This window comes from Sphingobacterium hotanense (genome assembly GCF_008274825.1).
GTDB classification, from domain to species: domain Bacteria; phylum Bacteroidota; class Bacteroidia; order Sphingobacteriales; family Sphingobacteriaceae; genus Sphingobacterium; species Sphingobacterium hotanense.
The window spans coordinates 3,977,264-4,092,606 of sequence record NZ_CP030848.1 but is presented as its reverse complement, the minus strand read 5'-3'; the positions used below and the strand labels follow the sequence as shown (position 1 = coordinate 4,092,606).

The following is a 115,343-nucleotide window of genomic DNA, read 5'->3' as shown; positions in this document are numbered from 1 at the left end:
AACTCGGAGAGTTTTATGATTTTGGGGAGGAGATACTTTTCAATCCGCCTTATAATGCCCAATTAGGTCATATTGATGAAAATAAAATTCATTATATCAGTAATAATCTTTCCTTAGAATGGTTTATTAATCCAAACTTTATATTGCGCGGAAAAGCTGCTATTTCACGAGAAATGCACAATTTCGATCAATACACATCTCCGTTCAACACAAGCTTCTATAATACAACAGACCCCAAACTTAAGGGAAGTTATGCTTTAGGGGACTCGTCAAAGGTTGCATACGAGGGCCGTTTGGAGCTTCAATACAGTAAGGCATTTGACAAGCATCAGATAAATGCTGCAGCAATTTCAGAAATTAGATCATCCGATATAACAGGAAACTCGCATGTGTTAACAGGATATATTGATGATCGTTTCATGACGCCACAAATGGCGTTGACTTATGCGCCAAATAGTCTTCCAAAGTCAAACTCAACGCCAGTTAGAGAGTTGGGATTCATAGCCAATTTTTATTATACCTATGATAACAAGTATAATTTTAGTTTGACTGGACGAACTGATGGAGCATCGATTTATGGAAAAGAGAATCGGTTTGCTTCGTTTTGGAGCACAGGACTTTCGTATAACATTCATAATGAACCCTGGTTTAAAAACGATTATGTGAATCGCCTTCGCGTATTCGCAAATGTCGGAACGAATAGTACAGTAAGTAATTTTAATGCAGGAATGGTTAGTTCCGCATTCAGCTTTTTGAGTGGAAAGTTTTACAATAACCAATATGCAGCTTTAGCCGTCAGTCAGGGAAATCCTAAAGTGCGCTGGCCTGAGCAAATGCAGTGGAGCTTTGGAACGGATATCTCATTGTTCAACAATCTCGTAACGATGAACCTTTCCTACTATGATCGAATTACAAATAGAATGATTTCTAAGATTACTGTCGCTCCTTCTTTTGGTTTTCCAGGAGGTACTTATTTTGCGAATTTGGGAAAAGCAAGCAATAAAGGCTTTGAAGCGATGGCAAATATCAGGTTGTTAGAACGTTCAGATAACGCTATTCTATGGTATTTGAACGTAGGTGCAGTACAAAATAGAAGTAAACTGCTGTCTATTTCAAATGAATTAAGAGAGCTTAACGAGTCCCTTGTGTCAACGGATGCATCGGGTAATGTCATCAAACCCTCAACCTATTATGAGGAAGGACAGTCTTTGACAATTCTGCGCGCTATTCCTTCTTTAGGAATTGATCCGGCTAACGGTCGAGAAATGTACAGAGCGCTAAATGGCGATGTAACTTATACCTGGGATGCGAAGAATCAGGTTGTAGTAGGTAATAAAGAAGCAGACCTATATGGAAATATTGGAACTTCGTTCAACTATCGGGGATTATCCGTTCAAGTAATTGGCAATTATTCAATCGGTGGAGATATCTTCAACGAAACGTTGATGAATAAGATTGAAAATAATAAGCCCTATGTGAATGGGGATAAAAGAATTTTAGAGGAGCGCTGGAGAGAGCCTGGCGATATTGCTAAATATAAATCGATTTCAGACCAGTCTACCACACAGATATCTAGTCGTTTTGTACAGAATGAAAGTTTCCTTCGATTATCTGCCATAAATGTAAACTATGATTTTAGACCTGCTGTTTTAGAGCGGTTAAAGCTGCAGCGTTTAAAACTTAATTTCTCCATGAATGACGCGCTGAGACTAAGTACGGTCAGAATGGAACGTGGGATTACATATCCCTACGCTAGAGAGTATAATTTAGGTGTAATGATTCAATTCTAGAAAATGAAGAAAATAATACTAAGTGTTATCACGATATTACTTTTTGCTAGTTGTGAAAAGTTCTTAGATGTAAACCCGATTAACAAAGCATACGAAGATGATTTATTAACTGATCGTTCAGGTTTCGAATCTGTTCTCGCTGGGGCTTACTTAGGCATGACGTCTGAAGAGATGTTCGGAAAGGAAATGAAGTACGGCTTCTTGGAAACGCTTGGAGCAACATATAATAATTTAGGTTCAACCCACTATTACTACCGTGGTTCAAGACATGAATATGGTTATCCAAATCCTGTTACGAACATTGAAAATATATGGGCAGTGTCCTATCAAATAATTAATCAGTTGAATACAATCATGAAAAACATCGATGCAATAAAAGCAGATGAATTTCATGATATCGTTAGAGGAGAGACAATTGGAACACGAGCGTTCTTACATTTTCAATTATTAAAGCTCTTTGGGCCAGTAATTAGTCAGGAAGGCCTTAATGCAACAGCAATACCCTATGTTGACAAAACTGAGTTTAAAGGAGTCAAATTTTCCACAGCAGGTCAGGTTATTGACAAATTGAATGCTGAGCTTGCTGAGGCTAAAAAGTTGTTGGAGGACGATCCAATTCGTACAACAACACGAAATGCGAACCTTAATCAATATGGTTATGAGAAGTACAATAGTTTAATCGATCACCGCGGTGCTCGAATGAATTATTATGCTATTGTGGCGATGCAAAGTATGGTGGCTCAATGGGCGGGTGACAGTAAGGCTGCAGCGACCTACGCTGAGGAATTAATTCAGGAATTGGAATCTCGAAGTAATTCTATTCACTTAGCGACTTCCGGCGAATTGGCACAGGCAATAGATCGCAGAATGCCTATGGAATCCATTTTCACATTGATGAATCCAGAATTGATAAATAGTAATATCGAGGTGAATCCATTGGTAGAAAATCCAGCGTCTTCTTCGACTTCCCCTCTTTTATTCCCCAATTATAATTTATTGTTAAACGGCTTGTATAATGCGCCAGAACATGGTTCGTTGAACGACGTCCGATTAGTCAACTGGTTTGCTCTTTCAACCAATTCAACAACAGTGCGAAAAATTGTCAAATACCATTTCCCACAATCTTACTTATACACTGATCTTAATTTTCGGAAATACTTCGAAAGTAATTTAATCGGATTACATCAGATTTATATGATCGCTGCGGAAGAATATGCTAAATCAAATCCTGCGAAAGCGATGCTTTATTTAAATAAAGTGCGCGCTGCGCGTGGCATGACGATTAACCTGTCATTTGACGCTTCTAGAACCGAGGAAAATATTAAGAACTTAATTTTTGAAGAGGTGAGGAAAGAGAATATCAGCGAAGGGACAATGTTCGCAGAATATAAAAGATTATTTAGAGCAATTCCTAGAGCAACGCCTGTAGCACCGACGCTCGAGATATTTAAGCTTCCGATTCCAGCTGACGAGAATTTATATAACCCGCAAAATTAAGGATATGAAAAAGTTATTAATTATTACCATAGCCTGCATGTTTTTTTGCGGCTGTAAAGAAAATGATTTAGTTGAGTTCTCCGCAGATGACTCCTTTATTAGTTTTGCTCTGCCGGATTTGTCGAATAGACCTAAAGAGCGCTTTTTAGATAGTGTCTATTATAGTTTCGCTACGGATACCGCTATAGGTCTGCAGGAAAAGACGATTGCAATTCCGATCGCCATTGGAGGTGTAGCAAAACATGAAGCGCGTAACTATTCCTACGAGATTAATCAAAATTCAGATTATGATAGGGCGTTGATCGAGATTTCGGAACCAACTATTGCTGCCGAACGTTATGTCGATACATTATACGTTAAAATTAAAAGAGCGAAGGAATTAGGAGAGAAAGAAATGGTTTTGATTCTCAATCTGAAGGATAACGAGAACTTTAAAGTTGGTCATCAATATAATAGCGAATTGAAGATCGTTTTTAGCGATATCATGATTCAACCTACTTGGTGGAATGCTTGGTCGAGGGTGCTGGGCCCATTTTATAAAGAGGTTATGCAAAAATGGATGCAGATTTATTATTTGGGAGCTGATATGTCTCCGCACCTCACAACAAATGAACCCGGCCCCGTTTACTATTGGAATAATATGCCTAGTTCCGCGAACCCGAGTTGGTATCCCATCACCTTTATGTATATAGAGGTGATGAAAAATTACTTTCAAGAGAATGTTATTTATCCTGATGGCGATACGAGCAAAGAACGAATTCTTTTACCATAAATTAATGAAAATGAAAATTACTAATCTATTTATATATAATTTGTTGTCTTTGATTTTGTTAGTCTCTTGCTCCAAAGATTTGGGGAATTATGATTACCATCAAGTCAATAAAATCAACATTGGGGGAGTACTCGAAGGCGATCACAATGCTGAGCGAATTTACGATTTGCCTTTCACGGATACGCTGAAGATAACCCCGACGATTACCGGAAGCTTAAGTGGAACTGATCTTAGTAATCTGAGTTTCCGATGGAGAGTAGACGGCGATGAAATTTCAAATACCAATAAGTTTGAATACATCGCTAATAAAGACTATGGAAAATTGAACGCAGATTTAACCGTCACCGATAATAAGACTGGAATAGAAACCTCCTATAGTTTCTTCGTAAATGTAATTAATCCCTACAAGTTAGGTTATTACGTTTTATCAAGAAGGGCTACCGGAGAATCCATTTTATACTGTAAATCGACTATTCGCGAAAAAAATGAATTTGAAGAAGTGGTGATACCCAATATATCGTTGGGTAGTAACCCGATAAGTATCGGGGGTAACCGCCAATATGGATCTTCTGTAACGGACTATTATAATAGACTAGTGTTAGGAATGAAAAACGCACCTTATCCGGTTATGATGGTCGACTCAAGAGAGTTTTTGCCGAACATACTCTATGATAAAAATAGCTATGTCGGCGACAAAGAAAGTTTTATTTTTGAACCAACTGATGTTGTGGCTGATCGTTATAATCCGATTGTCTATTTGGTAAATCAAGGTAAGCTACATGTATTACAAAAGGGAGGAATCAGTCTGCCGGCATTAGGTTCTGATGAACTAGACTATCGGATAAATAAAGGAGGAATGGCAGGAGCTTCCTTCTACACACCTTATTTCTTCAGTTTCTATGATTCAAAAAATAAGATGATTCGTGTATTGGATAACGGCATTAGTTCAGGCGTCTCTTATACCTATATCAATGTATTTGATGAGATTACAAATACGAGTATCTACAAAGATCAGGAATTCGTAATCAGCCAACTTACGTACTTCAACGATGATCCCAAATACGTTTATCTTATGAAAAAAGATAGCAGATTGTTTGCATATTGGGTTTCATATAATGGAGATTTAAAACCTATTAGCTTTCAAAAGATCGCAGAAGGAAACATTCCTGCGGAAGGGACACTAAGGTTTGCGAGTTACGATTTTGACGCGAATTATTGGTATTTAGCTACCGATAAAACTATCCATAGGGCTTCTTACTTGGGATTAGAATTCCAGCCTTTTGTCACACTTCCTGCTAATGCACCTGGTTACATAACTAAATACAAAATGACTGAGGGGAAATTGATGATTACGACCTATGACCCTACCTATGCGGGCGAGAAAAAATCATCAGTTTATATTTACGATATCAACAAAATGACTTTAGAAATTGCTATGCCTCATTCCGTAGCTGAAGCGGTTGATTTACATATTGGGATTTAATAAGTATGAGAAAATATATAATAAACCTATTATTCCTTTCGCCTTTGTTGGCCGTAGGACAAAACAACACAGCCTTTGAACTTGAAGGGCACAATATTAAGGAAACTAAGAAAGTGTATATCCTGCATTATTCATTTGATGATAATGCTCAGATAATAGATTCTGCGATTGTAACGAATGGTCGGTTTTTACTGAAAAGAGAATTTGCAGGTACGGCTTATACAGGGATTTTATTTAGAGAACGTTTTGAGGCTCAGCATCGAAATCCAAAAGACTTTTGGTTTTACATGTCACCGGGGAAGACGGTTGTTGATTTTTCTTCAAAACCAAAGGTAACCGATGGAGGCGAGCTAACTCGAACTTACATGCAATACCTGAAGGACATGGAAGAGAGCAAGGCGGTCTTCAACTCAAGCGCTTATTTAGCGGAAAAAGCAATAGCAGATTCCTTAATGGCCGAGGCGCGTGAAAAACAAATAGAATTACTCACAAAATATGGTACTCCGCAAGAAGGCAGTATCAATACAAAAATTCAGTTCATCAAGAATAATCCCAATAATCAGCTAAGCGTATTATTCCTAGAGTCTCTAGCGGGGGGTAAGCCTGACGTAGCGATGATTAAGCCATTGTTAGCAGGATTATCCGCAGATTTAAAAGCAACAAATAAAGCGAAACGCTTAGCAAGTTTATTGAAAGGGATGGAGCTGGTAGTTGGAGCAAAAGCAGTAGATTTTACGCAGCCTGATCTTAACGGCAAGCCCGTTAGTTTAGCGGACTTTAAAGGAAAATATCTATTGGTTGATTTCTGGGCTTCATGGTGCGCGCCTTGCCGTCAGGAGAACCCCAATCTCGTCGCAGCTTATAATAAATATAAGTCGAAAAACCTGGAAATATTAGGGGTTTCGCTTGACAATAAAAAGGAAAGTTGGGAGAAAGCGATAATTGCAGATAAATTGACCTGGATACACGTTTCAGATTTGAAAGGGTGGTCGAATGCTGCAGCTGAAATATACGCTATACGTTCAGTGCCTTCGAACATATTGATCGATCCTAACGGTATTATTATCGCTAAGGATCTTCGAGGCGAAGCCCTTGACGCTGCTTTATCGAAATTGATAAAATAGAAGCCTCTCAGAGGCAAGAAAATAGCATAACAAAAAAATCCCCAAGCAATCTGCTTGGGATTCTTTGTTTTATCATCCTTACCCTATCTCCATCTCAAAAAGCCTTCCCAGATTCCCTTTCAGCTTCCCTTTCACCTCTTCCATATCCAGCTTTCTGCCCAGTTCCCTTTCCATCGAGGTTACATCCTTATCATCAATCCCGCAGGGAACGATATTTCCAAAATAATTCAAATCCGCATTCACATTAAACGCAAATCCGTGCATCGTCACCCATCTAGACGCTCTCACACCCATCGCACAAATCTTTCTAGCCTTCTCGTTATCCGGATCTAGCCAAACCCCGGTATATCCAGGGTATCTTCCTGCTTCGATTCCATATTCCGCAAGCGTCATGATGATCGCCTCTTCCAAAGTCCTTAAATACAAATGTATATCCGTAAAGAAGTTATCCAGATCCAGGATCGGATATCCCACAATTTGACCCGGCCCGTGATAGGTAATATCGCCACCTCTATTGATCTTATAGAAAGTTGCGTTTTTCTCTTTAAGCCCTTCTTCATCCAGCAATAGGTACTCCATGTGCCCACTTTTCCCCAATGTATACACATGGGGGTGCTCGGTGAAGATGAGGTAATTCGGAGTCTCCAATGTCGTATTGTTGACTCTGTTATCGTGTTTTATTGCTAGTGTCTTGGCGAAGATCTCCTCCTGTCTGTCCCACGCTTCCTGATAATCTACCAAGCCCCAGTCAATAAACTGCACTTTTTTATTCTGCATGCTATTCTCTTCGAACTCCTGATTCGATTAATATAATAGATTGTTATACGGATATCGTGCGTTATGCATCTTAACGATTATCTCATATAACTTCTCTTTAAATTCTTCTACGTTGATCTTATCGGTTGCCGAGATAAATATCGCCGGATCCGAATTTTTTGCCATCCATGAATTTCTGAAATCATCTAACGTCACTTTGATCTCTTCACCCTCTTCATCAACTTCCACCGGCGGCTTGTATGCGTCGATTTTGTTAAATACCGTAATAATCGGTTTATCCACAGCGCCGATATCCTTTAAGGTCTCGTTTACCGCGTGGATATGATCTTCAAAATAAGGGTGTGATATATCCACCACATGGATCAATACATCCGCTTCGCGAACCTCGTCCAAAGTCGATTTAAAACACTCCACTAAATGGTGAGGCAACTTACGGATGAAACCAACTGTATCTGAAAGCAAGAACGGCAAATTGTCGATCACCACCTTTCTCACCGTCGTATCCAAAGTCGCAAACAACTTATTCTCGATCAACACGTCCGACTTCGAGATCATATTCATGATCGTCGACTTACCGACGTTGGTATAACCGACCAAAGCCACACGGATCATCTCGCCACGGTTCTTGCGCTGCGTTTCGTTTTGCTTATCGATATTGCGCAAGCGCTCCTTCAATAGGGAAATCTTATTCAAGATCATCCGTCTATCACTCTCAATCTGACTCTCACCTGGACCACGCATACCAATACCACCACGCTGACGCTCCAAGTGAGTCCACATACGGGTCAATCGTGGTAATAAATATTGCAACTGCGCCAGCTCTACCTGCGTCTTCGCCTGCGCTGTTTTTGCATGCTTCGCGAAGATGTCTAAAATCAAGTTAGAGCGATCCAGTACTTTGATCTCAAAGTATTTTTCAATGTTTCTTAGTTGTGAAGGCGATAGCTCATCATCAAAAACAACCATATCGATTTCTTCTGCTTTGATAAACTCTTTAATCTCTTCCAACTTTCCGCTGCCAACGAACGTTGCGCGGTCCGGGTAGTGAAGCTTCTGCGTAAATATGCCTTTGGTGATCCCGCCGGCAGTTGTTACTAAAAACTCCAATTCCTCTAAGTATTCCTTTGCAGTTTGATCTGAAACATCCGGAGTGATCACACTGACCAATACCGCCGTTTCAGGCTTTACTGCTGTATCATATATTTTTATTCTCGCCATGTATTATAATTAATGTTTATTGCATAGGAGTGTTTCCACGCATTCCCTTGTTACTAAGTATAGAACAAGGATACAAAGGTAAGGTTTTTAAGATATTTTGTCCCAAGAAATCGCCGAGCCTCTTTGGTTTAAGATCTGTACCAAAGGATGGTTCTTCTCGGCAGCGAGGTTAGGGTCATCTTTGAAGATCTGTATCACCGAATTTCTAGCCTCTGAAAGGATAGCCTGGTCTTTCGCTAAATCAGCGATCTTCATTTCCAATACGCCAGACTGCTGGGTTCCGGAGATGTCGCCCGGCCCGCGGAGTTGTAAATCGACCTCCGCAATCTCAAAACCATCGTTCGTACGCACCATCGTTTCCAATCTTGTTCTCCCTTCTTTGCTCAACTTATTGCTCGACATCAGGATACAGTACGATTGTTCCGCACCACGACCTACGCGACCACGCAACTGGTGCAATTGCGAAAGACCGAACCGCTCGGAATTTTCAATGACCATTACTGACGCATTCGGCACATTGACACCGACCTCGATTACCGTCGTCGCGACCATAATCTGCGTCTGATGCTTTACAAATCGTTGCATCTCAAAGTCCTTGTCCTTCACGCTCATCTTTCCATGCACAATACTGATCTGGTATTGAGGCATCGGAAACTCCCGCAGTAAGCCCTCCAAACCAGCCTCCAAATATAGCAGATCCATCTTCTCCGACTCCTTGATCAAGGGGTAAACGATATAGATCTGTCGTCCTTTGGCTATCTCTTCGCGCATGAATCCAAATACGCGCAGTCTTTTATTTTCAAAAAAGTGTACTGTCTTAATCGGTTTTCTGCCTGCTGGCAACTCATCAATAACCGAAATATCCAAGTCCCCATACATTGTCATGGCCAAAGTGCGCGGTATAGGCGTCGCGGTCATCACCAACATATGTGGAGGAATAGTATTCTTACGCCATAGCTTGGCGCGCTGTTCTACACCGAAGCGATGCTGTTCATCGATAACCACAAAACCTATATTCTTAAACTTGACCTTATCCTCGATTAACGCATGCGTACCGATCAGAATATCCAACGTGCCATCCTCCAGCTCTTGGTGTATGACTCTCCGAGCCTTGGTAGGAGTCGAGCCGGTAAGCAATTTGATATTACAAATATCATCGCCAAGAAGTTCTTTAAGCCCGTTATAATGCTGTGTAGCCAATATTTCTGTCGGTGCCATCATGCAGGCTTGGAAGCCATTGTCTATAGCTAACAGCATGCTCATCAACGCAACTACCGTCTTCCCGGAGCCCACATCTCCCTGCACCAACCTATTCATCTGTGCGCCTGTATTCGTATCAACACGTATCTCCTTGATCACGCGCTTTTGCGCATTGGTCAACGGAAAAGGAAGTCGCTCTTTAAAGAAGCTGTTGAATTTCTCGCCAACCGCTGTGAAACGATGCCCCCGGTACTTCTGCGTATTCAACTGTTTGTTTCGAAGCAAGCGCAATTGAATGACGAAAAGCTCTTCAAACTTTAACCGCCGGATGGCAGCAGCCATCAACTGTTCATTCTGTGGGAAATGAATGGATAGTAAGGCCTGCGCATAGGGCATCAATTGATGCTGTTCTATAATGTATGCCGGCAAAGGATCGACTAGGGTTCTGAAAACAGTAGCTAAAGCAGCTTCTTGCAATTTCTGTATCCCTTTGCTATCCAAGTTGAATTTCTTTAGTTTTTCGGTCGAAGAATAAACAGGCTGCATGCTCATATTACCGATGCGCTTCTCTTTCTGCTGATACAGCTCCATCTCCGGATGGGTAACCGACAGCATACCATTGAACTCTGTGGGTTTACCATACATAACATAAGGCGCCCCCACGCTCAGACTTTTCTTCAACCAGGATAGACTTTGAAACCAAACTAACTCCATTACACCTGTATCATCTCTAAACTGAGCAACAAGGCGTTTCCCTTTTTTTTCGCCAACCTCCTGCAAAGAAACCAAGCGCCCCAACACCTGTGCACCAACCATATCAGGATGTAATTCACGGATTTTATGAAATTTAGTCTTGTCGATATAGCGAAAAGGGTAGCATTCAAGCAGATCGCCAATAGTAAATATCTGCAACTCTTTCTTGAGCACATCAGCCTTCTGCGGACCAACGCCTTTCAAATATTCAATAGGGGTGATTAACGATAATTCTGCCATCTTGGAATCCCACTAAATTAGTGAAAAACCTTTATCTCAAGAAAACTTTCCTATTTCCGTTGAAATAGATATTAGACATAAGATTTTAGACATTAGACGTTTCGATTGATTGATTTTGTTTTGAACCTTTGTTTAGAAAGGGAAATTTGTCTTGAACAGGGAAAGAAAGGATTGGCAGAATCGGGTATGGTATTGGGTATTGTCAGGATGCTTTGTCTTGAACCAAGAAAGGAAGGATGCAAGGATTAGCAGGATCAGATAAGGTGCTGAATGAAGAAGGGAGAGTATGTGCAATAGGAGACGTTTCACTAAACGTCTCCACAAATGTATGTACCACATCCCTTCTTACCTCGCATTCCCCGATCCTGCCAATCCTAAAATCCTTCCTTTCCTGGTACAAAACAAAATCTAATATCTAATGTCTAACATCTCATATCTAAAAAGCAAAAAAGCTAAACATCGTTCAGGTTGTCTAGCTTTTTTAGGTTGTGTTTCAACAATTATGCTGCGCTGTAGGGCTACATGCAGACTTTTATAGTATAAAAAAAGTGTCCAAAATTTGAATAGTAAGCGTTGTATTTGCTTAATACAAACATCCAGCTTTTTATTATTCTAAAAAGTGACACCCATTATAAAATAAAGGGATTGTTTGCACTTATGCCTTCCACGCGATTACGGAAATCTCCACATTCACTTCTTTAGGGAGGGTTTTAACAGCGACACATTCTCTAGCGGGTTGATTTTCTTTGAAGTATTCTGCATACACTTCGTTTACTGTAGCAAAGTAGTCCATGCTACTCAAGAATATGCTGGTCTTTACCACATCATTAAAATCATAACCTGCATTTTTTAGGATAGCACCAACGTTCTTCAAAACCTGATGTGCCTCATCAGCAACGCCTGTGCTGATCAATTCCATCGTTTCCGGAATCAAGGGAATTTGACCTGAAACATATAAAGTTTTGTCTGCTTTAATCGCTTGATTGTATGGACCGATAGCTGCAGGGGCTTTGTCGGTATTTAAGATTTCTTTTTGTGACATAATCGTATAGATTTATTCTTTTCTGTTATATACTAACAAGGACTAAGATACAATTAGACGGTCGATTTTTTAGAAAAAAATGAAAACTGCCTATATTGCAGGATGAATCAAAACCTAGCCCTTTGTAATGGCCGTATCTTTACGGAATATCAGGTCTTAGATAACCACGCCGTACTCATTAGTAGGGATCGGATCCTAGCAATCGTACCGTCTGACGAAATTCCCAGTGATTTTGAAGTAATCGATGTGCAAGGTGGCAACATCTGCCCCGGTCTTATCGACCTACAGATTTATGGTACAGGCAATGACCTATTTTCTGCCGAGTTGACCGTGGAGTCGCTTTCGAAAATAGATCAGAACTTACTGAAGCAGGGCTGTACATCCTACATGCCGACACTGGCGACCAATAAATTAGCAGTATTTAAAACTGCTATCGATGTGTTTCGCCAAGTGCAATCTAAAGTTGCCTTAGGCTTGCATTTGGAAGGACCCTTTTTAAATCCTGCTAAACGCGGTGCCCATCCGGAAGAACTCATTATCAAAGCAACGAAGCCTATATTAGAAGATTTATTACAGGGTCAAGATGTGGTCAAAATTATGACCATTGCGGCGGAATTAATGGATCAGGAATGCATAGATTACCTTCAGGAGCAAGGAGTCCGCTTAACACTTGGACATAGCACCGCTACCTATCAACAAGCGACCTCGGCCTTTAATAAAGGTATAGGGATGGTGACCCATTTGTGGAATGCCATGTCGCCGTTTCATCATCGCGAAGTAGGAATTCCAGGTGCCGCATTCTCGCATGCTTCCGTAGCGGCTTCCATCATCGTTGATGGCATACATGTGGATTATGAAGCCGTTCGGCTCAGCAAAGAATTGATGGGGGAGCGTCTATTTTTAATTACCGACGCCGTAGCTGCCTGCAATAAAGGAGTCTATCAACATGTGCTAAACGGCGATCATTACGTCATGCCTGATGGAACACTTTCAGGTTCCGCATTGTCTTTATTACAGGCGGTAAAGAACTGTGTGCAGCATGTCGGCGTCGACCTTTCGGAAGCTCTCCGCATGGCAACGCTTTATCCGGCACGCCAAATTGCGCGTGACGATATCGGGAATTTGAGAACCCATAGTCTCGCGAATATCCTTGTTTTTGATTCAGAATATCGCGTGCAACAAGTTGTTTTTGAGGGCAAAAGAATTATTTAACGTATAACTTATAGGTTACAATTTGACATAAACGTGCAAAAAGACGTAGTTTTGTAAGTTAAGAAAGTGTATATGATGAGAAGATTTATTAGTCTTTGCGCATTATCGGCGGTATTGTTTACGGGAATTTCCTGCGGTTCGAAGAACAAGCAGAGCAAGGCCGCTAAACAGAATACAACAGAAATAGCAAAGGAATCACAGGTGGCCAATCAGGTGCCTGAAACAAAAGATGCGGATAAGCCTACAGAAACAAAACCTGTGCAACAGGCGGCGAAAGTGGAGAAAAAGGAAAAGGTGAAGCCGGCTTTTACAGCAAAATTGCCACAAGTTCCACGTGAATTCCGTGCCGCCTGGATCGCAACGGTAGCCAATATCAACTGGCCAAGTAAAAACAACCTGTCGACAGATCAACAAAAAGCAGAGGCAATCCGCCTATTGGATATGCTGAAGGAAAATAACTTCAATGCAGTTATCTTTCAGGTTCGCCCTTCCGCAGATGCACTATATAATTCACCCTATGAACCATGGTCGTACTTTTTGACCGGACAAATCGGTAAAGCACCTTCGCCATACTATGATCCTTTAGAATTTTGGGTTGAAGAAGCGCATAAAAGAGGATTGGAACTGCATGTTTGGTTAAATCCTTATCGTGCTCATCATTCAAACGGTGGTTCAGTAACCAACGAGTCCATGGTAAGAAAAGCGGCAGATCATGTGGTGCGCCTTAGAAATGGTATGTACTGGTTTGATCCATCCAGCCAAAAAACGCAAGACCATGCTGCTGCGGTTGTACATGATATCGTAAAACGCTATGATATCGACGGTGTACACTTTGATGATTATTTCTATCCATATGCAACTTATAACGGAGGTGCTGACTTCCCGGACGACGCAACATGGAATGCTTATAGAAAAGCGGGAGGTACTTTAAGCCGTCCTGATTTCCGCAGAGATAACGTAAATAAGTTTATTAAACGCGTCTATACTGAAATTAAAGCGGAAAAACCGCATGTGAAGTTCGGTCTTAGTCCTTTTGGAATCTGGAAACCCGGCTACCCGGCAGGTGTGACAGGTTCTTCACAATACGACGAACTCTATGCTGATGCGAAACTATGGTTAAATGAGGGCTGGATCGATTATTTTACGCCTCAGCTTTATTGGCCAATTGACCCTCCAAAACAAAGCTTTACAAGCCTATTGAAATGGTGGCAGTCTGAAAATACCCATAACAGACACTTATGGCCAGGGTTAAATACAGTGGAAGTAAGAGCGCCAAACCGCGTAGAAGAGATCAAAAGACAAATTGAAGTGACGCGTCAAGTGGTTCCTAACTCGGTTGGAGCAGTGCACTGGAGCATTGCAGGTTTGACAAAAAATCCTTCCATGCTTAAAGCATTACATGAAGGTCCTTATAGCCAACGCGCTTTGGTACCCGCGTCCCCATGGTTGTCTGCGAACCCAATATTAAAGCCTACTTTGATGTTGACTAAACAACCAAGTAGCGTTTTTGCAAAATGGTTACACAAGCAGCCTGAGCAAGTATTTAAGTGGGTGGCGTATGCACGTTATGGTAACACTTGGAGCGTCGAGATATTAGATGCGCCGCAAACCGAAATTAGTTTCCCGAAAACTAAGGATGGACAAAAGCTGAATGCCATTGCCGTGAAGCCAATCGACCGACTTGGAAATGAAGGCGACTATATCGGCGAGAATATCGAAGATTAAACAATTAAAAAATAAACAAAAAGGCTGTTCTTAATTTGAGGGCAGCCTTTTTTTATTGACCTGTCTGTTTTCAATGTACATCAAGAGCTTTCGTTCCAGATCATTTTTCAATCCCAACATGAATGGTTTTCTGAAAGTGCCTGTTTCTGATGATCATTAAGAAGCTTACGTCCCTGTCGCTATTTGAATGGACCTAGGTAAAGTTGAAGTTTAATGAAACCCATTACTAACCCCTATCAATCCCAATCCGAAAGGGTTTTGATAGGGGTTTGTATTGGGTTAGCATTGGGTTTGAAAGGGGAGTAGCCTAACTTAGGCCTCTGCTTAGGACGACAGCCCTCAAATCCAAATATTGATATCGCTTAAACGTTTTCAGCAAAATTCAACAATATACATATCGACAATACTGACGGATTTAGGAATATATCTCATCAGAATTATAGTAAGAAACAGTGTAGAAATTGGCTAGTTTGTTGCTTCAGACAAAGAATGTTTTGAGTTTTCCGAACGCTGAAGTTACGCAGGGTCTATTTGTCACCTTATTGTTACTTAAATGTGTTAAAAGTACACTATCTACAACAGTACAAATACGGGGGAAGAGCGCTAATTCTTTCGGAAACTGATGTTTTTGCAGGATTCATCAAAAATATCGCAAAACACGCATATTCGTTTTTGTGCGTGTTTTCTGTTTCTTTTTGCTTAAAGTTGTAGGATTTACGCTATCGATTGCTTTTATATGCGGTATTTGTTTTAATTTTACGAGGTAAAGCACAGAATACCTGTTTATTTGCGCCAAATCGATATTTATGAAACTATTTTTGCTGCATACTGCATTATTCGGAGTTCTATTAACAAATAGCTGTGGAACCACGTCAAAATCAGTGGTGAAACAAGAAGCTGCACAAGAGAAACCGCAAAACAACGCAAACCTTATTGTTCCGGGAGCCGATCAACTTCAAGCTTATTTACCCTTGCTTAAAGGGAAGAAGGTGGGGATTATGGGAAATCAAACCTCCGTTGTTGGTGAGCAAAAAGAACATTTGTTGGACGTTTTGTTGCGTGAAGAAGTTGATTTGAAATTCGGGTTTGCGCCAGAGCATGGTTTCCGTGGCGATATTGAACGTGGTGAAAAAGTAGACAACGCCGTTGATTCAAAAACAGGTCTACCTTTATATACTCTTTATGGAGGTAATGAAAAGCAGGATTCTATCGTACAGTCAATCGACGTGATGATCTTCGATTTACAGGACGTAGGCGCTCGTTTCTATACCTACATCACCTCTTTACATCGCGTGATGGAATTATGCGCAAAGCATAACAAGGAGCTAATCGTTCTGGATCGTCCGAACCCATGTGGCGACCAAGTTGACGGACCTGTTCGTAAAGACGATAAGTTTAAATCCAATGTCTCTTATCATAAGATTGCAATGGTACATGGCCTGACCGTTGGTGAACTTGCTAAGATGATCAACGGAGAGAAATGGTTAGAAGGTGGAAAACAATGCAAGGTAACTGTGATTCCTGTAGAAAATTGGGATCATGGAAAAATGTACGAGCTTCCTGTTATCCCTTCGCCAAGTTTACCGAACCACCTTTCCGTACGCCTATATTCTTCTTTATGCTTGTTCGAAGGTACAGAGATCTCCGTAGGTCGCGGTACAGATTGGCCTTTCCAGGTTGTAGGTTATAACAATCCTGTTTATGGTGATTTTACATACACCCCAGGCGAAAAAGCTGGTATGGTGAAACATGTGGAAGGTAAAGGCGAGAAATTGTATGGACTAGATCTTCGTAACCTGAATGCAGACGATCAGAAGTTCACATTAAAGTATATTCTACATTTTTATAATAAGATGCCAGACAAGTCTAAGTTCTTCAGCAGAGCTGAATTCTTTGACAAACTCGCTGGTACCGATCAATTACGTAAAGATATTATTGCTGGAAAAACCGAAGATGAAATTCGCAAGAGTTGGGAGCCGGAATTGAAAGAATATAAAGAAATGCGTAAAAAATATTTAATCTATCCTGATTTTAATTGAAAAACATGTAAAAGGCTCAAATAACATTTGGGCCTCTTTGCTTTTCTTTTTGCATAAACACTCATAAAAACGCATAAAGAATTATGAAATCAGGTAATTATCTGTAAATTAGTGACGGTTTATTCATTATCTACAAATGAAAACGCCGAATTATGATAAAACAAACTTTTTAATTTTAATCGATAAGCAATGCGAAGACTTCTACTCTTTTCTCTCGCTCTAGGCTTAACTATGCCGTCCTACGCTTCATTTGCTGAGGCCTCGACTGCAAGTAACCTTAGAAAAAATGCAAGCTGGACGAATGCTTCCTCAGTTCTACAAAATACGGTCCAAGGAACCGTATCTGGCGCTGATGGACCAATCGCTGGTGCAACAGTAACAGTTATCGGTACATCAACGACAACTGCTACAGATGGCAACGGTAAATTTACGATCACAGCACCGGTAGGCTCTAAATTGAGAATCTCTTTTGTGGGTTATGACTCCAAGGAGGTTACAGTTGCCGGAAATACGGTAAACGTGACTTTGGAAGGCGCAGCTGATGTGTTGGATGAAGTTGTGGTAGTAGGTTATGGTACGCAAAGAAAGGAACACTTAACAGGTGCCGTTTCTTCCATCAATGTGGAAGAAGTGATGGGTAGCCGCCCTATCCCCGACGCGGGTCGCGGTATGCAAGGTACTATACCGGGACTTTCTGTTGTTATTCCTTCTGGTGAGGTTGGTTCCGATCCGGTAATGAAAATCCGTGGTCAGGTAGCTTCCATCAAAGGGTCTGCGAATCCATTGATTTTAGTAGACAACGTAGAGATTCCAAGTATCAATATGGTAAACCCTAATGATATCGAATCCATCTCTGTATTAAAAGATGCGGCGTCTTCATCGATCTACGGTGCTAAGGCAGCATTTGGTGTGATCTTGATTACGACGAAAAAAGGCGCAAAAGGCGATTCGCACAATGTGACTTATTCGAATAACCTTTCTTTGCAATCTCCTATGAAACCTATTGAGATTGCAGGTATCGATGGTTTAGAATATACCTTAGAGGCGCATGAAAATATGCAAGCTGCCGGTCCTGCTGGTGGTTTCTGGCGTGTTAACCGTGAGAGCTTCGAAAAGATTAAAGAATGGCAACAAAAATGGGGCGGAATCGTGAATGATCATGACCCTGTTCTTTATGGCCGCGACTGGTATTTTGAAGGTGGTGAGAAGTATGGTTTGCGTCTATATGACCCGGCAAGCGTAATGATTAAGGACAATGCGTTCTCGCATTTGCATAATCTAGGCTTGAACGGAAAAAGCGGAAACACAACGTATAACATGAGTGTTGGCTATCTAGGTCAACAAGGGATGATGAAGCCTGCGAATGACGATGATTTCACTAGGTATAACGCTACAGCAAATATCTCTACGAAGGTAAATGATATCCTTACACTTCGTGGTGGAGCCATGTATTCTGACGGAACCAAACGTTATCCAAACTCAGCGACAGGTTTTGGTTCTGACCCTTGGTTATATCTATACCGTTGGTCAAGATTATTCCCTATTGGTGCACAAGAACATGGCACCGATGTTCGTGACCCTTATTTCGACACAAAAAATGCACACACGGCGGAAAAAATCAATCGCTACTTAAACCTAAACTTAGGTACAACCATCGATATTATGGATGGTTGGGATCTGAAGATGGACTATGCTTACAGCACGCAGAATAGTGGAGATAGATCTTCTATGCCAACATTCAGAGGTGCTTGGCACTGGTATGCACCTGTTGCATGGAATGATGCAAACGGTAATCAAGTTTATGTAGATGAGAATGGTATTCCTACAGACAATGGGGGAATGCTAGCATATCGTTTTCCAGTAGAAACATATATTACGAAAGAGCAATCGAATATCTATCGTCGCTCGTATTTCTCTAAAAAACATACATTCAACGCATTTACGACCTATAACAAGGTTATTGCAGATAAGCATGAGGTTAAATTTATGTTGGGAACCAATATGGTTGCTAACAAATGGGAAGACTCGTGGGCGAGACGTACAAATTTAATCAATGAGGAAAATCCACAATTCCCGTTTGCTACCGGAATTCAAGAAAGTGGTGGTGACACCGATTGGGATTCTCAAGTTGGTTTCTTCGGACGTGCGAACTACACTTTTGCTAATAAGTATTTATTAGAGGCTAACCTTCGTTACGATGGTACGTCGAAATTCCCTACGCACCTGCAATGGAAATGGTATCCTTCCTTCTCAGCAGGATGGATCCTGTCCAACGAGCGTTTTATGGAAAGCCTAAACCCTGTATTAAGTTTTGCGAAATTGCGCGGTTCATGGGGTAGTATCGGTGACCAATCGGTTAATAACGATTTGTATGTACCGACAATGCCGGTTTCCCAGAATAACTGGCTCAATGGCGAGGCTTTAAAGTATTATTATTTAAGTACACCGAGATCAGTAAGAAGAAGTTTATCATGGCAAAATATTGAGCACTCAAATATTGGTGCTGACTTACGTTTCTTCAATAAGTTGGGTTTAACTTTTGAATGGTTTCAACGCTCAACGAAAGATATGATTGTTGCGGGAGAAGTTCCTCCGGCAACGTTTGGCCAAGCTACTTCTCCTGAAGGGAACTTTGGTAACCTAAGAACTAGAGGATGGGAAATTGCATTAGACTATTCACACAGATTTGATAACGGTCTAAGGCTTTCAGCTAATGCGAATTTAGCGGATGCGATTACAATTGTTACTAAAGGCGCAGACTGGGCAACAACTTGGGAAAATCGTTTATTAAATAATAATAGCTTTTCTACAGGAAGACGTTATGGTGATATCTATGGTTATGTAACGGATCGTTTATACCAAAAAGAAGACTTCTTGTACGACGCTGATGGTAATCATCAGAAAGTTACTATCGTACATGAAGGCGTATCGAAAGTAACCAATCAATTGGCTGGGGACAATCCGGTTTACCAAACCTTCTTTGAGGATGGTAATGGTATTATGATTATGAGCCCTGGTGATGTGAAATTTGTTGACGTAAATGGTGATGGATATATCACAAACGGTGATAATACCAATGGTAATCCTGGTGACCGCGTCGTAATCGGTAACTCAACGCCTCGTTACGAATATGGTTTCCGTTTAGGAGCAGACTGGAAAGGATTCGATTTATCGGTGTTCCTACAAGGTGTTGGAAAACGTGAGATCTGGGGTTCTGGTCAATTAGCTATTCCTGGCTATCATGTTAAGGATGGAGCGATGCCACAAGCAATTGCGGAAGATTTCTGGAAAGAAGATCGTACTGATGCGTTCTATCCTCGCGCTTGGAACTTGGGTGGAGCAGACGAAGGCTATGTAATGCGCCCTCAAACTCGTTATCTATTGGATATGTCATACTTCAAGATCAAGAATATCACATTTGGTTATGCAGTATCAGAAAATGTGTTGAATAGAATTCACTTAAAAAATGCACGTATCTACGTGTCATTAGAGAACTTCTTCACCTTTGATAACCTACGTGGTTTACCTATTGATCCAGAAACGATTTCTGGAAATAGCATGCTACGTACAGATGGTAACTATAACTTGGGTAGAACGGGTGCTGGTACACCGTCGTTCAAGTCCGCTTCTTTAGGTATTCAGATTGGTTTATAAACTTTAGGAGGAAATTATTATGAAAATTAAATATAGCATTTTTGTAGCGGCAGCATTGGCACTAAGCAGTTTGAGCAGTTGTGAAAAATTCTTAGACAGACCGGGGCTTACCAATTTAAATGACGATAATGCATGGACGACAGAAGATAATGTTCGTTTATATGCAAATAAATATTATACCGACTTCTTCGTTGGTTATGGCGTGGGCTTTGATAATGGTGATGCCCTTTTAGCAGGGTATACGTTCAGTGATGATTTATTATTTCAAGGTAATCAATCGCAGTTTACTAGAGCGGTGCCTGTAAGTCAAATTTGGAGCTATACCAACATCCGTTCGATCAACATCATGATCGACCGTGTGCAGAACAGAATGTCTTCTGTTCTTAGTGAAGAAGCTTTTAATCACTGGATGGGCATCGGTCGTTTCTTCAGAGCATTCCGTTATTCTCAGTTAGTACAATCGTATGGAGATGTTCCATATTACGATCGACCAGTAGATATTGATGAAACCGATGAACTTTACAAAAAACGTACGCCTCGTAACGAGGTGATGGATCATGTTTATGATGATTTAAGCTTTGCTTTAGAGAATGTGCGTCTGAATGACGGTGTTCAAAATGTAAACCGTTACGTGGTTGCTGGTTTCGTGTCTCGCCTTGCAATGAATGAAGGCTCTTGGCAAAAATATTATTATAAAAATAATGAACGTGCGAAGAAGTTTTTCGAATTAGCATTGAGAGCTGCGGAAATGGTTATCGCAAGCGGTAAGTATGATATTGTTACGGATTACCGTTCGCAATTTACTTCCGAGAATTTAGCTGGTAATAAGGATATGATCCTTTACAGACAGTATGATGATGCCATAAGTGTGAAGCATACAATTCTCTCTCTTCATAATTTAGCAGAAAACATTACCTATGGTCCAACAACGGATTTAATTAAATCGTACATCTGTAATGATGGCAAGGTTTGGCAAAATTCGGATTTAGCGCCAGCGAGCGACTTTACACTCGACTCTTTGGTTAAGACAAGAGACTCTCGTTTTGAAGCTACTTTCCACACAGATCCTTCGATCAGGAATAGAGCTTCGTATTTATATATCACGAAATTCTTACCAAGAGAAGTTCAAAACCGTGTCGCGTCTGGCGGAGCGCCAGGAGTTCCATATTCAGGAGCAAACAATACCACTGACGCGCCAGTATTGCGTTATGCCGAAGTATTGTTGAACTGGATAGAAACCAAAGCGGAATTAGCGGCCCTTGGTGGTGTAGCAGTTTCGCAAGCGGATATTGACCGTTCTATCAACAAGATTAGGCTACGTCCATTGGCAGCAGAAGCGATCGCAAAAGGTGTGAAAATGACAGCGCCTATGAAGTTAGGCGAGTTACCGCAAGATGCAGAGCGTGATGTTCAGGTTTCAAGTCTGATTTGGGAGATTCGTAGAGAGCGCCGTATGGAAATGACGTTTGAACATTCTCGATTAGCAGATCTTAAGCGTTGGTCGAAATTGCAATATATGGATACACAGCAAAATCCAGACTTACTTTCCGGAGGATGGGTGAATTTCTTGAAGGAACTACCTGGAGATTTGAAAACTGGTGTTTCCGTTGTGAAATTGAATGGTCAAATTGAAGTTTTCAATGCTGCTGATCCGGACAGTCCGGCGAAGATGAATGGCTTCTATCGTTATGTTGAAAATGCAGATAGACTTCCGTTCTTAAATCAAGCGAATGTGAACCCATACTTATCACCGGTTGGTAGAAACCAAATCGCTGAGTATGAAGCTAAGGGGTATGTCTTGGATCAAACACAAGGATGGCCTCAAAATTAATATTGAATTCATAATAGATTAACCATATGAAAATGAAATTAAACCGTTCTATTGGCGCAATGATTATTGCTCTAATTGGCCTTGCAGGTTTTAGTTCTTGTTCAGAAGATTTTCCAGGCAATGTGGAATCCGATAAATACACAGATCTAAAGGCTATCCGCATTGTTAACGCGGGTGAAGATGGAACAGATGTTTTGGTAGGAGAGATAGACGAGAATAAAAAGACGATTTCCTTCCCACGCATCGATACGCTTACTGATTTTTCGAACGTAAAGTTCGAAGTTGAAACGTCTGAAGGAGCGAGTATAGAAAATACCGTTTATAATATTCCTTATCAATCCGGTGATACCCAGAAAGAGATTATTATTAAAGTATTGAACTCGCCTAGATTTAAAGAATATAAGGCATTAATTCGCTTTAAAGTACCGGTATATGGTGCTGATTTTACAAAACCTACCGTGATGGATTATTCAAGTAATCCGGTTGGAAATCCTACTTATATTGGATGGGGTGGACAATTGACGAGAGGGTCAGGATTCGACGGTAAGCACGTTTTAGTTGTTAGTCGTGGTGCTACTGGAATTCATTTACTTCCGGTGGAAGATTTGAGAGAAAATCGTCTTACGCCTATCAAATTAGATGTGACTGGAATCACTGGTGGTACTTTCACACATAATATGGGCGCACAAATTAATGGTCACTCTTATGTTGCGAACTTATCAACATCACAGGCATCGCCACTAAAAATTTACCATTGGGCCACATCTACATCTGCTCCGGAAGTTATTGCTAATATTAACGTAGCATCTGTTGCTGGAGCTGGGGCTCGTCACGGAGATAATTTCTCTATGAGTCTGGATGAAAGCGGAAATGGCTATGCTTTCTTTATCTCTGGGGGTGTTCAGGTAATGCGTGTGAAGATCGAGAATTACAACCAAGTAACGGAAACTGTTTCTTTCGATACGCGTACGACCTATGGACAATGGTCTGCATACAATCATATCGCAGGTTCCGAGTCTTATTTAGCAACCGGACATGATAAACCAATTGCAGTATTAAATAATGCGGGTAGTGTAGCATATACCATGGGCGCTACTTCTATTCCAGTTCACTCGGGTGACCCACGAGTTATCAATTTTAATGGACAGCGCTACTTATTGGTGGTTACTGTTCCAAGAACAGCGAATACAGCGCCTGATGCTGTGTTGAGAATTTATAACATCACAGCGGGGGCAAATATAGTAGATGCGCTAACCGCATTTGAGCAAGGGGATAAAAAACCGGTGTATGAATTCCCTGTTTCGGCAGCGACAAACACTGCCCCTGGTACACAATCAGGTTTCCATATTGTAAAAGATGCTGACGGAAAAGACCAGAAGTTAATGGTTTACGGTGCGACTACCGATGCTGGATTTACGATTGTAGAATTCCCGGTGAATGTTGCAGAAGATTAATGAAATCTTTCAATTAATATAAGGAAGGGACGTCTGACGCTGGTTTTTAAATCGGTGTTCGGGCGTCCTTTCTTCATTTCTAACCCAATTATAGATGAAAAGATTATCCGTTTATTTTAGCTTATTTTTTGTACTTGCTCTGTTGCTTAACAGCTGTAGTAAGAGTTCTGATGGACCGGGTGGCACACCTGATCCTGATCCTGAACCACCAGTGACAACCTTGAAATTTCCTGCTAAGGAAATGCGTGGCGCTTGGATTGCAACCGTATGGGAGCTTGATTGGCCTGGGGTACGCGGTGAAGCTGCACAGAAACAAAAGTATATTGAGATACTTGATCGTTTGAAAGCATTGAAGTTTAACGCGGTGTTTTTTCAGGTCAAAGGAATGGGTGACGCATTGTACAATTCTCCTTATGAACCATGGTCTGCTGCCATATCGGGAACACGTGGCGTTGATCCGGGCTATGATGTTATGAATTTCTTAATCGAAGAGACGCATGCTCGTGGTATGGAGTTCCATGCTTGGATGAACCCTTACCGTATTTCAACACGAGCATCAGCAAGTGGAGCTTATCCTGCACTCCATACTTCTGTCGATGCAAGTTGGGTTATCGACCACCCCACTATCCGTATTTACAATCCAGCATTACCAGAGGTGCGTCAGCGCTTGAATGATATTGTCAAAGATTTTATCACAAAATACAATGTCGATGGGATTCATTTTGATGATTATTTCTATCCTTCCGGTGTAACTCATAATGATGATGCAGACTATCAGAAATACGGGGCCGGATATAGTACAGTTGAGAGTTTCAGAAGGGGGAATGTGGATAAGGCGATTGAAGGAATTTTCAATACAATTAAAGCGACGAAGCCACAAATGGTGTTTTCAGTTTCGCCAGCAGCGAATAAGGATAATAACTACAATGGACTTTTTGCTGATGTAGCGAAATGGACGTCTTCCGGCTGGGTGGATATATTGATTCCTCAGCTTTACCAAGAAATTGGCAATTCGTTCAATCCTTTTGAGCGCAATTTGGCGACATGGTCTCAGTTCCGTGGGAAGGCAGGATTGGTAATCGGACATGGTTATTACAAATTTGGTGCATCCGATGGTGGTGCTGCCTTTCAAAATACAGCTGAGTTGGTTAATCAATTCGACTTAGCGCGTAAAAATCAGTATGTAAGAGGAAGCGTAATGTATAGTGCGCGCGATGTTTTGGCAAATAGAATTGGTATTACCAACAAATTGGCAGAGCTTTATGCCAAGGATGTGCTGATGCCTTTCTTTGGTAGAGAAGTTGCTGCAAAGCCTGCAACGCCATCCAATGTTAAACTTTCCGGGAATGAGTTAACTTGGTCAACGACTGGTGATGTTAAATCGGCGGTATATTATTTTGCTAATTTGACAGCAGAAGGAGAGCTATTGGCATTTACTGAAGAGAAGAGATTAAGTGTTTCTAAATCGGGCTACTACGTGGTTACTGCCGTAAATGCGGATCATGTAGAAAGTAAAGAGTCAACTCCTTTGAAAAAATAATCAAAAGGCTTCCTAAAGGTAGCGAAGCCTTATCATCTACCTAAACTTTGTATTGATGTATTTGCCGAGACTTTTTGTTTTCATCTTTTTGATATGGGGGCAAATTTCCTTTGCCCAATCTTTTCGTTTTGCTCAGGTTACCGATACGCATGTTGGCGGTTCAACCGGCGCCGATGATGTTCGTCGGACTGTGCAGGATATTAATAAGCTAAAGAATATAGACTTTGTGATTTTCTCGGGCGATATCACAGAATTTGGTTCCGATGAGGAATTGCTGTTGGCTAAGCGCATTTTGGATAGTATCCAACGCCCGTGGTTTGTCATTCCGGGAAATCACGACAGTAATTGGTCAGAAAGCGGTGCGAATAGCTTCCGTCGTGTTTTTGGTAAAGAAACATTCTTTTTGAAGCATAAAGGCTATGATATCATCGGGACGGCTTCAGGCCCGAATATGCGGATGAGTCCGGGTCAGATTCCAAGAGAGAATCTCATATGGATGGACTCGATTTTTCAGGAATATCCTAATAAAGAAACACCGTTGATCGCTATTAATCATTATCCATTGGACGAATCCTTGAACAATTGGTATGAATCTATCGATCGCTTGAAAACACGAAATGTACAGTTGGCTTTATGCGGCCATGGACATCAAAATCGTTTATACGATTGGGAAGGCATTCCGGGTGTGATGTTACGATCGAACCTAAGAGCGAAAGAGGAAGTCGGAGGGTATAACTTAATTACGATACGTAATGATTCAGCAATTTTTCAAGTCCGTCGACCGTTAATTAAAACGGAGGACCCTTGGTTGGCTATGGCACTTCGACCTGTGCAGCCTGGGGTAGATGGACAATATGCTCGCCCGGACTACAGTGTAAATAAGCAAACTACCGCAAAGTTAGTTTGGGAATATCAGGATCATGGAGATATAGGTGCAGGCATGGGTACAGATGGTAAGCTATTATTTACCGCAAATACCGTTGGTGAAGTGTTTGCGCTGGATTTACATGATGGAAAGCGAGTTTGGTCATTCAAAACCGGAGGCAAGGTATATTCTACACCAGTATTTCATCAAGGAATGGTGGTTGTAGGCTCTACTGATCACTTTATTTATGGTCTGGATGCTAAGACAGGTGCATTAAAATGGAAGCTCGAGGCGAAGAAAGCGGTTTTAGGCTCAGCAGCTGTAGCTAAGGGAAAAGCGTTCATCGGTGCTTCTGACGGTATTTTCAGATGTATTCAGGTGGCTGATGGAAAATTATTATGGCAGTTCGATCAAGTGAAAGGCTATGTTTCCACATTGCCCACTTTGGCGGATGGCAAAGTGATTTTTGGATCTTGGGGCAATGGTTTTTATGCGCTCGACCAAAACAGTGGGGAATTGCAATGGGAATGGTGGAATGGACATCAGAATAGGATGTTTTCCGCAGCGGCAGTTTACCCTGTCGTTCATAAGAATCGAGTTTTTATTGTTGCACCGGATCGTTATATGACGGTGATAGATTTAAAAACCGGCAAAACCATATGGCGCGAAAAAAAGGACTCTGAAAAAGTAAGGGAATCAATAGGCTTGTCGTCCAATAAGAAGCTCGTTTATGCAAAAACTATGGATGGCGAGTTGATCGGCGTTCCGGTGATGGCTGATAGTATGGATATCACCTGGAAATCCGACTTGAAATTGCCGTATGAATTAGCGCCTACTGCTATACAGAGTAAAAAGCGAACCGTATTTGTGCCAAGCGACAAGGGGTTATTTACAGCGTTGGATGCTAAAACCGGAAAAGTTAGGTGGCAATATAAAGTTTCCAATGGTATGATTAATCCCCTACTATTATGGAAAGATAAGGTTGTTATCAGTACAATGGACGGAAAGATAAGTATGTTATCTTATTAATTCGATTGTATTTTTTTCAATATAAAAAGGAATTCGCGATGAATTCATAAATTTTTCTAAGCTTGTTACAAGGACCGGTAATTTAACGCGGAAAATAATGGTTTACGAAATATTAATTAACAAAACGCGCATAGAATTGCAGGTTATTCAGGGATAATAAGAAAAAAATCACGATTGTTCCGAAGCAAAGTAAAATAACTTTACTTTATATTTTAAATTGGCTTTGGCAATTTAAAGCTTGGAAATCGTTGATTTATCAATTCTAACCTTTGCTTAGGGATAATTTTTTAATCGATAGTGTGAATTTGATGATTTATTAAAAGGGAAAAATGATAAATTCGCCTATCAAAAGTATATAAAGAACGAGATTGCATGTTGTTGCGGTTTTTAATAAAAAATCGCATATTTACGAAAAGTTATATAGGTATTTCAAAATGCTACAGAGTATGATCAACACAACGGAAAAGGATTCCAATTATCAGGACTTAGACAAAATGTCTGTTCGCGAAATTTTGACGAACATTAATAACGAAGATAAAACCGTTCCGTTGGCGGTGGAGAGAGAGATTGCGCATATCGAATCCTTAGTAAAGGTGATCGTGGAGCGTATGAAAAAAGGCGGTCGTCTTTTTTATATCGGTGCAGGTACAAGTGGACGTCTAGGTATTCTTGACGCTTCGGAATGCCCGCCGACTTATGGTGTTCCTTTTGATTGGGTTATCGGACTGATTGCTGGTGGTGATACCGCCATCCGTAAAGCTGTTGAGTTTGCGGAGGATGATGAGAACCAAGCTTGGAAAGACCTTGAAGAGTATGCAATCAATACGAACGATGTGGTGATCGGAATTGCTGCCTCAGGCACAACTCCTTATGTTATCGGTGGATTGGAGAAAGCGAATGAAATGGGTATCGCTACGGGCTGTATTGTATGCAATGGCAATTCGCCAATTGCAGCAATCGCACAGTATCCGGTAGAGCTGATTGTAGGTCCTGAGTTTGTGACCGGCTCCACGCGCATGAAAGCGGGTACCGCTCAAAAACTTGCTTTAAATATGATCAGTACTGCTGTTATGATTCAGCTAGGTCGTGTTAAAGGAAATAAAATGGTTGATATGCAGCTTTCGAACCACAAGCTAGTGGGGAGAGGGGTTCGTATGGTGATGGCAGAGACCGGAACCGACGAAGAGACAGCTACGGCATTGATCGAGCAATTCGGTAATGTACGTAAGGCTATCGATAACTTCAACCTACAAAAGAATAGCTAAACAAACATATGTCACCTATTATATTATTATCCTTTCTTGTTGTTTATTTCGCAATCTTATTGGCGGTGTCTTATTTCACGTCGAAAGATTCTTCGGATAATTCAACATTCTTCGTTGCCAATCGTAATGCCAAATGGTATATGGTTGCCTTCGGAATGATCGGTACGGCATTATCTGGTGTTACGTTTATTTCCGTTCCTGGAGATGTAGGTAATACGCCTGGAGGGATGTCAGACCCGAATAATTTCAGCTATTTTCAGTTTGTAATCGGAAATGCTATTGGCTTTGTAATTATCGCCTACGTATTGCTGCCGCTTTACTACCGCATGAACCTGACTTCTATTTATACGTATCTAGAAGAACGATTAGGCCATAAGAGTTATAAGTCAGGGGCGATGATCTTCTTGATTTCCAGAACCATCGGTTCTGCGTTCCGTTTATATCTAGTTGCTATCGTACTGCAACGCTATATTTTTGATGCTTGGAATGTGCCGTTTATTTTAACTGTAGCGGTGTGTTTAGTTTTGATTTGGTTATATACCAACAAAGGTGGTTTGAAGACCATCATTATCACTGACACACTTCAGACGACGTTTTTGTTGTTGGCGGTTATATTGTCGATTTATTTCATGGCTGATGGTCTTGGATTAACGGTTTTCGAAGCCTTCGAAAAGGTTAAAGACAGTTCTTATTCGAAGATATTCGTATGGGAAAATCTATTAGGAGATACTAGACATTTCTGGAAGCATATTATCGGTGGCGCGTTCGTTACGATTGCAATGACAGGCTTAGACCAAGATTTGATGCAGAAGAACTTAAGTATGAAAACTATTGGTGAGGCCCAGAAGAATATGATGACCTTTACGAGTATTTTCATCGTCATCAATTTGTTTTTCTTGGCAGTGGGAGCATTATTGTATTTCTATGCAGATGCGAACGGCATTAAACTAGCAGATTTAGGGAAGTCAGATTATCTGTATCCGGAAATTGCGTTACGTCATTTAAGCTTGTTGCCGGGTATTATATTTATGATGGGTTTAACTGCAGCAACCTTTGCTACGACCGACTCAGCACTTACAGCGCTGACCACATCTTACTGCGTTGACTTCCTGAACTTCAATAAAAAGGAAAATCCAAACGATCCTAAGTTGGTCAAACAACGTAACTTCGTTCACCTTGGGTTTTCTGTTGTAATGCTATTGGTCATTCTTCTTTTCCATTGGATAAACGATGAATCTGTGGTATCAGCGATTTTCAAGATTGCAGGTTACACTTATGGTCCTTTATTGGGTCTATTCTCTTTCGGTATCTTAACGAAAAGAAGAGTAAATGATAATCTAGTTCCACTTATCTGTGTGATTTCACCATTATTGATATTCTTATTGAATCAATATGTGCTGCCGCATACAGCCTATAAAATTGGATTCGAACTGATTGTTTACAACGGTTTGATTACCTACTTGTTGTTACTAATTACTTCTCCTGGTAAGGTTGAAGGTAAAATTGCCGGCAGTAAATAATGCCTGCTTGAATGATTTGTGTGTGCAAAAAAAATCCAGTAGTTTTGGCTACTAAGTATATTTTGCACACATGTATCATTTAATCGACGAATCTATCCACTCTATACGCCGTAAAATCGGCGATTTCGCTCCTGAATTTGGAATTATATTAGGCACAGGTCTAGGCAAGCTGGTCAATGAGATCGAGGTTGAACATCAGATGATGTATTCTAATATTCCCAATTTTCCTATATCTACAGTCGAATTTCATACGGGCAAGTTAATTTTTGGCACCCTGAATGGTCGCCGTGTCGTAGCGATGCAAGGTCGCCTACATTATTATGAAGGCTATAATATGCAGGAAATTACTTTTCCGGTGCGTGTAATGAAGGCTTTGGGGATCAGTAAGCTGTTTGTTTCGAATGCATCGGGCTCTTTGAATCCAGCGATCAAAAAGGGTGATATCGGTATAATCGAAGATCATATCAATTTACTACCGGACAACCCCTTGCGAGGATCGAACGATGAAGATCTGGGGCCGCGTTTCCCGGATATGAGTCAACCTTATGATAAAGGAATGATCAAGCAGGGGATGGAGATTGCGAATAAGTTAGGCGTGACAGCACATGAGGTTGTGTATGTCTCTGCACCAGGTCCAAACTTGGAGACTAGAGCGGAATATCGTTACATGCGTATAATCGGTGGGGATATTGTGGGGATGAGTACAGTACCTGAGGTGATTGTTGCCAATCATATGAGCCTTCCTGTCTTTGCCATTTCGGTGATTACCGACGAAGGTTTCCACAGTGATTTAAAACCAGTTTCGTTAAAAGAGATTGTGGAAGTGGCGACCGAGGCAGAGCCGAAGATGACAAGTATTTTAAAAGAATTGATTGCATTGCAATAATCTTGGATTTTTGCCCTATTTTTGAGGGCGTTTATTTAGAGATCCTTACATGAGTGTACTGAGTAGGTTGTTATTAATATTGGTCTTGTTTGCACTTACACCGAAGCTATATGCGCAGGTGGAAGATGAATTCAGTTCGGCGCTCGATTCAGCGCGAGCCAAAGAAGATAACAAGAAAGATTCCGTAGTTTTTACCGCTAAATACGTCCGCTATACGAATCTGGCGACGATGAAGCGTTTCACTAAGACCTACCAGTTAGATACTTCTCATGTTAATTTTCAATATTATAATAAGCAGAATCTGCCTTGGAATCCGAGTATCAACCTGGGTTCCTATGGTTTAGCGACACGCGACCTCCTGTTCAATGCGAATAAGAATATTGGTTTTCAGTCTGGATATAGTGCGTTAGAACGCTATATTCTTCATCCTGATTCTGTGGAGTACTTTCGTGCGAGAGCGCGGTTCTCAGAACTCTATGCTGTCGGATTTTTCTTTGACGATCAGGTATTTAAGGCCCGGATAGCACAGAACATTAATCCAAATCTCAATATTGGAGCGGAGTACCACGCGAGCAATACCGATGGTTATTACAAAAATCAAGAGTATAGCGATCGGAAAGGAGCTATCTTCTCTTGGTATGAGTCGCCAAGCAAGCGCTATAACTTACTGACGAACTTTACTTTTAATACGGTCGACGCAACGGAGAACGGCTCGGTATTGAACGATACTTTGTTTCGGGATAATACGGAAAGTTCAGGAAATCCGGCACGTTATCCTGTTCGATTGAATGGTCAGCAAAAAGACCGCCCTTACAATAAGTGGAAAGATTTGGGCTTTTTCCTGCGTCAGTCTTACTACATGGGTCGTTTGGATACCGTGAATAAGGGTGCGCCGGATGCGGAAATTCATCCGACGAATTTGATCGCGCATAACTCCAGTATCAGGCAACAGAAATTCTTATTCTTCAAGAACGAAGCGGATGGGAATAATGCTTTCCCGCTGGCGAGTTTCGTTGAAGTGCATGACACGACGAAAATTACGACGATCTCCAATGATTTTACCTATAGCTTCTTCCTTCGTGGTAAAACGTTGAAAAACGAAGCACGGGTGGAATTGGGATTCCAGAACGATTTGATCTGGTATGCGGATAGTGTACTTACTCAGATGTATCAAAATAGTATGGTGAAAGGAAACATCGGTTATAAGTTCAGTGACAAGGTCGATGTCAATTTTGCTGCTAAGCAGATCCTCTTGGGTCGAAACTTTGGCGACTTCCTATATGAGGCTTACGCAGACGTACATGTGAATGATGCGATCGGGAATTTGCGTATTGGCGCTTATACACAAAATCAGTCTCCAGCGATGATTTATGAGACGGCTAACCTGACGTACCACTCTTGGGCAGATCTTGGCTTAGATAAGGTAAAAACGCAGAATCTGAACTTCTCTTATGCGAATAAGAAGATTGGCTTCAGTGGTAAGTTAGAATACTTCCTGATCAATAATTATACATACTTCACCGAGAGTATCGACCCGGCAACTAATCAGGTCATCTCACGAGCGATTACTCCAACACAGGCTGGTAATCTAAACCTTTTGAAACTTACAGTAGGTCAGAATTTCAAATTCCGTAAATTCCATTTTGATAATATGGTGGTTTATCAGAAGTCGGACGCAATGGATGTGTTGGCTACACCGGAGTTGTATACTTTCCATAGCCTCTACTACGCAAATATTTTGTACAAGGTGATGGACTTCCGGATCGGTGCTGATGTTCGCTTTAATACACCTTTCCGTACACCTTCTTACGCGATTAATGCGGGACAGTTCTACAATGATAATCTAGGAATCAATTTCTCGACGTATCCTATTGTTGATTTTTGGCTTACCGCTAATATTGATCGTGTAAACTTATTCTTGAGTTATAATTTTGCGAACCAACATGTTTATCCGAAAGGATACTACACCGTTCGTCGTTATCCAATGAATCCGGCATTCCTTCGTTTTGGGGTTTCCTGGAAATTCTACGATTAATTAATCATTCGCTTGTCTTTATTTGATGCAGTCCGCATAACGCGGGTAGCAAGTCTTTCTGCATTCTTAAAATAGGTTTTTTGGTTTCGAATTATTGATTCATGGAGACTGTTTTGGGGGGCATGGATATAATAGGGGTTGCCGGATTGTTCCAGTGATATCGTTTGTCTTTGATATTATCCATAAAATTTAAGGTGCGATATTGCGGAGTTTGGGTTTTGCGTAGCTCTCGGATGTAGAATCAAGTAATTTTATCTATTTGGGTTTGAATAAATTGCTGATTTTTTAATAAAAATCTTCTGAAATAATTTTGCAAATCAATTTTTAGACCTATATTTGCACACCGCAAGACGGAAAAGGAGAATTAGCTCAGCTGGTTCAGAGCATCTGCCTTACAAGCAGAGGGTCACTGGTTCGAATCCAGTATTCTCCACAAAAATAAAAAGGAGGCTTAGCTCAGCTGGTTCAGAGCATCTGCCTTACAAGCAGAGGGTCACTGGTTCGAATCCAGTAGCCTCCACAAAAAAGCATCAAGAAATTGATGCTTTTTTTATTCCTTTTATTATCAGAAAATCGTTGATTTCGTCCTAGTCGGGATCAGTTTCAAAACCTGTGGACTACGCAAATAATTTGGTCAATCTGAACAGGAAGAAATTGATGTCACCTACACCTCTAAACTGACTTCTGAAAGCTTTTATCTTTGCATTGAAAGATTCTGCTGAAGCATTTGTACTCTTGTTGTCGAAGTAGTTCAATATTTTTTTGTGATGGATATTTATGGTTCTGGAGACGGTGTTGAATGACTTGAAGCCAGCCTGTTCCACTTTATCCGCCCATTTTGCCAACCTTGTAAAGGCGTAGATCTTATCTATGGTGGTGTTGAATATCCAAGAGAGTTCTTGGGATAGCCTGTACGCCTTTTCAATATCAGGATATCGCTCAAAGAGTACAGCAGCCCTTTCTCTTTGCTCGTAAGTCCATTTATGTTCACTTTTATAAAGCAGGTATCGGCTTCTTGCAAGTAACTGTTTGATGGTTTCACTGTTGGATAGGACTTCCGGAAAATAGGTTTCCTTATTCTTTCGTGCTTGGTCAATTGCCTGATTTTCATCGTCAATGGCCTGCCAGCGGTGCTTTATCCTTATTTCCTGAAGCGCTTCGGTAGCAAGTTGCTGAACATGGAAACGGTCTATTACCTGAACAGCATTGGGAAAGCATCTTTTGGCTATCAATCCCATATTACCGGCTAGATCAAGCGTTATCTCTTGAACTTTATTTCGTAATCTCTGTGGGATCTTTTGAAGGATCGGGATAATGTTCTCTGATTTTGTCCCGTTCAGTATGGCTACAATAGTCCCTTTTTTGCCCCGTGCTTCTTTATTGGTGACAACGGTATAGAGCTCGCCATGGGATAGGCAGGTCTCGTCAATAGAAAGATGGCCGCTGACATTCTGTGGGAAGATCAATCCATCTCGCGCATTTTCGCGATGCTCCCAATCCTGGAAACCGCTCAGTTTATTGCGGTAGTATCTCCTTAGTTTACTGGCTGATATCCCATAGAATGAACTGATGGTCTGAATGCTATGAGCCTGGTTGTCCGCTGATACCTTTTAAAAAAGCTGCGAAATCCTGTGTGATGCGCGTCCCTTTGGCTACTAGTTCCCAATTTCTGTAGACTACTTTATCGGTATCCTGATTGAGCCACCTGCGGCGCTTGACATGAAGATAGACCTGCATGCCACGGATAGGAAAATCTTGAAGGGTAACGGGTTCGAAAAACCCCTTGGAAATCAACTTCTGGCCTTGATATTCTTCAGGTCTATTATTGAGTTCCTCCAGAAAGATATCCAGTCTTTTTTCTTCTTTGGAATAGTGGGTCATCTCAAAATAATCGGAAACTCCTTCGGGAATAATTAAGGGCATTAACGCGTTGAAAGATTCGTGCATCTGTATAAATATCAAAGCACAAATATCTAATTATTTTTTATCCCCTCCACAACTTTTGTACATGATCCCCTAGTCGTTCATGTATGAATAAATCATCCGCATATAGTATGCTTCATCGAGCGTGCTGGCAAGTTGATTTAGTTCCAAGTTGTTGAACGAGAAATTTAATCCCTCATAGGGCGTGTTTAATAAGACGCGCATGGTTCCGTCGGGGAAAGGGATTCGACAATCTTCCTGAAGCAGATCTTTCACAATTCTTCGGAACGCAATAAATTCGTCGGCGGAGAAGTTTATATGGAGATTGTTAAAGCAGAGGTGGATCAAATTGGAGCCATCAGGTATACTAATAAATCCTAGTTCGTTTCGGGCAAGTATAGTTGGTCTGTTGCAGGCCATAGAGTTTTCGAATTTATATCTTGAGGATTCTTCTTGTGCCTGGTTTACCCGCATACCTATCTTATGCGGGTAAACAGGACTTTGTATGAAAATGAAGTTTTTCGTCCTTCGTGGATATAAATATACAGCTTATTTAGAATCATTATAAATAAATTAGATACCGAATCTATTTATGACATTTCGATTATATTTTACCGAAGTAGCTGTAATTTCTTGTCCTACCTGTAGAACGCTACGATCGTCCTAATAGTATTTGGTTTTAAAATTTGTCTGACCCGCGAAAAATGGAGCGAATGTTTACAACGATTTAATGCGAATATTCCTGAATCCTACAGAATCGGTATGGTTCTGAAAAGCAATTTTTCCTTTTTTGAACGTGTTGAACGCCGGGTAATTTTTCATATTGCTGTTCGCAACTTTCTTCGCGAAAGCAGCGCTGTTGATATCATCTTGAAAGGTTAGCTTATCATTGAGCCAAAAGCTCACAATACCCTTGTTCTGGATAATTTTGGCTGTGTTCCATTCGCCATAGGGCTTAGGCTTTGAGTTTTGTGAGTTGCATTCGACGCTATACAGGCATCCGGCCCAATGCGTGGAGTCGATTTGATGTCGATGTTCAGCATTTGCATTATCTAAAAGCTGCATCTCCAATCCTGTCGCAAAGGTAGCAGCATAAGCTGTATCTTCTTTCACATTGATGAACACGCCGCTATTGCCGCCTTTTTTCACCCACCACTCAAAGCTGAGTTCGAAATTTTCAAATTCTTGATCGGTCACAAGGTCCCCAAAGATACCGTCAGATTTAGGGTCGCATAGGATAGCGCCATCGCTAACCTTCCATTTGGAGTTCGTTTTTCCTTGATTGTAAATATGGAAACCGTCTAGGTTTTTACCGTTGAATATGTGCTCCTCGCTATTGGGATTTGTGCAAGCGGAAACAACCAATAAGAGCGCGGATATGCTTAAAAGTTTGTGCATAGGAATTGTTGATGTGATACTGCGAATTCTAAAATAGGCAATTACATCAACAATAGAAAGACGTATCGGAATTGATTTAGAACTTGGCTATTTCCTCCATCTGTTCATCAATGAATTTTAACGTGAGGGGATCATTAATGTTTCCCTCTTCATTCAACTCGTTTTGAACCAGAGGAATATGTATTTTCAAAGGAAGCACATGCATTCTTAAGTAGTTGCATACCCCTGTAAAATGGTCTACACCTCGGATATTGCCGTATTTTCCGGTGGAAAGCCCTACAAGTACTGCTTTTTTATGGTAAAATGAACTTGGAAATGAACAGGCATCCACGAATAGTTTTAATATGCCTGGATAGCTTCCGTTGTATTCGGGGATAATGAAAATGAATTTGCGCGCTGCGGACACTTTTTCCTGAATCGAAGCGAATTCTTCGCTGCGTTGACCATAGAGATCTGTTACAGAAAGATTATCTGGAAGGTCTTCTAACGACAGGATTTCGAACTCTTCACCACGTCGCTCAAGCTCTTGTTGATAGAATTTTGCGACTCTTAAGGAGTTAGAACGTTTGCGGTTTGTACCAGAGATAATTAAATTCATTGTTTATATGTTACTTATAAAAAGCATGTTAGATGGTTGTCGATACCTAATTCAATTTTTTGTATCTTAGCATCCTGAGTATACTGTGCATGAGAATAGCTTCAAAATTAAGAAATTTAACATCATTTAAGTGTCTAATATCACAAAGGTATGTTAATTTGCAGATTGAAACTTGCAACGGCACAGTAGACGAAGTTTCAAAATCTGAGGAATCATCATGGGAAAAATTATTGCCATAGCCAATCAAAAAGGAGGAGTCGGGAAAACCACTACCTCTATCAATCTTGCAGCGAGCTTATCCGTTTTAGAATATAAAACACTTTTAGTTGATGCAGATCCACAAGCGAATTCTACTTCTGGTATTGGTTTCGATCCTCGTGCAATTAAAGCTAGTATTTACGAATGTTTGGTTAATGATTTAGACCCTAGAGAGGCTATTCAACATACAGATACTCCAAATTTAGATTTATTACCAGCTCACATAGACTTGGTAGGTGCCGAGATTGAAATGATCAATTTAGAAGAGCGCGAGTTTAAAATGAAGCGTATCTTGGATGAGGTGAAAGATGACTATGACTTTATCATCATCGATTGTTCACCATCCTTAGGGCTTATCACAATTAATGCATTAACAGCTTCAAATTCGGTAATTATCCCGGTTCAATGTGAATACTTTGCATTAGAAGGTTTAGGGAAATTATTAAATACAATCAAAATTGTACAAAATAGATTGAATACCGCGTTAGAAATCGAAGGTATATTATTGACGATGTATGACGTTCGTTTAAGATTATCAAATCAGGTGGTAGAAGAAGTGAGAACACATTTCCACGACTTAGTATTTGATACAATTATCCAACGCAATACGCGTCTGAGCGAAGCGCCAAGCTTCGGTATATCCGTGATTATGCACGATGCCTCATGTAAGGGAGCTATCAACTACCTGAATCTAGCACGTGAGATTTTAGAGAAGAACGGATTGTTAAAAGAAAATACGCAAACAGTAACAGTATAGTATGGCAGCACAACAGCGTAAAACGGGTTTGGGTAAGGGATTAGGTGCTTTATTACAGCAAGAAAATATTGGAGTAGGAAATACTTCAGGAAATAATACATCTGCTCCTAAAACACCAAGCGCTCCTGCGGGCAGTATCAATTTTATTCAAATAGCCCAAATCGCAATAAATCCTTTTCAACCGCGAACTGATTTTGATGAGCAAGCATTACGTGAGCTTTCAGAGTCGATCGAAGTTCAGGGCTTAATTCAGCCTATTACCGTTCGCCAAGTAGGGAAAAACGAGTATCAACTTATCTCTGGTGAGCGTAGGTTAAGAGCTTCGAAAATGGCAGGTATCACAGAGATCCCTGCATATGTTCGTACCGCCAATGACCAACAGATGTTGGAAATGGCGTTGATAGAGAACATTCAGCGTGAAAATTTAAATGCAATCGAGATTGCGTTGAGTTTCCAACGTATGATCGAAGAGTGTAGTTTAAAACAAGAAGAGCTTGGTGATCGCGTTTCTAAGAACAGATCTACAGTAACCAACTATCTTCGCCTCTTAAAATTGCCGCCGGTAATTCAAGCCTCTATTCGTGATGGCGATTTATCAATGGGACATGCTCGGGCTTTAATCAATGTCGGGGAAGTTGACAAGCAATTATTTGTCTTCCAAGAGATCCTGGAAAAAGGGCTTTCTGTTCGTAAAACAGAGCAGTTAGTTCGTGAAATCCAGCAAGCTGATGAGAAAAGACGACGCAAGCCGAAGAAGACAGATCAACTAGACTTTCAATACCAAAAAATTGAAGATGATTTAGCGTCTAAATTCGCCACCCGTGTGAAACTAGATCTAAAAGCTACCAAAGGAAAAGGCTCAATTGTCATCCCTTTTTCTTCTGAAGATGATTTAAGCCGAATTTTAGAATTACTAGATTGGTAATGAGATTTACATTGCTACTTGCTTTTCTATTTTTCTTTACTCTAAGCATTGCGCAAGTAAAGGACACCATTCCTGAAACGAATAAAACAGTGAAACTTCGGGATTCGGTGGATATGAAAGCCATCCAAGACTCCGCAAAGATCAAGGAAGCACAAGATACGACCAAAAAGGAGTCTCGTGCTGAGCGGAAGGCTCGTGAAAAAGCAGAGAAGGAAAGAGCAAAGTACTACTACAAGAATATCAAGAAAGACTCTGCTAGGTTAGAGATTGAACACTTATCCCGCGTTGCATGGAAGCGTTCGATGATTCTTCCTGGTTGGGGTCAATATACAAATAAGGGATTATGGTGGATTAAAGTCCCTATAATCTATGGAGGCTTTGTAACCTCCTATGTCGTATTCGATTACTGGCAATGGTATTATAAGGAGTTTCTTGCAGAATTAAAATATAGACAAGAGTTCGGAACCGGAACCGATACCCCGCTCGGACGATGGGATGAGGCAGGATTAATCAAGCAGAAAGATTATACGCGAAGGAACCGTGATTTAACCATCTTAGTGACGGTTGGTTGGTATGGTCTTAATATTGTTGAAGCTTACGTTGATTCAATGTTGAAGAATAGATGGAACGTAAGCAATGACTTGAGCTTAAAGATATCTCCAACCTTCTTGCCAACGTACGCTTCCATGCCTGGTGTGGGAATGGGGCCAATGAACGGAAGAAGCTTGCTGACACCGGGAATGAAAATGACATTTACCATCAAATAACAAATTAACCAATTAACCACATATGAAAATTGTTTTATTGGGATACGGCAAAATGGGACAGTTGATTGAGCGCTTTGCAATGAAACGCGGTCATGAAGTTGTTCTTATCGTCGATGAAAGAAATAGAGACAGTATAGAAATCGAAGACCTGCAAGATGCAGATCTAGCAATCGATTTCAGCACTCCGCATGCAGCATTAGAGAATATCAGTCTTTGTTTTGAGGCAAATTTACCCTTGGTTGTAGGAACTACCGGTTGGTATGACCATTTAGATGAAGTTCGTGAGACTTGTATTGAAGCTGATCAGGCTTTATTGTATGGCTCCAACTTTAGCATAGGCGTTAATATATTCTTTCATATTAACAAGATGCTTGCGAAGGCGATCAATCCTTATAAGCAATATGACGTTCAGGTGGAGGAGATACACCATATCCATAAATTGGACGCTCCAAGTGGAACGGCAATTACTATCGCTGAGGGAATCTTAGAAAATACTGATGCTAAGAAGAATTGGGTAAATTCGGTTGAAGGCTCAGGAGAAGAGGTTATTCCGAAGCCAGATGAACTGTTGATTGAGAGTTTGCGTATTGAGGAAGTTCCCGGTACACATACGGTTTTATACAGCTCAGAGGTTGATCAGATAGAATTTAAGCATACAGCACATAGCCGCGAAGGCTTTGCATTGGGCGCGGTTATTGCAGCCGAATGGCTTTTAGGAAAGAAGGGTTTTTTTCAGGTAACTGAAATGTTTGATTTTAATAATTAGAAATTTATGTGGTATATCATTTTTGCCATAGCAACAATCGGAGCACTTTATGGGCTTTGGTTGTTATATAGAAAAGCTGGAAAACAAGGTTGGGAAGCCGTAGTGCCAATTTATGGTCAATACGTAATGGCGCAGCTCGTGGGTCGTCCGACCTGGTGGGTGATATGGTTATTCGTCCCGATAGTCAATATCTTCATCTTCTACGATCTATACTTGAACTTCATCAAGGCATTCGGAAAGCGTCGCTTTTGGGAAAATGCCGCGGCAGTGTTAGTTCCTTTTATCGTACTTCCGATGTGGGGAAAAGATCCTAACGTCAAGTATTTAGGTCTATCTACCACCGACGAGTTCAAAGAAAAATATCCATATAGGAAATCAACCGGACGTGAGTGGGCTGATGCCATCATATTCGCGACGGTAGCAGCTTCTTTAATTCGCGGCTTTTTAATTGAAGCCTATATGATTCCGACAGGCTCCATGGAACGTAGTTTACTAGTGGGCGATTTCTTGTTCGTTAGTAAATTAAATTACGGACCTCGCGTCCCAATGACACCTTTGGCTTTTCCGTTTGCACATCACACGATGCCGGTTACTGGTGGTAAAGCATATTCAGAACTTATTAAAGTGCCTTATAAACGTCTTCCGGGTTTCCAAGACATCAAACGTTATGATGTTGTGGTATTCAACTTCCCTGAGGAAATTGAAAGACCGATCGACAAGCGTGAGAATTATATCAAACGCTGTGTTGGTCTGCCGGGCGATGTAGTCTCTATGGAGCGCGCAAGACTTTTTGTCAATGGTGAGCCTGCATTTACTGATCCCGACTTTCAAACGAATTATATTGTAGAAACTGAGCCGAATGGCTTAAATATGCAACGTCTTTTAGATATGCGTATTGAAGTCGATCAAGTAAATACAGAGCCAGGGATGGGATTTTACGTGTTGCACATGACGAAAGAAGAGGCTGATCAAGTGAAGTCTTGGGAAAGCGTGAAAAGCTTTAGAGAGCAAGTCTTCGAGCCTCAGGATGCTAGTCCCGGCGCTTCTGCCTTTCCGCATTATAAAGGCGGTGTCGTTTGGAATTATGATAACTTCGGACCTATTCACGTTCCTGCGAAAGGATGGACCGTAAAGCTGGATAGTTTGACTGTTCCTCTATATGAAAAAGCAATTCAGATTCACGAGGGCAACACCTTCGAACAACGTGGCGATGGATATTATATCAACAACGTGAAAGCCGATTCTTATACCTTTAAGATGAATTACTTTTGGATGATGGGAGATAACAGACATAACTCGTTAGATTCTAGAGGATGGGGATTTGTGCCAGAAGATCATATCGTAGGTAAAGCATTATTTACATGGATGAGCTGGGATAAAGACGGAACATTCTTATCCAAAGTCAGATGGAATAGAATATTTAAAGGTATTGAATAATACCAGAGCATAAAAAAGAGGGCGCTATTGATTCAATAGCGCCCTCTTTTTTATGTTATTATCTCTATTTCAATGCCGCCAAATAGCGTTTGATAGTTTCTTCCAAACCTAGATAAAGAGCATCGGCAATTAATGCATGTCCAATACTTACTTCTAATAACTCCGGAATATGCTGATTGAAATATTGAAGGTTATTTAAGTCCAAGTCATGACCGGCATTTAATCCTAGTCCTACTTCGCGTGCCTTCAGCGCTGCTTTAAAATAAGGAGCGATAGCCTCTTCCTTATTAAACCCATATTCTGCAGCAAAAGCTTCGGTATATAGCTCGATACGATCGGTGCCTGTTTCTGCGGCAGCTTCCACCATTTCCTCAATTGGATCCACAAAAATAGATACACGAATTCCCTTATCTTTAAAGAGCTTCACCATATCTGAAAGGTAGTCTTTGTACTTAATGGTATCCCATCCGTGATTTGATGTAATCTGACCTAATGCATCCGGCACTAAGGTTACCTGCGTAGGCGTATTTGCCAGCACCAGGTCAATAAACTTTTGTTCCTGACAGTTACCTTCGATATTGAATTCTGTCTGAATATTAGCCTTCAAGTCATACACATCCTGATAACGGATATGGCGCTCGTCGGGTCTCGGATGAACGGTAATTCCTTCGGCTCCGAAGCGTTCGCAAGCAAGTGCGGCAGTTAACACATTCGGAACATTGCCGCCTCTCGAATTACGTAATGTCGCTATTTTGTTAATATTTACGGATAGTTTAGTCATACTGATCGTCTTTTTACAAATTTACACTTTTAAGCAGGGATGTTCGGTCAATTTATGAATTATTATACCTGCGTCAATGGATAAAATTTTTTAAATTGCATGCTATATGGATGGACTGGATTTCAATCTCTTAAGCGGCTTTCGCCTGCTTGACTTTATCGATATCATTCTGGTAGCTATCATTATTTACTATGTGTATAGCTTGATCAAAGGAACTATCGCCGTTAATATTCTAATCGGAGTAGGGCTTTTCTATGGTATCTATCTTGTTGTGAAGCAGATGGAGATGCGCCTGCTGACGGAGATATTCGGCGGTTTCATATCCGTAGGATCCATTGCATTGATTGTTGTATTCCAGCAAGAGATACGACGTTTCCTCCTACACATCGGAAAGAATATATCATTGCGCCGTAAGAAGTTCTTTTGGTCCGTATTTGGAACAAAGAAAGCTACACACGCAGATAATACCGAATTTATAAAGCCGATCGTCGAGGCCTGCCAGAACATGTCAAAATCTAAAACAGGTGCATTGCTGGTCTTCTCACGTTATTTTGATGAGGAATACTATCAAACGAGTGGCACTATTATCGATGCGCCCGTTTCGAAGCGCCTTCTGGAGAGCATATTCTTTAAAAACTCCCCCTTACACGATGGGGCTGTCATCATTGTCGATAATCGAATCATGACCGCTAGTTCGGTATTGCCGCTGTCGGACTCTGATGATCTTCCTCCGCAGTTCGGACTTAGACATCGTGCCGCAATCGGCGTGACGGAAGTTTCGGAAGCTTTCGCAGTTATTGTTTCAGAAGAAACAGGCGAAATCTCCTTTGCAAAAGATGGCAACATAAATATGAATCTAACTGCACAGGAGTTAGAGAAGATTCTTGCGGAAGAACTCTAATATGCTGAATAAAATTTACTAACGACCATTATTTATTGAATAATTGTTGTTATTTATCGATTTTTCGATAACTTTATTCATTATATAAATCTAAATTTTATTGTTATGCATTTCGAGGAAAAGAAGCCCATCGACATTGTGTTAAACGATTTATTCGAGCACTACCGTGAAAATGTCGCTGATGTAGATAAAATTACCAAAGCACTGTTGGAGCGCGAAGTTGTACAGTCGCAAGATGATATCGTAAATGACCATATCGCCTTCCGTACTTTAGGTGTCCCTAATCTTGGCATTAAATCCTTCGAGAAAATCTTCCTTTCTTTCGGCTATCAGAAGAAAGATTATTTCTATTTCGAAGGCAAGAAACTAGATGCTTACTGGTTTGCTCCACCTTCTCCGGAATATCCCAGAATATTCGTTTCAGAATTAAGAGTTTCAGAACTGAGCCAGCCGGTTCAGGACATCATTATAAAATATACAAAAGATATTACCTCCGATCCTGTAGATCATTTAGATCTTAACAATGGCGAGGAGGCGGCAGCATTTTTGCAGAAACCACTGTGGGATTTGCCGACTTCCGAAGAATATCAGACACTTTTAGCAGAAAGCGAATATGCGGCATGGGTAATTTACAATCGATATTACCTCAACCACTATACCATCAGTATCCACGAATTGAAAGATGGTTATAATACGTTGGAAGAATTCAACGCTTTCTTAGAAAGCATTGGTGTTAAGCTGAATACTTCCGGCGGAAAGATAAAGACCAGCGAAGACGGATTACTTCGTCAGAGCAGTACGGTTTCAGCACTCTATGATGCTACTTTTGCCGATGGAAAGACCATACAAATTGCAGGCAGCTATGTAGAATTCGCTGAGCGCTCCGTACTACCTGAATTTAAAGATATTCCAAAAGAGCAGATTGAAGCAAAGCATCGTCGAGACGGTTTTGAAACCAACAATGCTGATAAGATTTTCGAAAGTACATACACAACTCAAATAAAAGGTTAGAAGATGATAGAAGAGGAGTTGGCTCTGCTTACACCTCAATTAGGCGGTGAACTTTATTGGGATGAGAAAATGCGTCTGTTGTATGCAACAGATGCATCTGCTTATCGCGAAATTCCTTTGGCAGTCGCTTATCCAAAAGATAAGCAGGACATAGCCCTGCTCATTCAATTTGCAAATCAGCATCAGGTTTCTTTAATTCCACGTACGGCCGGAACGTCCCTCGCAGGACAGGTTGTAGGGTCCGGAATTGTGGTCGATGTATCGAAGTATTTTACCTCCATTTTAGAGGTAAATGCAGAGGAAAATTGGGTAAGGGTACAACCGGGAGTCATTCGTGATGAGTTGAACAGGTTCCTCAGGCCGCATCAATTATACTTCGGACCCGAAACGTCGACTGCCAACCGAGCGATGATCGGCGGTATGGTCGGCAATAACTCTTGCGGATCTAATTCGCTAATCTATGGCAGTGCCCGCGAGCATACTTTAGAAATAAAAGCGTTACTTAGTGATGGTTCGGAAGTCGAGTTCAAAGCGTTGTCCTTCGAAGAATTTAATGAAAAATGTAGTTTGGACAGCCTGGAGGGTAAAATCTACAAGCATATCCGAACCATGTTGAGCAATTATCCGAATCAGCAGGAAATCAGGACGAACTTTCCAAAGGCCGCTATCATGCGCCGTAATACCGGCTATGCGATCGACATGCTTTTGGATACAGATCCATTTACCGCAGGAAAGGAGCCTTTTAACTTCTGTAAGCTCATTTGTGGCTCTGAGGGTACACTTGCCTTCATCACCGAGATAAAGCTGCATGTAGATCCTTTAAATACAAATCCTACCGGTCTGCTCTGTGTTCACTTTGCAAGCCTCCAAGATGCCCTGCATGCTAACCTCATTGCGCTGAAGCACAAGCCGCTCGTTAGTGAGTTGATGGATAGTTATATCCTTGAGCGCACAAAAGATAATTTAGAACAATCAAAGAACCGTTTCTTTGTGGAAGGGGAGCCTGCTGCGGTCTTAATCGTCGAGTATGATGGCAAAGATCAGGGCGAAATATTCCGCAAAGTGGAGGCTGTAGAAGCCGAAATGCGAGCACACGGACTAGGCTACCATTTCCCGCTGGTTCTAGGAGCCGACAAGAAACTGGTGTGGGATTTACGAAAGGCCGGGCTAGGCTTACTGAGCAATGTTCCGGGCGATGATAAACCAGTGGCGGTGATCGAAGATACGGCCGTCGCGGTAGAAGATTTGCCCGCCTATATTGCAGACTTCAACCAGATTCTGGAAAAGTATAACCTCTATGCGGTGCATTATGCACATGCGGCGACCGGCGAACTACACCTACGTCCCATCATCAATCTAAAGACCGAGGCGGGCAATCAGCTCTTTCGGGAAATAGCATCGGAAATCGCTCATCTCGTAAAGAAATACAATGGATCGCTCAGTGGAGAGCATGGTGATGGCCGCTTAAGAGGTGAGTTTATCCCATTAATGATTGGCGACCATAACTATCAGTTATTAAAAGAGATCAAGCATACCTGGGATCCTAGGGGTATATTTAACCCGGGAAAGATCGTCGATACGCCGTCCATGAATAGCTTCTTGCGGTATGAACCGGGACAGCAGAATCGTGCCATAAAGACGGTGTTCCGCTATCCGAATCAAACTTACATTCAACATGTAGAGCAGTGTAACGGATCTGGAGACTGTCGAAAATCCCATTTGTCGGGAGGAACCATGTGTCCCTCGTATATGGCGAGCAAGAACGAGAAGGATACGACCAGAGCCAGAGCAAACATCCTGCGCGAAATGATTACGCACTCAAGCAAAGAGAATCCCTTTGATCATGAGGAGATCAAAGAGATCATGGATCTTTGTTTAAGCTGCAAAGCCTGTAAATCCGAATGTCCTTCCAGTGTCGATATGGCTAAACTCAAAGCCGAATTCCTACAAGGCTATTACGATGCCAATGGTGTTCCGATGCGCTCTAGGATGATTGGCCACGTGGATACTCTTACGCAGCTAATGCAGCCTGTCGCCGGCTTATACAATGCTGTGGTCGGGAATAAACTGACAGGAGGGATTGTGAAGCGTATTTTGGGCTTTGCGCCGCAACGCCATATTCCCAAGATTGCTAATAAGACCCTAAGAAAATGGTACACCCAACAAGATAAAGATTATATCGCCGGCAAACAGCCGATCAAGTCAGTTTATTTTTTCTGCGATGAGTTTACCAATTTCAATGAAGTTGATTTAGGAAAGAAAGCCGTTATATTTCTGGAAAAATTGGGGTACCAGGTACTCATGGTGCCACACGCATTCTCCGGACGCGCGCTTTTGTCTAAAGGGCTTCTTCGCGAAGCAAAAAAACTGGCGAATAGAAATGTTGCTATTTTTGCCGACCGATTAAATTCCAATACCAAGATGGTGGCTGTAGAGCCATCGACAATACTGACCTTCCGGGATGAATACGTCGATCTTGTGGATGAGCACCTCGTGGAAGCAGCCGAGAGAATTGCGCCATTCGCATTGACCATAGAAGAGTTTATATGGGAGGAATTCCAAGCAGGAAATATCTCCTCGTCGCAGTTCACAGCAGAAGAGAAGGAAATCTTATTACATGGCCACTGTCAACAGAAAGCCTGGGGATTGTTGGCAACAGTAAACCAGATTTTAGCGATTCCCGCAAACTACAAAGTTAAAAATATACCTTCCGGATGCTGCGGTATGGCTGGTTCCTTTGGATACGAGAAAGAGCATTACGAGATGTCTATGCAGATCGGTGAGCTCGTGTTATTTCCTACGGTCCGCGCGAAATCAAAAGAAGCGATCATCGCCGCACCGGGTGCAAGTTGCCGCCATCAAATAAAAGATGGAACATCCGAAACCGCGCTCCATCCTGTCGAAATATTATTTCAGGCATTGAAGAATTAACATCACAGAAAAGCGCCCTTGGAATCCCAAGGGCGCTTTTACTTATGCTCGTTAAGAACTACTATTTCTTAGCAGCTTCTAATGCTTGCGTATTCAACTTTACATACTCACCGTTGTTCTGGGATTTCGCCATCTTCAATCCCTCTTCAGCAGCTTTTATCGCACCTTTTTTGTCGCCAGCTTTCGCCAAGATCAAGGATTTCCAATATTTGATATGAGCTGCTTTAGTATTGCCTTTGTCAGCTTCTACCATCCATTCTGCCGCTTTCTTGATATCTAAGCCATGGGTATAGTAATATTGAGCTGCTTGGAAATAAGGCTTTTTCTCACCTTGCATTGCCTCATCAATGCTTGCTAAGATCTCTGCTTTCTGATCTACTTCGATCAAGAAGGAAACTTTCGTTTTCTCCCATAGTAAGCAAGCCTTTAGATTCTGATCGTTTACCTCTTCAAAAGCAATGGTAAATGTTTCGATTGGGTTGGTTAATGCGCGTGGTTTTATTTTAACGCGCAAAACATCATCTGCTTTATCGTAGGTATAAGCACCCCACTGTTTCGCGTTCTTGTTGAAAATAATGGTCCATTCCTCTTTTCCAGGAATGGTGAACAATGCATAAGTACCTGCCTCTAAATTCTGACCTTCGATTTTTACATCACTTTGAAACGTAATGTTCGTCGCGTTGTTTGCGCCTGTACGCCAAATTTGATCGTATGGAACAAGATCACCGAAAATCGTTCTACCCTTCATGTTTGGACGCTGGTAGACTACGCTAACTTGGCTGATCCCTAAATCTTGAAGTATAAATTGTGTACTACTCGCAGGAGGTAATTTAATCTGCGCATCAGCTTGTTGTGCGCTGAAGATTAGTCCTGAAGCTAGCAGGAGTGTTAATGCAATTTTTTTCATATTCTCAAAACTTGAATTCTCGAATATACGAAGCCTAGATTAAAAAACAAACGGAGATAGTAACCTATCTCCGTTAACAATATGTTTAAACGTCTTATTTTCGAACTTTATGACCCGCTACTGCGTAATAAAGAATATACAGATAACATGGCAATGCGATCCAATAAGCTTGGTGTGAGCCTACTGAGTGTGCAATTTGACCGTATATTAATGGAATAACAGCACCACCGGCAATACCCATTACTAGAATACCTGATGCCGCACTCGTAAATTTACCAACTCCTTTTAATGCCAATGGCCAAATCGCAGGCCATACTAATGAGTTGGCTAAACCTAATAAACCTACTAAGGTTAGGGAAACCATACCATCAGTGAAAACAATACCTACCGTTAAGATCGCACCTAGAATAGCACATAATTTTAAAGCGGTCTCTTGAGAAAGGTATTTTGGAATCGCAACGATACCAACGATATAACCGATAACCATAGAAACCATCGTGAACGAGGTAAAGAATTTAGCCGTATCTAATGGAATTCCTAAGTAAGTTCCGTAAGCAATAATGGTATCACCTGCCAATACTTCAACACCTACATATAAGAATAAACAGATGAATCCTAAGATCACATGTGGGAAGTCAAAAATACTTTGCTTGCCTTCAGAGACATTGTGATGTGTTGCATCTTCTTCTTCGTCACCTTTTACTTCAGGAAGGTTAGCGCGCGAAATCCAAACTGCTAAAATGATCAACACTACAACGATACCGATATAAGGGTTAACCACCTGTAAGGCGATCTTATCCAAAGCCTGTGCCGATTCTTCAGGACTCATCGTAGCTAAAGATTGTTGTACTTTATCTGCCTCACTTAAGTTCAAAAAGTAACCTAAGATAATCGGAGCAAGAGCACCAGCAAATTTATTACAGATACCCATGATACTGATACGTTTTGCAGCAGTTTCTACAGGTCCTAAAATAGTAATATAGGGATTTGAAGCTGTTTGTAAGATGGCTAAACCACCACCCATGACAAATAAACCGGTCAGGAATAATAAATACGTACGCGAGTAGGCTGCAGGTATAAATAATAGGGCACCTACTGCCATGATACCAAGTGATATCGCCATACCATTTTTAAATCCGAATCTATTCAATACCCATGTCGAAACCGGCGCCATCACTAAATATGCAATGTAGAATGCGAAGGTCACAAAGTACGATTGTACTTCAGTCAACTCACAAGCAATTCTTAAGTAAGGAATTAATAGGGAATTTAGCCAAGTTGCGAATCCAAAAATAAAGAACAGGGCACCAATGATAATCATTGGTCCGACGGTTGATTGATTATTCTGAGTGGTCATAAAATTGATTTAATCGATTATGAATTTTTTGATAGTCACAAGGCTAATAAAATAAATCCATATTTTAAAACGTAATTTATTAGACAATCGATTGCATTTGTAACAAATTGTTGATGATTCCCTATTTATATCAGGTAATGTTTTTTACGTTAATTGCTGTTAATCGAGGGTTTATAAAAGGTAGAGAGACATCGAATGGGCGACGTCTCTCTAAAAACCTAAACCGTATCATAAAACCAAAAAATGGTAGTATTTATGGTTGAACAAACATTTAAGATGATTGTTTTATGAATAGTATATTTTTCTCAAACTTTTTAAGGCTTCTTGATGATCGCCATCGTCAACCGGGAAATACACACTGGTTTTCCGCGTTCGTCGGCAATGCGAATATCCCATACATGCGTCGTCTTTCCAATATGAAGGGGCTTGCAAGTTGCGAAAACCTTGCCTTTAGTTACAGGACGAAGGTGGTTGGCATTGATATCTAATCCAACTGCCGCATACTTGTCCATGTCGATAATCAACGCCGAAGCGATACTCCCCACAGATTCCGCAAGAACAACAGATGCACCGCCATGTAAAATGCCGAATGGCTGTTTTACCTTTTCTGTAACGGGCATCTCAGCAACTAAGGCGTCTTCTGTGATAGAAGTTGCTTTGATATCGAGAAAGCCAGTCATATTGATGGCGAAATAGGAGTTGATTTCCTCCAAAGAATATTCTCTAAACCACATCGTTACTTAAGTTTTGATTCTTCAAATAGCGAGCTTTCAAGATAATCACATGATGGTTAAGGTGGCCAGCAATAACATACAATAGCGCCCTCACACTGATCAATCGATCGGATGCCATACCTTTTCGGGCAAGTTCGTTTTCATCAAAGGCATTAAATAAGTATAGATTTGCCTTCCTTAAGTGAATAAATTCTTCTGCAATATCAGCTAACTTGCGCTCGTTATGGCGTCCGTTAGATACAAATTCGTCTTGTTCAAAAGCTGCTAATGCAGTCATATCATTTCGCCCGAAGCGTAGCGCCCGATAGGCCATCACCCGTTCACAATCCAAGATATGGCATAACACCTCTTTGATTGTCCATTTATCCTCGGCATATGCATAGGACCCCATACTCTCTGGAATGCTCGCAATAAATTCGGGAAATGTCTCGATTTGGCTCGTCAGCTCCTCCATAACGTCCCCAGTTACGGTTTCTATATAGTCACTGAATATCGCTGGGTATTCATCAGATTTGAGTTGGTTCATAGCGTAAATTACTTTTTAAGATAATTCTAAATGTGGTTCCTTTTCCTATTTCGGATTCTTTAACAAAAATTTGTCCCTGATGGTAGTAGACCATACGTTTCGTCAAACTTAGCCCTAAGCCCCAGCCTCGTTTGCGGGTCGTATATCCTGGTTGAAAAATAGTCTCCCAATTTGCCCTAGGGATACCTTTTCCGGTGTCGCTAATGTCTATAAAAATTTCTTCTTTTGCAATGTTTTCAGAAATGTTAATGCTAATCTTACCTTCAGCTTCGATAGCATTCACCGCATTTTTTAGCAGGTTTTCGATGATCCAATCGAATACTTGCACATTCAATTTTGCCTCCACCTGCTGGTCGCCTTCAAGCTCGAATGTAATACGCTGACTGGTTCTAACTTTAAAATAATTCACATACTCTTCCACGACCGGGTAAACTGCATGGTTGGAGAGTGAAGGTGTAGAGCCAATTTTTGAAAAACGATCAGCAACAATTTCCAAGCGTTTGATGTCACGTTCCATCTCATTGAAGACGCTGTCGTCTTCGGCATCGTACGTAACACGAGCAAGCTCTAGCCAACCCATCATCGATGAAATAGGTGTTCCTAATTGATGAGCGGCCTCCTTGGCCATCCCCACCCAAACCAGGTTCTGCTCCGAATCTCGAATGGAATTGAAGACCGTATAGGCAATAATTAAGAAGATCGCAATCAGCGAAAGTTGCAAATACGGGAATATACGTAATTGCGCTAAGGCATCCGAGTCACGGTAGTACACGCGCCATTCCTGCCCGCTATCCAAAGAAATATGAATCGGCGGATGGGCCTTCTTCATTTTATTCAGCTGCTTTTGGAAATAATCCGGATCATACTGCTTGGTCGAGTCTGGGTCTGCACTGTTGTCGGTCTTGGTGCTGTCTAAATCGCGCCAGGCAACAATCGTTTCATTCTCGTCCGTAATAATTGCGGGCAAGCTCAAACTATCGCGCACGGCGGAAATAAAACTGATAAACTCATCGTTCACATCCGGCATCGTCACAATGCTCTTGGTAGACATCGCCCAGACCTCTGCCTTGGTACGTTCGGATTTTGAAAGATTTTTAACCAGGTAATTGCTATATAAAAGTGAGGCCGTAGCAATCAAGGCCGCAAATAAAAACAATAAAAACTTCCATTGTTGCTTGTTATATCGATACGGATGTTGCTTCATAGACCCAATTATTGTCAGCAAATTAATGATTTTCCAATAGCTTCAACAAACAAAATAAAGAAATGCTTAATTTTGCGGTTATGAGTTCACAAAACAAAGTAAGGGTTCGTTTCGCGCCAAGTCCTACAGGCGGGTTACATTTAGGCGGTGTCAGAACCGCATTGTTCAACTACCTTTTTGCAAAACATCATAACGGCGATTTTATCCTTCGTATCGAGGATACCGATCAGACGCGTTTTGTACCAGGTGCTGAAGAATATATCAAAGAATGTTTAACATGGTGCGGATTAACACCAGATGAAAGCCCTTGGAATGAAGGAGCTTTCGGGCCTTACCGTCAAAGTGAGCGCAAGCCTTCTTACCGTCAATTTGCGGAAGAATTAGTAAAGAATGGAAATGCATATTATGCATTTGACACAGCAGAAGAATTAGACGAGCAGCGTAAGCTGCAACCAAACTTCCGCTATGCGCATGATAACCGCATGGATCTTCGTAACTCTTTAAGCTTAGGCGAAGAGGAAACACAACGTTTATTAGCAGCAGGAACGCCGCATACGATCCGTATCAAGATGCCGGAAGATGAAGTCGTTTCTTTTGATGATATGATACGTGGACGTGTAAGTTTTGAAACAAAATTAGTCGACGATAAAGTGCTTTTGAAAGCTGACGGCATGCCAACTTACCATTTGGCGGTTGTCGTGGATGATAAAGCCATGGAAATATCCCATGTCTTCCGTGGTGAAGAATGGTTGCCTTCTGCACCGGTACACCTATTATTGTGGGAGTATTTGGGTTGGAAGAATGAGATGCCGCAATGGGCACACATGCCGCTTATCCTGAAACCTGACGGAAAAGGTAAGCTGAGCAAGCGCGATGGCGATCGCTTAGGCTTCCCGGTGTATGCGATGAACTGGACCGATCCGAAGACTGGTGAACTGACTGTTGGTTACCGTGAGCGTGGTTTCTTACCGGAGTCTTTCATCAATTTATTAGCGATGCTGGGCTGGAACGACGGAACAGAGCAAGAGATCTTTACGATGGAAGAGCTGATTAATAAGTTCTCCGTTGAGCGCATCAGCAAAGCCGGAGCGAAATTCGATTTCGAAAAAGCAAAGTGGTTCAACCAAGAATGGATAAAAATTACCGATAACAGCGAACTTCTGCCACAGGTGAAAGCGATCATGGCGAAGCATGAGCTAAATACAGACGGGATAGATGATAATTTTATCAATTCTATCTTGGATTTAGTTAAAGAAAGACTAACTTACGTTGAAGATTTTTGGGAGCAAGCCTCTTTCTTCTTCCAAAAGCCTGCACAATACGACGTTGATGCCGTTAAACCGAAATGGAACACTGACAAAACAGCCTTCTTCAAACAAATCGCGACAGACTTTGCAGAACAGCCCATTTGGGAAGCAGCAAGTCTAGAGTCATTCTTTAAAGGAAAGATTGCAGATTCAGGAATGAAGATCGGCGAGTTGATGATGCCTTTCCGTATTATGTTAGTTGGTGGTAAGTTTGGCCCCGACGTATTCAAGATTGCAGAGCTTTTAGGAAAAAAGGAAGTGATTGCGCGCATAGCGTCGGCATTGCCTCATTTTGAAGCATAACAATCAACTAAACGAATACGAATGAATTTATTTAAGAAGTTACTCTTCGGATGTGCTGCATCGGCTATGTTGCTGGCAACATCCTGCGCAACCAATGGAAAAGCGCAACAAGGCAACACACAACAGTCTTTTCCGGAAGAAAAGTTGGGCTGGAAATTAGGCGCACAAGCCTATACCTTCCGTATGTTCTCTTTTGCTGATGCATTGAACAAAATCGATAGCGCCGGCCTGCGTTTTGTGGAGGCCTTCCCAGGGCAAACAATCGGTGCGGGAAGCACCGAGAAGATGACCTATGAACTCTCCAAAGAAGGAAGGGACCTGGTGAAGAAACTTCTTAAAGATAAAAAGATCACATTGCACGCTTATGGTGTCGTAGGAGCCAAAGACGCAGAAGAGTGGGATAAGGTGTTCGCCTTTGCTAAAGATATGGGCGTCAAAGTCATCAACTGTGAACCAAAAGAAGAAATGCTTGGTGTAGTCTCTAATCTGGCAGACAAATACGATATCCTTGTTGGCATCCATAATCACCCAACCCCATCCATATATTGGAACCCTGACGTTGTCTTAAAAGCCTTAGACGGCCGCAGTAAGCGTATGGGCGCAACAGCAGATGTGGGCCACTGGATGCGCTCGGGCTTGAACCCGATCGACTGCCTAAAGAAATTAGAAGGCAGAATCGTACACCTCCACTTCAAAGACCTGAATGAATTCGGCAACAAAAAGGCGCATGATGTGCCTTGGGGAACCGGGAAATTAGGACTGAAGGAAGTGCAAGCCGAATTAAAACGCCAAAACTTTAAAGGGATGTTCTCCGCAGAATACGAATACAACTGGGAGAATAATATGCCAGAGGTAAAAGAAAGTGCACAAAACTTTAGAACAGCCCTGTAAAAGGTAAGTTTAAAATTATATAAGAAGCGCTAGGAGGGATTAAGCACACTTAAAAATTTCCCTTTTAGAATTGACAATTGCTAAATAAGGAGCAGAAAACCGTTGTTGTCTGCTCCTTATTTATTACACAGTCCATCTGATAAACGGATGCTTATCCCGAAATTAAACCATAAATAGAGTCTCTTTTTTCTCTAGGAAGTTTCTGCCACTTTTTATATTCTTCCTTTGCCAGACTATCCAAAAGCTCGCTAGTATAAAAGTTTAGTGCTTTCAGTAGTACCCTTTTTCCAGGATGTGGTCTGAAAGCTGTACTGACAACTATAGAATCTTGTATGATATCGTCATATTCTTTTTTCATATGACTTTCAATGTTTTGGAAACTTGAACTATAAATATCTCCATAATAAGGTTCAAAATGTGAAACATCAGCCACTTCAAACAGCTCATGTAAAAGCTTAGGATCATTTTTATATCCTCGTTTTAGTAATTTATAATATGCTATTTTTTTAAAGTCATCAATCCATTGTTCTTTAGTTAATATTGCTTCCATCTCATCAAAGAAAGATTTGCCGATTTCGGATGACGTTTCTGGAATATTACTTGTCTGCTTCTTTTTGCTTTTACATTCAACAAAAAGTAAACATATTATCAATGACAAATAACCTAGTTTTAGTGTAACTCCCATAATGTTATATGTTTAATATAAGGAAAATTAAAATAATATTCGGTATAAGGTGGATTGGTGAAAATTCCAGCATGTCCACTTGCTCCAAAATTAAGAGGAGCTGGCCTTTGAGGAATCATAATGTAAATGCCTTCTTTGCCTAATAACTTGTTTTTAAACCCATCCCCATTTGCATTTGCTCTATCAGCATTTGTTAGATCGGTTCTATTACCATGATAGAATTCTTCCATCATCCAGACATGAAGTTCGCTTGCACGTATAGAAAAGTAAGCCTCTTTACCATTAATGTCTTTACCCCTAAAGGTTACATCCGGTATGTGAGGAATATTAATTCCTGATTTGTTAAGAGCAAGAGAAACTCTTAAAGCACATGCATTTCTCCAGTTTTCACCTCTTCCTCTTTTTTCTGCATTTGATTTCATATTTAGAATATCTCCACCTACTAAGAAATATACAGACCCTGCAGACATTTCAGAAGTTCGGTCTGCATTTTTTGGATAATTATTTTTAAAACTATTCAGAGTGGGTCATTTCTTTAAGACTTATTAAATAATTTAGGCTTTTTCAGTGTCCTTGAGAAATTCTAGCGTTTTTTTGTGATGCTACTATACTGCAATTAGTCAATACCCTACTTTACCCAATGTATACCCCTTTCATACCCGCTCTGAATTGGGTTTGAAAGGGTTATACATTGGGTTTGAAAGGGCTTTAGAAGGGGAGTGTCTAAAAGGAGGCTTTTAGATGTTAGCTTGTTTTGAAACAGGAAAGAAAGGAAAGGTTGTTTTGAATACCACCAAAGGAAGGATGCAAGGATTGGCAAGATCGGGTATTGCGACATATAGAATGATGGGTTGTATTTTTTTAATAGGAGACGTTTAGTGAAACGTCTCTACGCGATTCGTCACGAATACCGCCTATATAGTTCAAAATTGTATAGAAGCCAATTGGATGCCAATGCATAGATACGTTTCACTAAACGTCTCTTTTAATGCACGATGCCCATACCCTCATTAAAAACTATGCAAGATCCTGCTCATCCTTTTATCCTTCCTTTCCTGGTTCAAGACAACGCTATCCTTCCTTCAAAACAAACTTTCCTTACTAAACCAAAAGTTCAAAACAAAACATCCCTCCACCGTTGGATGAACCACAAAAAGAAAGGCGCCTAATCGGCGCCCTGCTCTAAAATCTAATGTCTAATATCTTATATCTAAATAAGCTAACTAAAAAGCTCACTAATATCTTCTTTGCTCAGTGATTTTACGAAGCTTTCTTCGGTGGTAATCAGGGAGCTTGCTAGCGATTTTTTCATGCCTTGGAGGGCGAGGATTTTTTCTTCGATGCTGTCTTTGCTGATGAATTTATAGATAAATACATTTTTCACTTGGCCGATGCGGTGGCTACGGTCGATGGCTTGTTGTTCGACGGCAGGGTTCCACCAGGGGTCGAGGATAAAGACGTAGTCGGCTTCGGTGAGGTTGAGTCCGACACCGCCGGCCTTTATTGATATAAGGAAGACTTGGATGTCTTCATTTTCTTTAAATGCTTTAACGGCAGCGTTTCGGTCTGACGTCGATCCGTCAAGGTAGGCATAGCGAATCTTTTCCTTATCGAAGTGGTCGCGGAATAGCTGTAAGTGTTTTACGAACTGGGAGAAGATCAAGACCTTGTTTCCTTCTTTAATAATGGACTCCATGAGTTCGATGGCAGCGTCAAATTTACCGGATCCGCCGTCGTATCCTTGGTCGATCATAGAAGGGTGGTTCGCAAGCTGTCGAAGCTTCGTCAATCCTTGAAGCAAGGCTATTTGCGATGCTTTTCCGGAGAAGGCTCCGTCGAGCAATGCGTTTCTGTATTCCGATTTTACGCGTTCGTAATATTCAAGCTGTTCGTCCGACATGCTACAATAGAATATCTGTTCCGATTTTGGCGGAAGTTCTGTTGCTACTTGCGATTTTGTACGTCGGAGCACGAAGGGCTTGATAATGGCTTGCAACCGACGTGCTTTCTCCTCATCCTTTTTCTTTTCTATAGCTTGCACAAACTCTTTCTGGAAATAGATGAAGGAGCCTAGTAAACCCGGATTGGCAAAGTGCATTTGCGACCAGATATCTAATACGCTATTTTCAATAGGCGTACCGCTGAGGGCGAGCTTATGCTTGCTTTTGAGCTGTTTTATCGAGCTGAAGGATTTAGAACGCGGATTCTTGATGTTCTGACTTTCATCCAGGATAATATAGTTGAAGAAGAATCCGGAAAGAAGTTCCTCATCGATTCGGGCAATCCCGTAAGTGGTGATGATCAGGTCGAAATGGCTGAAAGCGAAGTTGTCTTTGCTGCGGCTGCCACCAGTATGCAGATGTACGCGCAAGTTGGGTACAAAGCGTTCGGCTTCCTTTTGCCAGTTGAAAATTAGGGAGGTTGGGACAATCAATAAAGAGGTCTTGGCATCCTTGGGGCCGAGCAGTTCCTTTTGATGCTGTAACAGGGCAAGAGTCTGTACGGTCTTTCCTAAACCCATATCGTCGGCAAGGAGTCCGCCGAATCGATACTCTTGAAGGAAATGGAACCAGTTGTAACCAGCCTTTTGATAAGGGCGCAATGAACCTTTGAACTTCTTAGGCGCTTCGATATCGGCTATCTCATCAAATTCGCCCAGCTTATTCAACTTTCGCTGCATCGTGACCTCTGTATGTTCGCTGACATCATTTAAGAGACCGATATGTACGCGGTTAAGGCGGATTTCATCCTTCTTGGATGAAAACTGAAACAGGTGTTCATATTGTGAGAACCACTCTTGCGGGATAATTGCAATCTCGCCGTTTGGCAACTCAAACTCTTGTTGTTTATTGATGATATGTTGTCGAAGGGAGGTAAATGGGATCTCGTAGGGGCCAAAGCGCACGATGGCTTTGACATCGAACCAATCATTTTCTTCGGCAATTTCTATACTGATACTAGTCTTGCCAATCAGGAAGCGCTTTTCCTTATGGCTTTGTGTGATGTGAAAACCTTCTTGTTCAAGCTCTGCTAAATGCTCATTCACCCATTCTATCGCTGATGGATTAAAACCTAGCCCGATATCTTTTGGTTTGAAAGTACTAAAGAGCGCATCAGCCTTCTGTAGTCCCATTTGTTCTAACAGGGCTTCTCTTTTTTCTTCCCATGCCGTGGAGCGCTTAATTCGATAGAATTTATGGCTATCCGTTTCAGGCTGATGGACATATTTTACGGTGATGGCATGATTTCCTCCTGCCGGAAAGGTATAGTCGCCATATTGAAAATAGAGCTGCAGTTGTGCTTCGCCCTCGGGGCTATATATGATTCGCAATTCGGGGCTTGCATTTTCTTTATAGGTGATAATGTCCAAGCCTTCCGCGTAGACATGATGCTTTTCGATAAGCCCGGTCACAAAAGTTTCAAAGTACTTCTTTTCGGTGTTGCGCGGAATAGATATAAATCGCTTATTCAGAAAGGGAGTCAACTTTTTCCCTTCCAGCTCTTCGTCGAAATGATACAAAGTATTATCCAAAAGTAGCCAAGCCTGCTGGTTCACGATGACTTCGGCATCCTTATACATAAACTCCATACGATGTCCGTCGTATTTTAAGGTCGGGAAATATCGCGTTTCGTTGTCGTTGCGTCGGAAATGGAAGAGAATGGAGGTTGTCTTTGGCGCTATCTGTAATTCTTGTTCTGCCGGATAACCATCTTTGCTCATCAGGAATAAGGGTTTATCGCCTACCTGATTTAAGAAGCTGAGCATACGTTGCTCTATTTTGGGCCGGATATAATCGTAAATGTTTTGATCGAATATTTTGCTGAAGTAATCTGCCGGTCGGATTGCTTTTTTATGGAACTGCTTGATGATATGGGTTTGTTCAATTTCATCTAGTAGTTTGATCAGTTTATGGTCTAGATCATCCAGCGCTGCTGCAAATTCATCGACGGTATTGCTGAATACCCGTTTATACGATAGGGAATAGGAACCATTTTGATTCAAATGAACAATGTGCGGTTCTATGAGAAATCCCAGGTAAGGATGTCTTCCCAATGAATAAACTAAACGATATGGCAATGAAGTAGTTCCTTGCTGCATGCTGGATATTGTACGCTAGAAAAAGCTACTAATATACATCAAATATTAGGTTGGGTAAAAATGTATTGGGTTAATTTAATGTTATATCCCCAATAGCAATTTATTTTTCTAAGGAATGCACTGTTAGTTTTCATGAATTATTAACCAATAAAAACAACTTTGTTACAATTTTAGGAAAATTGAGCAATCGATTGCTTTGATTAAAAAAGTTTTTCGCAAACGTTTGCGAACAGCGTAGCGATATTCTGACAGCGTTTTTTTGATTGTAATTCTTGTTTGCCTACTTAATTTTATCGTCAGAATTATTAACAAAACCTTAACATTTAACAAGCCTTTTTATGATTCAAGATTTACGCAGATCTTTTCTGGAGTTTAAAGGGATTTTTGTCGCCTTTTTGCTCATCTTATGTTGCAGTTTCGCTGCCATAGGACAAATTAAAGTTACGGGTGTTGTATCAGATCAGAACGGTGCTTTAACAGGCGTTTCTATTCGTCTGAAAAAAGGTAACAAATCTTTAGTTGCTACCGATAATAACGGTGCTTTTGAAGTAAATGTTGCTGGCAACGACGTTCTTATTTTTGATCTAGTGGGTTATCAACGCAAGGAAGTTCCTGTGGAAAACCGCACTAGAATTAATGTAACGATGGAGGAGTCTTCTAACGTCTTAGAGGAAACGATCGTTACGGGTTATACGACGATTGACCGTAGAAAAACTACAGGTTCTATTTCCAGTGTGACGGCGAAGGATATCGAAAACCTTCCTGCAGCGAGTATTGACGTTTTGCTTCAAGGTAAACTGCCGGGGGTAAACGTTCAGAACTTTACCGGTATGCCTGGGGTAAAGACCTCCTTAGTTATACGTGGTAATTCAACGATCCCACGCTCGAGTAGCCAGTTTGATTCGGAAAACATTACGAGCAATCCGCTTTATGTAATTGATGGGGTGCCGATTGCTGATGATGAAGTTCGTGCTTACAACGTAACGGGAACCAACTTCTTATCGAGCTTGAACCCGAACGATATCGAATCGGTCGACGTATTGAAAGATGCATCGGCGGCAGCGCTATACGGAGCGCGCGCGAATAATGGGGTTATCCTTGTAAAAACAAAACGCGGTCGTATAGGAACACCAAGAATTAGCTTGAACGTTTACCAGGGCTACATCACGAAGCCCGAGAAGCTAAATACGTTGCTAGGTGTTGCTGAGCGCAATCAAAAGCTTGCGCTCTTATACCACTATGGTACCTATGCACAACAAGGTAACTTACCGATCATGTTGACGGATAGTTTAAATCCAGCATTCAACGGAAATACAGACTATCAGGAGCTATTTTTCCGTCCGGGAGGAATCCAAAACTACGACCTTTCGGTATCTGGCGGTACAGAAAATATCAACTACCGTATTTCCGGTGGTTTATACAATGAAAAAGGGGTGGTTATCAATACTGGATTTAAACGCTACTCATTTACCAGTAATGTGAATTTCAACTTTACAAAGAATTTAGAGTTGTTGACAAACTTCAAAGTGTCGACGATGAATAGAAAGGAGGGTAGAGGAACTACACAATATATCCGGGAGGGATCTTATAGAAATGTCTACGGCATTAACCCAATCGATATGTATTCATCGCTTTACCAACTCTCTGATGAAACATTAGATGGGATATTGAACCCTTACGAGCATCAACGTAATGAGAATATTAACCTTGATTTAACAGGCGTAGGAGAATTGCGCTATAGCTTCTTAAATGATTTTCGCCTCAGTACGCGTAGCATTATCAACTATTCGACGGCAAAGAACGACTTCTTCTCACCATCTTATATGAACGATGACGGTTTGGCTGCTGGTAAATCGACTTCAACACAATACAGAAAATATTTATTGACCAACAACTTGTTGTGGACGAAGACTTTAGGGGAGGTTCATAATTTTACGGCCAACTTGATCCATGAATTTGAAACACGTACGAATAACGGTATGTACCTTTTGGGGTCAGGCATTCCTAATGATAATATTCAAGTGATCAAGGGTATCAAAACAGGTGGTTTAGCGGGCTATACTGATCTTTCTACCTACTCTAAGCTTTCATTCTTGGGGGCTGTTCACTACGATTATGATAACCGCTATTTATTGGATGCGGTTTGGAGAAAAGATGCTTCTTCTCGTTTCGGGAAAAACAACAAATGGGGAAATTTCCCTTCATTGGCTTTAGGCTGGATTATTTCGAATGAGGAATTCGCTTCGCAAGCAGGCTGGATCAACGAGTTGAAGTTGAGAGGTAGCTGGGGTATCACCGGTGATGAGTCAAGTATTACGGATTATGACCGCTACAATGCATACTTAGCGGGCGAGGCATCTTACCCAGGTTCAGGCACCGTCCCTACCTATGGGGGCCAAACTGCAGTTATCCCGAATTATGCGGGTATCACGAACGATAACATCACATGGCAAGAAACAGCTACTTGGAACTTAGGTTTGGATGGTAGTTTATTCAGCAATCGCTTATTCTTCAACATTGATGCCTATACACGCGAAACATCGGGTCAGATGTTGAGTATTACTATTCCAGAATATACGGGTTACTTAAGCACGTTTACCAATGCAGCATCCGTACGCAATAGCGGTGTGGAACTGAACGTTGGTGGTCGTGCAATCTACAAAGAAGATGGATTCCAATGGACACCATCGATCAACTTAGCATTTAACAAGAATATGGTAACTGCATTGCCAAATGGCAATCGTGATATCTATTATGGTGAGGCCGTTTACGTGGTTGGTAAGCCTTTGAATATGTACTATGGTTTCTTAGTGGATGGAGCGATTAGCTCGGAAAGTAACTTGATTAGCAATCCTTACACAGGAGCGGTTGGAAGTACTAAGTGGGGTACTTTGAAGCCGGGTTATGCAAATTGGGTGGATGTGAATGGGGATTATAAAATCTCTGATGCAATTGGAGAGGATGACCGTACCTTCTTTGGCGATCCAAACCCGAAAGTAGTAGGTGGTTTTACCAACTTGTTTAGCTACAAAGATTTCTCGGTACAAATCCTGACCACATTCACGTTTGGCAGAGACATCATGAACCAATCCTTCGCTCGACGTATGTCTAACAGCTTCTTCTATGGAAATCCTTTCGACTTAGCTAGACGTTCAATCGGCGATATGGAGCAATATAGCTATTGGAAGCAAGACGGTGATGTGGCACAATATCCTGCATTTAACCCTTATTTAGCTCTTTATACCTGGAGAACCGGACAATCCATGTTCATGGAGCCGGGATGGTATATCCGTATTAAAAACGTGAATCTTACTTACCGTTTTAATCCTTCAAAACATGAATGGATGCAACGCGCGAAATTAAATACGCTTCGTTTATACGGTTCAATGGACAACGTGTTGATGATACAGAAATTCTCAGGAATTGACGCCGAGCGCGTAGATGGACGTGGATATGATATGGCAGATGGCTATCCATTGCCTTCGAAATTCACATTAGGTATTCAGTTTGATTTTTAAGGGAGAAATAATGAAAACAAGAAATATAATACGATCAATTGCAGGTATCTGTTTGCTAGCAACGAGCAGCATGTTCGTTTCCTGCGAGAAAGAACTTGAGAACGTTTTAAAAAACGATACATACGGTAATGTGTACTGGAAAAATGCGGGTGATGTTGAAGGGGCGTTGAATGGTGCTTATGGACTTTTCCGTAATGCAATTAATACCAATCAAGCATTCTTCATTTGGGGTGATGCGCCGATTGGTAAGTTTGTGACCAACGACGGAACAAACCATTCGGAGATTTTCAATAGCGGTAGTTTTGTGACCCCATATCGTGAAACAGGCGTCCATAATTGGACCAATTGGTATAGAATTATCGATGTCGCGAATTTGGTCATTACAAAGACACCGGAAATTCCGGATGCGAGTTTTGCACAAGGTCAAAAGAACTATTTATTGGGCCAGGCCTATTATATGCGTGCCTTGGCTTATTTCTACATGACCAGAGTTTGGGGCGATTTACCGTTGCAGACCAAGCCTACGCAAACGGCTGATGATGCTGAACAAAAAGGAGCAAATCCAAGCGATGAGATTTTAAAATTGGTAGTTTCGGATGCACAGAAGGCCTCTTCCTTGATGACCTGGGCGTCTGTAGACGAGTCGGGAAGAAGAAGAGGGAACAAAGGCGCAGCCTTGGCATTATTGGCACATGCAACGGCTTTCCAGAATGACTATGCAAAGACCTTGGTTTATGCTGATTCTGTGATCAATCAAACGGCAAACTACTCACTATTGCCAGGAGGAAATGTACGTGATGTGTTTAAAAATGCAACAGCTAGAGAGAATATATTTGTCATTACTCAGAAAGACAGCGAAATAGAATCTTCTGGGTATAACCCAGATGTTGTAGGCGTCTTCTCAGCGAACTTAACTTTTACAACGACAAGTAATTTAACATATCCTGGATTCCCCTACGCTGTTCCTAATTACTATGTGGATCAATCTCGACTAAGCCGCTTGTATAGCGATGCCGCAGATTTACGTCGTGATGATTTCTTTGTAAAATTTGATGATGGTCCCGTTACGGTTGATAACAGTGCGATTACGGCTCGTTACGCGATGCGTAAATACAGCAATTTCGTATTTAAAAATTCGACGGGTCTAGGAAACTTGCGTGCCGAAAGCAATATTGTGATTTTTCGTCTAGCAGATTTGATTCTGTTAAAATCTGAAGCCCTTCTTAATTTGAAGCGTTCTGGGGAAGCACGAGATGCCCTAAACCAAATTAAATTGCGCGCGGGTATTAGTCAAGCTAGCACTGCAATGGATGATCGTAGCTTATATACCGAAATTCTTATGGAAAGACAACGTGAATTGATCGGTGAGGGACATAATTATTTTGACCTTGTTCGTAATATTTGGAAGAAGAAGAGCGAAGCAGAATTTCCTTTTAGCTCATCTTCGTTAATCTATTGGAGTTTAGCACGTGGAGCAAATGGTTCTGATCGTTTGGCCTTGAAGGGTTTTTACTTCCCTATTCACAATAGTAACTTGAATTCGAATAAAGATCTGACGCAGATTCCTTATTGGATGGGTAAATATTAATCTAAAAAAGAAAGAAATGAAAAATATAAATATGTTGTTTATTATCCCGTTTGTAGCGATGCTTTTCTTCTCTTGTAAGAAAGACAGTGTTATCGACGGTGGAGTAAGTAGTCCTAAGGTTAACATGACGACCTATGATTATTTGAAATCACATCCTCGTGGGCTGTTTGATACTTTATTGATGATTATCGACAAAGGCGAGATGAAAGATTTGATCAATAGCAAGGGAACTATGTTTGCTCCAACAAATTATAGCATCAAGAACTTTCTGAGCTTACGTCAAGCGCAGGTAAGAGCAGTCGACGAACGTAAAAACTACACTTTGGACACTTTGTTCAAATACTTTACGCCGAAGATGTTGCGTGATTCGATGTCTGTTTATTTATTCCCTGAAACAATCGTAAGGGATGGTTTGGATGCGAATGGGAAAGAATTTGCTAGCAAATTAGACAATTACAAATTCTTGATTTCCTTGGAGCCACACACTAACGACGATTATAATGCTGGTGGTTTGATTCCGGAGCGTCCTAAGTTTCTGTACTATACGCGTATCATCGGGGAACGTGATGTCCTTGTCGCTGGGCAGATTAAAGATCCTTCGGGTAATGCGATCTTGCTAGATCAGAAGTTTATCTGTCAAACGAGCGGCATAGAAACGACAACTGGAGTACTTCATGTATTGACGAACAACCACACATGGCTTAGAGGTTTAAGGTTAAATATTAATTAAGACGACGATGAAAAGAATATATAAAGCGGCTTTATCTTGCGTTTTGCTTGCTATGCTGGTTTTAGCCGGTTGTAAGAAGGTGGATGTAGGATACTTGAGCGATAACATCCGTTATGGGTCTAACCCTGTTGTTGCGGAGCGTGGGGTTTTTAAAATAGTTACGGGTATTATTCCGGACAACTCAACTCCACCATTTAAGATTACCGTTCTCGATGTTCGAAATAAGGCAACGGGACAACGTGAAGAATCCTTCTTCAAACCTTCGGAAATTACGGTTTGGAAGGAGAAGTATGATCCGAAGACGGATACGACCTTAGCATTGATTGATGCGAAGCGCACAAAAGAGATGCGCCTTCCTTTACAAGTAATTGAGAAGAGCGGCCAATTGATGTTTACTCAAGCGACCGAGGGTGTTCCTGTTGGTGAGTATTTATTGGATTTGAAGATTGAGAATCCGAATGGTACGAAAGAATATAAAGGTATTACAACAATAAAAATCAATGATCCTTTATTGTATGAGCATGTTAATGCACCATATTTCATTCTTGTAGATCCTAAGGATGGTTCGAGCAAACGTTATCCTCATGATGTGGATTGGTTCGATATTTCGAAACAACAGAGTGCGAACATGACCTTTAAGGTTACTAGAGATGCAAATGGCCCGAACCAGGTTATTCTGAAAGTATATGATAAGAATGGTGCGGTATTCCCTGGAAAAGCTTTAGAACGTAGACCTAATGGTGATTCGTTCTTAAATACGATGGCAACTTTTGCGTATAAGACAACCGTAACGGAGACTTCTGTTATCCATGATTATGCACAGGCTCGTTTCCCTGATGTGTATTGGGATTCTCAACCGAATAATATCTTATGTTATTATCGTATCTACGATAAGTACATTGAATCTGTTGACTATGTAGACACCTGGGATCCACCGTATAAGATTACTTATCAGACAGATCCTAAATCATACATCCTTCAGATGAGATTTGGAATGAAGTTTAATTTGCCAGGAACTTATTTAGTTGAAATGCATTTAACAGCGACTAAGAAGGCTGGAGTAAACTAAAAGAGCTTGTTTAAATAAAATTAGACCATTGGTCTAGGAAAATGGGGGAGAGATCCCCCATTTGTATTTTTATAGGGTAATACTTCCTTTGAAAACCTGAATTGCCGGTCCTGTTAAGAACACCTTGCTGAAGGAATTGCCTGCTTTATGAAATGAGACGTAGAGCTGTCCTCCTAATACCCGAATTGGGATATTGAAATCACCATCCCTCCCTTCTTTCAAAGCTACGCTCATGGCCGAAGCAACGGCTCCTGTGCCGCAAGCATAAGTTTCATCCTCTACTCCGCGTTCGAAAGTACGCACGAAATACCCTTCGCCTTCTTTCTCAATAAAATTGACATTGATGCCCTTCTCTGCATAGGTCGCATTATTACGGATTGCATACCCCTCTTTGAACATGTTGATCTGGTTCAGGTTGTCTACAAACTGAACGTAGTGTGGCGAGCCTGTGTTGAGCACATAAGCCTCGCCATCCATTTGGTACTCAGTCACGGGAATCATTCCTAGATTGACTTGGTTGTCATGAATCTCTGCTTCATGCGGCCCATCTACTGCCAAAAAGGCAGTGTTTGTTTGGATGATGTCGAGATCTCGTGCAAAGGCTACTAAGCAACGGCCTCCATTGCCGCACATGGTGCCCTCTCTACCATCAGCATTGTAATAAAGCATTTCAAAGTCGAAATTTTTTGTATCTTGAAGCAGCATCAGGCCGTCGCCCCCAATACCAAAACGACGATCACATAGTTGTTTTATCAAATCGTTGTCAGCGGCATTAAAAGCGAGATTTCGGTTATCAATTAAGACAAAGTCATTCCCGGCACCTTGATATTTATAAAATTTGATTTCTTTGTTCATTGGGGTTGAAAATATGCGGTAATTTTAATATTCTTGTTACAATTCGAGCTCTATTTGTTAAAAGCTGTTAAATCTCGGATTTTAAACCTTTTTGTTAACATTTTTTAACTGACAAAAGCTATTTGTTAAAATCTAATGGTATTACATTTGAACTAAGCAATACGAAACATGATTTTTTAGATTATTCAGTAAATATATGAAAAAGATAGGAGCAACATTATTAACGGCCATCGTTGGAGGAGCTATTGCGGTAGGAGGGTATAAGCTCTTTGAAAATAAACAGATGGACAACATGACGTTTGAAGAGCGTCAGAAAGTGTATTATGCAAATAATCCTGGAGAGGAGGCTTTAATGTCCTCGACGGGTAATCCGGACTTTACGCAGGCTGCGGCAGCAGTTACTCCAGGCGTTGTCCATATCAATGTCACGATGAGTGGTCGTGGTTCGCGTGGTGGAAGTGAAGGGATGCCTTTTGATTTGTTCGAAGAATTCTTTGGTGTGCCACAGCAACGTCGCGGACAGGCTCGTCCACAGACTGCCTCGGGTTCAGGTGTGATTATTTCCCCTGACGGATATATCGTAACGAATAACCACGTGGTAGAGGATGCCGATAAAATTGAAGTGGTATTGACCGATAAGAAAACTTACGAAGCAAAAGTAATTGGTCGCGATGCGAACTTTGACTTGGCTTTGATTAAAGTGAATGCGAATAATTTACCTATTGTTAAGTTAGGTAACTCGGATAATGTGCAGATTGGCGAGTGGGTGTTAGCAGTAGGCTATCCACTAGGATTGCAATCGACGGTAACTGCGGGTATTATTTCTGCGAAGGGACGTCAGATTGGTATTTTAGGCGAGTCGCAACAGCAACAACAACGTGGATATGGTTATGGCCCACAGGAGCAGGTAATCAATACAGCTGTAGAATCATTTTTGCAAACTGATGCGGTTATCAATAAAGGGAATAGCGGTGGTGCGTTAGTGAATGCTCGTGGTGAGTTAATTGGTATCAACTCGGCGATCGCATCTCCAACAGGTACTTATGCGGGTTATGGTTTTGCTATTCCAATTAACCTAGCGAAAAAGATCTTAGATGATTTCAAAGAATTCGGAAGTGTGAAGCGTGGATACGTTGGAGTGACATTCGCTGAGATCAACGATGCTTTACGTAAAGAAGTTGGTATTACCGATGTGAATGGTCTATATGTTCGTGATGTCGTGAAAGGTGGAGCAGCAGAAGCAGCGGGCATTAAACCAGGTGATGTATTGACGAAGATTGAAGGCAGAACGATTTACGGATCTCCTGATTTGCAAGAGCACGTAGCGAGATTGCGCCCTGGTGATAAGGTGAAGTTGACATACAAACGCGACGGTAAAGAGAAAGATGTAACGATTACTTTGAAAGGTGAGGAAACGAAAGCGAAGTCAGAGAATGGCGATGAGACCAGCGCGTCAGCAACGGAGATCTTCAATAAGTTAGGGGCTAGTTTTGTACCTGCAACCGATGCACGCAAGAAAGAATTAGGCATTAGCTCAGGAGTGGTGGTATCACAAGTTCACAGAGGCGGTGTTTTTGATTACTTCGGTGTAGAAAGAGGATTGGTCATTACGAAAATCAATGGTAAGCCAGTAAACTCGGTTGATGAAGTGGAATCAGCTTTGTCGGGTACTAAGAGAAACATTGTACGTGTAACGGGTGTTCCGGAAAGAGGAAGCACTGTTGAATTCAACGTACCATTAAAATATTAAGAATAACATAGTACATTGTTTAATAGAAAGGGATGGTTTTTTGAGAAAACCATCCCTTTTTTTGATGAATGTGTCTGTTTTCAGAGGCCATAAAGACCTATTATTTTAGTCTTAACTGGCTAGAAACATAAAAGTTTTTACAATGCTTTGATGGCTTCAGACCTCGTTGAATGCGTCAAATAATGTTATATTTGGAACCATGAAAATATTGATGGTGTGTTTAGGGAATATATGTCGTTCGCCATTGGCGCATGGCATCATGGCGCATATGGTTCGTGAGGCGGGTTTGGATTGGGAAATTGACTCGGCGGGTACCGGCGATTGGCATGTAGGACACGCGCCAGACCATAGATCAATAGCAGTAGCGAAGACCAACGGCATAGATATATCGGCACAAAGAGCTCAATTCTTTGTGCCTGACCTGTTTGAAAAATATGATCGCATCTTTGTGATGGATCGTAATAATTATAAGGATGTTTTAGCCTTATCTACTTCGGAAGAACATAGCGGAAAAGTAAGCTTGTTTTTAGATGATGATATTGTTCCGGATCCCTACTATGATTCAGATCAGTTTGAACCGGTATTTCGTATGATCGAGGCGCGCTGTAAGATATTGATCGACGAATTGAATCGATAAATATTAAAAAGAGAAATCATGCAAGCAGCAGAGATAAATAAGAAGTGGTCGCATTTGCAAGAGGTAATCGCGCGCACATTTGACACAGATATTCCTGACATCAAGGTGATGTTGTTTTTGATCGGGGTTCAAGAGTTGGGAAAAGGAGCGAAAGAATTTTCGAAGCGTGAGAAGGAAGAGCTGATGCATATCGCAACTTGTCGGCTGTTCAGCAGTCTGGGGTTTTATGAACTCTCGGGATTAGATGAGCAGGGCTGGCCACACTGGAAATTGATAAACCCTATTCCAAATTATACTTTGATGGAACAGGAAATGATTATCAAATCCTTGATAATCGATTATTTTGAAGACGTAAATGTAATTTAATATGAAAAGACTTAGTTTAATGTTTGCTTTTATGCTGGCATTCGTGATGTTGCATGCGCAAACTCCTAAGCATTATTATGTAAAAATATCGACTCCAAGGGGGGAAAGCACTTTGAAGCTTTATAATGAAACGAGAAAGCACAGGGACAATTTTGTGAAGTTGGTGAAAGAGGGCTATTATGATTCATTAATGTTCCACCGTGTCATTCATAATTTCATGATTCAAGGTGGAGATCCTGATTCTCGTTATGCTGCAAGCAGACAGGAGTTGGGGAATGGTGGACCAAGCTATCGTATTCCTGCGGAAATCAATCCTGCTATCATTCATAAGAAAGGCGCAATTGGCGCAGCACGCGACAATAATCCGGCAAAGGAATCTTCAGGCTCGCAATTTTACCTTGTACAAGGTCGAGTTTTTAGTCAGGCGGCATTAGATTCATTGGAACAATTTCGTTTGAAAGGGGTGAAGTTGAGTCCGCTTCAACGGGAGACTTATTCAACCATCGGAGGTACGCCTCACTTGGATGGAAACTATACGGTATTTGGCGAGTTGGTTAAAGGTCTGGAGATGGTCGATGCTGTTGCTGCGGTGAAAACTGACGACAATGATCGCCCATATAACGACGAACGCTTTAGCATGCGTCTTTTAACAAGAGCAGAAGCTAGAGATCTGGAGCGTGAGCTACAAGGGCTTGGTCCGAAAAAGGGACTTTCGAAGTTGTTTGATTCCATGAAGTCGAGAGAATATAAATTACCATAAGATGAAAATCATCACCTATAACGTTAATGGAATCCGTGCTGCTTTAAAAAAGGGATGGATTGATTGGTTAAAGATTGCTAACCCGGATGTTATTTGCTTGCAGGAAATCAAGGCGAATCTGGAACAGGTGCCGGAAATTCTGCTTATCGAAGATTTAGGCTATGAGCATTATTGGTATCCGGCGCAGAAGAAGGGTTATAGCGGAACGGCGATTTTTACCAAGAAGACGCCTAAACATGTTGAATATGGTTGCGGTTTTGAGGATTATGATTTCGAAGGTAGAGCCATTCGATTAGATTTTGATGAAGCTTCGGTCATGAGCGTGTATTTCCCTTCAGGTACGACAGGGGATATCCGGCAGGACTTTAAATATAAGTTCCTCGACGATTTTCAAAATTATAGCAATGAGCTATTGAAAGAAAAAGAGAAGCTTGTTATTTGTGGTGATTACAATATCTGTCACCGTCCGATCGATATTCATAATCCGAAGTCGAATGCAAACAGTTCTGGATTTCTACCTGCTGAGCGCGAGTGGATGGAGCAGTTTATCAACTCGGGTTATGTCGATTCGTTCAGACATCTAAATGCAAATCCACATCATTATACTTGGTGGAGCTATAGAGCCGGCGCGCGTGCAAAGAACTTAGGCTGGCGCATCGACTATAATATGGTGTCCAATGCCTTGAAAGATAATATTAAGGGAGCAAAAATATGGACGGATGCTGTGCATTCGGATCATTGTCCAGTAGAATTAATCCTTGATTAATCGTTCCCCGGAGCTTTTTTACGAGCGAGTTACCCCATAAGGTAACTCGCTCTCTTTTTCCGTTATGGCTAGCTAGATATTTGTTTTTACACTGTTTTGTTTAAAATATTATAAGTAGATTTGAGTTTTGTTGATAAAATCTAACCTATTTTAGCTATTTATTATTATTGTTTGAAATGAAAAAGCCGGTACTTGTTGTAAAGTTTGGTTCTGCGTCAATTACCAGTAATGGTGAAATTGATGAGCAGATTGTATTGGAAATCGCTAGACAATGTGCCCAGCTGCAACCCAAGTATAATATCGTTTTGGTTTCTTCGGGGGCCGTTGCGGCTGGAAAGCGCTTTATCCCCAAATACACAGGAACGTTAGCACAGCGGAAGGCTGCCGCAGCAATCGGCAACCCCTTGTTGGTAAGAACATACGGCACCTATTTCAGACCCTTTAAGATCGCTTTAGCGCAAAGTTTATGCGAGCGACAGCACTTTGCTAATAGGAGTCAGTTTCTTCAATTAAAGAGCACATATGAGACGCTATGGAAGAATAACATCATCCCAATAGCCAATGAGAATGACGTGGTCAGCAATAAGGAGCTCAAGTTTTCAGATAATGATGAATTAGCCACCTTGATCGCTGTTGGTTTTGGTGCGGAGCAGGTACTGTTTGGGACTTCGGTGCCGGGAGTGCTCGATGATAAAGGGAATGTGATTCCAGAAATTAAGGTTATCGATAAAGAAGCCTTATCGCTGGCGCGCAAAGAGAAGTCGTCGGTAGGATTGGGCGGGATGACCTCCAAGTTGAACTTCGCACGCCTAGCAAATCAATTGGGTATAAAGGCGGTCATCTTCAGCATGCAAACTGAAAATGCCATTCTTAAAGCGGTAAAAGGTGAAACAGGGACAGTGTGTCATCCTCAAAAAACGCGGGTTTCTTCCAGGAATAAATGGTTGGCGAGTGGAAGCTTAATTGCAGGTATGGTGCAGGTAGATAAGGGGGCAATTGAAGCGCTGCTGAACAGAAAAAGTTTGCTGGCAGTAGGTATTAAGCAGGTTGTTCAGGATTTTGAAGTTGGTGAAGTCTTTCAGATTGCTGACGAAGAAGGTGTGGTTCAGGCTGTTGCAAAATCGAAAATAGACTCGGTTAGTTTAAAATCGGGGAGTAAAAAGAACATGGAGATCGCGCATGCGAATGATATAGTACTGTTATGATCGAAGACAAAAAAGGGACAATTCTGCCGCAGCTTCAGGCTGCCAGGAAAGCGAAGCAAGTCATGTTGAAACTTGGTTTAGAACAGAAAAAGACTGTTTTAGCTGGAATTGCGGAAGCGCTAAGGAGCCATGTAGGTGAGATTATCACTGAGAACAGGCGCGACTTGGAACGAATGAATCCTTTGGACTCGAAGTATGATCGCTTATTACTGGATGAATCTAGAATTGAGAGCTTAGCGAAGAGCGTTCTTGATGTTTCAAAATTAGCGGATCCAACCGGTCAAGTACTTAGCTCGCGAGAAGTGGCTAATGGTTTAAGGATTGAAAAGAAGTCAGTTCCTTTGGGTGTGGTGGGGGTCATATATGAGTCAAGGCCAAATGTGACGATCGATGTGGCTAGTTTATGTATTCAATCTGGAAATGTCTGTTTGTTGCGTGGCGGGTCTGATGCTTGGCACACGAATTCATTTTTAGTGCGTTTGATACAGGATGTATTGATTCAGCAACACTTGGATGAGCATATTGTACAGCTTTTACCGACCGATCGTGAGTTGGTGACCGAACTGTTAGAGGCTACGGCATTTGTTGATATCATTATCCCAAGAGGGTCACAGTCCTTAATTGATTTCGTAAGACAAAATGCAAAAGTGCCAGTCATTGAGACTGGCGCTGGTGTTTGCCATACTTTTGTGGATGATTCTGCTGACCTCGGCATGGCGGCAAAGATTGTTGCAAATGCTAAGATTTCCAGACCGTCTGTGTGTAATTCGTTGGATACCGTTTTAGTACATAGAACAGTTGTTTCGGAATTTTTAGCGAAGTTGTTTCCTTATTTTGTTGAAAGCAAGGTCACGGTTTTTGCGGATTCTGAAAGCCACGCAATATTGAAATCTTTAGATTTTCCTCATTTGGAGAATGCGCAGGAATCTGACTACGGAAGGGAGTTCTTGGATTTAATGTGTTCAGTCAAAGTAGTTGCGAGCCTTGAGGAGGCATTGGAGCATATCGCAAATTATTCATCCAAACATTCGGAATGTATCGTATCGGAAAATCAACAAAATATTACGACATTTATGGAGTCGGTGGATGCGGCAGCAGTTTATGCCAATGCCTCTACCCGTTTTACCGATGGCGCTGAATTTGGATTAGGCGCAGAGATTGGAATTTCGACCCAAAAACTGCATGCAAGAGGCCCATTCGCGTTGGAAAAATTAGTTACGGAGAAATGGTTCGTGACTGGACAAGGACAAATAAGATAATATGGGTATTCGATACGAAAAAGACACGATTCTGAACTGGATTAACGAAATGGGCAAGTTTTTACGCCTGATCGTTGAGAAATATGATGCTTTTGAAAAAGTTGATGAACAGCAGTTGGATCAAGATGGATATGTTTCTTTTTTCGGAAAGCCCAGACAATATTTTTCCGACCTATCGGATGATGGCCTTAAAGACTTTGTCTCTACCCTCCAAGTGGAGCAAATCAGACCATTAGCCCAACTAATGATGTATGATGGCCTTTTGATGAAAGATAAAAGCTTGCTTCAAAAAGCTAAATTCCTTTTCAATCATCATATGCAAGTGAGCGGCTCATTCTCTTTTGAGGATTATGCTTACCTAGACAAGATCGAGAAGGGCCTGATAGCGTAAAAATTTATTCCCGCTCTTAATTTCAAAAAAAGCACCAAGTTCTCTTTGATTAACCAGCATTTTTTTTCTTGATAACCGCTAATGTTTTGCGATTTGCATGAACGTAGAGAAATATTTACACGGGAGCTTTCTTTTGAGCATTATTTTATCATCCTCATATCATGCAAACGGTTGCATGTTACAATTTAAATTTCTTTTGTGTATAAATTTTGTGAGCAATAAGAGTTATTTGATTTGTACAGTTAATTAATTATATTTTTATTTTGTAAAACGGGCTAAATGTTTAAATTTTCATAGAAGAAATGTTAATGTTTTAAGTTTTTTATAAAATTTAATTATGTTTGGCGGCTGATTATTCCTAGAAGGAGTTATTGAGTACTCGATAACTTTTGAATTGAGGCAATTATTACAAACAACAAACAACTTTTTATGAAACACAAATTACTTAGCTTTCTTCTGCTATGTCTACTAACGATTGGGGTGGCATCTGCGCAGAATCATCAAGTGAGCGGAAAAGTAACATCTGTAACAGACGGTAGCCCGATCAGCGGGGTATCAGTTCGCCTGGTTGATGGCACAATTTCCACTCAAACCGATCAAAACGGGAATTACTCCCTTTTAAACTTACCTTCAAATGGATCACTTTCTTTCACATTCATTGGCTACTCAAGCCAGGTGAGATCTATTGCTGGGAATACAACTATCAACGTTCAATTGACTGCGGATAGTGAAACTTTAGATGAAGTTGTTGTCGTTGCATACGGAACGGCTAAAAAATCTGAGGTGACAGGTTCAATGGCGACAATGAGTGCAGAGGACCTTGATAAACGTGTGGTTACCAACGTAACGAACGCGTTAGCAGGTATGGCACCTGGTATTTCCGTTAGTTCAGGAAATGGTCAGCCGGGATCTGGTGCAAGCGTTCGCTTAAGAGGTATTGGATCGATGAGTGCATCTAGTGCGCCATTATACGTGGTAGACGGTGCGGTTTTCGATGGTAATATTGGGGATTTGAATTCAGATGATATCGAAAGTATTTCGGTATTAAAAGACGCTACATCGGCAGCATTATACGGTTCTCGCGCTGGTAATGGTGTAATTATCATCACAACGAAAAAAGGTCGCGGTGCAACGAGATTGAATGCTAGTATTTCTCAAGGTATCACACAACGAGGTATTCAAGAATACGAAACAGTGGGTACATTTGATTACTATCCAACAGCTTTTCAGGCAATCAAGAACTCTTTGATGTTTCCAACGGATCCAAAGAAAGCATTAACTGAAGATGCTGCTACACAATCTGCATTGAAATCTATCTTCAATAGCTTAAAGTACAATCCTTTCAATGTTGCGAATGATCAGATTTTAGGAGCTGATGGAAAGATGAATCCAAATGCTGGTTTAAAATATGATGATTTTAACTGGTATGACGCGATGCAACGCGTTGGAAAACGTACAGATGCGAATGTTAACATGGGCGGTAGTGATGAGAAAACGGATTATTATGTGTCATTGGGATACTTGAATGATGAAGGATATATCTTAAATTCTGATTTCGAGCGTTTTAATGGTCGTATTAATGTGAATTCTCAAATTAAAGATTGGTTAAAAGCTGGTGTGAACATCTCAGGTGCTACATCACAAGGATCTTTGGCTACTGATGCTTCAACTGGAAATAGTTCATCCTATGTTAACCCGTTCCTATTTATTCGTGGAATTGGCTCTATTTATCCTGTACACGCTTATGATGCATCTACTGGGGCTCCTGTCCTTGACCCTATTAGTGGAGAGCACCTTTATGATTACGGATTGCAACCAGGCGCCGTAGCAAGACCAAGTGGAGCAAGTCCAGGTAGACATGTAATTTACGAGACGATTTTAAACAATCGAGTAAACAAAAGAACGCTTCTTGGTGGTAGAGCTTACTTGGAAATCAAATTTTTAAAAGACTTTACTTTTACGCCTTCGGTGAGTATTGACCAGTCAAATAGAAACTTTGACTACACTTGGAATAATACGGTGGGTGATGGTGTTTCATACGCTGGTTTAGGAAATGCTACGAATGATGTAGTAAAATCATATACTTTCAACCAAGTATTACAATATAGAAAGTCGTTTAATCTGCACAATGTTTCAGCTTTATTTGGGCACGAGAATTACGATTATAAGCTTAGCTACCGATCATCTACAAAAACCGGTCAGATTGTTTCTGGTAATGCTGAGTTAGATAATTATGTAACTCCACTTTCCACTGGTGGATATACTAACGTAAATCGTTTGGAATCATACTTCGCCAAAGCGTCCTACAACTTTGACGAAAGGTACTATTTTGATGCTTCAGTGAGACGTGATGGCTCTTCAATCTTCTCGAAGGATAAGCGTTGGGGAACATTCTTCTCGATTGGTGGTGCTTGGGCATTAAACAAGGAAGCGTTTATGCAAGACGTTGAATGGGTTAATGACCTTCGTCTGAAAGCTTCTTATGGTCAAGTAGGAAATAATAGCTTGTTAGATGTGAATGGTAATAGAGTTTACTACGGATACCAAGCTTTATATAATTTGGGATATAACAATGGTTCCGCACCGGGTGTATTATTGAGTACTTTACCTAACCCTAACTTAACTTGGGAATCGTCAAATACGTTCAATGCCGGAGTTAACTTTAGCTTATTCTCTAGTAGAGTACGTGGTGAGTTTGAATTCTACAAACGTGGATCAGATCGTTTATTATTAGACCTTCCTCGTTCGCTTTCATCGGCTGTTCCTTCTCAGTTTGTCAACGTAGGAGCTATGTATAACACAGGTTTCGAACTTTCAGTATCAGCTGATGTTGTACGTAATGATGATTTCAGATGGACGATTACAAAGAACATCTCTACGTTCAAAAATAAGATTACAAAGATGCCTGTTGATAACCCTGTTATCACATCAGGTACGAAAAGACGTGAAGTGGGTAAGGACTATTACGCGTTTTGGTTGAGAGAATTCCGCGGTGTTGATGCTTCAGACGGTTCTTCATTATATACGCCTGCAGATAATGCACCGGCAGATAAAATCCGTACTGTGAATGGTGAAGAATTCGTAGTAGATCAGAGTGTTGCAAAATTCGTGTATGCGGGTTCAGCAATTCCTGATATGATCGGATCTATCCAAAACACTTTTGATTATAAAAACTTCACTTTATCCTTCTTGTTCAATTACCAAGTAGGTGGTAAGATTTATGATAGTCAATATGCTGGTTTAATGGGAACAGCGGCATTCGGTAAATCGTATCATATCGATGCGCTTGATGCTTGGACTACCACAAACCAAACTAGCAGTATCCCGAGATTAGACCAGTCAAACAGTGCTAACATCAATGCAGCATCTACGAGATGGTTGACAAGTGCTTCTTACTTTAGTATCCAAAACGTGAATCTTCAGTACCGCCTTCCAGCTAGCTTAGTAAACAAAATTGACTTGTCTTCAGCAAGAGTATTTTTCTCTGCAGAAAACTTAGGAATTTATTCTAAACGCTTAGGTCTAAACCCTACTGAAGGATTTGACGGAACAAACGGTACAACTTACCTGCCTACGCGCGTATTTAGCCTAGGTGTAAATGTTGGCTTTTAATCTTTAACGATTAGTAATATGAAAAAAAGAAATTTAACAATATATGGTACTGCATTGCTTCTGTTATTGAGCGGATGTAGTAAAGATTATCTAGAGACGACCCCAACGGATAAGGTATCTCAAGAGGTGGTGTTCAGCTCCGTTGCGAATGCGAATACAGCGTTGAACGGTATCTACAGGTTTATGTTCGAACGTACGAATGTAGTAGACTGGAATGTGCAGAATAAACCTGGTGTTGGCGGAATTATGCTAGGACTAGATTTTATGGGCGAAGATTTGGGAATTAGTGCTGCTAACTGGTATACTTCTACGGGGGAAGGAAACTGGGTTGGCGGAAGAACAGATAACCACAAGTTGACAGAATACTATTACCGTACTTTCTATAAGATTATTGGGGATGCTAATGGTATCTTAGATCAAGTTGATGGCTTGACAGGTTCTGATGAAGATAAAAACAAATTAAAGTCGCAGGCCTTGATCTTACGCGCTTATGCGTACTCTAATTTAGTACAGCTTTACGGAAAGCGTTATGATAAAAACACTGATAATAGTCAGTTAGGCGTTCCTCTAGTATTAAAATTCTCAGATAACGCACTTCCTCGCGCGACGGTGAAAGAGGTTTATGACGCGATTATTAAGGATTTAGATGATGTGTTTGCTCTAGATATAGCATCACGTTTGAATAAGTCGCAAGCTAATGTTCAGATTGCTTGGGGTATTCGCGCAAGAGTTGCTCTCACGATGCAGGATTACGCAAATGCGATCACCTACGCGAAGAAAGTAGTTGACTCTAAGACTTTCCCATTGATGAACCAAAACGACTATGTGAAAGGATTTAATGACGCAACTTTATCGGAGTTCATGTGGGCATCGATGCCTTCGACTGATCAAATGGATGCTTTTGGATCTTACTTCGCGCAGATAGCATACAATGCTAATACTTCTTTCATGCGCGCAAATCCAAAACGTATCAATTCAGCGCTATATGATAAGATTTCTGATACAGATGTACGTAAGAAAATGTGGGAACCTGCGCCTACTGCAGCGAACTTCCCTTTACCGCTTGCTTCATTTGTGCGTGAGCCTTATATGTCTAGAAAATTCTCTGTAAAAGCTGCCGGCGGTGCATTGGGAGATGTTCCATTGATGCGTACTTCTGAAATGTACTTAATCTTAGCAGAAGCTTATGCAAGTAGTAATCAGACTGCCTTGGCACAAGATATTCTATTCGAATACGCAAAGGTGAGAGATACTGAAGCTGTAAAATCTACGAATACAGGAAATGCATTACTGGAGGAAATTTGGGTGCACAGAAGAACAGAGCTTTGGGGTGAAGGATTTAGATATTATGATCTAAAAAGATTGAACAAAGGCTTAGATCGAACTGTAGTTCCAAACTATGTTCAATCCACAGTTGGTCTTAGCGCAATGGAAGTGCCTGCCGGAGATAATAGATGGCAGTTCTTAATTCCACTTGCGGAAATAAATGCTAACAAAGAAATCATTCAGAATGATTAAGCAATAGTTTAAAGTAAATAAAAAAGCGGTCTCGAATTTGAGACCGCTTTTATTTTGTATCAATGTTTGGCTTAATCTTTCAATATCTCTCTTGCAATTACCAATCGTTGGATTTCAGAAGTACCCTCATATATTTGGGTAATCTTTGCGTCGCGCATCAAGCGTTCGACGTGATATTCTTTGACATAGCCATATCCGCCGTGAATCTGTACGGCTTCCACCGTATGTTGCATTGCGACCTCGGAAGTCTTTAATTTCGCCATTGCTGCAATCTTCCCATAGGGCAATCCTTGGTCTTTAGTCCATGCCGCCTTATAGGTTAACAATCTTGCTCCCTCAATATCCACTTCCATATCCGCTAACTTGAACTGTATAGCTTGATGATTGTTGATCGGTTTACCGAATGTCTTCCTTTCCTTGGAATAGGCGAGCGCTAAGTCATATGCGCCTGAAGCAATACCAAGCGCTTGGGCAGCAATGCCGATGCGACCTCCGTCTAGGGTTTTCATCGCAAATTTAAACCCGAAACCATCTTCACCGATTCTATTTTTTTTAGGTATTCTCACGTCGGAGAACATCAGAGAGTGTGTGTCAGAACTACGGATACCGAGTTTATTCTCTTTAGGGCCTATTGTAAATCCCGGTGTGCCTTTTTCGACAATCAATACGTTGATTCCACGATGCCCCAATTCAGGATGCGTTTGAGCAATTACGAGGTAAATATCAGCATTTCCACCGTTCGTAATCCAGTTCTTTGTGCCGTTTAATAAGTAGTGGTCTCCCTTATCTTCAGCCGTTGTATGTTGCGAGGAAGCATCAGACCCCGCTTCCGGCTCAGACAATGCGAAAGCACCAAGCTTTTCTCCCTTAGCTAACGGGACCAAGTATTTCTGTTTCTGTTCTTCAGTGCCATATTCGTTGAGGCCGTATAGCACAAGGGAGTTATGTGCTGACATGATTACAGCAGCCGAGGCGTCAATCTTCGCTATCTCTTCAAGTGCCAATACATACGCTAAGGTATCCATTCCGGCACCGCCATATTGCTCAGGCACCATAATGCCCATGAAGCCAAGTTCACCCATCTTCTTAACAAAATCTGATGGAAACTTCGCATGTTCATCTCGTTCTATCACTCCCGGTTTTAATTCTTGAGCAAACTCTCGAGCTGCTTCTTGAATCATTCTATGTTCTTCTGATAATTCGAATTGCATGATATGTTTATATGGTATATATCAAATATAATTAAAAATACTATGCAAGCATAATAAATAAAGCAAAATATCTAGAGGTATTTCCGCTAATTTGCATTTATCAAAACCATTCAGCCTATTCTATGGTTTTTATTTTAGTTTGAATATCAGTGTAGTATCAGATTTTTATCGTACGAATTGGATTTTCTAATAAAATCTACTATATTGGTAGAGTATTTTTATTCGTTCATTATAAACAACAACAATATGAGTTTAAGACTAGGTGATTTAGCACCAAATTTTCAAGCAAAAACAACAGTAGGAGATATTGATTTCTACGAATATATCGATGGTTCATGGGCTGTTTTGTATTCCCATCCATCAGATTATACACCAGTTTGCACCACAGAGCTCGGAAGGACAGCTAAGTTAAAATCTGAATTCGATAAGAGAAATGTAAAGGTTTTAGCTTTAAGTGTAGACTCGGTAGAGGATCACCATGGCTGGATCAAGGATATCAACGATACGCAACAGACCGAAGTTAATTTCCCAATTATTGCTGATGAGGATAAACATATTGCGGAGCTTTACGATATGATTCATCCGAACGCATCAGCAACGGCTACTGTTCGTTCCGTGTTTGTTATTGGTCCTGACAAGAAGGTAAAATTGACACTAACATATCCAGCATCTACAGGCCGTAACTTCCAAGAAATCCTGAGGGTAATCGATTCATTGCAGTTAACTGATGAATACCAAGTGGCTACTCCAGCTGATTGGAACGATGGAGAGGATGTTATTGTCGTTCCGGCAATTAAAACGGAGGAGATTCCTGGAAAATTTCCAAAGGGCTATACCGAAATACGTCCGTATTTAAGAACGACACCTCAACCCAATAAGTAGGTCTTATAATATTATAAAGAAGAAGGTGTCTAAAAAGGCACCTTCTTCTGTTTTATAGCTTTTGCGATTTCATTACTGTTTTCATTTTTGAGTTTTAAGCAGTAAGTCGATATTTTATGGTTTTAACGCTCCTGACTCGAATTTTTATTGTATATAGTGTTTTATCGCTATAACCATTCCCAAAGAAGACATCGTTTGCCCACTTTTTCGCCCATTTTCTGAGGTTATGGGCAATGGCCATCAATCCGAACTCCACAGCGACTTTCTCCAGTCCTTTCATTGTGAACCGGGTAAACCTGTTGTTGCTTTTCATCTGACCGAAAACGGATTCCACTTCTATGGGGCGCTTGCTTCGATGGTACATTCCCTCTTCCGATACCAGCCTTTCCCGGGCTTTATCCTTGAGCTGATTGAGTCTATGGTTCACTTCAATGAGCCGATCGCCTTTAGCTTTATGACACCCACTGCGCATCGGGCAGCCTTCGCATCGCTGAGCCTGATAACAGCTGACCTGGGCTGTGTATCCGTTGGCACTAACTCTGGTTGCATGACCGATAAAGCTGAGCTTCTGTCCTGCGGGACATACATAATAGTCATCTTGCTGGTTGTAATACAGATTCTGTACCGAGAAAGGATCCTGTTTATGCTTGCGCTTCTGTTCCACATGAAAGTAATTGTACTTGACAAAGGCAGTTATGCCCTGTTTTTCCATCAATTCATAGTTCTGCTCGCTACCATAACCCGCGTCTGCTACAAGCTGTTCGCTTTGTTTTCCGTAATGGCACTCAAAGCCTTCCAAATGTTCCGGCAGGGTTGTGGTGTCGGCAGTTGTTTGATGGATGCTGTAATGGGTGATGAACTGATCTTCGGTGCTGATTTGGGCATTATAGGCTGGCTTAAGCTGGCCATTCTTCATGTGGTCCTCTTTCATCCGCATAAACACAGCATCGGTATCGGTCTTGCTATAACTATTGCGATCTCCCAGTACTTCCAGTTGCTCTTCATATTTCTCTAGTCGAGGTAAATAGTCCTCTTCAAGTTTCTTAAGTTGCTTATCAGTAGATTTATTGGCTCCTTTGAACTTGGCATTGATCGCTTCGATCTTTTCCTTCAACTGACTGCTATCGATGGCCTTGCTAACTTCTTGATTACCTAATGAAGATTGGTCTTGGGCGATCTGAGCCTCGATTTCCGAAAGAACCGAAGCAATGTTTGCTTCTAACTTTACCTTATTCTTCTCGACCGATTTCTTCCAAACGAACGTATAACGACCAGCGACAGACTCGATCTTGGTACCATCTACATATTGAACTTTCAAGCTAACATACTCCATATCATGTAGCATACGAACGATACTGGCAAACAGCTCTTGTATCTGTCCTTTAAGACGCTTTCCTCTGAAATAATTGATCGTACGATAATCAGGTGTACTGTTCCCTGAAAGCCACATGAAATGGATGTTCTCGTGAAGGGCCTGCTCGATTTTTCGGCAAGAATAGATATTGCTTAAATAGGCGTAGAACAGCACCTTAATGAGCATTCTAGGGTGAAAACTAGTGGTGCCTCCGCCTTTATACTGACGGATAATAGGTTCAAGATCCAACTGATCAACAACCTGACTCACCAAACGAACCGGATGATTCATTGGAATACGATCTAAAATATTCTCAGGAAATAGACTCGGACTATTGGATGGAAGCGCTTTGAATTGTATGTTTGCCATATTGTTTTTTTGGGTGCACCTTAAGATACAAAATCTTAAGGACAAAAAAACAGAAAAACCCCGCCATTTTTTAATGACGGGGTTCTTTCTTTAAGAGACCTTTTTAGACAGCCTCTTTTCATTATATGTCTTTTTCTTCTTTCTTCGATCTAGGAATGAAGTGATGGTTGCAATCAATAATACGATTACAATCTGTTTGAAGAATGTTAAGAAGTCAAATTCATCATGCACGTCAGCACTAAAATAGCCGAATGCCTGTATTGCTATAACAATGATTGAGAAGATGCCAAAGTAGGTCCAAAAGGTCCGCATATGCGTTTGTTTGTTCTTTAAATATACGTATCAAATCGAATAGTTCAATATGGAGGATGCTAAAAGTTCCTGGTGCGCATCCTGTTAACATTAGAACAAAGAAAAAGGTGCTACTTTTTGTAACACCTCATTTCATACAAGTCCAATTTATGACTAATATACTTTGACCATATAGATAAAATCTTGCAGCTTCTTGATCTGCTCGGTCCTCGGTAAATTTGATAGGCTATTTTTATTGCTTAGCACAATGTTTCCACGTAAAGACTCTTCCGGAATTCTATTCAATGTTTCTACTAATGCTTTTGTTTTGATCGCAAATGCAGCACCATCAATGCCCTTTTGCTTACCAGAAATAATACCGATGATATTACCAAATTTGTCAAGCACCGGGCCCCCACTGTTTCCTGGGTTTACAGGAACAGAGATTTGGTATGCGGTGGTATCTCCGCTATAACCAGTTTCCGAACTCAGATATCCTTCACCATATACGGCCTCATCTCTTGGATAACCAATGGTATAAATACCCTCTCCCAAATCTAAGTTCTGACGTTTAAACGTATAGGGTATATATGAAGGCTTCGTGAAAGTCGTATCTGAAATATGAAGGATAGCAATATCCTTTTCAGGATCCGTATGTATTATAGATGCTCTGAATGATTCTCCCTTATTATTTTGAAGGTGAATAGAGTCAGCACCATTAACAACGTGATAATTCGTAACAACATAGCCGTCCTTGGTCAGCATAAAGCCTGTTGCTCCGTACTGTAAAGCCGCTTGGTTGACTGTTTCCTTGTTGATATTGCGAATTGCATTATGATGCGCATTGACATTACGTTTCACATTGTTCACCTCTCTACGTAATGCGCTGTATTCCGAAGTTGTCTTTCTGATTGTCGAGAAATAACCCGTCAAATAAAGAGTCGCTAAGGAAGAAATAACCGCTACGACAGCCGCAGCAACTGCATTAATCTTTAATTTCTTCCACATGCGGTAAATCACAGCCTCTTTAGGCGCCTCAACCGCTTGCGCAGATAATTTATTTTTAAACTCAGCTCGTGCCGCTTGGCGTTTCATGGTATCAACGAAGTCCTGATGAGACTGGAAGACCTCATTCAACGCAGCGTCCTCATTAAGAAGCGCGTCAAATGCCATGCGCTCTTGCGCATTCATTTCACCGTTTAAATAACGATCAGCTTGTTCTATAAATTCTTGATGTCTCATTAAAATTTCACCCTTCTACTTTTGATCAAAGAATAGTTTCTTCAATCGTTGTAAGCATTTATACTTCTGATTTTTTGCATTATCAGCATTTGTGTAACCAAGTTTGTCACATATATACTGCATGGACTTGTTCTTGATGTAAAACTCTCTTAGAATCGTGCTACAGGGCTCTCCTAATGATTCTAATGCAGACTTCATCTTGTCAAATTTGGTTTCCAATTCTTTATGTTGCTGTAAATCCTCCTCAACATCCGGAATCTCGAAATTCTCATGATCCGTCATGCTGAACGAATTCCCTTTCTTGCTCAAACTCTTTAACCAGAGTCGTCTACAAATAGCGTATAAGAACGTGCTTAGTCTACTGCTTAATACAAAATCATCATGAGTAACTTTATCGTACAATACCATGACCCCTTCCTGAAAGATGTCCTGTGCCTCTTCTTCCGTCCCATTGTTGTTCACAATCAAATGGGAAATAGATGGGTAAAATGACTTGTAGATATACGATATCGCATCATTATCGCCATTTCGCATCCCCTCGACTATCTCAGCATCCTCCCGCGATTTTGGTAATATCTTTCTTATTTTACTCACTTATTAATACGCTAATTCTCAAATAGTAACCCAAGTAGATGAAATATTTTTTTCTTTATTCAATCTCTCAAACGTAATAGAAATTTCATGAAAAATCAATAAAATTTCACGTATACAAATGTATATATGAAAAAAAGGGGCTTTTGAAAATAAAAGTCCCTTATGCTTAATATTTTAGGAAAGTGTTAAATTCCAGCGAACATCGTATTATATTGCTCGCCAAGGATTGGAACCACTTTCTGTTTACCATTCGCTGCATTCATGATGCCGACAATCCACATAATGACGCCGACTATAACGCCTGCAATGGAAATAATCCAACCAACATAGGGAATGTAAGAAAGAATACTTACAGCGAAAAGCGTAATTACAATACCTAAGGACTGTCGAATGTGAAATCTCGCAAACTCATTTTTCTTCTCGTTATTTAAAACGAATGCAATGATTAGCCCGATCAAGGTTAGATAAGCAATGATAGCGATGTTTTTACCATCGTCAATGCTGTTTTGGGGCTGATTTTCCATTGGATTAAGCGGTGTTTCCATATGTTTAGGGTTATAAGTTTCTACTAAATTTAAGATAAATATTTGATAATGACAGCTATAATAGCTTAATATTTTAGCGATCTTTACCTTAATTAGGAAGCTAAACAAACCCGTTATTCATTTGTTGAAGTAGAAAGGCTGACAAACTATGGAAGAAAAAATTATTAAGTATCCGCATCCCAATGGGGAAATCACAGTACTTTGGAAACCGGAGCGATGCGAACATGCAGGAATCTGTGTGAAGATGCTGCCTCAAGTCTACAACCCTAAAGATCGTCCTTGGTTGAAACCGGAGAATGCAGGAACGGAAGACTTAATCAAGCAAATTAATCAATGTCCTTCGGGCGCTTTGTCTTTTATCGACAATCGCGTTTAGAAGTAACGGATAGAAAACAAAACTTTCATGGTCTCCTTTGAAACACCAACAGGGATGAAAGTTCTTGATGGCCTCTGAAAACAGATACTTTCAGAAAAAAAAAGGTGTTAAACATTACGTTTAACACCTTTTTTACTTTAAGCGGTCTGGACGGGACTCGAACCCGCGACCCCATGCGTGACAGGCATGTATTCTAACCAGCTGAACTACCAGACCTAACGTTTAAAAAGATTTAATGATCCAATCAAGATTGGATATTTTGGCGGTCTGGACGGGACTCGAACCCGCGACCCCATGCGTGACAGGCATGTATTCTAACCAGCTGAACTACCAGACCTTAAATCTTTTTAATTGTTGTTAAAGAACTTTGTCGAAGGTTGCCCTTCATTTGAAAAGAGTATCGCACTCTCCTTATTTTTAGCGGTCTGGACGGGACTCGAACCCGCGACCCCATGCGTGACAGGCATGTATTCTAACCAGCTGAACTACCAGACCATTGCCCTTCTTTTGAGAAGGTGTGCAAATATAGTGTTTATTTCTATATTCGCTAATAAAATTTTGAAAAATCTTACTCTACAGCGCCTTCTTTCATCTTTTCGGCATTCTCAGCAAACTGTAATGCATCGATAATATCCTGAATATCACCGTCCATAATGCTCGGAAGATTATACATCGTCAAACCGATACGGTGTTCTGTTACACGACCTTGTGGATAGTTGTAAGTTCTGATTTTCGCAGATCTGTCTCCGGTAGAAACCATCGTCTTACGCTTTGCAGCAACATCACCATGTTTTTTCTGAACTTCAAGTTCGTAAAGCTTATTACGTAACATCTCCATCGCCAACTCACGGTTCGCTAATTGCGAACGCTCTACTTGACAAACAACAACGATACCACTTGGTTTGTGGGTCAATTGCACTTTTGTCTCTACCTTATTGACGTTCTGACCACCAGCACCACCAGAACGCGATGTCTGCATCTCAATATCGCCCGGGTTAATCTCTACATCCACCTCTTCAGCTTCCGGTAGAACCGCTACTGATGCAGCAGAAGTATGAACGCGACCTTGAGTCTCGGTATCCGGAACACGTTGTACGCGGTGAACACCTGATTCATATTTAAGCTGACCATATACATCATCGCCGATTACCTTAAGAATAACCTCTTTATAACCGCCAGAAGTACCTTCAGTAACATCCATCACCTCGTTTCTCCAGCCTTTTGTCTCGAAATAACGAGTGTACATACGGTAAAGATCGCCCGCAAATAAAGCTGCCTCATCACCACCAGTACCACCACGGATCTCGATAATAGCATTCTTAGCATCCTCAGGATCTTTCGGGATCAACATTAAGCGGATTTCCTCCTCTTTTTCTTCCTTATCCGTCCAAAGAATATCTAACTCTTCTTTTGCCATCTCACGTAGCTCCTGATCTTTCTCATTCGCTAAAATATCTTTGTTCGTGTCGATGTTGCTAACAATATTTTTATAGATATGATATTGCTCTACGATTTTCGACAAGTCTTTATATTCCTTGTTTAGTTTCGCAAAACGCTTCATATCGCTGATGGTATCCGGATTGCTTAATTCAGCCTCAACCTCTTCCCATCTTTCTTTTATCGCTTGTAATTTCTCTAACATATCTGTGTAATTCGTTTCCCATAGTGCCCCTAATGCATTGATTAGGCGAACTAATCGACAAAAATAACTAAATTTTATCTTTTTTTTCTTCTTTTCTAGTGTGAAGAAACTGCTTTAAGTCCGACAATGGATGCAATTAATGTCACGATAAAGAATATGCGCCAAAATTCTGCAGGTTCCTTGAATATAAAAATACCCATTAAAACTGTTCCTACAGCACCAATGCCCGTCCAAACCGCATAAGCTGTACCCAACGGCAGGGTGCTGGTCGCTTTGATCAACAGACCCATGCTAATTGAAACAGAAACTAGAAAACCCAAGTACCATAACCATTTTTCCGATCCAACGGCGTCATTTGCTTTACCGATACAAAAGGTAAACATGACCTCAAACAGTCCACCAATGATAAGTAATATCCAATTCATTCTTATGCTATTAATTGTTGTGTGTTATTTCCAGGTTTTCAGCTGAAGCTCTTCTCCGTCCCAAACCGCATAGGTATAGAAGTTTATCCATTCACCCAAATTGATGATTCTAGTGCGGTCGGATAAGCTGATGTCATAAGGCAGATGGCGGTGGCCAAAGATGAGATAATCGTATTCTTTGGTCTTTAGCAGTTCTTTAGCATAGATAATGAGCCATTCCCGATCCTCGCCTAGAAATTGCTCATCCTCGTTATTAGCGATACGGCTATGTTTCGACCAGCGCTGAGCAATACCTATCCCGAGATTTGGGTGTAGGCGAGCAAATAGCCATTGGCAGAATGGACTACGGAAAAACTGCTTCAAAAATTTATATTTCTTGTCGCCTGGACCCAGGCCGTCCCCATGATGTATATAGAAGTTCTTACCATTATAAGTAACTTCCAGTTCGTCCGATATAATTTCCGCGCCCAGTTCATTCTTAAAATAATCAAACATCCACATATCGTGGTTGCCCTTAAAAAGCGTAATCTTTACGCCCAAGTCTGCTAGCTCGGCCAGTTTACCCAGAAAACGGATGTAACCTCGAGGCACGACCGTACGGTATTCAAACCAAAAATCAAAGATATCGCCTACTAAGTAAAGCTCCTTCGCATCCAGCTTGATAGCATCTAACCAGCGGATGATCGTTTGTTCTCGCGAAATATTTGCTTCTTTGGGATAGGAACCCAAATGAAAATCGGAAGCAAAATATATTTTATCGCGAGCGCTCATGAACGCCAAAACTACCATAATTAATATTTATTATCAAATAATGCTTTTTTGAACAGCCGATTATTTCATTAGTTTTGTTTTGAACTAATGCAAATAATTATGAAGAAAATCTTAGGTTATGGTATCCTTGTTTTCAGTATTACCGCTTGTCAACAGGAAAAAACCATTGATTCAAAAACTGATATTAGCGTGAAACCCTATCCAACAAGCCAAAAAGGAACCCAACAAGACAATTATTTCGGAACACTGGTCGACGACCCTTATCGCTGGTTAGAAGATGATCTCTCTGCAGACACCAAGAACTGGATCAAAGCAGAAAACGAAGTGACTGACGATTATCTGTCGCAGATTCCATATCGCGAACAGATTCGCAAGCGACTCGAAAATCTTTGGAACTATGAAAAGGAGGGAGCTCCATTTAAAGAAGGAGAATACATATACTACTATAAGAACAATGGATTGCAAAATCAACACGTGCTTTATAGAAAGAAAGGCGAGGATGGTACGGAAGAGGTATTCTTAGATCCGAACAAATTCTCTGATGACGGAACAACCTCCTTGGCCGGAGTAGACTTCAGCAAAGACGGATCTCTTGTGGCTTATCAGATTTCAGAAGGAGGGTCAGACTGGCGCAAGGTCATCATTCTGAAAGCGGAAGATAAATCTGTTGTCGGTGATACCCTAGTCGATGTCAAATTTACCGGACTTGCATGGAAGGGAAATGAGGGTATCTACTATAGCTCGTATGATAAACCTAAAGAAGGTTCAGCACTTTCTGCGATGACCGATCAACATAAGTTATATTTCCACAAGTTGAATACTCCTCAAAATACCGACGAACTTGTATTTGGCGGTCCGACAATGCCTAGACGTTACGTGGGAGGCTATTTAACCGAGGATGAGCGCTTCTTGGTTGTTACAGCGGCGAATACGACCTCTGGAAATGAGCTTTATGTCAAGGACTTAACAAATCCAACTGCTGCATTTGTTACGGTTGTAGATAATATGGAGAAAAACCATACAATCTTAGATAACGACGGATCCAAATTACTGATCTATACGGAACTCGATGCACCAAATGGTCGCGTCGTACAGACCGAAGTGGCAAATCCAACGCCGTCCACTTGGAAAAATCTGATTCCCGAAACTGAAAACGTATTGAGCGCTTCTCTTGCGGGCGATAAAATATTCGCAACTTATCTAAAGGACGCGATCTCTCAGGTCAAACAATTTGATAAAGCCGGTAAATTAGAACGTGAAATTGAACTTCCAGGCATTGGAACAGCTTCTGGCTTCGGCGGAAAGAAAACCGATAAGGAATTATATTATTCTTTCACCAATTATGTAAACCCGGGAACAATCTATAAGTATGATATCGCTTCTGGAAAATCGGAAGTGTACAAAAAACCAGCAATCAAGTTCGACTTAGCAAATTACGAATCTAAGCAAGTGTTTTACACGTCGAAAGATGGCACTAAAGTACCGATGATCATCACCTATAAAAAAGGAATTAAGCTTGACGGAACAAACCCGACCATGCTATACGCCTATGGTGGATTCAACATCAGCTTGACACCGTCCTTTAGCACCAGTACGCTAATTTTATTAGAGCAAGGCGGCGTTTATGCGGTAGCTAACTTACGTGGTGGTGGCGAGTATGGCGAAACATGGCATGTGGCAGGTACTAAACTGAATAAACAGAATGTATTCGACGACTTTATTGCCGCTGCTGAATATTTGATTGCCGAAAAATACACTTCCTCTGATCATTTAGCGATTGCAGGCGGATCCAATGGGGGGCTATTAGTGGGTGCATGTATGACCCAGCGTCCTGATCTTTATAAAGTAGCTTTCCCGGCGGTAGGCGTGTTGGATATGCTACGCTATCATAAATTTACTGCTGGTGCGGGTTGGGCATTTGACTATGGAACGGCTGATGATAGCGCAGAAATGTTCAATTACCTATACAAATACTCGCCATATCACGCATTGAAACCAAATACGGCATATCCTGCAACTATGGTAACTACGGCAGATCATGATGACCGTGTCGTGCCAGCACACTCTTTCAAATTTGCCGCGCGACTGCAAGAATACAATACCGGAAAAAATCCTGTCTTAATACGTATTGACACAAAAGCAGGTCACGGAGCAGGTAAATCAACTGAAATGGTAATTGCAGAACAAACAGATAAATGGGCTTTCATGTTCCAAAACATGAATCTCAAATACAAGGATATTAAATAAGTGAATCTAAAAATCTCTCTTGTTCCAATAAAGTGTTAATAGGAATTAAAGAGCTTGAAACACTTTTAGAAATAAAAAGAGGTGAACATTGCGTTCACCTCTTTTCATAATTGAATATATTAAATTTTCACATTCTAATTTATTAGGAGTTCCTCTTCTGTAACCCAAGTAGGTTCACCTTTTTTCATCTTCTCTAGTGTTAGCTGATAATCTGCTTTCGAATCAGCGTCAGCTTTTGCGATCGCTTTTTCTTGCCATTCAATAGCCTCTTTGGTTTTACCAGACTTATGCAATAGATTCGCATAGGTATCTAATAATGCTGGATCTTCATTGTTCTCGATAGACTTCTTGCTCCAGCTTAAAGCAGCTTCTACACAAGCAGGATCATCGCAATTCTCAAAAATTGACCACGCAAAACTATTTAGAGTAGAAGGGTCTACTTTACCATTTTCAGCGGCAATGTAGCTTTCTACTGCTTCTTTGAAAGCAGGGTAATTTTTCTTTTTCAAATAATACTGCGTTTTAAAGCCAGAGATGTGATCTTTAATGTTGATATCGCTGTATTTTTTCTCTACCTCTGCTAAAACTGATGCTAGATTATCTTCTTCCGAATTCCAAACAACAGGAGCGATCTCTGTATTAACTATGGCGTTCGCTAATATTGTAGCTACTTTTCCTGCTCCTAAGGCTGCATCAACTTTTTCTTTGTTCTCACGAACAATGCTGAATGCTTTTGATTGAGAGTTTGAAGCACTTTTTAATAGAAATGCCGCATTTTCTTTGGATAATAACTCGTCTGTGCTTGAATTTGCAATTACTGCGTCCTGTGCTTTCTTTTGAAGATTCTTGTCGTATGCTTTTTCTGCAGCTGCCGCTGTTGCCTTAGCAATCGCTACATCATTAGGATTCGCTTCGAATTTCTTAACAACAGTCACAAATTGCGTCTCAGGATTTAATCCTTCGCCTGCCTTTACGATAAAGTCGTCAGCTTCTGCGCCACCTACAATACGGTGAACTAATTCCCCATTAGGATCGAAAATCAAAAATGTAGGATACGCATTGATTGAATAATCTTTCGAAAAACGCTTCGCCTCTTCATACCATGACTTAACGTCTGCATTATCCTCCTTTGTCTGATCCATCTGGATTTTGAGGTTCACAAACTTCTCATTGAAGAATGTCCCTACTTTTTCCTGAGGGAAAACCTCACTCGCCATCCATTTACAAGGACCACACCAAGTCGTAAAAGCATCAACGAAGATATATTTATTCTCCGCCTTCGCTTTCTCCTTTACCTTAGCCCAAGTCGTATTGTGCTCAAAGTGAATCCCTTTTTCTTGTCCTATCGCCAGAAAAGGAATCGTAAATAATAATAATAGTAGCTTTTTCATAATCAACGTTTATACTAAAAATTTATAGTTAAGGTAAAGATAGTAATAAGAAATAAAAAAAGTCCTTGAGGAATCAAGGACTTTTGTATACTTATTGTTAAATTTAGTTAAATACCAAGCTGTTTTTGCATATTCTTAGTTAAAGCTTTCTTGTGTAGTAACAAAGAGATTGTTTTATAACGAACAAATTCTTTTGTAGCATACATATAGCCTTTATAGTCATTCGAAACGCCCCAAGAATTCTTAACGATGTAGTATTCCTTACCTGTTTGATCTTTAACCAATCCTACGATGTGCATTCCATGATCATCTGTTGTTGTATAATTGTCAAATGCTTCTTGACGTTGGGCAGCAGTAATGGAAGCCTCCGGTTTCGGGCCATTGAATAAATTGTCAACTTCTTCTTTACTCATTTGTTCAATTGGTTTCTCAGGAACAAAAGCAACTCCATTTTTCCAGCTGAAGCTCTTCTCAGATACGTCAGTAGCCCAGGCAACGGTATATCCGTTCTCCAATGCATTGTCAATGATGTCTGTTAAATCATTGATCTTTACATTATAGAAGCTCTCGAAAGACCAGTTGTCAGGAATCAACAATACAAATGGTTTGTAGTATGCATGCTCATCAAATGAAGAAATACCAACATAATCATCCGGGTTGATGCCGATAACCTGATCAGCGAATGTTCTCGGAGTATAGGTTTTACCATTATATTGGAATGATTCAGGAACTTCACCTAGGTAAGAGTCCATAGCAGCTGTGAATGCTTTCAACCAATCTTTACTTGGTTTTTTGCTCTTTGCTACATTCTCTGTAATGCCTTGCAATAAGGGCCCCATCTCGCCGAAGTTATTGCGCGTCTGGCCATCAGGTAAACCTGTATAGGCTTCACGAGGAACAGCACCATATTTTCTGAAGATAGTCAATACATCATGTAATTGACCGCCATCACCCTGCGCCTGCTCGCCATGTAGGCGTACAAAGTTCTTCGCCTTTTCAATATACGTGTTACGGGCAGTAAAAATTTGAGAGATCTCAACAGGTTGTTTGCCCATGCGAATCATCTCCGATTCAAGAAATGAGTTCCCTGAGTAGGACCAACATGTACCCGATGAACCCTGATCTTTAATCGAGGTATTACCGAGGTTAATGACTTCCGTAAATTTGAAACCTTCTTTGCTATTATCACTAGCATTCCCTTTTAGGGCATTGATTAAGTTATCTTGAGCTTGTGTTTGTGTCACGGCAAACAACGCTGCCGCAAATAATATAGATTTGCTCCAATTCATTTGTATGTGATTTTTATTAAAGTTCACGAATATATAAAATAGTAAAGATTGTGCTTAATCAAATGTGTAAAATTATTAGCACAATGAGTGGGTACTTTTATTAGAAAGCAAATCAGAATAGCAGTACAAAGAAACTTTCATGTTTCCATTGGAACACCAAGAGGCATGAAAGTTCTTAATAGCCTTAGAAAACAGACACTTTCAGAAAAAAAAACGCCCTCTGGATAGAGGGCGTTGCTATTATGAATTTTCAAATTCTTTTTTCTTAGGGAACATCAGCGAGGCGATGACGCTCAATGCTAAAATTCCGATGATGACGATCAAGGAATGGGTAGTGGTAAATCCCCAATCTTTTAACCAACCATGAAGCAACATCTTCAAACCAATGAAAATAAGCAGGAAGGCTAAGCCCACTTTTAAGTAGTGGAACTTGTGAATAATATTGATCAATAAGAAGAACATCGAACGTAGTCCAAGAATCGCAAAGATATTCGAGAAGAATACAATGTATGGATCCTTAGTTACCGAGAAGATCGCTGGGATGGAATCCACCGCAAAGATTAAATCAGTAAACTCGATAACCAATAAAACCAAGAACAATGGCGTCATGTATTTTACACCGTTCTCCACGTGGAAGAAGTTGCCTTGATCTAACTTATGCGTTACTTTGAAATGCTTCGAAGCAAATTTCACCACCGGGTGGTTTTCTGGATCGACTTCTTCTTCCTTGTTTCTATTGATGTACATGTTGAAACCAGTGTACACTAAGAATGCACCGAAGACATACAATATCCAACCAAACTTAGTGATCAATGCCGCACCTACGAAGATGAAAATACAACGCATGATAATAGCACCTAGGATACCCCATACTAACACTTTATGGTAATACTTCTCCGGAATTCCGAAAGAGCTGAACAACAACACCATAACGAAGATATTATCAACGGATAACGCATACTCAACGACGTAACCTGTCAGGTACTCTAATGTCAAGTTCTTATTGTAAAGCTGCAAACTCGCAGCTAAGTCATTTTCATTGATTTTAATGTTATGAAAATGTTTCGCGACTATTTCCTTTAGTCGGACCATATCATGAACATTATGGAGCTCATTACCCCATTTATAAAGCAATAACCCAAAAAGCAAAGCAAATGCTACCCAAATAGCACTCATAATGGCTGCCACTTTCAAGGATACTGGTTTGTCGCTCTTGGAAAACAGTCCTAAATCTATCGCTAACATCAGAATTATAAAAACTATAAATCCGATCATAAATAATGCTTCGTGGCTCATCTTATTTTTTTCTTTCTGTGGTAAATCTTACTAATTGTTCCAATCCTGTTTTATATTCGCCCCCATTAGGGATTGTCGCTAGTATGTCGAACGCTTCCTGCTGATACTGCAACATACGCTCAGTCGCGTATTCCAGTCCTCCATTTGTTTTTACAAATTCAATGACTTCCGCAACTTTTTCGGATTCCTCATTGTGGTTCTTCACCAAATTAATGATCTTTCTTCTTTCTGATTTAGCAACGGTATTCAGCGCATAAATCAAAGGAAGTGTCATCTTCTTCTCTTTAATATCGTTGCCAACAGGTTTGCCCACATCATCAAGACCAAAATCGAATAAATCATCCTTGATCTGAAACGCGATACCTACCTTCTCGCCAAACAAACGCAATTTCTCAACGGTGTCCTCATCTGCCCCTGCCGAAGATGCGCCACAGGCACAACAAGAAGCAATTAAAGAAGCCGTTTTCTTACGGATGATCTCATAATAAATAGACTCCTCAATGTCCAAATGCCTCGCTTTCTCTATTTGCAACAATTCGCCTTCGCTCATATGCTCAACTGCTTCCGACACGATACGCAAAAGCTCAAATTCCTTATGCTTGACCGAGAGCAGCAGACCCTTTGATAACAAAAAGTCGCCAACTAAAACAGCAACTTTGTTTTTCCATAAAGCGTTGATTGAAAAGAAACCCCGGCGTTCGTTCGAATTATCCACAACATCATCATGAACTAACGATGCCGTATGCAACAACTCTACTAATGAAGCCCCATGATAGGTAGATTCGGTTATCCCTCCGCAAACACCTGCTGAAAAGAAAACAAACATCGGACGCATCTGTTTCCCTTTTTGTTTAATTAGGTAGCCCGTAATACGGTCTAGTAATGGTGCCGAACTTTGCATCGACGCTTTGAATGTTTTTTCAAAGCGTTTCAGGTGTTCTTTTATAGGAAGTTGTATTTCGTCTAATGTTAACATGAAAATGGTTTAATACCATCAGTATTCACTGAAATTGACCATAAAAATAATAAAATTATGGTTGAGAAGCTAACGTATTTTCAAGCTCTTTGTACCATTCTTCGCCATATTCTCGAATCAAAGGATCTTTCAAGAATTTATACACCGGAATTTTAAGTTCCTGACCAAAAGTACAGGCATCTTTGCAGATATACCAACGGTCATAATGTAGTACATCAAATTCAGGGTAATGGGTGGCGCGGATAGGGTAAAGGTGGCAGGAAATAGGTTTCTTCCAACTGACCTCGCCCATTTCATAAGCCTTCTCAATGGCACATTTGGTGATGCCATTCTCCCAAGTCACATAAGCACACTCCTTATTGCCGTCAACGCAAGTGGTCGTTAGATCATCATCAGCGTCAATTACATGGGTGCCTTGTTCCTCGATAGCTTGTATTCCTTTTTCAGTGAGGTAGGGCTTAACAATAGGGTAGATGTCTGCTAATATCTTGGTCTCCGCCTCCGTCAATGGTGCGCCAGCATCGCCTTCAATACAACAAACCCCTTTACATTTGCTCAGGTTGCAAACAAAATCATTGTTCACGATATCCTCGTGAACAAGCACATTACCTACTTCTATCATTTCTACTTTGAATAACTTACTCGTTTTCCCAACGGATATTTTAAGCCATCAGCGCTAACCAATTCCATCGTCACAGAGCCAATAAGGATATCGACCTGTGCTTTAACAGGAATCCGGTTGCCATCGTTGGTGACCCAAAGATACAAACGACTATTCTTTTTAAAAATTCTTCCCGGACTTATTTCCGGACTTAGCTTGATACATTCCAATTCGCCAAGCACAGATTTTACCTTCTCGATCCCTACATATTCAACACCCAACTGCGCAACTTCATCGTTCAAGAAATAAGTAATCTTAAACTTATCACCCTTGCTTAAACTCGAAAAATCAAGATTGCGCGAGAAATAATAAGCAGAAACTAAGTCAAACGTCTGCGAAGTAGGGCTGCTAAAAGTCCCCTTCTTCCCGCTGACCTTCCGGGTCTTATGATCGAAAGTAGCATACTCTACCCGACGATAATTGTTCTCCCGAATATTCTCTGTGTAGAGAATGGGTAAGTAGTTATCTTTATTGATATAAGAATCATATTGATTCTTCACGGTATAAAACGCCGAGAAAGCACCAGAGGTCTGGCCGAAAGCGTGTAAGTGTATAGGATCTTCCATACCAAAACTATGCTTTGATTTCTGTACCGACAGTGTACCTGTCGCTGCAGACATAATGCCGTATTTTAATTTATATTTCAGTACCTCGCCAGCTTGAAAAGTAGGGCTTGTTAAATGAGGCAACGTTTGTGCAATGGTCGCAGTTCCTAAACTAATAAACAGGGCTAGTAGCGTAAAAATTCTTTTCATACAAATATGACGACGTAAAATATCAATAGTTTAAGATTTCCGCTTGAACACCGGCACAGTCGAGCAAGGCTCACCGTACATAATGCTCTTCGCGCGCGTGCTTAACGCAGCAGTGAAGGTCACAAAGGCACTCTCCGGAATTGCAATATCGCCACATCCTTTAACGACAATACGTTGATCCTGATATTGCTCGAAATCAATACCCGACAAAGACTTCTCAAACAAAGCCCCGCGAACCGTCTCCTCATCTCCAAAATGTACAGAAACCGCATGCTCCATCATCTTCGTGGTCAGTAACATATATGCCCAAGTCGGCACAATTGCATCGGTGGAGCAGATAATGCCCACATGTTGTCCAGCATATTGCGACCAGTCATGTCCTTTGATAAATTCTCTAAAATCCTTCTCCTTCAAAATCAATCCATGGAAAAGGTTATCCTTGATGTCATAGATAACAATAGGCTCCTTTGGCGCGTAATTCGCCAAATCAACTGTAATCAAACCACTCTGTGCTACCTTATTGACAATGTTCTCTTGAATATCCATTTCTTAAAAATAAAAAAAGCTGGATAACATATTGCTATCCAGCTACAAATTTAACTATTCTATGTTAATAGAATTTAATACGATTGTCAACAATCTTAGCATTGTCTTGTAAAGCTTTGAAAATTACGCTCCATGAACGTTGCGCTTTCGCCGCTGTAATTTGCTTTTGTTGAGCCGCTAATTCTTCCGCTGCAATAGCTTTTGGATTTACGAAGCCATTCACCTGAACAGCATAAACTCCTTGTTTACCTTCGATAGCTTTCGATGGCTTGTTAGGTTGCAATCCGAAAACTGTACCTACCACAGCGTTTTCTACTGCTACGCCAGGAATAACCGGATTCGCTAATACGATATTTTCTACAGTTAATGCATTCTTGCCTAATTTCTGTGCAACCTGATCAATAGAGCTAGCTCCATTTAATGCATTGTTCACTTTTTCTTTCAGCATTCTAGCTTTAACTAAGTTTTTTACAACTGGCTCAATCAAAGTCTTAACAGATTCTAATGATTGTTGCCCTTTGGACTGCACCCCAGTAACGCGAGCTACGATAAAGTCAGTTTCCGTCTCATAGATTTTATCTGATACATCACCAACTTTCGCTTCGTATGCCCAACGTACTAATTCACGTGGAACCTCAACAGCACCTAACATATTGTCCATCGCTAAAGTGCGCTCATTAGTTTGTGGAGCTACATTCTGTTGCTTCGCGATGTCGGCAAAGTTATCTTTATTCACTGCAGTAAAGAACGTATTCGCTTTTGCATAAGCAGCATCCGTTGTCTCTTTACCTGCAACAATAGCTTTATCAACAATCGCTAACTTAGCAATCTTAGAATTCCCTACTTGTTTCTCAATTTTTAATACGTGAACTCCATAGTTTGAATTCACAACAACGACATCGCCGGCTTTACCACTGAACGCAGCTTCCTCAAATTCAGGAATCATACGTCCACGAGTGAATGTGCCTAGCTCACCACCATTGTTTTTGCTTCCCGGATCAACACTGAATTCAACCGCTAATGCAGCCATATTGCCACCATTTACAATTAAATTTTTGATCGAGTCCGCTTTCTTTAATGCCTTGTCAACACCACCTTCAGTAGCTGGGTTCAACAGGATATGGCTCGCAGTAACTGAATCAGGACTGAATTTTGTGTCAATTACCTTCGCAATTTCGTAAACTCCCTGACTCAAGAATGGGCCAACCGTAGTACCGGCAGCAGCATTGAATACGGTGGAATCTAATGCTGGGCTCACCTGGCCTTTGCTATAATATTTTACCGGGTATTTGTTGTCAGAATTTAAAGAAACAAATGATGAATCGCTTGTCGATGCTTGTAATTCAGTTTTTAGTTTCTGAACATTTGCTAATACAGTTGCTGAATCCGCTGCATTTGGGCTAGCATTGAACAATACATACTCAATCGATCTTGTCTCTTCCGCGTTCTTGAACGCATTTTTATTTTTGTCGTAATATTCTTTATAATCTGCATCTGTCAATTTGATCTCCGCATCGTTTACTGAAGCGTAATCTAACATCACATATTTAAAGTTTGCTAATTTATTACGAGAGTTGTAGTCGTATTCCGCTTCTAAAGAAGTCGTGTAGATACTGTTGTTTACAAGGTTCGAATATTTCTCATTCAAACGCTCGTTTTTGATCGACTCAAGCAATGCATTCCATTGTTGGCTAACCTCAGGGTTGGTCTTCGCTTGCTCGATTACCGAGTTGATATAAGCAACATCAACTTTTCCAGTCTCTGGATTTGCAAATTGTTGCAAAATTTGTTGAGATGGGTTGTTTCCAAAAATTAAGCTATTTAATTCCGCCTTGCCGACTTCAATACCAATTTTTTCAATCTCTTGTTTCAACAACTCCTGTGAAATAAATTGATTCCATACTTGTTGAACAGCAAACCCACGCATTTGCGGAGTTACGCTTCCGCCCATTTGTTGTTGATACATCGCATTAGCTTGGTCAACCTGTAGGTTAAACGCATTATAATCAACACCTTCACCATTAACACTACCAACTTCAGATTGACTGCTACGCCAAAATGGAGTACCCATGTTGATGATATCCCCTAGTAAGAACGCAACGATTGCTAAACCGATCACGAAAATGACTAAGCCCGCTCGGTTTCGCAAATAGCTCATTAATCCCATAACTGTATTCTAAATTTTATTAAATGCTTAATTTTTTGATTAATCCTGTTTTTCTAAAACAAGGCGCAAGATACAATTTTTATGAAAAAAATTGTAATAATTTATTAAACCGCTCGTTCTAATTTTTCTGTACCCAATTGCTTCAAAACCTGCTAGTTCCCAAACCCTGGAAACTGTTGGTTCGAGTTCATGTAATAAAGACCGGTCGAGCCCTGAAACTCTACGTTGTTGAAATTCGCATCCGAAGTAAATGAGGTGCCCCGCATATGACCACGGCCATCCGTGAATTCGATGCTGATCGGAAGCGTATTGTAGTATTTCGCGTTCTTCTCATCATAGTAAAGCTCCTCAGTCTTAACTATAGAGCCATTTTCCATTGTTAAAACCACGTTGTTGCGAAATTCAATCAAACCGCTTTCCGCATATTGCTTCGCATAGTTTGAGGTGATGCGTTGATTTTCTTTCGCAAACTCGTCAAAGAAAATAATCTTAACCCCTTTTTTGAATTCATAATCCCCTTGGTTCCGCCCGGTAGTATCATGATAAACACGCATCTCTGGTGCCGTAAGCTCGGCCTTCACACGCGCAGAGTCGCTATAGATAACCGTTACATGCTTAGAGATATCCACGGCTTCCTCTTTCTTCATGTTGGCCATGCGGTCGATATCTTTCATGTCATTTTCGCACGCAAATGACAAGATTGCCCCTAGCAATACAATTGTTAGGGGCAAAATCCGTAATTTCTTTATGTTAATGCAAGATGTATGCATAATGTTAATCGTAACTTCTTCTTAGGAACCAAGCATCGTTGATCGTGAATCCTAAGTTAATATTGATATATCGTTCGCGAATAAGGTTATGTTGCAGGGTACCATGCTGACCAAACTCGGCAGAAATATTCACACTTGAGAAAGTACGCCCAAAGTTAGTTTCAGATAATGGTAAACCAAGTCCAACAGTAACTGCCATATCTGTTAAACGATTATTGTCGATCGAGATATGACTCTTGTTATAACGGAATCCTAAACGGTAATCGATGACATTCCAGTATTTTAAAGACGTCGCATCAGGTTTGAACTGACCACCAACAGCAACTCCAATGTTCTTTCCTAATTTTTGCTCACCTTCGCGGGTTTGGAAATCAGACCAGTCGGCATATTTAAAATCGGCACCAACCATCCAATTCACCCCTTTGGATAGCGTGAAACCAACGTTATGTTTCATCGGTAAGTTGATCTTTCTATCGGTAATCACATTGATTGCCGATGTATCAATAGCAACTTGATCGCCATAGTCAGAGCTTTGATCTGTCTGTGTCAAAGTTACCATGCGAGTCGTTCTATTGTTGATCTGATTATTCAATGAACCCGAATAACCAATTGTGAAATTCATCTTATTGCCTAAAGCTTTGAAATATTGAGCACCATAGTCGATCGAAGCCCCGCGGATACGACGCGTATCCGTTTGCACGGTATTATAATAGTCTGCCCCATATGGGAACTCAATCATTGCCTTATCGTATAAATTTCCAAAAAGGAAACCTACATTCGCACCAATACTTAAGCCTTTGATAGGAGAAACACCATAACCAAAATAAGCTTTGTTTACACCGCCCTCACCGACAAGACTCGATTTATAATTTACATTCTCGAACTGACGAATGGCCGATGAATTATAGCCAACATCTGAGAATGGCATTAAACCGAAGGATATACCGCCAACTTTTGCCAGAGGGATACCGATTGTAATGTGGCTAAATGCAAAGTCAGCCGTATTATCTTTGGCGCCGTTTTTTTCTAATTGCGTCATATTTCCATAAAGGCCAGCGTCCAAGATGGTACGTGTGAATGCTGAATAACTCGCTGGATTGGCAATGTTTAAGCTTGGAAGACCTCCAACGTAACGTACACCGGTAGAAAGACCACCCATAGCGCGCGTTTGTGGTAATAGGTCCTCACGCATCTGACCAAGACCAAATTGTGAATATGGTGAATGGGACGTGGATGACTGTGCTGAACTTTGCAAACTACACAACAGGAGTGAACTTACGCCCAATATGCTTAGTAGTCGCGAATATGAAAAAAGTGGCTTAAAATGTTTCAACATATTTATTTGATTCATCGATTTGAAGAACACATTTCCGATCTTTTAATGGACCAAAACGATGAGGTTAATTCTTCTGTAATGGCTGTATTCTCTTGAATTTTCGCTACAAAACTATCTATTTTTTAAATATGACGTCAATTTTAGTTGTTAAAAAAGGTTAAACAACTAAATGTCAGTGTCTTAGAAAAACTGAAAATAAAGAATCGTTAATAAGATTACAGCATACAGTGATTCATAGAACCATCTCGTCTTCGCATGTGTAAAAAAGTATGCTAGATAGATGGATAATGGTGGAACACAAAGCAAAAAATGATTCACTGAGCGTTCCTGGTTTAAATAAAACGACCCAAATATTAAAAGGATCATGAAAAACAACAATTGGAAACTTTTACGTACCTGAACAACACTTTTGAAAAAGTTGTCCTTCAGAATAAACAAGAAGCCAATTAATGATAAAACGATGGGGATGAGTACGAAATAATCATAAACATCCATCCCTAAGCGTGTCGGAAATGGATAGGTGAAGGGAATAAAGATCTGAAAGAACTCATCCATGCGCTCCAACCAATAATATGCGACCGCTAGAAGAAAATATACCAAGATGACGCCCATTAGCGGAGTAATCCACTCGCGCCAGGAAAAAGGGCGGAAAATAACCAAACTGATCCAAATCAGAAGGAGCATCACGATGAACGGAAAATAAATGATACTACCGAGGGCAACGAGCAGACCGAGGTCAAACATGATACCCTTAACATCGCCTTGCTTATAGATGTTGAAAAGCTTATACAACATCCAGATCGTAATGAAGTTACAGATTAAGGTTGGTGAAAGTACCAAAAAAGGGATGAAGAGACTCACCAAGGTCATGAACATCAAGGCGGTCAAGAAGTTTGGCTTACCCAACAAATTAAAGTGGTTGACCACTCTATTGAGATTAAACGCCTGCAATATGGTCAGAATCAAGGTGATAATCACATTGATTTGCGGCGATAGATTCTGTCCGACTTCCACGCCGATCAAATTGGCAATTGCTGGCTCAAATAAAACCGGCGTCAAGCGATCGGGCAAATGCAGATAAACCCCTAAACATAGCACAGTACCAACGAGGGATACTAAAAATATATTTAGACCCGATAGCGTCCTATGTTGGTTGATCAGCATTGACAGTGTGCCTACTTATCTTTTTCTAACTTGCTGACCTTACGGTCTAATATAAATAGGTAGACAGCAACAGCTGCGAAAATCACTAACATCACCAATACAACCACATAGATTTTTCCTTCCGAGCGAAGCGTGTCGGCCATCTCTACTTTATTTTGAGCAAAAATGGAAGAAATACCCGCAAAAAGGGCCATCACAAATAGGATAAACTTTTTCATGTATTAAAACGAATTCTTTTTGTCTTCAATAATGCGTACTCTGTAGCGTAGGGTGGTAATCCATACACCTATCAGAATCCAACCAATAACAGCGGTATAGAACACCGGACGCATATAGCTATCCATATCTAAATCGCCAAAGGTGGAATTACCGCCACTTCCAGGGTGTAAGGAGTCGGTAAGCTTCGGTAAAATATAAATCAATACAAACATAATTGGAAATGCAAAAATGTTGTAAATCGCAGAAATCTTAGCACGTTTTTGTTCTTCTTCTAAGGCATTGCGCAATACCAAATAGGCAAGGTACATCAATGTAGCAATAGCAGAACCGTTCAGTTTCGGATCATTCGGCCAAGGCGCCCCCCAAGTAATATTCGCCCATAACATACCCGTTAATAAACCGCAAGTGCAAAACAAAATCCCCGTATTTACCGCTTCGACAGCAAGGAAATCGTATTCACGCTTCCCACTGTTCAAATATTTAATACTATAGATTACGGATATCAGATACAAGGAAATCATCGTAAACCACATCGGTACGTGGAAATAGACATTTCGGATAGTCTCATTAAGGATAGGGAGAACAGGGACAGGACCCAAGAGTCCGCCAACAATAGCGGCTGCTATCATAAAAACGGCCAGGATTTTCCACCAACTTTGTCTCATAGCTATATAAAAATCAATCTCGCCAAAGGTAAGGAAATAACAGCAAAGAAACGGCAATAGTCACTATATTAATTGCTAGCAGAACCCCTATATCCTTCCAGCTGGCGTCGAACGTTCCCCCGATAACACCCTGTTGGGAAAGGTTGATCAAGACGATCAATAAGGGGATAATCACCGGGAAACTCAAGATCGCCATAATCGTACTGTTATTGCCCGCTTTTGCGCTGATACCGGCAACCATCGTGAAAACTGTAGCAAAACTGATGCTACCTAAGAAGATGCTCAACATATAAATGCCCCAATGTCCAACCTCATTCGAAAAAATAAGATTGTAAACGATAAAAGCAATGCTGGATAGTAAGACCATCACGAGGGTATTGTAGATGATCTTCGCAAGTATGATAGCCTTCGGGCTGACGATGCTATAATAGTATAATTGTCGAGGGCCAGTTTCCTGAAGAAAACTGCGGCTCATGGCATTGATGGCCGCAAAAAGGAGAATAATCCAGAACAAGGTGTTCCAAATAGGAGAATCCACGGATTTGAATGATTGATAACATACAAAAACCGTGGATACTACATAAAGTAAGATGCTATTGATTGCGTATTTTGAACGCCATTCTAATAAGACATCTTTATATATTAAGGTCTTGACTTGTGTAAACAGATTCATTGTGTACAAAGATACAAATCAATCTGTTGAGGCAAGACTGTGCGCCGATTTAATTAAGCGTTTCTAATATCTGATTTTGCCTTATCAGCAACATCTTCCGCTTTATTCGCTAATCCGTGCGCCGCATCTGATGCTTTGCTCGCCCACTCATTAGCCTTCGACGATGCTTTGTCTAATGCGCTCTTTCCTGCGTCTTTAGCACGTTCTTTCAACCCTTCTAAATCTTCTTTTGCTGATTTCGCAAACTTCTGAGCACGCTTAGCTTCTTTCTTCGACAGATCTTTGATCGATTTCGTTAAACTCTTAATTCCGTCGTTTGCACGATCTAATTGTTTTTTGCCGTCTTCTGTTCCTAGTAAATAGTAAGCTGCAGTACCAACTGCTAATCCTAATAGGGCAAATGCCACTAGTCCGTTTCTATTTTTTTCCATGATTATATCAATTAATATCCTATTTAATAAATAAATGTATCGATTATAGACATAACAAGCAAAAAGCCAAAATGTTTAGCCTTTTTGGAAATTAACAAAAATTAACTTTCTACCGATTGTAAGGATTGTAGATTGTATAAATGATGATAAAGACCACAGCCTCTACCCATTAGCTCGACGTGTGTTCCCGAGTCGGAGATGATGCCGTCTTCTACAACGATAATCATATCCGCATCGCGAATGGTCGAAAGTCTATGTGCTATAATAACCGAGGTGCGGTTTTTCATTAGTTCTTCTAATGCAAGTTGTACAAGCCGCTCAGATTCAGAGTCTAGCGATGATGTAGCCTCGTCTAATATCAAGATAGCAGGGTCTTTTAACAAGGCTCTGGCGATGGCGATTCGTTGCCTTTGACCGCCCGAAAGTTTAACGCCGCGTTCTCCGACAACAGTATCATAACCCTCCGGAAAGTCCATGATAAACTGATGCGCATTGGCGCGCTGTGCTGCAGCAATGATATCATCGCCGTCCGCATGTAGATTACCATAGCTTATATTTTCGCGAATCGTTCCGCCAAATAAAAGTACATCTTGTGGAACTATAGCTACTTGATTACGGACATCCGTCAATGCTAACTTGTTCGATGGAATACCGTCGTAGTAAATTGTCCCGCCTTTCGGTTGATAGAATTGTAAGATTAAAGAGGCAATGGTCGATTTTCCGGTACCACTAGGTCCAACAATCGCCAACTTCTTGCCCGATTTCACGTGGAATGATATATCCTTCAATATCTCAATATCGGGACGAGTAGGGTATGCGAAACTTACTTGATCGAAAACAATGTCGCCCGTAATGACCTGTTTGATGTCCTTGTCGCTCTCGTCTACCTGTATGTCCTCTTGCTTTTCGTTTAAGATTTCCAATACACGTTCGCTAGCTCCCAATGATCGCTGTATGCTCGCATACAGCTCAGGGAATGACCCCATAGAACCGGCAACAAACATGGAATAAAGAATATAGGTCGTTAGATCACCAACGGATATCTCTTGAGAAGAAACTAAGGAAGCCCCATACCAGATAACCAGGATGACGGCGCCGAAAATACAGAAGATGATGAACGAGGCAAAGAGACCACGGAACGTTGCGCCGCGAATCGCTAATCCAACAGCTTTGTTGAGTTTATGCCCATAGCGCTGTGATTCAAAATATTCGTTGACAAAAGCTTTAACATTGGATATGCCCAAGAGTGTTTCTTGCACGATGGCATTCGAATCCGCTAACTCATCCTGCGATTCTTTCGACAGCTTACGGATAAATCGGCCAAAGATTAGCGCAGCCACAATAATGATAGGCAATATACTAAGATTCATTAATGCGAGTTTCGGAGATACTAAAACCAAAAGCACCACACCAAAACCTAAACTGATTGCTTGACGAAGGATTTCCGCTAAGGTAGTGGTCATCGTGTCTTGTATCTGCGAAAGATCAGACGACAGACGACTGTTCAATTCCCCGACACGTCGGTTGGCAAAAAAGTCGATCGGAAGTGTTATTAGTTTATGGTAGGTATCCTTCCGGATATTGGCTAATGCTTTTTCCGCGATCTCAACAAATAAACGGATGCGAAAGAAGGACATAAGGGATTGAAAGGCAAGAATCCCCATCGCAACGGACCCGATGTACATCACGCTTGCCGGCAACCAAGGATAGGTTTGTCTGCCCTGAGCTGCATCAATCATAGCACCCAACAGAGCCGGGAAAGTAAGCATGGTTAAACTCGAGAGAATCAAAAATACCATACCTATCAAAAACTTCCATTTGAAAGGCTTTATATAAGAAAAAATCTTGATCGCTTTTTTGAGAATTTCTTTACTTAGCTTCGGCTTGGGTAAATCCTCCGAACGCGAGTCTCCACTATTCAATCTCGGTCTGGCCATGAATATTTAAAAATTACTATAGTGGCAAAAGTACTTATATAAATAGGTCTTCTTATCACTATTCCGTCAATTTTTCGCCTTTTCCCTTTTTATACTGTGAAAATAATAAAATACTTAGGACGACAACCGCCAGAATGGCGAAATATAGTAGGGTAGTGTTGCTTGTATCACTTTTTTGCTCACTATTCAATTCTTCCCGAAGCTTCTCATTCTCATCTTGAAGTTTCGTGATTGTCTTCATATAGGCCGAAACTTGATTGTCATATTGGGAAGCCAATTGCTGATAACGCTCTGCCTGCGCATCTTTTAAATCCAGCAACTTTCGCGTCTCGATAAAGATATTATTGTCGTTCAATACCAAAGCACGAAGGATATCAATAGATTTCTGCATATCGCCCTTCGTTTTGAACAAGCCAAAAACGCCTGTTTTTTTCTCCAGAGAGGCGGAATATTCGCCAAACTTCGCTGTACGCTCATCCAACAGCTTGTTGACCCGTTGTCGCTGGGACTCGTAGGACAGGGAGTCTGCTTTTTGAAGCGTTGAGTCTTGTGCGGCAAAACTAAATGAACAGGTAAATAGGTAGGCTAGAACGTAAATAAATATGTGTGTTAATTTCATGAAGCTTAGTTTAATGAGTTAAAACGCCGATTAGAGCCTTTTGGTATAAAGTAAGCTATTTTCCTATCCATATCAAAGAAGATAGACCTTCTTTTTCTCTTCCGTTAATTAAGTTTCAATCAAAGCCCTTTCAAATCCATATCAAAGCCCTTTCCGAGCGGTTATGATTGGGCTGAGCATTGGGTTTGTATTGGGTTTGAAAGGGTTTTTGTGTAAAAGAAATGTCTTCTCGCGTATCAGGTAGATCTATGTATACTCTCTATTTTCGGTAATTGTTGGTGTTAACTGTAGCGTATTGTTTTTTGGTTTCGTTGTTTCATTAACAAATCAATTAATTAATCTTATGGTTATGAGAAATCTAAAGACCTTAGGGCTTTTTATGCTCAGTACTCTGCTCTGCTTGAGTTGCGATAAAATCAAAACGGAGGGCGAGTATCTCCGAAAAATTCCAATCTATAGTACGTTAGGCCAGCAACGCAAAATGAATATTGAAATTCAAGAACCTATTGAACTTGATAGGACAGGTAAGATTTATAGCTATAAAGACTTCCTTTTCATCATGGAATGGCAAAAAGGTATTCATATCTACAATAATGCGAATCCTAGTAAGCCTGTAGCTATTGGTTTATTGCCTGTATTGGGGAATATGGATATTGCGGTGAAAGATGATGTGCTCTATGCAGATAATTATTTTGACTTGTTGTCTTTTGATATTAAGGATCCGAGCAAGCCGAAACTGATCGATCGTCAGCGTGATCGTTTCTCACTTTCTTCATTTGCAGTCGGCATTGTTTCCAACAATGTGAATTCAGACGAAGTGAAGATAATCGTTGATTACAAAGATAGCCTGGTGACGGAAGAATATATAAGGACCTACTATCCAGAACAGCGAGAAGTAATGCTTCATTATTCATCTTCGGAAAGTGGTTCGGGTACGGGCGGTTCTATGGCTAGATTTACCATTGCTAAGGACCATTTGTATTTATTGGACGTGAAGAACCTGCATCTGATGGATATTAGCAACCCATCCAAACCACGATACCTCAAGGACATTGAACTATTTCCCGGCGTGGAAACACTCTTTCCTTATAAAGACAAACTGTTCGTGGGGTCGACAACAGGGATGGTTATTTTTGATATCAGCAATCCGTCACAACCCGAAAAATTATCGACGTACGGCCATGTGCGCGCTTGCGACCCGGTCGTGGTGGACGATAATTATGCTTATGTCACCCTGCGCACAGGATCTACATGTGTAGGATCTAATAATCAATTGGAAGTTATCGATATCAAAGACCCGAAGAAGCCGCAGTTTGTAAGCGTGCATCGCATGACCAATCCGCATGGTTTGGCGTTAGTCGGGAAATACCTTTATATCTGCGATGGTTGGGACGGATTAAAGAGTTTTGAGGCTGATGATGTGATGAAGATTGGTGAAAGACGGCTGGAGCATCTGAAGCTTGGCCAAGCCTATGACATTATCCCAGGGCCGAAATCCTTGATCGTTGTCCATAGTGCTGGTGTCGAACAATTTGACTACAGCGATCCGAAGAAATTAAAGCAATTAAGCAGCATTAACAGATCAAATCTCAACTAATTATGAAGAAGGCAACTTTCCTTATTTGCTTTTTATTAACGCAAATCAGCTTTTCCTATGGACAGCTACGCTATACCAATCACCATGAAGTAGGACTATTGACTTATGCGACCTCCATAGGACAGAGCGGCCTTTCTGCATTAACCAATCACGGGGTGGCTCTCAATCCGAAGGTCTCCTTGTTGCTGGGTACGGGGGTAGAGCATTATCTTTATGACAGGATGGAACACAAAGTTTGGATTGTGCCACTAACCGGAGGCGTCCGTTATTTATCAAAGCCCGAGGAACGGAGTTCTTTTGTCGTGGCTGGGGATCTGGGCTATGGATTAGCTTTTTCAAAAGACGATGAGTCGTCCAATGAAATTAGTAGTGGTGGTATCAAAGTAAATCCTATGCTGGGTTGGCGCTGGAAACTGGGTGAAAAAAGAAGTTGGTTACAGGCGGGTGTAGGGTATCAATTTCAGTCTATCAAGTTGAAAGCAGCAGACAACAAAGGGGGAACGATCAATTTCGATGTAATCCCGGGTTATATTCCTAATCAGACAATCTCCGGGAAAACAAGTGTTGATATGCAACGTATTGTGCTGCGTTTGGGATTTGGATTTTAAAGCAACTGGATTTCTTAGGCTAGGCTAACGTTTATCGAGAAACTCGATTAAGATCGTCTCATCTTGATGCAGACCTAATAGTTGTGCTGCATGTCCCTTGTTGATAGCGATCTCCAAGAAGTTGGATATTCCAAAAAGACAGAGCTTTTCCCCTTCGGAAACTTCGTTATAATGCCAGCTCATCTTAGAGATCGTTTCATTCCGTTTGAAACGCAAGATAAACTCGCGACCTTCCTGCACCTTATTGAACAGCTCTTTACTGATATTGCTGATTACATTGCCAAAGGAATCGATATAACTGACATGACCCTTGATGCTGTTTTGGTTGTAGACCGGTTGGAAGGTTACTTTCTGCATCGCATTATTGATCGGCATACCGATGCCCGAGAGTCTGCCGCCATTGGCAATATGACATGCAGCTTTCGTCATGATATCCGCTAATGGGAAGTGTAGATAACGCAGGTCCTGCATGATATTGATTTCCACCATTTCATCAGCACGATCTTCCCCAAGAATAATACTTAGAATACCATTGTCTGCACCTACGAAAAACTGTCCTTTGTAGGCCATTGCTAAATAGCGTGCCCCTTCCTGGAAAACAGTGTCGACACCGATAAGGTGGACGGTCCTTTTAGGGAAATAAGGATAAGCATTATTGATAACAAAAGCGGCGTGCTGTATGCTGAATGAAGGAATATCATGAGAGATATCGACAATCCGCACATCCGGCAATTGCGATATAATACTGCCCTTTAGCGCAGCTTGGTAAAAATCGCGATGTCCTAAATCTGTGGTTAACGTAATTACTCCCATTTGTTTTTTCAGACCCTCTGAAGAGAAATGTACTTAGTTTTGTTTTATTTATAAAATACAAAAGTAGGAAAAGTAAACTGATTGCTAAATCCTAATTGAATTTATCGCTGCAAATGCTTTTAATTCTGCACAATTAGTTTGTATTTTTGAGTCAATAATCGAATAGTTTGCTTGAGAAATTTGAATAATTGGTATCTTTAATGTAGATACTAACATTGGTAGACATATTTATTCTAGAACATTAATAGCGATAAAATTTGAGCGAATTAGAAATTAACTTAGATGGTGTTAATTTAGCGACACTGTGGGGAGCGCAAAATGAGAATTTTGAGTTCATCAAAAAAACATTTCCAAAGTTGCGCCTCGTGGCACGTGGAGATAGCTTAAAAGTACTAGGCGAAGAAAATGAAAGGAATAAATTCCAAAAGATATTCGAATCGATCCACGCCCATGTCAATCAATTTCAATCACTTTCCTTATTAGAATTAGAGGGGCTTTTAGGCAGCGTTGCTACGCCTAGCACGTCGGTGATTGCAACGAAAGAGGAAGGCGAGGCTTCATCGGGAGCATTTAAGGGAGAGCCTATTGTTTATGGTCCGAATGGTCTGATCGTTCGAGCGCGAACACCAAACCAACGCAGGATGGTGGATAGCATCAACAAGAACGATATCTTGTTTGCTATTGGTCCCGCAGGTACGGGTAAAACCTATACCGCAGTAGCTTTGGCGGTTCGAGCACTTCGTAATAAGGAGATCAAGCGTATTATCCTGACACGTCCGGCGGTGGAGGCGGGGGAGAACCTCGGATTTTTACCTGGTGATTTAAAGGAAAAAGTCGATCCTTATTTACGACCTTTGTACGACGCTTTGGATGATATGATTCCGGCGGAGAAATTGAAAGGCTACCTGGAGAACAGAACGATTGAAATCGCTCCTTTGGCATTTATGCGCGGACGAACCTTGGACAACTGTTTCGTGATCCTCGATGAGGCACAGAATGCGACAGAAATGCAGCTCAAGATGTTCTTGACACGTATGGGGCCTACTGCAAAATTTATCGTAACTGGTGATATGACGCAGGTCGATCTACCGAAAAAGAACCAGTCGGGATTGGTTAACGCAGTAAAGATTTTGGATAGTATCGAGGGCATCGATATTATTTACCTAAGCGGTTCGGATGTGGTTCGCCATAAATTGGTGAAACGTATCCTGGAAGCATACGGAGATATTTAATTTGAAGATTAGCGCGTGAAGAACGCATTTGATATGAATACAATAAAAGAAACAAATTTCAACTTTGACAAGCAGACGGCCTTTTATAGAGGTAAGGTAAGAGATGTGTACAGTATCGCCGATGACTATTTGGTGATGGTTGCATCGGATAGGATTTCGGCATTTGATGTGGTCCTTCCGAGAGCAATTCCTTATAAAGGACAGGTCTTGAACCAGATTGCGTCGAAGTTTTTACAAGCGACTTCTGATATTTTGCCGAACTGGGTCGTTTCGGTGCCGGATGAAAATGTGACGATTGGGAAGCGATGCGAGCCTTTCAAAGTAGAGATGGTAATCCGTGGTTATGTTTCGGGGCATCTTTGGAGAACTTATCGCGATGGCGGGCGTGAGCTTTGTGGCGTGAAGTTACCGGAGGGATTGCGCGAGAACGATAAATTGCCCGAGCCGATTATTACCCCGACTACCAAAGCTGCAGTTGGTCATGATATGGATATTTCCAGAGAAGAGATTATCGCTCAGGGAATTGTATCGGAAGCTGATTATACGCAATTGGAAAAATATGCGCGAGCATTATTCCAACGCGGAACTGAAATTGCTAAAGAGCGCGGATTGATCTTAGTGGACACGAAGTATGAGTTTGGTAAGCATGATGGTGAGATCTATTTGATAGACGAAATCCATACGCCGGATTCATCACGGTACTTCTATGCCGAAGGGTATGAGGAGCGTCAGGAAAAAGCTGAAGCGCAGAAGCAACTATCGAAAGAGTTTGTTCGCCAATGGTTAATCGAGAATGGTTTCCAAGGTAAAGAGGGGCAAAATGTGCCTGAAATGACGGATGATATTGTAAATTCGATTTCAGAACGCTATATTGAACTTTTTGAGCACATCACAGGCGAGAAGTTTGTGTATCCGGGACAAGGAGATGTTCTAGATCGCGTACAACGCAACGTTGATGCGGCTCTGAAGACCTTAACATACTAACATTTTAGAATTATGAAATTTACGGTAGATAAGCATGAGCGATATGTGGTGATTGAACCTCTTCAAGAAAAATTGGATGGGAATGCTGCCGCAAGTTTAAAAGGGGAGTTTATGCTTCGCAACACTGGTGGACAGCGTAACATTGTTTTAGACATGAATCAGGTAAAAGAGACTGATGAAGCGGGTATTCGCACGGGCCTGCTAGCACGCAGACTGTGTAAATCACTTGGCGGTCTATTTATCTTGACCAACTTGAATGATGGTGTAAAAGACTTTATCAAATCACTAGGGTTAGATAAGTATTTTATCATTACGACGGATATGGAAAAGGCGAAGGATTTGATCTTTGGAAATGAGATTCGCCTAGACCTCAAGCAGGAGCAGAATTAAGATGATCCGCTTTGAGGTTTTAATACTTGGTAATAGCTCAGCAACGCCAATTTATGAGCGTCATCCGACCTCGCAAGTCATTAACTACAACGAGCAGCTGTTTTTAATTGATTGTGGTGAAGGCACGCAGATGCAGCTGACACGCTATGGTATTAAAAGCAATCGTATCAATCATATTTTTATCAGCCATTTACATGGTGACCATTACCTAGGCTTAGTGGGGTTATTATCCTCTATGCACCTGGTTGGCCGGAAATCTGACTTGCATATCTATGGGCCAGCGCCCCTGGAAGAGATTTTGAATCTGCATTTCAAGTATTCGGAGACGGTAATCCGTTACAATATTATTTTTCATACCACCAATCCGGAACAAGAAGAGGTAATCTATGAGTCGAGAATGCTATCGATTACCTCTTTTCCGTTGGTACATCGCATTCCATGCACTGGTTTTCGATTTACAGAAGGCAAGCGCAATGCTATTCTTCGCGCGGATTTGGTGGAAGATTTAGGCATCCCCGCACCTTATTATTCTGCATTAAAGCGTGGGATTGATTATGTGGATCCGCAGGGCAAAGTTTATCCGGCATCTGAACTCACATTTCCGGCACCGGCATCGCGAAGCTATGCTTTCTGTTCGGATACCATTCGACATCCCATCTACCTGAAGTCTATACATGGCGTGGATCTGTTATACCATGAGTCGACTTTCTTGCATGAGATGGTCGATCGGGCGAAGGAGACCTTCCATACCACGAGCTTGGAGGCAGCGGAGATCGCTAATGAAGTGGAAGCGAAGAAACTGTTGCTTGGCCATTACTCCGCAAGATATAAAACATTGACGCCACTGTTGGAAGAGGCGCAATCGGTTTTCCCGGCTACGGAGCTTTCTGCCGAAGGTAAATGGTTTTTAGTCTAGTGATTTAATTAATTTTTCCTCATATTTACAGCTCTAATTTTTTATAAACATTAACATGTCGTTCAACTTAAACGCACTGCTTAGGGACAATATCAGAAAATTGGTTCCCTATTCATCTGCTAGAGATGAGTTTAAAGGTGAAGCCTCGGTTTGGCTAGATGCAAATGAAAACGCTTTTGGATCGCCACTACCTCATGATTACAACCGCTACCCTGACCCTTTACAACATCAACTCAAACATAAACTTTCTAAGATAAAAGGCGTTCCGACCGAGAATATGTTTCTTGGAAATGGCTCCGATGAAGCAATTGATATTCTTTATCGTGCCTTCTGTACGCCAAAGTTGGATAATGTGATCTTGGTACCACCAACCTACGGTATGTATGAGGTTTCGGCCAACATCAATGATGTGGAAGTTAGAAAAGTAAACCTAACGAGAGATTATCAGTTGGATTTGGACGGTATTGCAGAAGCAATCGATCCGCATACGAAGCTGATCTTTCTCTGTTCGCCAAATA

At 41.0% G+C, this 115,343-nt stretch carries 96 protein-coding genes, 5 tRNA genes and 1 pseudogene (2 of these 102 running past the window's edge); 53 read left to right on the top strand and 49 right to left on the bottom strand.

All coding sequences use genetic code 11. The features are described 5' to 3' along the window. The 5 genes in view from DSM08_RS17285 to DSM08_RS17265 are tightly spaced (at most 10 nt apart) and all read left to right on the top strand, a layout consistent with a single transcriptional unit that may run on beyond the window. Positions 1 to 1,790 carry the 3' portion of a SusC/RagA family TonB-linked outer membrane protein gene (locus DSM08_RS17285; RefSeq protein WP_149527307.1) on the top strand. The gene continues 1,600 nt to the left of window position 1, outside the view, so 1,790 of the gene's 3,390 nt are visible here — the last part of the coding sequence; its start codon lies beyond the left edge, outside the window; it ends in the stop codon at positions 1,788 to 1,790. A 3-nt stretch (positions 1,791 to 1,793) separates the two neighbouring features. Continuing rightward, positions 1,794 to 3,287: a RagB/SusD family nutrient uptake outer membrane protein gene (locus DSM08_RS17280; RefSeq protein ID WP_149527306.1), complete on the top strand. Its 1,494-nt coding sequence runs from the start codon at positions 1,794 to 1,796 to the stop codon at positions 3,285 to 3,287. A 4-nt stretch (positions 3,288 to 3,291) separates the two neighbouring features. Beyond that, entirely contained in the window at positions 3,292 to 4,059 is a 768-nt protein-coding gene (locus DSM08_RS17275) for a DUF4843 domain-containing protein (RefSeq protein ID WP_149527305.1), read from the top strand. Between the two features lie 10 nt (positions 4,060 to 4,069). Next, positions 4,070 to 5,542, top strand: a complete 1,473-nt coding sequence (locus DSM08_RS17270) for a PKD-like family lipoprotein (RefSeq protein ID WP_187773901.1) — start codon at positions 4,070 to 4,072, stop codon at positions 5,540 to 5,542. A 5-nt stretch (positions 5,543 to 5,547) separates the two neighbouring features. Beyond that, a complete protein-coding gene (locus DSM08_RS17265; RefSeq protein ID WP_149527303.1) occupies positions 5,548 to 6,666 on the top strand; it encodes a peroxiredoxin family protein in 1,119 nt (372 codons plus the stop codon). 78 nt (positions 6,667 to 6,744) lie between these two features. Here the strand turns inward: DSM08_RS17265 and lipB are convergent, their stop codons facing one another. The 4 genes from lipB to DSM08_RS17245 all read right to left on the bottom strand — a co-directional run bounded on the left by lipB (position 6,745) and on the right by DSM08_RS17245 (position 11,896). Beyond that, positions 6,745 to 7,443 carry a lipoyl(octanoyl) transferase LipB gene (gene lipB / locus DSM08_RS17260; RefSeq protein ID WP_149527302.1) on the bottom strand — a complete coding sequence of 233 codons (699 nt, stop codon included), beginning with the start codon at positions 7,441 to 7,443 and terminating at the stop codon, positions 6,745 to 6,747. 27 nt (positions 7,444 to 7,470) lie between these two features. Further along, positions 7,471 to 8,661, bottom strand: coding sequence for a GTPase HflX (hflX, locus tag DSM08_RS17255; protein ID WP_149527301.1), 1,191 nt, complete (start codon positions 8,659 to 8,661; stop codon positions 7,471 to 7,473). Between the two features lie 87 nt (positions 8,662 to 8,748). Continuing rightward, positions 8,749 to 10,854, bottom strand: coding sequence for an ATP-dependent DNA helicase RecG (gene recG, locus DSM08_RS17250; protein ID WP_149527300.1), 2,106 nt, complete (start codon positions 10,852 to 10,854; stop codon positions 8,749 to 8,751). 655 nt (positions 10,855 to 11,509) lie between these two features. Continuing rightward, positions 11,510 to 11,896, bottom strand: a complete 387-nt coding sequence (locus tag DSM08_RS17245; protein WP_149527299.1) for a RidA family protein — start codon at positions 11,894 to 11,896, stop codon at positions 11,510 to 11,512. Between the two features lie 102 nt (positions 11,897 to 11,998). Between DSM08_RS17245 and nagA the strand changes: the two genes are divergently transcribed. From nagA to DSM08_RS17175, 14 genes are all read left to right on the top strand, one after another. Beyond that, positions 11,999 to 13,108 carry an N-acetylglucosamine-6-phosphate deacetylase gene (gene nagA / locus DSM08_RS17240; RefSeq protein ID WP_149527298.1) on the top strand — a complete coding sequence of 370 codons (1,110 nt, stop codon included), beginning with the start codon at positions 11,999 to 12,001 and terminating at the stop codon, positions 13,106 to 13,108. A gap of 72 nt (positions 13,109 to 13,180) precedes the next feature. Then, positions 13,181 to 14,833 (top strand): glycoside hydrolase family 10 protein, encoded by a 1,653-nt coding sequence (locus DSM08_RS17235; RefSeq protein ID WP_149527297.1) that lies wholly within the window; start codon positions 13,181 to 13,183, stop codon positions 14,831 to 14,833. An 806-nt stretch (positions 14,834 to 15,639) separates the two neighbouring features. After that, positions 15,640 to 16,872: an exo-beta-N-acetylmuramidase NamZ family protein gene (locus DSM08_RS17230; RefSeq protein WP_149527296.1), complete on the top strand. Its 1,233-nt coding sequence runs from the start codon at positions 15,640 to 15,642 to the stop codon at positions 16,870 to 16,872. Between the two features lie 189 nt (positions 16,873 to 17,061). Then, a complete protein-coding gene (locus tag DSM08_RS17225; RefSeq protein WP_149527295.1) occupies positions 17,062 to 20,526 on the top strand; it encodes a SusC/RagA family TonB-linked outer membrane protein in 3,465 nt (1,154 codons plus the stop codon). A gap of 19 nt (positions 20,527 to 20,545) precedes the next feature. After that, a complete protein-coding gene (locus DSM08_RS17220; RefSeq protein ID WP_149527294.1) occupies positions 20,546 to 22,357 on the top strand; it encodes a RagB/SusD family nutrient uptake outer membrane protein in 1,812 nt (603 codons plus the stop codon). A 26-nt stretch (positions 22,358 to 22,383) separates the two neighbouring features. Then, positions 22,384 to 23,811 (top strand): DUF4623 domain-containing protein, encoded by a 1,428-nt coding sequence (locus DSM08_RS17215; protein ID WP_149527293.1) that lies wholly within the window; start codon positions 22,384 to 22,386, stop codon positions 23,809 to 23,811. A 94-nt stretch (positions 23,812 to 23,905) separates the two neighbouring features. Then, a complete protein-coding gene (locus DSM08_RS17210) occupies positions 23,906 to 25,351 on the top strand; it encodes a glycoside hydrolase family 10 protein (protein ID WP_149527292.1) in 1,446 nt (481 codons plus the stop codon). Between the two features lie 55 nt (positions 25,352 to 25,406). Further along, positions 25,407 to 27,245, top strand: a complete 1,839-nt coding sequence (locus DSM08_RS17205; protein ID WP_149527291.1) for an outer membrane protein assembly factor BamB family protein — start codon at positions 25,407 to 25,409, stop codon at positions 27,243 to 27,245. 446 nt (positions 27,246 to 27,691) lie between these two features. Next, positions 27,692 to 28,510 carry an N-acetylmuramic acid 6-phosphate etherase gene (gene murQ, locus DSM08_RS17200; protein WP_149527777.1) on the top strand — a complete coding sequence of 273 codons (819 nt, stop codon included), beginning with the start codon at positions 27,692 to 27,694 and terminating at the stop codon, positions 28,508 to 28,510. Between the two features lie 8 nt (positions 28,511 to 28,518). Further along, on the top strand, positions 28,519 to 30,030 hold the full coding sequence (locus DSM08_RS17195; protein ID WP_149527290.1) for a sodium:solute symporter: 1,512 nt from the start codon (positions 28,519 to 28,521) through the stop codon (positions 30,028 to 30,030). A 70-nt stretch (positions 30,031 to 30,100) separates the two neighbouring features. Next, the gene (locus tag DSM08_RS17190; protein WP_149527289.1) at positions 30,101 to 30,916 is read left to right on the top strand and encodes a purine-nucleoside phosphorylase; all 816 of its coding nucleotides are present in this window, start codon (positions 30,101 to 30,103) and stop codon (positions 30,914 to 30,916) included. Positions 30,917 to 30,965: 49 nt separating this feature from the next. Continuing rightward, entirely contained in the window at positions 30,966 to 32,951 is a 1,986-nt protein-coding gene (locus tag DSM08_RS17185; RefSeq protein WP_149527288.1) for a putative porin, read from the top strand. A 358-nt stretch (positions 32,952 to 33,309) separates the two neighbouring features. Continuing rightward, a tRNA-Val gene (locus DSM08_RS17180) sits at positions 33,310 to 33,384 on the top strand. 12 nt (positions 33,385 to 33,396) lie between these two features. Continuing rightward, positions 33,397 to 33,471: transfer RNA gene (locus DSM08_RS17175), tRNA-Val, on the top strand. A gap of 97 nt (positions 33,472 to 33,568) precedes the next feature. Here DSM08_RS17175 and DSM08_RS17170 read toward each other — a convergent pair. From DSM08_RS17170 to DSM08_RS17150, 5 genes are all read right to left on the bottom strand, one after another. Next, a complete protein-coding gene (locus tag DSM08_RS17170; protein ID WP_223110921.1) occupies positions 33,569 to 34,504 on the bottom strand; it encodes an ISAon1 family transposase in 936 nt (311 codons plus the stop codon). A 28-nt stretch (positions 34,505 to 34,532) separates the two neighbouring features. Continuing rightward, positions 34,533 to 34,898 (bottom strand): ISAon1 family transposase N-terminal region protein, encoded by a 366-nt coding sequence (locus DSM08_RS17165; RefSeq protein ID WP_149526966.1) that lies wholly within the window; start codon positions 34,896 to 34,898, stop codon positions 34,533 to 34,535. 69 nt (positions 34,899 to 34,967) lie between these two features. Then, positions 34,968 to 35,348 carry a DUF6686 family protein gene (locus tag DSM08_RS17160; protein WP_149527287.1) on the bottom strand — a complete coding sequence of 127 codons (381 nt, stop codon included), beginning with the start codon at positions 35,346 to 35,348 and terminating at the stop codon, positions 34,968 to 34,970. Between the two features lie 243 nt (positions 35,349 to 35,591). Continuing rightward, positions 35,592 to 36,272 carry a 3-keto-disaccharide hydrolase gene (locus tag DSM08_RS17155; protein ID WP_149527286.1) on the bottom strand — a complete coding sequence of 227 codons (681 nt, stop codon included), beginning with the start codon at positions 36,270 to 36,272 and terminating at the stop codon, positions 35,592 to 35,594. A gap of 76 nt (positions 36,273 to 36,348) precedes the next feature. Further along, a complete protein-coding gene (locus DSM08_RS17150; RefSeq protein ID WP_149527285.1) occupies positions 36,349 to 36,870 on the bottom strand; it encodes an NADPH-dependent FMN reductase in 522 nt (173 codons plus the stop codon). A gap of 217 nt (positions 36,871 to 37,087) precedes the next feature. Between DSM08_RS17150 and DSM08_RS17145 the strand changes: the two genes are divergently transcribed. From DSM08_RS17145 to lepB, 5 genes are read left to right on the top strand one after another with little or no spacing between them, the layout of a single operon-like run. Further along, positions 37,088 to 37,885 (top strand): ParA family protein, encoded by a 798-nt coding sequence (locus DSM08_RS17145; RefSeq protein ID WP_149527284.1) that lies wholly within the window; start codon positions 37,088 to 37,090, stop codon positions 37,883 to 37,885. Position 37,886: 1 nt separating this feature from the next. Further along, a complete protein-coding gene (locus DSM08_RS17140) occupies positions 37,887 to 38,810 on the top strand; it encodes a ParB/RepB/Spo0J family partition protein (protein WP_149527283.1) in 924 nt (307 codons plus the stop codon). Next, entirely contained in the window at positions 38,810 to 39,577 is a 768-nt protein-coding gene (locus DSM08_RS17135; protein WP_149527282.1) for a DUF5683 domain-containing protein, read from the top strand. Before DSM08_RS17140 ends, DSM08_RS17135 begins: the two co-directional genes overlap by 1 nt. 22 nt (positions 39,578 to 39,599) lie before the next feature. Continuing rightward, positions 39,600 to 40,343, top strand: coding sequence for a 4-hydroxy-tetrahydrodipicolinate reductase (gene dapB, locus DSM08_RS17130; RefSeq protein WP_149527281.1), 744 nt, complete (start codon positions 39,600 to 39,602; stop codon positions 40,341 to 40,343). Positions 40,344 to 40,349: 6 nt separating this feature from the next. Next, positions 40,350 to 41,780, top strand: coding sequence for a signal peptidase I (gene lepB / locus DSM08_RS17125; protein WP_149527280.1), 1,431 nt, complete (start codon positions 40,350 to 40,352; stop codon positions 41,778 to 41,780). Positions 41,781 to 41,844: 64 nt separating this feature from the next. Here lepB and DSM08_RS17120 read toward each other — a convergent pair whose 3' ends face one another. Then, positions 41,845 to 42,561: a pyridoxine 5'-phosphate synthase gene (locus DSM08_RS17120; protein WP_149527279.1), complete on the bottom strand. Its 717-nt coding sequence runs from the start codon at positions 42,559 to 42,561 to the stop codon at positions 41,845 to 41,847. A gap of 106 nt (positions 42,562 to 42,667) precedes the next feature. On the opposite strand from DSM08_RS17120, the gene cdaA reads away from it, so the two are divergent. The 3 genes from cdaA (at position 42,668) to DSM08_RS17105 (ending at position 47,404) form a co-directional block, all read left to right on the top strand. Continuing rightward, entirely contained in the window at positions 42,668 to 43,462 is a 795-nt protein-coding gene (cdaA, locus tag DSM08_RS17115) for a diadenylate cyclase CdaA (RefSeq protein ID WP_187773900.1), read from the top strand. A 105-nt stretch (positions 43,463 to 43,567) separates the two neighbouring features. Further along, positions 43,568 to 44,473 carry a DUF1338 domain-containing protein gene (locus tag DSM08_RS17110; protein ID WP_149527278.1) on the top strand — a complete coding sequence of 302 codons (906 nt, stop codon included), beginning with the start codon at positions 43,568 to 43,570 and terminating at the stop codon, positions 44,471 to 44,473. Between the two features lie 3 nt (positions 44,474 to 44,476). Continuing rightward, positions 44,477 to 47,404, top strand: a complete 2,928-nt coding sequence (locus DSM08_RS17105; protein WP_246172333.1) for an FAD-binding and (Fe-S)-binding domain-containing protein — start codon at positions 44,477 to 44,479, stop codon at positions 47,402 to 47,404. 61 nt (positions 47,405 to 47,465) lie between these two features. On the opposite strand, the gene DSM08_RS17100 is transcribed toward DSM08_RS17105, so the two are convergent. The 5 genes from DSM08_RS17100 to DSM08_RS17080 form a co-directional block, all read right to left on the bottom strand. Beyond that, positions 47,466 to 48,311 carry a DUF2911 domain-containing protein gene (locus DSM08_RS17100; protein ID WP_149527277.1) on the bottom strand — a complete coding sequence of 282 codons (846 nt, stop codon included), beginning with the start codon at positions 48,309 to 48,311 and terminating at the stop codon, positions 47,466 to 47,468. 94 nt (positions 48,312 to 48,405) lie between these two features. Beyond that, positions 48,406 to 49,668, bottom strand: a complete 1,263-nt coding sequence (locus DSM08_RS17095) for a sugar MFS transporter (protein WP_149527276.1) — start codon at positions 49,666 to 49,668, stop codon at positions 48,406 to 48,408. A 314-nt stretch (positions 49,669 to 49,982) separates the two neighbouring features. After that, positions 49,983 to 50,402, bottom strand: coding sequence for a hotdog fold thioesterase (locus DSM08_RS17090; RefSeq protein ID WP_149527275.1), 420 nt, complete (start codon positions 50,400 to 50,402; stop codon positions 49,983 to 49,985). Next, complete coding sequence (locus DSM08_RS17085; protein WP_149527274.1) at positions 50,392 to 50,928, bottom strand: DinB family protein; 537 nt, start codon at positions 50,926 to 50,928, stop codon at positions 50,392 to 50,394. The genes DSM08_RS17090 and DSM08_RS17085 overlap by 11 nt, the downstream gene beginning before the upstream one ends. Beyond that, positions 50,909 to 52,132 carry a sensor histidine kinase gene (locus DSM08_RS17080; protein WP_149527273.1) on the bottom strand — a complete coding sequence of 408 codons (1,224 nt, stop codon included), beginning with the start codon at positions 52,130 to 52,132 and terminating at the stop codon, positions 50,909 to 50,911. The genes DSM08_RS17085 and DSM08_RS17080 overlap by 20 nt, the downstream gene beginning before the upstream one ends. 80 nt (positions 52,133 to 52,212) lie before the next feature. Here DSM08_RS17080 and gltX point away from each other — a divergent pair, with 80 nt between their 5' ends. Next, the gene (gene gltX, locus DSM08_RS17075; protein WP_149527272.1) at positions 52,213 to 53,742 is read left to right on the top strand and encodes a glutamate--tRNA ligase; all 1,530 of its coding nucleotides are present in this window, start codon (positions 52,213 to 52,215) and stop codon (positions 53,740 to 53,742) included. Positions 53,743 to 53,763: 21 nt separating this feature from the next. Next, positions 53,764 to 54,633 (top strand): sugar phosphate isomerase/epimerase family protein, encoded by an 870-nt coding sequence (locus tag DSM08_RS17070; protein ID WP_246172331.1) that lies wholly within the window; start codon positions 53,764 to 53,766, stop codon positions 54,631 to 54,633. A 151-nt stretch (positions 54,634 to 54,784) separates the two neighbouring features. Here DSM08_RS17070 and DSM08_RS17065 read toward each other — a convergent pair whose 3' ends face one another. From DSM08_RS17065 to DSM08_RS17055, 3 genes are all read right to left on the bottom strand, one after another. Beyond that, positions 54,785 to 55,318, bottom strand: coding sequence for a hypothetical protein (locus DSM08_RS17065; RefSeq protein ID WP_149527271.1), 534 nt, complete (start codon positions 55,316 to 55,318; stop codon positions 54,785 to 54,787). After that, positions 55,303 to 55,740 carry a T6SS effector amidase Tae4 family protein gene (locus DSM08_RS17060; RefSeq protein WP_187773899.1) on the bottom strand — a complete coding sequence of 146 codons (438 nt, stop codon included), beginning with the start codon at positions 55,738 to 55,740 and terminating at the stop codon, positions 55,303 to 55,305. Before DSM08_RS17060 ends, DSM08_RS17065 begins: the two co-directional genes overlap by 16 nt. Before the next feature lie 797 nt (positions 55,741 to 56,537). Then, on the bottom strand, positions 56,538 to 59,417 hold the full coding sequence (locus DSM08_RS17055) for a DEAD/DEAH box helicase (protein WP_149527269.1): 2,880 nt from the start codon (positions 59,415 to 59,417) through the stop codon (positions 56,538 to 56,540). Positions 59,418 to 59,755: 338 nt separating this feature from the next. Between DSM08_RS17055 and DSM08_RS17050 the strand changes: the two genes are divergently transcribed. From DSM08_RS17050 to DSM08_RS17035, 4 genes are read left to right on the top strand one after another with little or no spacing between them, the layout of a single operon-like run. Continuing rightward, complete coding sequence (locus tag DSM08_RS17050; protein WP_149527268.1) at positions 59,756 to 62,935, top strand: SusC/RagA family TonB-linked outer membrane protein; 3,180 nt, start codon at positions 59,756 to 59,758, stop codon at positions 62,933 to 62,935. A gap of 10 nt (positions 62,936 to 62,945) precedes the next feature. Next, positions 62,946 to 64,523: a RagB/SusD family nutrient uptake outer membrane protein gene (locus DSM08_RS17045; protein WP_149527267.1), complete on the top strand. Its 1,578-nt coding sequence runs from the start codon at positions 62,946 to 62,948 to the stop codon at positions 64,521 to 64,523. Between the two features lie 16 nt (positions 64,524 to 64,539). Next, positions 64,540 to 65,253 (top strand): hypothetical protein, encoded by a 714-nt coding sequence (locus DSM08_RS17040; protein ID WP_149527266.1) that lies wholly within the window; start codon positions 64,540 to 64,542, stop codon positions 65,251 to 65,253. Between the two features lie 7 nt (positions 65,254 to 65,260). Next, on the top strand, positions 65,261 to 66,322 hold the full coding sequence (locus DSM08_RS17035) for a DUF5007 domain-containing protein (RefSeq protein ID WP_149527265.1): 1,062 nt from the start codon (positions 65,261 to 65,263) through the stop codon (positions 66,320 to 66,322). Positions 66,323 to 66,391: 69 nt separating this feature from the next. Here DSM08_RS17035 and dapF read toward each other — a convergent pair whose 3' ends face one another. Further along, positions 66,392 to 67,177 carry a diaminopimelate epimerase gene (gene dapF / locus DSM08_RS17030; RefSeq protein ID WP_149527264.1) on the bottom strand — a complete coding sequence of 262 codons (786 nt, stop codon included), beginning with the start codon at positions 67,175 to 67,177 and terminating at the stop codon, positions 66,392 to 66,394. Between the two features lie 196 nt (positions 67,178 to 67,373). On the opposite strand from dapF, the gene DSM08_RS17025 reads away from it, so the two are divergent. The 10 genes from DSM08_RS17025 to DSM08_RS16980 all read left to right on the top strand — a co-directional run bounded on the left by DSM08_RS17025 (position 67,374) and on the right by DSM08_RS16980 (position 79,441). Further along, positions 67,374 to 68,927 carry a Do family serine endopeptidase gene (locus DSM08_RS17025; RefSeq protein ID WP_149527263.1) on the top strand — a complete coding sequence of 518 codons (1,554 nt, stop codon included), beginning with the start codon at positions 67,374 to 67,376 and terminating at the stop codon, positions 68,925 to 68,927. Positions 68,928 to 69,126: 199 nt separating this feature from the next. Continuing rightward, positions 69,127 to 69,564 (top strand): low molecular weight protein-tyrosine-phosphatase, encoded by a 438-nt coding sequence (locus tag DSM08_RS17020; protein WP_149527262.1) that lies wholly within the window; start codon positions 69,127 to 69,129, stop codon positions 69,562 to 69,564. Positions 69,565 to 69,582: 18 nt separating this feature from the next. After that, positions 69,583 to 69,930 carry a hypothetical protein gene (locus DSM08_RS17015; protein WP_149527261.1) on the top strand — a complete coding sequence of 116 codons (348 nt, stop codon included), beginning with the start codon at positions 69,583 to 69,585 and terminating at the stop codon, positions 69,928 to 69,930. A gap of 1 nt (position 69,931) precedes the next feature. Then, positions 69,932 to 70,690, top strand: a complete 759-nt coding sequence (locus DSM08_RS17010) for a peptidylprolyl isomerase (RefSeq protein ID WP_149527260.1) — start codon at positions 69,932 to 69,934, stop codon at positions 70,688 to 70,690. 1 nt (position 70,691) lies between these two features. After that, a complete protein-coding gene (locus DSM08_RS17005) occupies positions 70,692 to 71,456 on the top strand; it encodes an exodeoxyribonuclease III (RefSeq protein WP_149527259.1) in 765 nt (254 codons plus the stop codon). Between the two features lie 176 nt (positions 71,457 to 71,632). Then, the gene (gene proB, locus DSM08_RS17000; RefSeq protein WP_149527258.1) at positions 71,633 to 72,661 is read left to right on the top strand and encodes a glutamate 5-kinase; all 1,029 of its coding nucleotides are present in this window, start codon (positions 71,633 to 71,635) and stop codon (positions 72,659 to 72,661) included. Continuing rightward, positions 72,658 to 73,920 carry a glutamate-5-semialdehyde dehydrogenase gene (locus tag DSM08_RS16995; RefSeq protein ID WP_149527257.1) on the top strand — a complete coding sequence of 421 codons (1,263 nt, stop codon included), beginning with the start codon at positions 72,658 to 72,660 and terminating at the stop codon, positions 73,918 to 73,920. The genes proB and DSM08_RS16995 overlap by 4 nt, the downstream gene beginning before the upstream one ends. Position 73,921: 1 nt before the next feature. Continuing rightward, positions 73,922 to 74,311, top strand: a complete 390-nt coding sequence (locus DSM08_RS16990; RefSeq protein ID WP_149527256.1) for a hypothetical protein — start codon at positions 73,922 to 73,924, stop codon at positions 74,309 to 74,311. A gap of 429 nt (positions 74,312 to 74,740) precedes the next feature. Then, positions 74,741 to 77,923 (top strand): SusC/RagA family TonB-linked outer membrane protein, encoded by a 3,183-nt coding sequence (locus DSM08_RS16985; RefSeq protein ID WP_149527255.1) that lies wholly within the window; start codon positions 74,741 to 74,743, stop codon positions 77,921 to 77,923. A gap of 18 nt (positions 77,924 to 77,941) precedes the next feature. After that, complete coding sequence (locus tag DSM08_RS16980; protein ID WP_149527254.1) at positions 77,942 to 79,441, top strand: RagB/SusD family nutrient uptake outer membrane protein; 1,500 nt, start codon at positions 77,942 to 77,944, stop codon at positions 79,439 to 79,441. Between the two features lie 71 nt (positions 79,442 to 79,512). Here DSM08_RS16980 and DSM08_RS16975 read toward each other — a convergent pair whose 3' ends face one another. Then, a complete protein-coding gene (locus DSM08_RS16975; protein WP_149527253.1) occupies positions 79,513 to 80,652 on the bottom strand; it encodes an acyl-CoA dehydrogenase in 1,140 nt (379 codons plus the stop codon). A 246-nt stretch (positions 80,653 to 80,898) separates the two neighbouring features. Between DSM08_RS16975 and DSM08_RS16970 the strand changes: the two genes are divergently transcribed. Further along, positions 80,899 to 81,534, top strand: coding sequence for a peroxiredoxin (locus tag DSM08_RS16970; RefSeq protein ID WP_149527252.1), 636 nt, complete (start codon positions 80,899 to 80,901; stop codon positions 81,532 to 81,534). Between the two features lie 181 nt (positions 81,535 to 81,715). Here DSM08_RS16970 and DSM08_RS16965 read toward each other — a convergent pair. From DSM08_RS16965 to DSM08_RS16945, 5 genes and pseudogenes are all read right to left on the bottom strand, one after another. Beyond that, a pseudogene (locus DSM08_RS16965) lies at positions 81,716 to 83,257 on the bottom strand (IS1182 family transposase); the annotation flags it as partial. Between the two features lie 90 nt (positions 83,258 to 83,347). After that, complete coding sequence (locus DSM08_RS16960; RefSeq protein WP_149527251.1) at positions 83,348 to 83,569, bottom strand: hypothetical protein; 222 nt, start codon at positions 83,567 to 83,569, stop codon at positions 83,348 to 83,350. 153 nt (positions 83,570 to 83,722) lie between these two features. After that, a complete protein-coding gene (locus DSM08_RS16955; protein WP_149527250.1) occupies positions 83,723 to 84,790 on the bottom strand; it encodes a S1 family peptidase in 1,068 nt (355 codons plus the stop codon). Between the two features lie 15 nt (positions 84,791 to 84,805). Further along, positions 84,806 to 85,384: an RNA polymerase sigma factor gene (locus DSM08_RS16950; protein WP_246172329.1), complete on the bottom strand. Its 579-nt coding sequence runs from the start codon at positions 85,382 to 85,384 to the stop codon at positions 84,806 to 84,808. A 185-nt stretch (positions 85,385 to 85,569) separates the two neighbouring features. Then, positions 85,570 to 85,929 carry a DUF4870 domain-containing protein gene (locus DSM08_RS16945; RefSeq protein ID WP_223110834.1) on the bottom strand — a complete coding sequence of 120 codons (360 nt, stop codon included), beginning with the start codon at positions 85,927 to 85,929 and terminating at the stop codon, positions 85,570 to 85,572. 148 nt (positions 85,930 to 86,077) lie between these two features. Between DSM08_RS16945 and DSM08_RS16940 the strand changes: the two genes are divergently transcribed. Then, a complete protein-coding gene (locus tag DSM08_RS16940) occupies positions 86,078 to 86,305 on the top strand; it encodes a (4Fe-4S)-binding protein (RefSeq protein WP_149527249.1) in 228 nt (75 codons plus the stop codon). Positions 86,306 to 86,447: 142 nt separating this feature from the next. Here DSM08_RS16940 and DSM08_RS16935 read toward each other — a convergent pair. From DSM08_RS16935 to DSM08_RS16910, 6 genes are all read right to left on the bottom strand, one after another. Further along, positions 86,448 to 86,521: transfer RNA gene (locus DSM08_RS16935), tRNA-Asp, on the bottom strand. A gap of 44 nt (positions 86,522 to 86,565) precedes the next feature. Further along, a tRNA-Asp gene (locus tag DSM08_RS16930) sits at positions 86,566 to 86,642 on the bottom strand. Positions 86,643 to 86,726: 84 nt separating this feature from the next. Then, a tRNA-Asp gene (locus tag DSM08_RS16925) sits at positions 86,727 to 86,800 on the bottom strand. 73 nt (positions 86,801 to 86,873) lie between these two features. Beyond that, the gene (gene prfA, locus DSM08_RS16920) at positions 86,874 to 87,947 is read right to left on the bottom strand and encodes a peptide chain release factor 1 (protein WP_149527248.1); all 1,074 of its coding nucleotides are present in this window, start codon (positions 87,945 to 87,947) and stop codon (positions 86,874 to 86,876) included. Positions 87,948 to 88,042: 95 nt separating this feature from the next. Then, entirely contained in the window at positions 88,043 to 88,372 is a 330-nt protein-coding gene (locus DSM08_RS16915; RefSeq protein WP_149527247.1) for a DMT family transporter, read from the bottom strand. A gap of 24 nt (positions 88,373 to 88,396) precedes the next feature. Next, positions 88,397 to 89,143 (bottom strand): UDP-2,3-diacylglucosamine diphosphatase, encoded by a 747-nt coding sequence (locus DSM08_RS16910; protein ID WP_149527771.1) that lies wholly within the window; start codon positions 89,141 to 89,143, stop codon positions 88,397 to 88,399. Positions 89,144 to 89,242: 99 nt separating this feature from the next. On the opposite strand from DSM08_RS16910, the gene DSM08_RS16905 reads away from it, so the two are divergent. Then, positions 89,243 to 91,390: a prolyl oligopeptidase family serine peptidase gene (locus tag DSM08_RS16905; protein WP_149527246.1), complete on the top strand. Its 2,148-nt coding sequence runs from the start codon at positions 89,243 to 89,245 to the stop codon at positions 91,388 to 91,390. 134 nt (positions 91,391 to 91,524) lie between these two features. Here the strand turns inward: DSM08_RS16905 and DSM08_RS16900 are convergent, their stop codons facing one another. The 17 genes from DSM08_RS16900 to DSM08_RS16820 all read right to left on the bottom strand — a co-directional run bounded on the left by DSM08_RS16900 (position 91,525) and on the right by DSM08_RS16820 (position 108,285). Beyond that, positions 91,525 to 92,781, bottom strand: a complete 1,257-nt coding sequence (locus DSM08_RS16900) for a thioredoxin family protein (RefSeq protein WP_246172327.1) — start codon at positions 92,779 to 92,781, stop codon at positions 91,525 to 91,527. 107 nt (positions 92,782 to 92,888) lie between these two features. Next, complete coding sequence (locus DSM08_RS16895) at positions 92,889 to 94,070, bottom strand: C1 family peptidase (protein ID WP_149527244.1); 1,182 nt, start codon at positions 94,068 to 94,070, stop codon at positions 92,889 to 92,891. Positions 94,071 to 94,310: 240 nt separating this feature from the next. Next, the gene (locus DSM08_RS16890; RefSeq protein WP_149527243.1) at positions 94,311 to 95,366 is read right to left on the bottom strand and encodes a TerC family protein; all 1,056 of its coding nucleotides are present in this window, start codon (positions 95,364 to 95,366) and stop codon (positions 94,311 to 94,313) included. Position 95,367: 1 nt separating this feature from the next. Further along, entirely contained in the window at positions 95,368 to 96,342 is a 975-nt protein-coding gene (locus DSM08_RS16885) for a polyprenyl synthetase family protein (RefSeq protein WP_149527242.1), read from the bottom strand. A gap of 55 nt (positions 96,343 to 96,397) precedes the next feature. Continuing rightward, the gene (locus DSM08_RS16880) at positions 96,398 to 96,964 is read right to left on the bottom strand and encodes a DUF3109 family protein (protein WP_149527241.1); all 567 of its coding nucleotides are present in this window, start codon (positions 96,962 to 96,964) and stop codon (positions 96,398 to 96,400) included. Between the two features lie 2 nt (positions 96,965 to 96,966). Then, the gene (locus DSM08_RS16875; RefSeq protein ID WP_149527240.1) at positions 96,967 to 97,758 is read right to left on the bottom strand and encodes a DUF3108 domain-containing protein; all 792 of its coding nucleotides are present in this window, start codon (positions 97,756 to 97,758) and stop codon (positions 96,967 to 96,969) included. 30 nt (positions 97,759 to 97,788) lie between these two features. Beyond that, positions 97,789 to 98,304, bottom strand: coding sequence for a DUF2480 family protein (locus DSM08_RS16870; protein WP_149527239.1), 516 nt, complete (start codon positions 98,302 to 98,304; stop codon positions 97,789 to 97,791). Between the two features lie 64 nt (positions 98,305 to 98,368). Then, the gene (locus DSM08_RS16865) at positions 98,369 to 100,471 is read right to left on the bottom strand and encodes a peptidylprolyl isomerase (protein ID WP_149527238.1); all 2,103 of its coding nucleotides are present in this window, start codon (positions 100,469 to 100,471) and stop codon (positions 98,369 to 98,371) included. A gap of 152 nt (positions 100,472 to 100,623) precedes the next feature. Beyond that, positions 100,624 to 101,241 carry an LPS export ABC transporter periplasmic protein LptC gene (lptC, locus tag DSM08_RS16860; RefSeq protein ID WP_149527237.1) on the bottom strand — a complete coding sequence of 206 codons (618 nt, stop codon included), beginning with the start codon at positions 101,239 to 101,241 and terminating at the stop codon, positions 100,624 to 100,626. Between the two features lie 4 nt (positions 101,242 to 101,245). Beyond that, a complete protein-coding gene (locus DSM08_RS16855) occupies positions 101,246 to 102,592 on the bottom strand; it encodes a hypothetical protein (protein WP_187773898.1) in 1,347 nt (448 codons plus the stop codon). Between the two features lie 165 nt (positions 102,593 to 102,757). Next, the gene (locus DSM08_RS16850; protein ID WP_149527235.1) at positions 102,758 to 103,741 is read right to left on the bottom strand and encodes a DUF6427 family protein; all 984 of its coding nucleotides are present in this window, start codon (positions 103,739 to 103,741) and stop codon (positions 102,758 to 102,760) included. 11 nt (positions 103,742 to 103,752) lie between these two features. Then, complete coding sequence (locus tag DSM08_RS16845; protein WP_149527234.1) at positions 103,753 to 103,959, bottom strand: CcmD family protein; 207 nt, start codon at positions 103,957 to 103,959, stop codon at positions 103,753 to 103,755. A 3-nt stretch (positions 103,960 to 103,962) separates the two neighbouring features. Continuing rightward, on the bottom strand, positions 103,963 to 104,625 hold the full coding sequence (ccsA, locus tag DSM08_RS16840) for a cytochrome c biogenesis protein CcsA (protein WP_149527233.1): 663 nt from the start codon (positions 104,623 to 104,625) through the stop codon (positions 103,963 to 103,965). A 13-nt stretch (positions 104,626 to 104,638) separates the two neighbouring features. Then, on the bottom strand, positions 104,639 to 105,298 hold the full coding sequence (locus DSM08_RS16835; protein ID WP_149527232.1) for a heme exporter protein CcmB: 660 nt from the start codon (positions 105,296 to 105,298) through the stop codon (positions 104,639 to 104,641). Between the two features lie 53 nt (positions 105,299 to 105,351). After that, complete coding sequence (locus tag DSM08_RS16830; RefSeq protein ID WP_149527231.1) at positions 105,352 to 105,729, bottom strand: YtxH domain-containing protein; 378 nt, start codon at positions 105,727 to 105,729, stop codon at positions 105,352 to 105,354. A gap of 101 nt (positions 105,730 to 105,830) precedes the next feature. Continuing rightward, the gene (locus tag DSM08_RS16825; protein ID WP_149527230.1) at positions 105,831 to 107,666 is read right to left on the bottom strand and encodes an ABC transporter ATP-binding protein; all 1,836 of its coding nucleotides are present in this window, start codon (positions 107,664 to 107,666) and stop codon (positions 105,831 to 105,833) included. Between the two features lie 58 nt (positions 107,667 to 107,724). After that, positions 107,725 to 108,285, bottom strand: a complete 561-nt coding sequence (locus DSM08_RS16820; RefSeq protein ID WP_149527229.1) for a hypothetical protein — start codon at positions 108,283 to 108,285, stop codon at positions 107,725 to 107,727. A gap of 349 nt (positions 108,286 to 108,634) precedes the next feature. Here DSM08_RS16820 and DSM08_RS16815 point away from each other — a divergent pair, with 349 nt between their 5' ends. Both DSM08_RS16815 and DSM08_RS16810 read left to right on the top strand, forming a co-directional pair. Further along, complete coding sequence (locus tag DSM08_RS16815; RefSeq protein ID WP_187773897.1) at positions 108,635 to 109,882, top strand: LVIVD repeat-containing protein; 1,248 nt, start codon at positions 108,635 to 108,637, stop codon at positions 109,880 to 109,882. 2 nt (positions 109,883 to 109,884) lie between these two features. Continuing rightward, a complete protein-coding gene (locus DSM08_RS16810; RefSeq protein WP_149527227.1) occupies positions 109,885 to 110,490 on the top strand; it encodes a hypothetical protein in 606 nt (201 codons plus the stop codon). Positions 110,491 to 110,514: 24 nt separating this feature from the next. Here the strand turns inward: DSM08_RS16810 and DSM08_RS16805 are convergent, their stop codons facing one another. After that, positions 110,515 to 111,303: an SAM hydrolase/SAM-dependent halogenase family protein gene (locus tag DSM08_RS16805; RefSeq protein ID WP_149527226.1), complete on the bottom strand. Its 789-nt coding sequence runs from the start codon at positions 111,301 to 111,303 to the stop codon at positions 110,515 to 110,517. 257 nt (positions 111,304 to 111,560) lie between these two features. On the opposite strand from DSM08_RS16805, the gene DSM08_RS16800 reads away from it, so the two are divergent. The 5 genes in view from DSM08_RS16800 to hisC are tightly spaced (at most 55 nt apart) and all read left to right on the top strand, a layout consistent with a single transcriptional unit that may run on beyond the window. Beyond that, complete coding sequence (locus DSM08_RS16800; protein ID WP_149527225.1) at positions 111,561 to 112,535, top strand: PhoH family protein; 975 nt, start codon at positions 111,561 to 111,563, stop codon at positions 112,533 to 112,535. A gap of 33 nt (positions 112,536 to 112,568) precedes the next feature. Continuing rightward, positions 112,569 to 113,519: a phosphoribosylaminoimidazolesuccinocarboxamide synthase gene (locus DSM08_RS16795; RefSeq protein ID WP_149527224.1), complete on the top strand. Its 951-nt coding sequence runs from the start codon at positions 112,569 to 112,571 to the stop codon at positions 113,517 to 113,519. A 12-nt stretch (positions 113,520 to 113,531) separates the two neighbouring features. Continuing rightward, complete coding sequence (locus DSM08_RS16790) at positions 113,532 to 113,909, top strand: STAS domain-containing protein (protein WP_149527223.1); 378 nt, start codon at positions 113,532 to 113,534, stop codon at positions 113,907 to 113,909. 4 nt (positions 113,910 to 113,913) lie between these two features. Further along, positions 113,914 to 114,825: a ribonuclease Z gene (locus DSM08_RS16785; protein WP_149527770.1), complete on the top strand. Its 912-nt coding sequence runs from the start codon at positions 113,914 to 113,916 to the stop codon at positions 114,823 to 114,825. A gap of 55 nt (positions 114,826 to 114,880) precedes the next feature. Beyond that, positions 114,881 to 115,343 carry the 5' end (the start) of a histidinol-phosphate transaminase gene (hisC, locus tag DSM08_RS16780; RefSeq protein ID WP_187773896.1) on the top strand. Its footprint extends 593 nt past the window's final position, so 463 of the gene's 1,056 nt are visible here — the first part of the coding sequence; its start codon is at positions 114,881 to 114,883; its stop codon lies off the right edge, out of view.

Excerpts from the sequence above, each read along its gene's own strand:
- DSM08_RS17280 (WP_149527306.1), top strand. The coding sequence starts at position 1,794 with ATGAAGAAAATAATACTAAGTGTTATCACGATATTACTTTTTGCTAGT.
- DSM08_RS17275 (WP_149527305.1), top strand. The coding sequence starts at position 3,292 with ATGAAAAAGTTATTAATTATTACCATAGCCTGCATGTTTTTTTGCGGC.
- DSM08_RS17270 (WP_187773901.1), top strand. The coding sequence starts at position 4,070 with ATGAAAATTACTAATCTATTTATATATAATTTGTTGTCTTTGATTTTG.
- DSM08_RS17265 (WP_149527303.1), top strand. The coding sequence starts at position 5,548 with ATGAGAAAATATATAATAAACCTATTATTCCTTTCGCCTTTGTTGGCC.
- lipB (WP_149527302.1), bottom strand. The coding sequence starts at position 7,443 with ATGCAGAATAAAAAAGTGCAGTTTATTGACTGGGGCTTGGTAGATTAT.
- hflX (WP_149527301.1), bottom strand. The coding sequence starts at position 8,661 with ATGGCGAGAATAAAAATATATGATACAGCAGTAAAGCCTGAAACGGCG.
- recG (WP_149527300.1), bottom strand. The coding sequence starts at position 10,854 with ATGGCAGAATTATCGTTAATCACCCCTATTGAATATTTGAAAGGCGTT.
- DSM08_RS17245 (WP_149527299.1), bottom strand. The coding sequence starts at position 11,896 with ATGTCACAAAAAGAAATCTTAAATACCGACAAAGCCCCTGCAGCTATC.
- nagA (WP_149527298.1), top strand. The coding sequence starts at position 11,999 with ATGAATCAAAACCTAGCCCTTTGTAATGGCCGTATCTTTACGGAATAT.
- DSM08_RS17235 (WP_149527297.1), top strand. The coding sequence starts at position 13,181 with ATGATGAGAAGATTTATTAGTCTTTGCGCATTATCGGCGGTATTGTTT.
- DSM08_RS17230 (WP_149527296.1), top strand. The coding sequence starts at position 15,640 with ATGAAACTATTTTTGCTGCATACTGCATTATTCGGAGTTCTATTAACA.
- DSM08_RS17225 (WP_149527295.1), top strand. The coding sequence starts at position 17,062 with ATGCGAAGACTTCTACTCTTTTCTCTCGCTCTAGGCTTAACTATGCCG.
- DSM08_RS17220 (WP_149527294.1), top strand. The coding sequence starts at position 20,546 with ATGAAAATTAAATATAGCATTTTTGTAGCGGCAGCATTGGCACTAAGC.
- DSM08_RS17215 (WP_149527293.1), top strand. The coding sequence starts at position 22,384 with ATGAAAATGAAATTAAACCGTTCTATTGGCGCAATGATTATTGCTCTA.
- DSM08_RS17210 (WP_149527292.1), top strand. The coding sequence starts at position 23,906 with ATGAAAAGATTATCCGTTTATTTTAGCTTATTTTTTGTACTTGCTCTG.
- DSM08_RS17205 (WP_149527291.1), top strand. The coding sequence starts at position 25,407 with ATGTATTTGCCGAGACTTTTTGTTTTCATCTTTTTGATATGGGGGCAA.
- murQ (WP_149527777.1), top strand. The coding sequence starts at position 27,692 with ATGATCAACACAACGGAAAAGGATTCCAATTATCAGGACTTAGACAAA.
- DSM08_RS17195 (WP_149527290.1), top strand. The coding sequence starts at position 28,519 with ATGTCACCTATTATATTATTATCCTTTCTTGTTGTTTATTTCGCAATC.
- DSM08_RS17190 (WP_149527289.1), top strand. The coding sequence starts at position 30,101 with ATGTATCATTTAATCGACGAATCTATCCACTCTATACGCCGTAAAATC.
- DSM08_RS17185 (WP_149527288.1), top strand. The coding sequence starts at position 30,966 with ATGAGTGTACTGAGTAGGTTGTTATTAATATTGGTCTTGTTTGCACTT.
- DSM08_RS17165 (WP_149526966.1), bottom strand. The coding sequence starts at position 34,898 with ATGCACGAATCTTTCAACGCGTTAATGCCCTTAATTATTCCCGAAGGA.
- DSM08_RS17160 (WP_149527287.1), bottom strand. The coding sequence starts at position 35,348 with ATGCGGGTAAACCAGGCACAAGAAGAATCCTCAAGATATAAATTCGAA.
- DSM08_RS17155 (WP_149527286.1), bottom strand. The coding sequence starts at position 36,272 with ATGCACAAACTTTTAAGCATATCCGCGCTCTTATTGGTTGTTTCCGCT.
- DSM08_RS17150 (WP_149527285.1), bottom strand. The coding sequence starts at position 36,870 with ATGAATTTAATTATCTCTGGTACAAACCGCAAACGTTCTAACTCCTTA.
- DSM08_RS17145 (WP_149527284.1), top strand. The coding sequence starts at position 37,088 with ATGGGAAAAATTATTGCCATAGCCAATCAAAAAGGAGGAGTCGGGAAA.
- DSM08_RS17140 (WP_149527283.1), top strand. The coding sequence starts at position 37,887 with ATGGCAGCACAACAGCGTAAAACGGGTTTGGGTAAGGGATTAGGTGCT.
- DSM08_RS17135 (WP_149527282.1), top strand. The coding sequence starts at position 38,810 with ATGAGATTTACATTGCTACTTGCTTTTCTATTTTTCTTTACTCTAAGC.
- dapB (WP_149527281.1), top strand. The coding sequence starts at position 39,600 with ATGAAAATTGTTTTATTGGGATACGGCAAAATGGGACAGTTGATTGAG.
- lepB (WP_149527280.1), top strand. The coding sequence starts at position 40,350 with ATGTGGTATATCATTTTTGCCATAGCAACAATCGGAGCACTTTATGGG.
- DSM08_RS17120 (WP_149527279.1), bottom strand. The coding sequence starts at position 42,561 with ATGACTAAACTATCCGTAAATATTAACAAAATAGCGACATTACGTAAT.
- cdaA (WP_187773900.1), top strand. The coding sequence starts at position 42,668 with ATGGATGGACTGGATTTCAATCTCTTAAGCGGCTTTCGCCTGCTTGAC.
- DSM08_RS17110 (WP_149527278.1), top strand. The coding sequence starts at position 43,568 with ATGCATTTCGAGGAAAAGAAGCCCATCGACATTGTGTTAAACGATTTA.
- DSM08_RS17105 (WP_246172333.1), top strand. The coding sequence starts at position 44,477 with ATGATAGAAGAGGAGTTGGCTCTGCTTACACCTCAATTAGGCGGTGAA.
- DSM08_RS17100 (WP_149527277.1), bottom strand. The coding sequence starts at position 48,311 with ATGAAAAAAATTGCATTAACACTCCTGCTAGCTTCAGGACTAATCTTC.
- DSM08_RS17095 (WP_149527276.1), bottom strand. The coding sequence starts at position 49,668 with ATGACCACTCAGAATAATCAATCAACCGTCGGACCAATGATTATCATT.
- DSM08_RS17090 (WP_149527275.1), bottom strand. The coding sequence starts at position 50,402 with ATGTGGTTTAGAGAATATTCTTTGGAGGAAATCAACTCCTATTTCGCC.
- DSM08_RS17085 (WP_149527274.1), bottom strand. The coding sequence starts at position 50,928 with ATGAACCAACTCAAATCTGATGAATACCCAGCGATATTCAGTGACTAT.
- DSM08_RS17080 (WP_149527273.1), bottom strand. The coding sequence starts at position 52,132 with ATGAAGCAACATCCGTATCGATATAACAAGCAACAATGGAAGTTTTTA.
- gltX (WP_149527272.1), top strand. The coding sequence starts at position 52,213 with ATGAGTTCACAAAACAAAGTAAGGGTTCGTTTCGCGCCAAGTCCTACA.
- DSM08_RS17070 (WP_246172331.1), top strand. The coding sequence starts at position 53,764 with ATGAATTTATTTAAGAAGTTACTCTTCGGATGTGCTGCATCGGCTATG.
- DSM08_RS17065 (WP_149527271.1), bottom strand. The coding sequence starts at position 55,318 with ATGGGAGTTACACTAAAACTAGGTTATTTGTCATTGATAATATGTTTA.
- DSM08_RS17060 (WP_187773899.1), bottom strand. The coding sequence starts at position 55,740 with ATGAAATCAAATGCAGAAAAAAGAGGAAGAGGTGAAAACTGGAGAAAT.
- DSM08_RS17055 (WP_149527269.1), bottom strand. The coding sequence starts at position 59,417 with ATGCAGCAAGGAACTACTTCATTGCCATATCGTTTAGTTTATTCATTG.
- DSM08_RS17050 (WP_149527268.1), top strand. The coding sequence starts at position 59,756 with ATGATTCAAGATTTACGCAGATCTTTTCTGGAGTTTAAAGGGATTTTT.
- DSM08_RS17045 (WP_149527267.1), top strand. The coding sequence starts at position 62,946 with ATGAAAACAAGAAATATAATACGATCAATTGCAGGTATCTGTTTGCTA.
- DSM08_RS17040 (WP_149527266.1), top strand. The coding sequence starts at position 64,540 with ATGAAAAATATAAATATGTTGTTTATTATCCCGTTTGTAGCGATGCTT.
- DSM08_RS17035 (WP_149527265.1), top strand. The coding sequence starts at position 65,261 with ATGAAAAGAATATATAAAGCGGCTTTATCTTGCGTTTTGCTTGCTATG.
- dapF (WP_149527264.1), bottom strand. The coding sequence starts at position 67,177 with ATGAACAAAGAAATCAAATTTTATAAATATCAAGGTGCCGGGAATGAC.
- DSM08_RS17025 (WP_149527263.1), top strand. The coding sequence starts at position 67,374 with ATGAAAAAGATAGGAGCAACATTATTAACGGCCATCGTTGGAGGAGCT.
- DSM08_RS17020 (WP_149527262.1), top strand. The coding sequence starts at position 69,127 with ATGAAAATATTGATGGTGTGTTTAGGGAATATATGTCGTTCGCCATTG.
- DSM08_RS17015 (WP_149527261.1), top strand. The coding sequence starts at position 69,583 with ATGCAAGCAGCAGAGATAAATAAGAAGTGGTCGCATTTGCAAGAGGTA.
- DSM08_RS17010 (WP_149527260.1), top strand. The coding sequence starts at position 69,932 with ATGAAAAGACTTAGTTTAATGTTTGCTTTTATGCTGGCATTCGTGATG.
- DSM08_RS17005 (WP_149527259.1), top strand. The coding sequence starts at position 70,692 with ATGAAAATCATCACCTATAACGTTAATGGAATCCGTGCTGCTTTAAAA.
- proB (WP_149527258.1), top strand. The coding sequence starts at position 71,633 with ATGAAAAAGCCGGTACTTGTTGTAAAGTTTGGTTCTGCGTCAATTACC.
- DSM08_RS16995 (WP_149527257.1), top strand. The coding sequence starts at position 72,658 with ATGATCGAAGACAAAAAAGGGACAATTCTGCCGCAGCTTCAGGCTGCC.
- DSM08_RS16990 (WP_149527256.1), top strand. The coding sequence starts at position 73,922 with ATGGGTATTCGATACGAAAAAGACACGATTCTGAACTGGATTAACGAA.
- DSM08_RS16985 (WP_149527255.1), top strand. The coding sequence starts at position 74,741 with ATGAAACACAAATTACTTAGCTTTCTTCTGCTATGTCTACTAACGATT.
- DSM08_RS16980 (WP_149527254.1), top strand. The coding sequence starts at position 77,942 with ATGAAAAAAAGAAATTTAACAATATATGGTACTGCATTGCTTCTGTTA.
- DSM08_RS16975 (WP_149527253.1), bottom strand. The coding sequence starts at position 80,652 with ATGCAATTCGAATTATCAGAAGAACATAGAATGATTCAAGAAGCAGCT.
- DSM08_RS16970 (WP_149527252.1), top strand. The coding sequence starts at position 80,899 with ATGAGTTTAAGACTAGGTGATTTAGCACCAAATTTTCAAGCAAAAACA.
- DSM08_RS16960 (WP_149527251.1), bottom strand. The coding sequence starts at position 83,569 with ATGCGGACCTTTTGGACCTACTTTGGCATCTTCTCAATCATTGTTATA.
- DSM08_RS16955 (WP_149527250.1), bottom strand. The coding sequence starts at position 84,790 with ATGAGACATCAAGAATTTATAGAACAAGCTGATCGTTATTTAAACGGT.
- DSM08_RS16945 (WP_223110834.1), bottom strand. The coding sequence starts at position 85,929 with ATGGAAACACCGCTTAATCCAATGGAAAATCAGCCCCAAAACAGCATT.
- DSM08_RS16940 (WP_149527249.1), top strand. The coding sequence starts at position 86,078 with ATGGAAGAAAAAATTATTAAGTATCCGCATCCCAATGGGGAAATCACA.
- prfA (WP_149527248.1), bottom strand. The coding sequence starts at position 87,947 with ATGTTAGAGAAATTACAAGCGATAAAAGAAAGATGGGAAGAGGTTGAG.
- DSM08_RS16915 (WP_149527247.1), bottom strand. The coding sequence starts at position 88,372 with ATGAATTGGATATTACTTATCATTGGTGGACTGTTTGAGGTCATGTTT.
- DSM08_RS16910 (WP_149527771.1), bottom strand. The coding sequence starts at position 89,143 with ATGAGCGCTCGCGATAAAATATATTTTGCTTCCGATTTTCATTTGGGT.
- DSM08_RS16905 (WP_149527246.1), top strand. The coding sequence starts at position 89,243 with ATGAAGAAAATCTTAGGTTATGGTATCCTTGTTTTCAGTATTACCGCT.
- DSM08_RS16900 (WP_246172327.1), bottom strand. The coding sequence starts at position 92,781 with ATGAAAAAGCTACTATTATTATTATTTACGATTCCTTTTCTGGCGATA.
- DSM08_RS16895 (WP_149527244.1), bottom strand. The coding sequence starts at position 94,070 with ATGAATTGGAGCAAATCTATATTATTTGCGGCAGCGTTGTTTGCCGTG.
- DSM08_RS16890 (WP_149527243.1), bottom strand. The coding sequence starts at position 95,366 with ATGAGCCACGAAGCATTATTTATGATCGGATTTATAGTTTTTATAATT.
- DSM08_RS16885 (WP_149527242.1), bottom strand. The coding sequence starts at position 96,342 with ATGTTAACATTAGACGAAATACAACTTCCTATAAAAGAACACCTGAAA.
- DSM08_RS16880 (WP_149527241.1), bottom strand. The coding sequence starts at position 96,964 with ATGATAGAAGTAGGTAATGTGCTTGTTCACGAGGATATCGTGAACAAT.
- DSM08_RS16875 (WP_149527240.1), bottom strand. The coding sequence starts at position 97,758 with ATGAAAAGAATTTTTACGCTACTAGCCCTGTTTATTAGTTTAGGAACT.
- DSM08_RS16870 (WP_149527239.1), bottom strand. The coding sequence starts at position 98,304 with ATGGATATTCAAGAGAACATTGTCAATAAGGTAGCACAGAGTGGTTTG.
- DSM08_RS16865 (WP_149527238.1), bottom strand. The coding sequence starts at position 100,471 with ATGGGATTAATGAGCTATTTGCGAAACCGAGCGGGCTTAGTCATTTTC.
- lptC (WP_149527237.1), bottom strand. The coding sequence starts at position 101,241 with ATGCATACATCTTGCATTAACATAAAGAAATTACGGATTTTGCCCCTA.
- DSM08_RS16855 (WP_187773898.1), bottom strand. The coding sequence starts at position 102,592 with ATGAATCAAATAAATATGTTGAAACATTTTAAGCCACTTTTTTCATAT.
- DSM08_RS16850 (WP_149527235.1), bottom strand. The coding sequence starts at position 103,741 with ATGCTGATCAACCAACATAGGACGCTATCGGGTCTAAATATATTTTTA.
- DSM08_RS16845 (WP_149527234.1), bottom strand. The coding sequence starts at position 103,959 with ATGAAAAAGTTTATCCTATTTGTGATGGCCCTTTTTGCGGGTATTTCT.
- ccsA (WP_149527233.1), bottom strand. The coding sequence starts at position 104,625 with ATGAGACAAAGTTGGTGGAAAATCCTGGCCGTTTTTATGATAGCAGCC.
- DSM08_RS16835 (WP_149527232.1), bottom strand. The coding sequence starts at position 105,298 with ATGAATCTGTTTACACAAGTCAAGACCTTAATATATAAAGATGTCTTA.
- DSM08_RS16830 (WP_149527231.1), bottom strand. The coding sequence starts at position 105,729 with ATGGAAAAAAATAGAAACGGACTAGTGGCATTTGCCCTATTAGGATTA.
- DSM08_RS16825 (WP_149527230.1), bottom strand. The coding sequence starts at position 107,666 with ATGGCCAGACCGAGATTGAATAGTGGAGACTCGCGTTCGGAGGATTTA.
- DSM08_RS16820 (WP_149527229.1), bottom strand. The coding sequence starts at position 108,285 with ATGAAATTAACACACATATTTATTTACGTTCTAGCCTACCTATTTACC.
- DSM08_RS16815 (WP_187773897.1), top strand. The coding sequence starts at position 108,635 with ATGAGAAATCTAAAGACCTTAGGGCTTTTTATGCTCAGTACTCTGCTC.
- DSM08_RS16810 (WP_149527227.1), top strand. The coding sequence starts at position 109,885 with ATGAAGAAGGCAACTTTCCTTATTTGCTTTTTATTAACGCAAATCAGC.
- DSM08_RS16805 (WP_149527226.1), bottom strand. The coding sequence starts at position 111,303 with ATGGGAGTAATTACGTTAACCACAGATTTAGGACATCGCGATTTTTAC.
- DSM08_RS16795 (WP_149527224.1), top strand. The coding sequence starts at position 112,569 with ATGAATACAATAAAAGAAACAAATTTCAACTTTGACAAGCAGACGGCC.
- DSM08_RS16790 (WP_149527223.1), top strand. The coding sequence starts at position 113,532 with ATGAAATTTACGGTAGATAAGCATGAGCGATATGTGGTGATTGAACCT.